Raw genomic sequence first — 112,893 nt, 5'->3', positions numbered from 1 at the left:
TTATCCCCTCGGCTTCAGCCCGATCGAGGTCCACGACGAAGAGGATTTCGCCTTCACCGTTGGCGTGAAGGGCGAGGCGCTGGCCGGCTGGCGCTACGACCTGGCCACCACCTACGGGCGCGACTACGCGTCGGTGGGCAACATCGATTCGCTCAACGTGCAGCTGTGGAAGGACACCGGCAGCACCCAGAGCCGCTTCTACGAGGGCTACCTGAAGGCCAACCAGACCACCACCAACCTGGATCTCAACCGGGATTTCAACGTGGGTTGGGCCTCGCCGCTCAACGTGGCCTTCGGTGTCGAGCACCGGGTGGACGAATACGCCATCGGTGCCGGTGAGCCGGCTTCCATCTACCGCGGCGGCGCCGCGGCCTTCCCCGGCTACACCGCATCCGACGCCGGCAACCACACCCGCCGCAGCAACGCGCTCTACGTGGACGTGGCCGGCTCGCCGATTGACAAGCTGAAGCTCGACGCCGCCCTGCGCACCGAGCGCTACAGCGACTTCGGCAGCGCCACCGTCGGCAAGCTGACCGGCCGCTACGACGTGGCGCCGAGCTTCGCCGTGCGCGGCACCGTCAGCAACGGCTTCCGTGCGCCGACGCTGGCCGAGCAGAGCTATTCCGCCACCTCGGTGTCGCCGACTACTGCCTCGGTGATCCTGCCGACCTCGGCCGCTGCCGCGCGCCTGCTCGGTATCGACGAGCTGAAGGCCGAGAAGTCGCGCAACTTCAGCATCGGCATCGTCGCCAAGCCGGCGCCGAAGGTGACCGCCACGCTGGATGTCTATCAGATCAACATCAAGGACCGCATCCTGCAGAGCGGCTCCCTGTACGGCACCCTCAACGGCGCGGTGCGCGCCGAGGCGGTCAATGCGGCGATCGTCGCCAACGGCAACAGCATCCCGGCCGGCATGTCGTCCACCGGCGTGGTGGTCTTCTCGAATGCCGGCGACACCCGCAACACCGGTGCCGACGCGGTGATCACCTATGCCGACGACTACGGCGGCTTCGGCCGGGTGGACTGGAGCCTGGGGGCCAACATCAATCAGGTGAAGGTCACCAAGATCAAGGGCGCGCCGAGCCAGCTCAATGGCCAGCAGTTCCTCGACCAGACGGCGATCAGCTACATCGAGGATTCCTCGCCTGCCTTCCGCCTCAACCTGGGTGCCCTGTGGCGCAAGAACGACTGGACGGTGAACCTGCGCGAGAACGTCTTCGGGTCGTCGTCCTTCTACTCGTCGGTTAATAACGTCACCTACTACGAGAACAAGACCTCCACCAAGTTCATCACCGATCTGGACGTGACGCGGCAGATCACCAAGGCCTGGGCCGTGACGGTGGGCGCCAACAACCTGTTCAACGTCTATCCGGACAAGCTCAACAGCGACTACCGCCAGGCCCTCAACGCCCTCGGCCGGCAGAACGTGGCCCAGTACGCGTCCTTCTCGCCGATCGGCATCAACGGCGGCTACTACTACTTCAAGGCGAACTACCGCTTCTGAGCGCGCCCTTTACGGAATCACTGTCATGAATCCCCAACTCTCCCGCCGGACCCTGTTGAAGGGCTCCCTCGGCCTCGCCGTGGCCGCTGCCTCTGCCCTGCGCGGGGCGCCGGCCCTGGCCCAGTCGGCGGCTGTCCCGGCCGTCGCACTGCCCGCCGTGCCGGGCGGCGATGCGCTGACGGTGGCCCGCAACGAGGCCTACTGGACGCAGATCGCCGCGCTGTATCGCCAGTCGCCGGATTTCGTCAATCTGGAGCACGGCTTCTACGGCATCATGCCGCGCCCGGTGCTGGTCGAACTGCAGCGCAACATCGAGCGCCTCAACGAGCGCAACTCTTACTTCCTGCGCCAGGAATACAGCCGCGAGACGGACGCCGTGCGTGGCCGTATCGCCGCGCTGCTGGGCGTGCAGGCCGACGAGATCGCACTGACCCGCGGCGCCACCGAGGCGCTGCAGAACCTGATCACCAACTACCGCGGCCTCAAGCCCGGCGACACGGTGATGTACGCCGACCTGGACTACGACAGCGCGCAGAGCGTCTTCGACTACCTGCCGGAGCGGCGCGGTGTGAAGGTGGCGCGCATCGTGCTGCCGGAGCCGGCCACCGAGGCCGGCATCCTCGATGCCTACGCCAAGGGGCTGGCGGCCAACCCGGGCACGCGCCTGTTGCTGCTGACCCATATCAACCACAAGACCGGGCTGATCCTGCCGGTGGCGGAGATCACCCGGCTGGCCAAGGCCCGCGGGGTGGATGTGATTCTCGACGCGGCCCACTCGTGGGGCCACATCGACTTCCGCCTGCCAGAACTGGGCGGCGTCGACTTCGCCGCGTTCAATCTGCACAAGTGGGTCGGTGCGCCGCTGGGCGTGGGCTTCCTGTACATCCGCAAGAGCCGCCTGGACGACATCGCGCCGCACCTCAGCGCGGCCGGGGAGGGCACCGGCGACATCCGTTCGCGGGTCCATTCCGGCACTACGGCCACCGCCAACGTGATGACGGTGCCCACCGCGCTGGACTTCCAGGCCGCCATCGGGGTGCCCAACAAGGAGGCCCGCTTGCGCTACCTGCGCGACTACTGGGTGGAGCGGGTGAGGGATGTGAAGGGCGTGCAGATCCTCACTCCGGACGCGCCGCGCCTGCACGGGGCGATCAGCGCGCTGCGCATCGGCGGCCGCAGCAGCCTGGCCGACAGCCAGGCCCTGGCGCGCCGCCTGCGCGAGCAGTACGGCATCTTCACGGTGGCCCGCGGTGGGCTCGCCTCGGGGGCCGTAGTGCGCATCACGCCGGCCATCTTCACCCGCCCGGCCGACCTGGACCGGCTGGTGACGGCGGTGCGGGAGATCGCCCGCGGTTGAGCGCGCCGGGCAGTAAGAGGCCCGGCGCGTGGTCCTTCAAGCAAGTCGTGGGGGCGAATTCATTCGCCCACCCCGGCCTCAGCCGTGCAGCGCCGCCGCGTGGTGGCGCAGGTGCTCTTCGATGAAGCTGGCGATGAAGTAGTAGCTGTGGTCATAGCCCGGCTGGCGGCGCAGGGTCAGCGGGTGGCCGGCGGCGGCGCAGGCGCGGGCGAGGGCATCCGGCTTGAGCTGTTCGGCGAGGAAGCTGTCGGCCTCGCCCTGGTCCACCAGCAGCGGCAGGCGTTCGCCGGCGCCGGCGATCAGCTCGCAGGCGTCCCACGCGCGCCAGGCCTCCCGGTCTTCGCCGAGGTAGCGGGACAAGGCCTTGTGCCCCCACGGGCAGTCCATCGGGTTGCTGATCGGCGCGAAGGCCGACACCGACAGGTAGCGGCCGGGGTTGCGTAGTGCGCACACCAGCGCGCCGTGGCCACCCATCGAATGGCCGGAAATGGCGCGGCGCGGGCTTATCGGCAGGTTCGCCTCGACGAGGGCCAGCAGCTCATGTACCACGTAGTCGTGCATGCGGTAGTGGGCCTTCCACGGGGCCTGGGTGGCGTTCACGTAGAAGCCGGCACCGTGGCCGAAATCCCACGCGCCATCCGGGTCGCCGGGGACGTTGGCGCCGCGCGGGCTGGTGTCGGGGGCGACGATGGCGATGCCCAGTTCGGCGGCCACCCGGTGGGCGCCGGCTTTCTGCATGAAATTCTCGTCGGTGCAGGTGAGGCCGGACAGCCAGTACAGCACCGGCACCGGGCCGTTCTCGGCCTGCGGTGGCAGGAACACGGCGAAGGTCATGTCGCAGCCGGTGCTGGTGGCGGCATGCCGGTAGCGGCGGTGCCAGCCGCCGAAGCTGCGGTTCTCGGAAACGAGGGTGAGGGGAGAGGTCATGGGTCGGGCTCCGGGCGAGTCCGACGGCCGGGCCCGGATGAACCCGCCCGTCGGGCTGCGCCGCTTACTTGTCGAAGTGGATGACGGTGCGGATGCTCTTGCCTTCGTGCATCAGGTCGAAGGCCTTGTTGATGTCCTCGAGGCCCATGGTGTGGGTGATGAAGGTGTCGAGCGGGATTTCACCGCGCTGGGCCTTCTCCACATAGCCCGGCAGCTCGGAGCGGCCACGCACGCCGCCGAAGGCGGAGCCGCGCCAGACGCGGCCGGTGACCAGCTGGAAGGGGCGGGTGGAGATCTCTTCGCCGGCGCCGGCGACGCCGATGATGATCGATTCGCCCCAGCCCTTGTGGCAGCACTCCAGCGCCGAGCGCATGACCTTGGTGTTGCCGATGCACTCGAAGGAGTAATCGACGCCGCCGTCGGTGAGGTCGACGATGACTTCCTGGATCGGCTTGTCGTAGTCGAGCGGGTTGATGCAGTCGGTGGCGCCGAGCTGCTTGGCGATCTCGAACTTGGCCGGGTTCACGTCGATGGCGACGATGCGCGAGGCCTTGGCCATCACCGCGCCGATCACCGCCGACAGGCCGATGCCGCCGAGGCCGAAGATCGCCACGGTGGCGCCCGGCTCGACCTTGGCGGTGTTCATCACCGCGCCGATGCCGGTGGTCACGCCGCAGCCGAGCAGGCACACCTTCTCGAGGGGGGCGTCCTTGCTGATCTTGGCCACCGAGATTTCCGGCAGCACGGTGTATTCGGAGAAGGTCGAGGTGCCCATGTAGTGGAAGATGGTCTTGCCGTCCTTGCTGAAGCGGCTGGTGCCATCGGGCATCAGGCCCTTGCCCTGGGTGGCGCGGATGGCCTGGCACAGGTTGGTCTTGCCGGAAAGGCAGAACTTGCACTTGCCACATTCCGGCGTGTAGAGCGGGATCACGTGGTCGCCGACGGCGACGGAGGTGACGCCTTCGCCGATCGCCTCGACGATGCCGCCGCCTTCATGGCCGAGGATGGCCGGGAAGATGCCTTCCGGATCGGCGCCGGACAGGGTGTAGGCGTCGGTGTGGCAGACGCCGGTGGCCACGATGCGCACCAGCACCTCGCCGGCTTTTGGCGGGGCCACGTCCACTTCGGTGATTTCGAGGGGCTGCTTGGCGGCCCAGGCGACGGCGGCGCGGGATTTGATCATCGGTGTCTCCGGTGGAAGGCTGAAGGAAAGCCGGCAGTGTAATTTATGGACTGCTGGCGGATAATCCGGTGCTTCGTCAAAACATTGTTGCTGTTCGGCAATAATAGATCGTCGCGTGCCGTCATGAGCCGTTGGGAAGGGTTGGAAGAGTTCGTTGCCGTTGCCGAGACCGGGGGCTTTTCGGCGGCGGCGCGCCGCCTGGGCCTGTCGGCGTCCCACGTGAGCCGCCAGGTGCAGCGCCTCGAGGAGCGCATGCAGACCCGCCTGTTCCACCGCAGCACGCGGCTGGTGCGCCTCACCGAGGCCGGGCAGGCTTTCTTCCAGCACTGCCGCCAGCTGCAGGACGGCTTCGACGAGGCGTTGCGTTCGGTGCTCGACCTGGAACAGAGCCCCAAGGGCCTGCTGCGCATCACCAGCTCGGCGGTGTACGGCGAGCGCTACATCGTGCCGCTGATCAACGAGCTGGTGGCCGAGCATCCGCAGCTGCAGGTCGAGATCGAGCTCGACAACACGCCCCGCGACCTGGTGCAGGAGGGCTACGACATCGCGATCCGCCTCGGCCGCCTGAGCGACACCCGGCTGGTGGCGGTGCGCCTCGCGCCGCGGGTGATGTACGTGTGCGCGACGCCCGACTACCTGGCCCGCCATGGCACGCCCACCAGCCTGGCCGACCTGGAGCGCCACAACTGCCTGCTCGGCATCTCAGACAGCTGGCTGTTCCAGGCCGACGGCCGCGAGCTGTCCCAGCGGGTGGCCGGCAACTGGCGCTGCAACAGCGGCCTGGCGGTGCTCGATGCGGCCCTGTGCGGCATCGGCGTGTGCCAGCTGCCCGACTATTACGTGCTGCCGCACCTGCACAGCGGCGCGTTGGTGGCGCTGCTGCCGGACTTCCAGTTGCACAGTCAGGCCCACGGGGTGTGGGCGCTGATCCCGCCGCGGCGCAACCTGTCGCCGAAGGTGCGCATCGTCGTCGAGCGCCTGCGCCAGCGCCTCGCCGCGCGGCCGGAGTACGCCGGCGGCGCCTTCGCCTGACCCCCTGCCGGCCGGAAAGCCGCAACCGGCGGTCTTTTCCACGGAGGGGGCGGAAATCGCGCGGGGCGCTGCAAACGCGATCCGGAGCGTGGTGGAGTACCGCAAGGTGCCTGAAGGCTTGTGTTAACCTGCGTTGCAATGATGGTGTCCGGCCCGCCGGCGAGGCTTGTCCGCGCCGGGGGGAACGGCCCGATCTTGCAGTGCAGGTGCAGGGCTGTTGAGCCCCGGGCAGTCGGACCCTTTCGAAGCGCATGGACGTACTCGCGAACATCAATCTCTCCATCGCCGTGGCGATGACCCTGCTGAGCGTGTCGACGGTGGGCGGCGCTTGCGCCGCAGTCGCCCGGTTCCGCCGCGCGAAGGAGGAGATGCGCCTCAGCAAGGAGTTCTTCCAGAGCACCTTCGATTCCGCCGCGGTCGGCATGGCGGTGGCCGACTTCGAGGGGCGCTACATCAAGGTCAACCAGGCCATGTGCGAGTTCGTCGGCTATTCCGAGGCCGAATTGCTGGGCATGTCCTACCACGACATCACCCATCCCGACGATCTGGCCGACAACGTCAGTGCGCGGGCCCGCATGCTCGACGGCACGCTGCCCAAGTTCCAGATGGAAAAGCGCTACGTACGCAAGGATGGCCGCGTGGTGTGGGCGCTGATGGTGGTCTCCGAGATCCTCGACAAGAACGGCCGGATGATCGCCTCGGTCGGGCAGATGCTCGACATCGATACCCAGAAGCAGGCGGAACGGGCCCTGCTCGAATCGCGGCGGGAACTGCGCGAACTGTCCCATCACCAGAAGACCCTGCTCGAGCAGGAGCGCAAGCACATCGCCCGCGAGATCCACGACGAACTGGGCCAGCGCCTGACCGCGCTGAAGATGGACATCTCCCTGCTGCGCATCGGCTTCGGCCACAACCCCGAGCTGTTCCGCATGGCCGAGCGCATGCGCGAACTGGCCGAAGGGACCATCGACGTGGTGCGCCAGATCGCCAGCAACCTGCGCCCGGCGGCCCTCGACCTGGGCCTGGTGCCGGCCATCGAATGGCTGCTGGAGGACCTCCAGCGCCGCTCCGAGATCCGCTGCCGTTTCTACGTGTGCGACGACGAGCTGGCGATGGACGAAGCTCGCGCGACGGTGGTGTTCCGCCTGGTGCAGGAGTCGCTGACCAATATCGCCCGCCATGCCCGCGCCCGTCACGTAGAGGTGTCACTGGCGCGGGAGGGCGACCGCCTGCGCCTGCGCATTGCCGATGACGGCTGCGGCTTCGACCCGCAGGCCACCGACAAGCTGCACAGCTTCGGCCTGCTCGGCATGCGTGAGCGGGTGCTGGCCCTCGACGGAAACCTGCTCTTCGACAGCAGTCCGGGGCGCGGAACCACGGTGTCCATCGAGCTCCCGCTGCTGGAGAAAGCCCGGCCGTGATCAACCTGATGATCGCCGACGACCATGCCATCGTCCGCAGCGGCCTCAAGCAGATCATCGCCACGACCATCGATATCGCGGTGGTGGCCGAGGCAACCCGCGGCGAGGACATCTTCGCGCAGTTGCAGCGGCGCGCCGTCGAGCTGCTGCTGCTCGACATGTCGATGCCCGGCCTGGCCGGCCTGGCGCTCATCGGCCGATTGCAGGTCGAGCATCCGCAACTGCCCATCCTGGTCCTGTCGATGCACAACGAGGGGCAGATCGTGGCCCGTGCTCTGCGCGCCGGGGCCAGCGGCTACGTGACCAAGGACAGCGAGCCGGAGGTACTGCTGGCGGCGATCCGCAAGGTGGCCCATGGCGGCCGCTTCATCGATCCGGCGCTGGTGGACCTGATGGTCTTCGATCGCGGGCCGTCCCGCCCGCTGGCCCACGAAGCCCTGTCCGAGCGGGAGCGTCAGGTGCTCGAAGGCATTGCTGCCGGGCTACCCCTGGGAGAGATCGCCGACCAGCTGCACCTCAGTCCGAAGACCGTCAGCACCCACAAGATGCGCCTGATGGAAAAGCTGCAGGTGGACAACAATGCGGACCTGATCCGCTATGCGATCCGCCACGGCCTGACCGTCGCCTGAGGAGAGCGCAAGGGCCGCTTTCGGAGGTCGGTTGGGAGACCATTGGCGAATCAGGGTTTTCTGCGCACGTTTCAGGAAAACCTGACATACACCCCCATGAAAGATTGCTATCGTCGGGCGCGAGGCCATCGAATTCGTGGCTGACGTTGATGCCGGGCACCATACAAAGAACATAGCCCGGGCATCCTGGAAAACAGCACGCGTCTCCCCGGTTACCGAGCCGCCAGATCGACCGGAGGGCATACACACCAAAGACAACCCGTGAAGGTCAACCTACCTGTTACACAGACCGAAGTGCCTTTCCCCCCGGGGCGCTACCTGGTCTCCAAAACCGATCTGAAAGGCATCATCACCCACGCCAACGATGCGTTCGTAGACATCAGCGGCTTCCAGCGCGACGAGCTGATCGGGCGCCCCCACAGTCTGGTGCGTCATCCCGACATGCCACTGCAAGCCTTTGCCGACCTGTGGCAGACGGTCAGGAGCGGTCTGCCGTGGCATGGCCTGGTCAAGAACCGCTGCAAGAACGGCGACTACTACGGGGTCAGGGCCTTCGTGGTGCCGGTTCGCAAGAACGGCCAGGCGGTGGGCTACATGTCGGTGCGCACCGAGCCGGCCCGCGACGCGGTGCGCGCTGCCGAGCACCTGTACGCCCAGGTCCGGGAGGGGCGGGCCCGCTTCCCGGGCGTCAATGCCGGCTTGCTGGGGCGTTTTTCCTTCAGCACCCGCTTGTGGGCCATAATGGGCGCCATGGCCATGTTATCAGCAGGGATAATGGTGGCGAGCTTTGCCGGCGAGCTGACGCCGGCGCGTACTGCGTTCGTCGGTACGGCCGCGCTCGTATCCACCCTCGTCTCCATCTCCGTCGGCATCTATTTCTCGCTGCGCGTCGATCGTCCGCTGGCGAGGGTGATTCGATTCTTCGACCAGATCGCCGAGGGCAACCTGCAGGCTTCCCGTGACGCCAAGCGGGCGGCGGGCGAGCTTCTCGCCACGTCGGGAAACCTCAAGGCCATGATCGGCGAGTTCAGAATTCACAAGGTGTGAAAACGGTGAATCCGTCACCGCCCCCCGCCTGAGACAGGCATAGAAGGATTTTAGGAAGCAGCATGCGCAACATCCCCCTGTTCAATACTGACGATCACAAGTTCATCCTGTTGAATGAGAGCGAGCCGGGCGAAGAGGACGGCATCCGTTCCAACCAGTATCTGGTTGTCCATGGCGACGACGGCGTGCTGCTCGATCCGGGCGGCTTCGGCGTGATGCCGCGGGTGCTGTCCGAGCTGCTGCGCTACGTGAGCCCGGACCGGCTGAAGGCCATCATGCTGTCCCACCAGGACCCGGACATCGTCGGCGGCCTGGCCACCTGGCTGGAAATCTCCGAGGCGCCGGTTTACGTGTCGAGCATCTGGATGCGCTTCCTGCCGCACTACGGCATCTCGTCGATGCGCCGCTTCATCGGCGTGCCCGACGAGGGCATGCAGGTCGAACTGGCCGAGGGCTTCAGGCTGGACCTGGTGCCGGCGCACTTCCTGCACTCGGAAGGGCAGATCAACGTCTACGACCCGATCTCGAAAGTGCTGTTCACCGGCGACATCGGGGCGGCGATGATGCCCGACGGCGAGGACGAGCCCTATGTGGACGACTTTGCCGCCCATCTGCCCTACATCGAAGGCTTCCACCGCCGCTACATGGCCTCCAACAAGGCTGCGCGCCTGTGGGTGGAGGCGGTGTCGCAGCTCGACATCGACTTCATCGCACCCCAGCACGGCCCCATCTACCGGGGCGCTGCGGTGCCCGCTTTCCTCGACTGGTTCCGCAACCTGGAGTGCGGCGTGGACCTGATGGTGGAGGCCGGGCGTTTCAGGAGGGTTCCGTGAATCCGAGATCCCACCGCTTGCCGGTCATTCCGCAGCGACAGGAGGGCATGCGCCAGCGGGTGCTGGAGAGCTTCGCGGCCCTGTTCGAGAGCCAGACGCGCAGCAGCCTGTTTGCGGCCAGCATCACCGAACTGACGCAGAGCGTGCGTGCCGAGATCCTGCAGGGGCTGCAGGCCTCCATCGGACAGGTCGAAGGCCTGCCGATGAGTGACGCCCAGCGGGTCGAGCTGACCCGCGGCCTCGATCGGGCGGTGGCGCGCTGCGAGCGCCTCGACAAAACCCTAGAACTGCTGGTCGGCGAGCGGCGCCGCCAGCTCGGCAACAACTCCCGCGACCTGCAGCAGGTCATGCTGGAGTTCAACCGGGTCTCCAAGGACCTGGCCGGCACGCTGATCGAGAAGGACCTGCTCGAACGCCAGAGCCGGGTGCTCGAAACCATCGTGCTGTCCCATGAGAAGGTCACCCAGTGGAAGGCCTTCGTGCAGGAGGTGCTGCTCGGTTTCCACGCCTTCTTCCCCTTCGACGTGTTCTTCATCGCCTTCTCCGAAGACAATGCGCTGTCCCTGTATATCTACTACATGGGCGAGTATCCGGAGGAGGTGAAGACGTCCGCCCGCCACAAGCTGTCGCGGGACATGATCGAGCACCTCGACCTGCCGTCCGACGTGCCGCTGGACATCGAGGAATTCCAGGTCGTCCGCAACCGCAACCGCAAGGCCGTCGACGCCAACAACATCCGCATGATCACCGTGCCGGTGCCGGACATGGATTCGTCCAATCTGTCCGGCCTGCTCGGCATCGCCTACGCGTCCCTCGACAGGCTGACGCCGCAGGAAAGCAGCGTGATCCATTCCATCCTCGCCGTGATGGTGATGGTGGTCGGGTCCAGCAAGGCCCTCAGCCGCACATTGTCGGAGCTCGAATACTATTCGACCCACGATCCGCTGACCGGCCTGCCCAACCGGCGCTACTTCAACGAGATGCTCGGCTACGAGCTCGGCCGCTCCGAACGCCACGCGCACGAGTTCTCGATCCTGATGCTCGACCTGGACGATTTCAAGGATGTGAACGACACCTACGGCCACCCGCGCGGCGACATGGTGCTGCAGCAGGTCGCCGAGAAGATGCGCACGGTGATGCGGCGCGGTGATCTGGCCACCCGCATCGGTGGCGACGAGTTCGCGATCATCCTCGTCGAGACCGGGCTGGAGGGCGCGATGGTCGTTGCCGAGAAGCTGCGCACCGAACTGCGCCAGATGAGCTTCGAGGGTGACGACGGCAAGATCTTCCACGTCACCACCTCGATCGGCATCGTCGCCTATCCGAACGACGCCAACAGCCTCACCGACCTGATGGCGGGCGTGGACATCGGCCTGTACCGGGCCAAGGAGCTCGGCAAGGACACCATCGGCACCTTCGAGTCGGTGAAGGACCGGGTCCATGCCAGCCGCCTGACCCGCGACTACGCCGAGAAGCTGCGCGTGTCCCTGCGCGAGAAGCGGGTGGTGCCGTACTTCCAGACCATCTTCGACTGCCGCACCGGCCAGCCCTTCGCCTACGAGACGCTGGCGCGCATCATCGAGCCGGACGGCACCACGCTGTCGGCCGGGGCCTTCATCGAGACCATCGAGAAATACGGTCTCGGCCGCGATCTCGACCGGACCATCATCGAGCAGGCCTTCGCCGCGGCGCGGGAGCGGCTGGATACCCCGGACACGCCGCCGTTCCGCCTGTTCATCAACCTGTCGGCGCAGGAGATCCAGGGCCGCGGCATCCTCGGCTATGCCGAACAGCTGTGCGCCAAGCTCGACATCCCGCCCAATGTCATCGTCTTCGAGATCCTCGAGCGGGACGCCATCGGCGACATGACCCACATGCGCAAATTCCTCAGCGACCTGCGCAAGAAGGGCTTCCTGTTCGCGCTGGACGACTTTGGCAGCGGTTACAACTCCTTCCACTACCTGCGCGAGCTGACCTTCGACTACGTGAAGATCGATGGCGCCTTCGTGAAGAACATCGTCAAGTCGAAGGTGGACCGCACGCTGGTCCGCAATCTCACCCGCCTGTGCCAGGAGCTGGGCATCCTGACCATCGCCGAGTTCGTCGAATCGGAGGACATCCTCGACGAATTGCGCAGCATGGGCGTGGATTACGCGCAGGGCTTCCACCTCTCCATGCCGGTCTCGCAGATGGCCTGACGCCGCCCGCCGGGCGGCGCCTCAACTGCCCGGCTTGATCTGCTTGCCGCAGTCGGCGAGCAGGCGGCGGATCCAGCGGTGGGCCGGCGACAGGTGGTTGCGCTCGTGCCACAGCTGGTAGAAGCGCATCGCCGGAAAGGGGATCGGCGAAGGCAGGATCACCAGCGGCAGCAGGTCGGCATAGAACTGCGCGAAATGCCGCGTGGTGGTGAACACCAGGTCGCTGTGCTGCAGCAGATACGGCGCCATCGTGAACGACTGCACCACCACCCGCTCGTCCCGGTTCAGGCGGTGCGTTGCCAGCACCGTGTCGATCACCCCGCGCTGGCTCATCGAATAAGGCATCGGCACCACATGCACCGCCCGCTGGTAGTCGTCGGCGGTGAATCCCTTGCGGGCCAGCGGATGGTTCGCCCCCACCAGGCACACGATTTCGTCCTCCAGCAGCATCGACAGGTGCATGCGGTGGGGCGGTTCCGGCCAGTTGCCGATCACCACGTCCAGATCTCCCTCGGCAAGAGAGCGCTCGAAATCGAAGTTGGGCCCCAGCGACTGCAGGCTCAGGCGCAGGTGCGGGGCTTCCTGGCGGATCCGCTCGACCACGCTTGAAATGAACATTGGCGCCAGGTAGTCCGGCGCGCCGACGCGGAACTCGTAACGGCTGGTCTGCGGCTCGAAGGATTCCGGCGCGAAGGTCATCCGGTCGATCTCCGCCAGTGCCCCCTTGGCGTGGGACAGCAGCGCCAGTGCCCGCTCGGTGGGCACCATGCCGCTCTTTTCCCGCACCAGCAGCGGGTCGCCGAGGATCGTACGGAGGCGCTTCAGCGCGAGGCTCACCGCCGGCTGGGACTGGTTCAGGCGCAGCGCCGTGCGCGACACGCTGCGCTCGGTGATCAGCAGGCAAAAGATCCGCAGCAGATAGGTGTCGAGCTGGTCGTCGCTTCGTCGGGTGCTCATGGGGGCGGGGGCAGGAAGATATTGAAAAGTATATATAGCTTATAAGCTCATATCCATTTCCTTAATCCCCGGCGGCTCTAAACTGCACAGCACATCCCCAACACCAACAACTGGAGACACAAGCATGGGACGCCTCACCACCCACGTGCTGGACACCGCCAGCGGCAAGCCGGGTAGCGGCATTGCCGTGACCCTTTACCGCCTGGACGGCGGCCGCCGCGAGATCCGCCGCGCCGTCACCAACCATGACGGCCGCTGCGACAGTCCGCTGCTCGACGGCGAGGCCTTCGAGTGCGGCAGCTACGAGCTCGTCTTCGCCGCCGGCGACTATTTCCGCGCCCAGGGCCAGGCCCTGCCGGAACCCCTGTTCGTGGACGAAGTGGTGCTGCGCTTCGGCATCGCCGACCCGGCCCAGCACTACCACGTGCCGCTGCTGGTGTCCCCGTGGAGCTATTCGACCTACCGCGGCAGCTGAGGCCCGACCTGCGCACCGTTTCGCACGAGAGACTGAAGAAACATGGAAACCTATCTCCTCGACTGGGCCAACCTGCTGCTGCGCTGGCTCCATCTGATCACCGGCATCGCCTGGATCGGCGCGTCGTTCTACTTCGTGATGCTCGACAATTCCCTGCGTCCGCCGAAGAAGCCCGAGGACGCCAGGCGTGGCGTGTTCGGCGAGCTGTGGGCGGTGCATGGCGGCGGCTTCTACTGCAGCCAGAAATTCCTCACCGGCCCGCAGGGCGAGCCCCTGACCCACGACCTCCACTGGTCCAAGTGGGAGGCCTACACCACCTGGCTGTCGGGCATGAGCCTGCTGGCGGTGGTGTACTGGATCGGCGCCTCCAGCTACCTGATCGACGCCAAGGTGATGGCGCTGACGCCGCCCGCCGCGGTCGGCATCTCCATCGCCTTCCTGGCTGCCGGCTGGGTGGTGTATGACCTGCTGTGCCGTAGGCTGATGGGCCGCGACGGCCTGCTGGCGGTGCTGCTGTTCGGCTTCGTGGTGCTGGCCGACTGGTTGCTGCACCAGCTGTTCTCGGCCCGCGGCGCCTACATGCATGTGGGGGCGATGCTCGGCACGATGATGGTGGCCAACGTGTTCATCCACATCATCCCCGGCCAGAAGCGTATGGTCGAGCAGATCCGCGCCGGCCAGCCGGTGGACCCGCGCCCCGGCCAGATCGGCAAGCAGCGCTCGGTGCACAACACCTACTTCACGCTGCCGGTGCTGTTCGTGATGATCAGCAACCACTACCCGATGACCTATTCCCACCCCAATGGCTGGCTGGTGCTGGTGGTCATGATGCTGGCCGGCGTGCTGATCCGTCAGTTCTTCGTGTTGCGCCACCGCGGCCAGGTGAAGTGGTGGCTGCCCGCCGCCGGTGTCGCGCTGCTGGCCCTGCTGATGGTGTTGATGGCGCCCGCGCCGGTGAAGAGCGATGGCGAGAAGGTGAGCTTCGCCGCCGTCAAGCAGGTGGTCGATACCCGTTGCACCGCCTGTCACGCCGAGCATCCGACCCAGGCCGGCTTCGCCCAGCCGCCCAAGGGCGTCGTGCTGCAGAGTGCCGAAGGCATCGCCCAGCACGCCGCCAAGATGGCCGAGACGGTGGCCAGCGGCTACATGCCCCTCGGCAACCTGACCGGCATCAGCGCCGCCGAGCGCCAGCTGATCGCCCGCTGGTACGCCCAGGGCGCCAGGCTCGCCGACTGAGATTCAGCCCCCGACCCCAGCACGACCTTGAGGACTTGAAAAAATGAATGCGCTCACCTCCGTCGCCGCCCTGTCGGCGCTGCCGCGGGACGAGTTCGTCGCCCGCCTGGCCGACATCTTCGAACACTCCCCGTGGATCCCCGAGCGGGCCTGGGCGGCCCGTCCCTTCGCCGACGTCGAGGCGCTGCACACTGCGATGCTGGCCGTGCTCGACGCCGCCACGGACGACGAAAAGCTCGGCCTGATCCGCGCCCACCCGGAGCTGGCTGGCAAGGAAGCCGCCGCCGGCACGCTGACCGTGGCCTCCACCGGCGAGCAGCGCGGTGCCGGCCTCGACCAGTGCAGCGCCGACGAACTGGCCCGCCTGCGCAAGCTGAATGCCGCCTACCGGGAACGTTTCGGCTTCCCCTTCGTCATCGCGGTGAAGGGCCTGTCGCGCTACCAGATCATGGACGCGGTGGAGGCCCGCCTCGCCAACGATGCGGCCACCGAGTTCCGCAGCTGCCTGGCGCAGATCGGCCGCATCGCCCGTTTCCGCCTCGACGCGCTGCTCGGCTGAGCGCAAGGAGACCCGCCATGAGCAAGATCGATCCCGCCTATCCCCGCGACCTGATCGGCTACAGCCGCAAGCCGCCCTTCGCCGACTGGCCGGGGCAGGCCCGGGTGGCCGTCCAGTTCGTCCTCAACTACGAGGAGGGCGGTGAGAACTGCGTGCTGCACGGCGACCCCGGCAGCGAGCAGTTCCTGTCCGAGCTGTTCAACCCGGCCAGCTACCCGGACCGCCACCTGTCGATGGAGGGCGTCTATGAGTACGGCTCGCGCGTCGGCGTGTGGCGCTTCCTGCGCGAGTTCGAACGGCGCGGCCTGCCGATGACCATCTTCGGCGTGGCTATGGCGCTGCAACGCCACCCCGAACTCACCGCCGCCTTCAAGGAACTCGGCCACGAGATCGCCTGCCACGGCTGGCGCTGGATCCACTACCAGAACGTGGACGAGGCCACCGAGCGCGAGCACATGCGGATCGGCATGGAGATCATCGAGCAGCTCACCGGCGAGCGGCCGCTGGGCTGGTACACCGGGCGGGACTCCCCCAACACGCGGCGCCTCGTCGCCGACTACGGCGGCTTCCTGTACGACTCGGACTACTACGGCGACGACCTGCCGTTCTGGTCCGAGGTGCACAAGAGCGACGGCAGCACCGCGCCGCACCTGATCGTGCCCTACACCCTCGACACCAACGACATGCGCTTCTCGCTGCCGCAGGGCTTTTCCCACGGGGACGAGTTCTTCGAATACCTGCGCGACGCTTTCGACGTGATGTACGAAGAAGGGGACGAGCGGCCGGCGATGCTCAGCGTCGGCATGCACTGCCGCCTGCTCGGCCGGCCCGGGCGTTTCCGCGCGCTGCAGCGCTTTCTCGACCATATTGAAAAGCACGACCGGGTGTGGGTGTGCCGGCGGGTGGATATCGCCCGCCACTGGATCGCCAGGCACCCCTACCGCCCCCAAGCCTGACAGAGAACATACAAGGAGACTCATCCATGGCCAGCCACACTCCCGGCGCCCCCGTTTTCGCCGCTCCCGCCGAGCTGCCCGACTGGGCGCTGCGTTCGGTGGATCTCGCCAACCCGCGCCTCGGTGCGCAGGCGCTCTACGCCTCCGACGACTTCTTTGCCGAAGTGTCGCGCATGCTCAACCCCGAACCGGCCCAGTTCGTGCCGGGCAAGTTCGACACCAACGGCAAGTGGATGGACGGCTGGGAATCCCGCCGCAAGCGCGTCGCCGGCCACGACTGGGCGTTGGTCAAGCTCGGCGTGAAGGGCGTGATCCGCGGCTTCGACGTGGACACCAGCCACTTCACCGGCAACTACCCGCCGGCAGTGTCCATCGAAGCCACCGTGTCGGTCTCTGACGACGTGGAGACCCTGAAGGCCGCCAGCTGGACCGAGATCCTGGCGGCCACGCCCCTCGGCCCCAACAGCCATCACATTCTCGAATGCGCCAGCGACGCGGCGTGGACCCACCTGCGCGTCAACATCTACCCGGACGGCGGCATCGCCCGCCTGCGCGTCTATGGCCGCCCGGTCGGCGCGCTGGAAAGCCTGACCGGCGATGAGACCATCGACCTCGTGGCGATGGAGAACGGCGGCCGCGCGGTGTCGTGGAACGACGCCAGTTTCGGCTCCACCGTCGCCGCGCTGCTGCTGCCCGGCCGCGGCCAGAACATGGGCGACGGCTGGGAAACCCGCCGCCGCCGCGAACCTGGCAACGACTGGTGCGTGCTCGAACTGGGCGCCGCCGGCACGGTCGAAAGGATCGAAGTGGACACCGCCTTCTTCAAGGGCAACTTCCCGGACCGCTGCTCGATCCAGGCGGCCTTCGTGAGCGGTGGCACCGACCGTTCCATCACCACCCAGAGCATGTTCTGGCAGACCCTGCTGCCCGAGCAGAAGCTCACGATGGATGCGGTGCATACCTTCACCGAACAGATCGCCAAGCTCGGGCCGATCACCCATGTGCGCTTCAACATCTTCCCCGACGGCGGCGTGTCGCGCCTGCGCCTGTGGGGCAAGGTGGCCAATACGGCGGTCAAATAAGGAGCGGCGATGAGCAGCCTCCGCCTGACCCCGCAGCCGCTCACCCGCGAAGCCTTCGCCCCCTTCGGCGATGTCATCGAGGCGAGCGACGCGGTGCGCCATTTCACCATCAACGCCGGCAACACCGAGCGCTACCACGACCTCGCGCAGATCGAGGCCGGCCCGGACGGCAAGGTGATCGTCTCCATCTTCCGCGGCCAGCCGCGCACGCTGCCTTTCAGCGTCGAGATGATGGAGCGCCACCCGCTGGCTAGCCAGGCCTTCATCCCGATGTCCGGCAAGCCCTACCTGATTGTGGTGGCACCGGCCGGCGCGGCGCCGAAGGCGGAAGACCTGCGCGTCTTCCTGGCCCGCGGCGACCAGGGCGTCAACTACGCCACCGGCGTGTGGCACCACCCGTTGCTGGCGCTGGAGACGGTGTGCGACTTCCTCGTCGTGGATCGCAGTGGCAACACCCCCAACTGCGACGAGGTGATCCTTGCTCCCGGCGCGGTGATCCCGGCCCCCTGAAAAAACAAGGAAGGAGCCCCTCATGCCGGTCGCTGTGCAGGAACGCGGTGCCCCACCGGTCGATGCGGTCGACGAGCACCTGCCTGCCGGCCGTCTCATCGCGCTGGGCTTGCAGCATGTGCTGGTCATGTACGCCGGCGCCATCGCGGTGCCGCTGATCGTCGGCGGCGCCCTCCGTTTGCCGAAGGAGCAGATCGCGCTGCTGATCAATTCCGATCTGCTGTGCAGTGGCCTCGTGACCATCATCCAGGCCTTCGGTTTCGGCAGGTTCGGCATCCGTCTGCCGGTGATGATGGGCGTCACCTTCGCCGCCGTCGGCCCGATGGTGGCGATGGCCGGCAATCCCGAGCTGGGCATCAACGCGATTTTCGGGGCCGGCATCGCGGCGGGTGTCTTTGGCATTTTCTTCGCGCCGCTGGTATCCCGCTGCCTGCCGCTGTTTCCGCCCGTCGTCACCGGCACCCTCATCTCGGTGATAGGCATTTCACTGATGCGCGTGGCGGTCAACTGGGCAGCCGGCGGCAACCCCACGATCCAGGAGGCGGCAACCGGCAAGCTGATCGACAACCCGGCCTACGGCGCGCCAGAGCACCTCGCTATTGCCGCCATCGTGCTGCTCACTGTGCTGCTGATCGCCAAATATGGGCGCGGCTTCCTGTCCAGCGTGTCGGTGTTGCTGGGCATGGTGGCCGGTTTCCTGGTCTCTATGGTCCTCGGCAAGGTCAGCTTCGCCGGCCTGGACGAGGCGCCATGGGTCGCCCTCGTCACTCCGCTGCAGTTCGGTATGCCGACTTTCGAGCCGGTGTCGGTGGCGACCATGTGCCTGGTGATGGTAGTGGTGATGGTCGAATCCCTCGGCATGTTCCTGGCCCTTGGCGAGCTGACCGGGCGCCGCCTGAGCCGCGACGACCTGACCCGCGGCCTGCGCACAGACGGTCTAGGCACGCTGATTGGCGGTTTCCTCAACACCTTCCCGCACACCTCCTTCTCCCAGAACATCGGCCTGGTGGGGGTCACCGGCGTGAGGAGCCGCTGGGTGTGCATCGTCGGCGGGGGGATCCTGATGGCCTTCGGCCTGTTCCCGAAGATGGCGGTGGTGATCGCCTCCGTGCCCCTGTTCGTGCTTGGCGGCGCCGGCATCGTGATGTTCGGCATGGTCGTCGCGACGGGTGTCAAGATCCTGGCCGGCGCCGACCTGGGCGGCAACCGCAACAACCTCTATGTGGTGGCGGTCAGCATCGGCCTGGGTATGATCCCGCTGGTGGCCCCGACTTTCTTTCAGCGCATGCCGGCGGCTCTGGGCCCGCTGCTGCACAGCGGCATCCTGCTTGCCACCGTGTCGGCGGTACTGCTCAATGCCTGTCTCAATGGAACCGGCCGCCGCTGAACGACAAGGACAATCTACATGCACACCGCCCCCCGCGATCTCCTCACCGCAATGTTCACCGCCGCGGTCAATGCCGCCCAGCCCGAGCACTGCATTCCCCGCTTCCTGCCCGAGCTGCCCAGGGGGCGGACCCTCGTCATCGGCGCCGGCAAGGCGTCGGCGGCGATGGCCCAGGCCCTGGAACGCCACTGGCCGGGGCCGCTGTCCGGCCTGGTGGTCACCCGCTACGGCTACGCGGTGCCTTGCGAGCGCATCGAGATCGTCGAGGCGGCCCACCCGGTGCCCGACGCGGCGGGCCGCGAGGCGGCCGCGCGGATGCTCGAGCTGGTGCGCGGCCTGAGCGCCGACGACCTTGTGATCTGCCTGATCTCGGGCGGCGGTTCGGCGCTGCTGCCGCTGCCCGGCGGGGGCGTCACGCTGGAGGACAAGCAAGCCATCAACCGGGCGCTGCTCAAGTCCGGTGCGACGATCTCCGAGATGAACTGCGTGCGCCGCCATCTCTCGGCGATCAAGGGCGGCCGGCTGGCGGCGGCCTGCCACCCGGCGCGGGTGGTGAACCTGCTGATCTCCGACGTGCCCGGCGACAACCCGATGGACATCGCCTCCGGGCCCACGGTGGCCGACCCGACGAGTTGCGCCGGTGCGCTGGAGATCGTCCGCCGCTACGGCATCGCGCTGCCGGCCGGCGCCCGCGCGCTGCTCGAGAGCGGTGCCGGCGAGACCGTAAAGTCGGGCGATCCGCGCCTGGCGGGCGTGTCCACGCACCTCATCGCCACCCCGCAGATGGCCCTGGAGGCCGCCGCCGACGTGGCCCGCACTGCCGGGGTGACGCCGCTGCTGCTCGGCGACAGCATCGAGGGCGAGGCCCGCGACGTGGGCAAGGTGATGGCCGCCATCGCTTTGCAGGTGAAGCGCCACGGCCAGCCCATCGCGGCACCCTGCGTGCTGCTGTCAGGTGGCGAAACCACCGTCACCGTGCGTGGCAACGGGCGCGGCGGGCGCAACGTGGAGTTCCTGCTGTCCCTGGCAGTGGCCCTCGATGGGGCATCCGGCATCCACGCGGTGGCCGGCGACACGGACGGCGTGGACGGACTGGAGGAGATCGCCGGGGCGCTGGTCTTCCCCGACACGCTGGAGCGGGCCTGGGCGGGGGGCATCCGTCCCCGCGACAGCCTCGACAACAACGACGGCCACGGCTTTTTCGAGGCCCTCGGCGATTCGCTGATCACCGGCCCGACCCTCACCAACGTGAACGACTTCCGGGCGATCCTGGTGACGCGATCCGCAGGTGAGTGACTGCGCCCCCACCGCAGCACACCAAACGATAACGAGGATGCACATGATGAAGAACATCAAGGCACTCACGATCGACGACGTGAAGCGTTTTGCCGCTGCCGCCGAGGCCGAGGCGTGGGCCCAGGCAATCCGGATACGCATGGTCATGCCCCTTGTGTCGATGCTGTCGGGCTGATCTTAGGGGAGCGGAGCGGTGGCGATAAGCGCCGCTGGAGGCACTTCTGTGCATACCGCCGGTATCGGCCCGGCGGCACCCGTCATGCGTTTTCAGCCAACTCGTTTGTACTTTCCGACGATCTGCGCGGGCCCGCGCTACGGGGCGTGGCGGGCCGGCTACACTGGCTGCGTGCATTCAACGCCATGACATAACAAGACTCCAGGAGACAAGCCATGTCCGATCTGCCGATCAGCCGCTACCCCGTTCCCGAACTCGCCGACCTGCCCGAGGACGTGCGCACCCGCATCCTTGGCGTGCAGGAAAAAGCCGGTTTCGTGCCCAACGTGTTTCTCGCGCTGGCTCACCGCCCGGAGGAGTTCCGCGCCTTCTTCGCCTACCACGACGCGCTGATGGAGAAGGACGTCGGCCTCAGCAAGGCCGAGCGGGAGATGATTGTCGTCGCTACCTCCGGCGCCAACCAGTGCCTGTACTGTGTGGTCGCCCACGGGGCGATCCTGCGCATCCGCGCCAAGAACCCGCGGGTCGCCGACCAGCTGGCCACCAACTACCGCAAGGCCGAGATCAGCCCGCGCCAGCAGGCCATGCTCGATTTCGCGCTGAAGCTGGCGCTCGACTCGGCTTCCGTCGGCGACGCCGACATCGCCGTCCTCAAGGCCCACGGCTTCGACGACGAGGCGATCTGGGACATCGGCGCGATCACCGCTTTCTTCGCGATGAGCAACCGGCTCGCCAACCTGATCTCCCTGCGCCCCAACGACGAGTTTTACCTGATGGGTCGCCTGCCGAAGAGCTGAGTGCCCGACACCGCTTTTTCCTTTCCCTCTCGGCCGCTAGTCCGGCCCTTTCATCGCCGGCACATGCCGGCGTTTTTTTGCTTGTGCTGCGGTGGAAGCTCCTGTGGGGGCGAATGAATTCACTCCCACAGATTCACTCCTACGAAATGCTGGCCGTGCAGCACGGCGAATTTTTTTCATCGGGCATGTAAGAACACCGGGGGCATTTCCGTCCAATCGCCAAGCCCTGATAATCCGGTGCGCCATGCCGGCCTCCGGCAGGGCCGATTTTCCAACCCATCAAGGAGATGCACCATGAAGAAGACCGCCGCCCTGACCGCCGCCCTCGCCGCTTCCGTTGCCTTCGGCGCCGCCCATGCCGCCGACAACCCCTTTGCCGCCAAGCCGCTGGAGGGGGGCTACCAGCTGGCCCAGGCCGACACCAAGATGCAGGACGGCAAGTGCGGCGAAGGCAAGTGCGGCGCCGACAAGAAAGCCGCCAAGAAGACTGCCTCGAAGGCGCACAAGAAGGTCGTGGCCGACAAGAAAGCCGATGGTTCCTGCGGTGCCGACAAAAAGGCCGACGGCAGCTGCGGCGCCGACAAGAAGAAGTAATCAAGTGGAATGGCCGGGGCGGGTGGAAGGCCTTCCCCGGTCCACACGGGAGGATTCGACATGCCAGCACGCATGCCCCACGGGGCCGGGCTCGGTTTTCGCCGCGAACTGCTGGCGGAGATGGAGGCCGGCGTGCCCGATGCGGTGGACTTTTTCGAGCTGGCGCCGGAGAACTGGGCCGCCATGGGCGGCCGTTCGGCCCGCCAGCTGCGCGCCTTCACCGAGCGTTACCCCTTTGTCTGCCACGGTCTGTCGCTGAATCTCGGCGGCCCGCAGCCCCTCGACCGGGAACTGCTGGCGCGCATCCGCGCCTTCATGGCCGAACACGGCATCGGCCTGTATACCGAGCACCTGTCCTGGTGCGGCGATGCCGGCCAGCTCTACGACCTGCTGCCGCTGCCGTGTACCGGCGAGGCGGTGCGCTGGGTTGCGGCGCGTATCCGCCAGGCCCAGGACGCGCTGGGCATGGCCATCGGCATCGAAAACGCCTCCTACTATGTGGCCCCGCCGGGCGCCGAGATGGGCGAGGCGGACTTCATCCGCGCGGTGGTGGAGGAGGCCGGCTGCCTGCTCCACCTGGACGTGAACAACATCGTGGTCAATGCCACCAACTTCGGTTTCGACCCTCACGATTTCCTGCACGCGCTGCCGCTGGAGCGCTGCTGCTACATCCATGTGGCGGGGCATGAGGTGGAGCCCGACGGATTGCGCCTCGACACCCACGGTGCCGATGTGATCGACCCGGTGTGGGCCCTGCTCGATGCCGCCTATGGGCGCACCGGGCCGCTGCCGACCTGCCTGGAGCGGGATTTCAACTTTCCGTCGCTGGCAGCGCTGGGCTCCGAGGTGGCGCAGATCGCCGCCCGCCAGGCCCGTGTGAAGTGCGCCTCCGAGGTGGCGGCGTGAACCGGCCGGGCGACCGGGCTGTACCCGCCGGGCTGCAGGCCTGGCAGAGTGCCTTCGGCCTGCGCCTGCGCCACGGCCGCCGCGCCCCCTGTCCGGCGGGGGTGCCGGCCGGGCGCATGGCGGTCTATGAGGGGCTGGTTTTCCAGCGCCTGCGCGGCTTCCTCGACCGCTGCTTTCCGGTGGCCCGGGCGACGCTGGGCGAAGCCCGGTGGACCCGCCTGTGCCGCGTCTTCCTGCGCGACTGGCCGTGCGCGACGCCGTGGTTCCGCGAGATCCCGCAGGAGTTCCTGGCCTACCTCGACAGCGGTGCCTGCCGCCAGCCGCTGCCACGCTGGTTCGGCGAACTGGCGCGCTACGAATGGGCGGAGCTGGCGGTGGATGTGATGGACGTGGCGGTGCCACCGCACCGGCCCGACGGCGACCTGCTCGACGGTGTGCCGCTGGCCAATCCGGCGCTGCTGTCGCTGGCCTTCGCGTGGCCGGTGCAGCGCATCGGGCCGGACTGCCGGCCGCGCCAGCCCGAGCCGGTCCATCTGGTCGTGTATCGGGATGTACAGGACACGGTGCGCTTCATGGCGGTGAGCCCGGCCAGCGCGCGCCTGCTGGCTTTGCTCGACGGCAGGTGCAGTGGGCGGGCGGCCCTCGAAATCCTGGCGGCGGAGCTGGGGCGTCCGGCCGACGCCGCCTTCATCGACTTCGGCCGCCACAGCCTGGCCGAGCTGCGCCTGCATGGCGTCCTGCTGGGAGAACTGACATGACGGCGCTCCGCCTTCGCGCTTCGGCCTGGCTGGCCGGCGCCCTGCTGCACCTGGACACTCTCGGCCAGTGGGCCGCGCTGCTCGGCTTGCGGGCGCTGCTGGGCTGGGAGTTCTTCGAGTCGGGGCGGGAAAAGTTCTTCGGCCACAACTGGTTCGCCGACATCCAGGAGCAGTTCCCATTTCCGTTCGACCTGGTGCCGCCGGAGATCAGCTGGCAGCTTGCGACATGGATCGAGCTGATCGGCGGCGTCGCGCTGCTGCTGGGGTTGGCGACGCGCTTCTTCTGCGTGGCGCTGGCGGTGCTGACGGTGGTGGCGATTGCTGCCGTGCATTGGCCGGCGGAGTGGGCGGGGTTCGGCGAGCTGTGGCTGGGCTATGCGATTACCGACGACGGCCACGGCAATTTCAAGTTGCCGCTGCTCTTCCTTGCTATGCTCATGCCACTGATCCTGCTCGGGCCGGGGCGGCTGAGTATGGATGCGTGGATCCGTCGGCGGTTGCTGGCCGGACCGCCAGGGAGCGCCGCCCCGCAGCTCATCCGCCAGACATGATCGACTCCGGCAATGCCGACCTTATTTCGGGCTTCCGCCCGCAGATGCTGAAATTCGCGCGTCTCCAGCTGCAGGACGAGGCGGCCGCCGACGACGCCGTGCAGGAGGCCATCGAGTCGGCGTTGATCGGCCTCGACCGCTTTGCCGGACGCTCGGCGCTGAAGACCTGGATCTTCACGATCCTGCGCCACAAGATCATCGACACCCTGCGGGAGCGCGGGCGCACGGTGCAGATTTCCAGCTTCGGGCGCGATGAGGGCGAACTCGACGAGGCCTTCGACATGCTGTTCAAGGAAAACGAGCACTGGAGTCCACAGGGGCGCCCGCAGGCGTGGGGCGACCCGGAGGAGGCGCTGGCTCAGCGCCAGTTCTGGCAGGTCTTCGAGACCTGTCTGGAAGTGCTGCCGGCGCGTACCGCGCGGGTCTTCATGATGCGCGAGTTCCTCGGCTTCGAGACCGACGAGATCTGCGCCACGCTGGTGCTGACGACCAGCAACTGCAATGTGATCCTGCACCGGGCCCGGGCGGCCCTGAGGCAGTGTCTTACCCACGGCTGGTTCGGCGCGGAGGCCCGGGCATGATGAAGTGCAAGGATGCGACCCACCTGATGTCCGAGGCGCTGGACCGCCCGCTGAGCCGCGGCGAGCGCCTGAACCTGCGCCTGCACCTGCTGTTCTGCGGCGGTTGCCGGGCTTTCCGCCAGCAGATGGATTTCCTGCGCCTGGCAAGCCGCCGCTTCCTCGAACGTAACGATTAGTGCGTCATTGCGTCCGAGGAGGTGCAGCCCCAGGTTTCCTTGCGCCCTCGGTGGACGGGCTGGGCCTAGCCCGGCCCTGGGGTGCTCAATGGCGGCTCTGGATTTCCTCGATGTAGCCGAGCATGCCGGTGCGGATGTTGGCGGCGTTGCCCTCGTCGGTGTCGATGTGCATCGCCAGCCGGTAGCTCGGGCTGACCCGCACGATCACGTCGCCGAAGATCAGCTCGCGTTCGCCCTCGACCCGCACGCGCACCACGTACTTGTCGCGCACCCGCAGGCGGCGTGCGTCTTCCGGCGTCATGTGGATGTGGCGCTGGGCGCAGATCACGCCGCGTTCGATGGTGGTGCTGCCGGCCGGGCCTTCGAGGGTGATGCCCGGGGTGTTGGCGAGGTCGCCGGATTCGCGGATCGGCGGCTGCAGGCCGACCTTGAACTGCTCGGTCATGGCGATCTCGACCTGGGTCTCCTTGCGGGTCGGGCCGAGCACGCGCACGTTGGCGATGCGCCCCTTGGGGCCGACCAGATGCACCTTCTCGGCACAGGCAAACTGGCCGGGCTGGGACAGCTCGTGTTCCGGCGTGAGCTGGTGGCCGGGGCCGAACAGTTTTTCCACGTCGGCCTGGGAGAGGTGCACGTGGTGGGCCGAGATTTCGATGGGGATCGGCATCGGCGCCTTTTCCTCGGCCTTGGCCTCGCGGATCAGCTCGTCCCTTTCGATGGCGCGCAGGGTTTCCCAGGCCACCAGGCGCTCGTCGTCGTTGTTGATGACGAGGATGGTCACCGGCGAGTCGTCGGTGGACACGATCGCGAAGTCGTCCACCTTGCCGAGGTTGCGGTTCTTTTCCTCGTCCAGCTTGATGCCCATGTAGCCGAGGCCCTGGCAGGCCAGGCTGCGCACCGCGGCGCTGGTCTCGCCGATGTCGCCGGTAAAGGCCAGCACGTCGATGCCGCCCATCGCCGCCACGTAGGCGCCGATGTTCTTGCGCACCTGGTAGCAGAAGGCCTTGTGGGCCAGCAGGGCGCGGTGGTGGCCGTTGCCGGCGGCGGTCTCGATGTCGTGGATGTTGCTGGAGATGCCGGAGATGCCCTTCAGGCCGCTCTCGGTATTGATCAGGTTGGACAGGGCCTCCGGCGACATCTGCTGGTGCTCTATCAGGTGAACTATGACGGCCGGGTCGATGCTGCCGGAGCGGCTGGGCATGATCAGCCCGTCGGTGGGCGTCATGCCCATCGAGGTGTCCACCGAGCGGCCGTGGTCGATGGCGCACAAGGAAGCGCCGATGCCCAGGTGACAGGAGACGATTTCCAGCTCGCCGAGGGGGCGCTTCAGCACCTCGGCCGACTTCAGCGACACGTAGCGGTGGGAGGTGCCGTGGAAGCCGTAGCGGCGGATGCCGTCCTGCTTGTAGAGGTCGTAGGGCAGGCCGTAGAGGTAGGCGTAGGGCGGCAGGGTCTGGTGAAAGGCGGTGTCGAAGACCGCCACGTGGGGCACGTCGGGCAGCCGCTTGAGGGCTTCGCGGATGCCGGCCACGTTCACCGGGTTGTGCAGCGGGGCGAACACCGACAGGGCCTCGATGTCGGCGATGACGGCCGGCGTGATGACCGCTGCGGCGGCGAAGCGGTTGCCGCCATGGACGACCCGGTGGCCGACCGCGCAGACCTCGTCCAGCTCGAAGGCGAAGGCGTCGCCGAGCTGGCGGGTGGAGTCCTGCATGACCTGGAGCAGCTCGGACAGCGGGAAGGGGTCGCGGGTGATGGTCTTGACCTGCGGGCCGACCATCACGCTGATGCGCGATACGTATTCGTCGGCGTTGTCGATGATGCCGTGGACGTCGGAGCCGAGGTCGCGGGTGTCGTAGATGCCGAAATGGATCTGGCTGAGGCCCACGTTGAGGGCGATCACCTTGCCCGGGCGGTCGGCGTGCAGCGACAGCACCGAGGCCGCGGAGGACTTGGCGGACACGATGTCCAGCGACATGCTGCGCATGCGCTCGAGCAGCATCCGCGACAGGTAGCCGATGGCCTTCGGGTTGGTGAGGATGTGGGTGTTGAAAGTCTCCAGCGGGATCAGCAGCACGTAGCAGCGGTTGCCGGCGATCACGTCGGCGGTGACCCGGTCGCCGGTGAGGGTGGACATCACGCCGAACACGTCGCCCGGTCCGAGCTGGGTCAGCACCGTGCGGGTGCCGGTGTTGTCGGTGATCGAGATCTCGGCGTGGCCGGTGATCAGCACGCCGAGGTACTGGCCCTCGTCGCCGGTTTCCAGAATGGCCTCGTTGCCTTCGTAGGTGGCCAGCCGGCCACTGGCCACGATTTCCTCGACCTTGTCGGCCGGGAAATGCTCGAACAGGCGTACCTGTTCCAGGAAAAAGCGTTTCAGATCGATGTCGCTCACGCTGTGTCTCGCTTGAAAGAGTGGAGCCTAATGAAAGGATAGCGACAGGATAGCCTTCCTGCTGCATTGCATCAAAGGCCAATTGCCCTGGGGGCGTGTCGCGGTTCCGCTGACAGGATAGCCGTGTCCGGCGTCAGCCGGATGACGCGGCGGGAGAAGGGCGGGGGAGGCAGAAAGCACAAAGGCCGACGCGGAGGTCGGCCTTTGTGGCAAGTGCTGGTGCTCATGGGCAGGATTGAACTGCCGACCTCTCCCTTACCAAGGGAGTGCTCTACCACTGAGCTACATGAGCCGGAACCGGCATGTCGCAGGCCAGGAGGCCCGGTGACAACGTAACGCCTGGTGAAGTGCGCTGCGCTTTTGACTGGAGCGGCAGAAGAGTCTCGAACTCTCGACCTCAACCTTGGCAAGGTTGCGCTCTACCAACTGAGCTACTGCCGCGTACTACCTGAAAACAAAGAGTCCAACCGGAAGATTGGACTCTTTGCGAAATCGGGTGGGTTGCGCATGAATCGGCAACTGCAAAAAGCGGGCGCATAGTACCAACCGGATTTGGGGTTGGCAAGTTTTTTTGTGCTTTTCGCTGCATTTCGTCGCACATGTCGGGGGGGGACGAAATGCCGGCGGGGCGGGCGATCCTCTGCACTTCTTGTCGTTCATCAATGATTGCCCATGTTCCGCGGCCGATGATGGGCCGGAATTCAACGCATCACAGGTGTCACCATGAACACGTTTCTCGCGCCGGCCGTGGCCTTTCTCAACCGTCTGGGGTTTCGCGGCAAGTTCGCGGTGATCAGCGCCTGCGTGGTCTGTGCGCTGGCCGGTCTGGGAGGCTTGTTGGGCTTCACCCTGTGGAGCCAGGTCGAGGCGACCCGTAATGAGCAGACCGGGGTCCGCGTCCTGACCCCGGCGCTGCATGCCCTGCAGGACGTGCAGCGGCATCGCGGTCTGATGACGAAGGTGCTGTCCGGGCAGGATGGGGCCAGGGCCAGGGCCAGTGCGGAGGAGGCTGCAGCCCAGGCCGCGCGCGGGATGGACCAGGTGGACGCGGTGCTGCAGGCTGCGCCGGTTCTGCAGCCGACGGCGCAGAAGTGGCGGGCCGTGCGGGAGGAGTGGGCGCGCCTGGTCGCCACCGGCGGCAGCATGGATGCCACCGCCAACCGCCTGGCGCACCGGGAGTTGATCGAGCACCTGCTGGACTACGTGGACGATGTGATCGGCGTGTCGGGCCTGCTGCTGGATACGGAAGCCGCCGGTTTCTATCTGGTGGATGCCACCTTGGCCCGCCTGCCGGACGTGATCGAGCGCATCGGCAAGATGCGGGCGATGGGCAATCAGCTGCTGACCCAGAAGACGGCGACGGACCGGGACCGGGAGGACCTGGCTGCGCTGCTGGCGGTCAGCGAGGCGCGCTACCTCAGCGTCGTCAAGGAGTTGAAGAAGGCCGGTGTGGCCCGTCCTGAGCTGGCGGCGGCGGTCGTGCGCCTGGAGAGCGAGGCGGGTCCGCAATTGAAGGCGCTGACCGTGGTCGTTCGCCAGGACATCCTGGGTGGCCGTTACGAGACCCCCGCAGCGGACTGGTTCTCGCGTACGACGGCGACTATCGACGGGCTTTACGACCACGCCTTCAAGGCGTTCATTCCCAGCCTGGAGAACCTGCTGGCGGCGCGCCAGGCACGCCTGCTGCAGACTTTCGCGGTCACGGTGGGCGTTGCGGTCGGGGTGTCGCTGCTGATCGTCTACCTGCTGGCGGCGGTGTCGTCGGCGATCGGCGGCGCGGTGGCGAGCCTGGCGGCCAGCGCCGAGCGGGTTGCCGACGGCGATCTGACGGTGAAGGTGGATCTGGCCTGCCGGGACGAACTGCAGCGGGTCGCCGGTGCCTTCAACCGCATGAGCGCGTCGATTGCCGTGCTGTTGCGCGGGGCGCGTCAGACGGCCGACGATCTGTCGACGGCGGCCGATCGCCTGGTGGCGGCATCCGGTGAGGTGGCGGCGAGCTCGTCCGGCCAGAGCGATGCGGCCTCGGCGATGGCGGCGGCCGTCGAGCAGATGACGGTGGGCATCAATCACATCGCCTCGAATGCCCAGGACGCCCAGGGCGAGGCCACCCATGCCGGCCGGCTGGCAGTGGAGGGCGGCGAAGTGGTGAGCCGGACCATCGACGACATCAACCGGATTTCCGAAGTGGTGCAGCGCACCGCCGGCATCGTCGGCAGCCTCGGCGAGCGCTCGACGCAGATCTCGGCGATCGTCGGGACGATCAAGGAGATCGCCGATCAGACCAATCTGCTGGCCCTCAACGCGGCCATCGAGGCAGCCCGTGCCGGCGAGCAGGGCCGCGGTTTTGCCGTCGTTGCCGATGAGGTACGCAAGCTGGCCGAGCGCACCGGGCAATCGACGCAGGAGATCGCCGCGATGGTCAAGGCCATCCAGGACAGCACGCAGGATGCGGTGCAGGCCATGGAGCAGGGCGTTGGCCGGGTCGGCGAGGGCGTCGAGCGGGCCGGCCAGGCCGGCGGTGCGATCGCCGAGATCCGCGACGGCTCGGGGCGGACCGTGCAGGCCATCAACGAGATCAGCGACGCCCTGCGCGAGCAGAGCGCTGCCAGTACCGAGATCGCCCGCCGGGTGGAGGGCATTGCCCAGATGGCCGAACGCAACAGCCTCAGTTCCAGCGAGACGGCCCAGACCGCTCATCAGCTGAAGGCGCTGGCCGGCCACCTGGAGCAGGACATCGACCGCTTCCGCCTGCCCTGAGCGGGGCTGCCGCCGTCAGGCGGCGGCCAGCTTGCGGGCCACCGGCGCTTCGCGGATCGGCAGATTGACCAGCGCGGCGAACACCGCCAGCGCCATGTCGGCGTACCACATCCAGCTGTAGTCGCCGAAGCGGGCCACGGCCAGGCCGCCCAGCCAGGCGCCGAGGAAGCCGCCGACCTGGTGGGACAACAGGGTCAGCCCGAACAGGGTGGCCAGATAGCGGACACCGAACAGCTTGCCGACGATGCCGGCAGTGGGGGGCACGGTGGCCAGCCAGGTGAAGCCGAGCCCGGCGGCGAACAGGTAGAAGGTCATCTCGGTATGCGGCGCCAGCAGGTACCAGCCGATCAGCGCTGCGCGCGACGCATACATCACCGCCAGCACGTGCTTGCTGCGATAACGGGAGATGCAGGCGCCGGCATACAGGCTGCCGAACACGTTTGACAGGCCGATGATCGCCAGCGACCAGCTCGCCACCGACGCGGGCAGGCCGCACAGGCTCACCTCGCCGGGCAGGTGGGTGACCAGGAAGGCGATGTGGAAGCCGCAGGTGAAGAAGCCGGCGTGCAGCAGCAGGTAGTCCCGGTTGCGCAGCGCCGTGGCGATGGCCTGGCGCAGGCTGCCGTCGGAACCCGCATCGGCGTGGTGGACCTGCGTGACCGGCCGGTTGGTGAGCTTGTTCACCAGCGGCAGCGCGCCGAGGGTCATCACCGCCAGCGACCACATGGCCCCCATCCAGCCGAGGGCCTGGATCAGGCCCTGCAGCACCGGTGCGAAAACGAACTGGCCGAAGGAACCGCCGGCATTGATGACCCCGGATGCCGCGCCGCGGGCCTCGGCCGGCATGCGCTGGGCGGCGGCGCCGATCAGCACCGAGAAACTGCCGGCCCCGGAGCCCATCGCCGACAGCAGGCCGAGGGTCAGCACCAGACCGAAGGCGGAATCCACGAAGGGCGTCAGCGCGCTGCCGACGGCCAGCAGCAGCACGCCGCCGATCAGCACCGGGCGCGGCCCGTAGCGGTCGGCGATGGCGCCGGCAACCGGTTGGATGGCGCCCCAGCTGAACTGCCCGATCGCCAGCGCCAGGCTGATGGTGGCGATACCCAGGCCGGTGGAGGTGTTGAGCGGGCTGACGAACAGCCCGATGGACTGGCGGGCGCCCATGGTGACCAGCAGGATGCCGGCTGCCGCCAGGGTGGTGAGCAGGACATCGGGCTTGCGTAAGCTATGGAACATGATGGCGATCCGGATGAGCGGGGATGACTCGACTATAGGTTTTGCATGCGTGCTGAAAAAGACGATAATTGGCTTCGTTGCGTCAACGAATCATTGACAAATGCGCTGGCTGGCCAGTTGGGAGAGTTTCGTCCGCGTCGTCGAGGAGGGCAGCATGGCTGCCGCCGCACGCCGCCTGGACTGCACGCGGGCCCAGGTCAGCAAGCAGATCGGCGAGCTGGAGCAGGCCTTCGGCGTGCGTCTGTTCGAGCGTTCCACCCGCAAGCTGGTGTTGACGCCATCCGGTGAGATCTTCTACCGCCATGCTTTGCAGGCCCTCGACGCGGTGGATGGCGCCGATCTGGCCGTGCGCAATGTGGACCAGGTGCCGCGCGGCGTGTTGCGCATCGGCGCCTCGACGGTGTTCGGACGCCAATGCGTGGCGCCCTTCGTGCCGCGGTTGCTGGCGCGTTATCCGGAGCTGGAGTGCGAGCTGATCCTCAGCGACGAGCAGGTCGATCTCGCCGATGCGCGCATCGACCTGGCCCTGCGCATGACCAAGTCGCCGCCGGAGGATGCGGTGTCGCGCCTGCTGCTGGTGTTGCGGCGGGTGATCTGCGCGTCGCCGGCCTACCTGGCCGCTCATGGCCGGCCACTGCGGCCGGACGACCTGGCGGCGCACCAGTGCTTCAGCCACCTGCTCAGCGACGGCGGCGTGTGGCGTCTGCGGGACGGTCGGGGGGATGAAGTCAGTCTGGCGGTGCATAGCCGCCTGCGCTTCAACGACATCGGCAGCACGCTGGATGCGGTGCGTGCCGACCAGGGCATCGCGATCCTGCCGACCTATCTGTGCGGCGACGCACTGGCGCGGGCTGAGCTGGAAACGCTGCTCGATGCCTACGAGCCGCAAGTGGATTTCGGTCGCAATCTGTACGCCTGCTACCTGCCGAGCCGCGGGCGGTTGCCGGCGGTGCGGGCTTTTCTGGGCGAGTTTCAGGCCTGGCTGAGTCCCGAGCCGCCGTGGGAGCGTTACGGCCGGGGGCGCTGACGGCTGCTGCAATGAGTATGCTGCTGGCAAGGCGGCTGACAGCTTGGGGTGGCAGACTGCGGCCAGTCGTCGCAAACTGTCCGTGTCATGCCGCACCTGATGAATCGTCTCCTTCCCTTCGTCCCGGGCCTCGTCCTGCTGGCCACGTCGCCTGCGGTTCTGGCCGCAGGGCCGGCCGTGCTCGACCAGGATGTGCGGGTGGCGCGTGCTGACGGCGGTTTCGTCGTCGATGTGGTGATGCATGCTCCGGTGAGGCCGGCCCAGGCCTGGGCCGTGCTGACCGACTTCGAACACATGGCGTCCTTCGTGCCCAACCTGAAGATCAGCCGTGTCCTCGAACGCAGCGACAGCGTGCTCAAGGTGCAGCAGCAGGGCGTGGCGCGCTACGGCTTGTTCTCGGCGAGCTTCGAGTCCCTGCGGGAAATCCGCCTGACGCCTTACAGCGAGATCCGCGCCCACGGCCTGGGCGGCAACATCCAGCGCATGGAGAGCCTGATGCGCCTGGAGCCGGAGGGCAATGGCACCCGCCTGAGCTATCACGCCGAGGCCCTGCCGGGTTTCTGGTTCCCGCCGATGATCGGCCCGGCGCTGGTGCGCCACGAAACGGCCGAGCAGTTCTCGGCGATGCTCGAGGAGATGCAGCGCCGCAGGGAGTGACCCGGGTGGTCGATCAGGCAGGCTATTCGGTGGTGCTGGGGCTCCAGAAAGCCTGGCTGATGCCGGGCTGTTCGGCCAGCCGGCGGGTCAGCCGGTCCAGCTCGTCGCCATCCACGGCGGTGGCCATCAGGACTGCCTCGATTTCCACCGCATCGTCGCCGAAGGCGTGTACCACGAGGTCGCGGGCCGTGTGGTCGGCCGCCTCGAGCGCCGCTTCGAGCAGGTGCAGGGCTTCCTTCTGGCGCTCGCGGGGGGCGATTACATAAACGGTGTTGGTGACCTCCACTGCGAGGGTGTCGATGGGCTCCCGGTTGATGCGGTCCACCACCGGTCGCAGCAGTGTGTTGGCGGCCAGTACGAACAGGGCGCCGAGGACGGCTTCGGGTAGCAGGTCGGCACCGGCGCAGGCCCCGACTGCTGCAGAGCCCCACAGCGTGGCGGCAGTGTTGAGGCCGCGCACGTTGCCTTCCTCGCGCATGATCACGCCGGCGCCGAGAAAACCGATCCCCGATACGACGTAGGCCACCACGTGTTCGGCGCCCTCATGGCCGCCCAGGTGGTTGGCCATGTCCACGAAGATTGCCGCACCCACCGCGACCAGCACATTGGTGCGTAGGCCAGCCGTGCGCTGCCGGTACTGGCGCTCGTAGCCGATCAGGCCGCCGAGCGCGAAGGCTGTTACCAGGCTGAGCAGGGTGTCCAGTAGGGACACGAGGTTGATGTTTTCAATGGCTTGCAGGGTCATGTTTCCGTCTCCGAACGACTGGCGGGCGTACCCGCCATGGGAGAAAGGTAGAGGCTCCGCGTTACGCGGCTCGTGGGGTTCAGAAGCCCAGGCTTTCGCCGGCACCGAGCAGGGTGGCGACGCCGAGGATCGCGAAGATCGCCGCAGCGATGCCATGCACCAGGCGCACCGGGATCGCATGGGCGATGCGGTCGCCGAGCAGCACCGCCGGCACATTGGCGATCATCATGCCGAGGGTGGTGCCGGCCACGACGACGGCCAGGTTCTGGTACTGGGCGGCCAGCGCGATGGTCGCCACCTGGGTCTTGTCGCCCATCTCGGCGAGGAAGAAGGCCACCAGCGTGGTGCCGAAGACGCCGAAGTGGGCCAGTTTGGCGTCCTCCTCGTCGAACTTGTCGGGGATCAGTGTCCAGATCGCCATCGCGACGAAGGACACGCCGAGGACCCAGCGCAGAGTGGTCGGCCCGAGAAGGGTCGTGACCCAGGTGCCGACGGCACCGGCGAAACCGTGATTGACCAGCGTGGCGACGAGGATGCCGATGATGATCGGCACCGGTTTGCGGAACTTGGCGGCCAGGATGAAGGCCAGCAGCTGGGTCTTGTCGCCGATTTCGGCGAGGGCGACGATGCCCGTGGAGACGAGGAAAGCTTCCATGTGAAATCCCTTGGCCGGATACAGACGAATGACCACGCGCCTCTCCGGCCAAATCCGGAGGCGGGTGGTCAAAGGTCTTGCCAAGTTCGGGACCGCCTGCGCCATGGCCGCATGGCCAAGTATGTTGACGCAGGCCCTTTCGAAAGAAAGGAGGCTACTCCCCAATGACGGCGGCGATGCTACGCGAGGCGGGGGAGCCTGTCCATCCGCAACGGAAGGAGGCCCCAGTCGTTCTCGGAGGCGGCTGGTTGCGGATATTCCGATTTCAAACGGCAATGGGATGAAGCTATGGGAGAGGAATGGGATGGGGATAGAATCGAGGCCTTGGATTTCTGGAGCGGAAGGGTTGGGTCGATGGCGGAGGATGGATTGGATGCAGGACAACATGCGGAGCGTCGCAAGCGTCAGCGTTTCGTGGCGCGGCGTGGGGGCAGTACCTGCTTCTGGGTTTCGATCGATGGACTCCGGCTGCCGCTGAACGATTTGTCCCTGGAAGGCTTCGGCGTGCCGGCGAACGCACGGCCGGCGGCGCCGCGCAGCTTTCCCTTCGTGCTGCACCTGGACGGCATCCCCGATCAGATCCGTGGTGAGGCGACGACGGTGAACTTCCTCGCCGCTCCCGAGGGCGGGCAGCTCGGTTGCCGCTTCACGTCCTTCGAAGACGATGGCGCCCTGCGCCTGCACGACTGGCTGACCGTGCATGTGATTGCCACCGCCTCGGTGCGCATTTCGGAGCAGGAGGCGGCGGCCATCGTCGCCGGTCCCTCGCTGGTCTGAGCGCCAGGGCGAGATATTTGCCCAGGTACTTGAAACATCGGTAAAATTTGCAGCAGCTTCGCCGGCCGCTGGCCGGCGTTTTCCTTTTCCGTTTTGCTGTCTGCCGCGCCTGCGGCGGACTCAGGGAATACCTGCCGTGCTCATCGCCAATAACATCACCATGCAGTTCGGGGCCAAGCCCCTGTTCGAGAACGTCTCCGTCAAGTTCGGCGACGGCAACCGCTACGGCCTGATCGGCGCCAACGGCGCCGGCAAGTCCACCTTCATGAAGATCCTGGCCGGGGTGCTCGAACCGACCGCCGGCAACGTCGCCATCGACAGCGGCGAGCGCATGGCTTTCCTGAAGCAGGACCAGTTCGCCTATGAAGACGTGCGGGTGATCGACGTGGTGATGATGGGGCATGCCGAGATGTGGGCGTGCATGCAGGAGAAGGACGCCATCTACGCCAACCCGGAAGCCACCGAAGATGACTACATGAAGGCGGCCGAGCTGGAAGGCCACTTCGCCGAGTACGACGGCTACACCGCCGAGGCTCGTGCCGGCGAGCTGCTGCACGGCGTCGGCATCCCCACCGAGCAGCACAACGGCCCGATGCGCGAAGTCGCTCCTGGCTGGAAGCTGCGGGTGCTGCTGGCCCAGGCCCTGTTCGCCAACCCGGACATCCTGCTGCTCGACGAACCGACCAACAACCTCGACATCAACACCATCCGCTGGCTGGAGAACGTGCTCAACGAGCGCAACTCCACGATGATCATCATCTCCCACGACCGGCACTTCCTGAACCAGGTGTGCACCCACATGGCCGACCTCGACTACGGCCGCATCCAGGTCTGGCCGGGCACCTGGGACGACTACATCGAGGCCTCCACCCAGGCCCGTGAGCGCCAGTCGGCGGCCAACCAGAAGGCCAAGGAAAAGGTCCAGGAGCTGCAGGAGTTCGTGCGCCGCTTCTCGGCCAACAAGTCCAAGGCCCGCCAGGCGACCAGTCGCGCCAAGCAGATCGAGAAGATCAAGATCGACGAATTCAAGCCGTCCAGCCGCCAGTACCCGTGGATCCGCTTCGACTACGACGAGAAGGAGAAGCTGCACCGCCAGGCCGTCGAGATCGAGAACCTCACCTTTGGCTACGATCCGGCCAAGCCGATCATCAAGAACTTCACCTTCACCGCCGACGCCAACGACCGCATCGCCATCATCGGCGAGAACGGCATCGGCAAGACGACGCTGCTGAAGCTGCTGGTCGGTTCCGAGCTGCATGGCCTGACGCCCCAGTTCGGCACCATCAAGTGGGCCGAGAAGGCCAAGCTCGGTTACTACGCCCAGGACCACGCCGACGACTTCGCCAGCGGCGAAAACCTTACCGACTGGATCAGCGGCTACGTGCGCGAGGGCGGCTACGAGGGCGACGACGCCGAAACCCTGATCCGCGGTACGCTGGGACGCCTGCTGTTCAAGGGCGACGACGTGAAGAAGTCGGTCAAGGTGATCTCGGGCGGCGAACAGGGCCGCATGCTGTTCGGCAAGCTGATGCTGCAGCGCAAGAATGTGTTGCTCCTCGACGAACCGACGAACCACATGGACATGGAGTCCATCGAGTCCCTCAACTCGGGCATTGCGGACTTCTCGGGCACGCTGTTCTTCGTGTCCCACGACCGCGCCTTCGTGTCCTCCATCGCCACCCGCATCCTCGAGATCCGCGGGCCGGGCGAGATCATCGACTACCGCGGAACCTACGAGGAATACCTGGCCAGCCAGGGCATCGAATAAGCAACGCGGGCCACGCGCGGGTTTCCGGCATGCACTCCGCCTCGCGTCTGGCCTTGCTGATCGTCGTCACCATTGTCGGTGGCCTGCTGGCGGACAGTCGTGCCGGCAGCTGGGGCCAGCCGCTGGTCAGCGTGTGGGTGTGGGGGCTGTTCGGCTGGCTGCTGTGGCGTGAACGGGACCTGCGGCCACGCCTCGTCGCCTGTCTGCTGATCGCCACCGGCGGGGAGGCGGTGCTGTCCCTGTGGTGGGGGCTGTACGACTACCGCCTCGGCAATCTGCCGCTGTTCGTGCCGCCGGGCCATGTCCTGCTGTACTGGTTGGGCCTCCATCTCGCGGTTCGCCTGCCTGCCTGGCTGCTGAACTGGGGGCCGCGGCTGGCGGTGGTGGCCGTATCGGCGCTGGCCCTGGCTGAGCTGGACTGGTTGGGGCCGCCGCTGCTGCTGCTGTTCCTGCTGTGCGTGCGCCGCGGTCCGGCGCCGCCGCTGTACGTGACGATGTTCCTGCTGTCGCTGCTGATGGAGCTGTGGGGAACCTGGCTGGGCTGCTGGAGCTGGCGTGCTTTCGCACCCGGCCTGGGCTGGCCGGTGGCCAATCCGCCGCTGGCCGCCGGCGCCTTTTATTGCGTTCTCGATCTGCTCAGCGATGCCGTGCAACCCCGCCGGCGTTTGCGTACGGCATAATCCGGATCGTTATCCGTTTGCGCCCATGCATGAAGCTCAGCAAGCTTTCCCTCCTGTTCTCGGCTGCACTGCTGTTGATCGTCGGCATCAATGGCTCGATCTCCATGCTCGTGCTGCGTGCCTTCGACCAGGCTCAAGCCGTCCAGGATCATCGCGTCGAAGCCCTGCGGGTGGTCGAGGAGCTGCGCCGCGAGACGGATACCCTGTCGCGCCTCGTGCGCGCCTATGCGGCGACCGGCGAAACCCGTTACCTCACCTACTATTACGCGATCCTGGCCATCCGTGAGGGTGAGGCGCCGGCCATTCAGGACGATGACGGTGCCACCTTCTGGGACCGGGTGATCGCCGGCCAGGCCCGTTTCGTACCCGGAGGATTCGGGCCGCGCCTGTCGATGCGTTCCCGCATGGTGGCACTCGGTTTCCAGGGGCCGGAACTTGCGGCGCTGGAAAAGGTACTGGCTGAAACGGAAGCCTTGAAAGCCATCGAGCAGGTGGCCTTTGCGGCGACGCAGGGGCTGTATGACCCCGGCACCCGGATGATCGTCTCGGAGGGAGTGCCACAGCCCGAAGTGGCCATGAAGCTGGTATTCGGGCGGGACTACGACCGCCAGCGGCTCCGCGTGGCGACGGCGGTTACCGATCTGATGCAGCGCGTTGACCAGCGTACCGGAAGCGAAGTCACCGAGGCCCGCAACCGGCTGGGTGCCTGGATCATCGCGTCGGTGGTCAGCATGGGCATGACGGCGCTGCTGGTCCTGCTGGCCTTCCGGACCACCCACCGGAGAGTCCTGCGGCCCCTGGCCGACATGTGCGCCCTGACCGGCCAGCTGGCCCGCGGTCAATACGACGTGCGGCTCGGCGGCGAAGACGGGGTCGAGGAGGTGCAGGCGTTGAGCACGACCCTCAATTCGATGGCCCGCGCCATCGAAACCGATATCCGCGAGCGCGAGGCGATCGGCCGCGAACTGCAGGAGGCCCGCGCCCGCGCCGAGCAGGCCACGCAGGCCAAGTCGATGTTCCTTGCCAATATGAGCCACGAGATCCGCACGCCCCTCAACGCGGTGATCGGCATGGCCGAGCTGATCCTGCACAGCCGCCTGCTGCCGCGCCAGCGCGAGTACGCCGAAAAGATCCGCAGTGCCGGCCGCTCCTTGCTCGATACTCTCAACGACATTCTCGACTTCTCCAAGATCGAGGCCGGTCGCCTGGAGCTGGAGGACATTCCGTTCCGCCTCGAGCAGGTGGTCGCCGATGCCCTGCAGCTGGTCGAGGGGGCCGCGCGTGAGAAGGGCGTGGAGCTGATCTTCGAGGCGCGCTCCGGCTGCATGCAGGCGCTCGACGCGCCGCTGATCGGCGATCCGCTGCGCATCGGCCAGATCCTGGGCAATCTGCTCTCCAATGCCGTCAAGTTCACTCCGGCCGGGCATGTCTCCCTGCGTGTCGGGGCTGAACCCCCCGGCGACGGGGTCCTGCTGCTCAGCTTCAGCGTCGAGGACACCGGTATCGGCATGCGCGCCGGGCAGATCGAGCACCTGTTCGAGGATTTCGTCCAGGCCGACGGCGCCACCACCCGCCAGTACGGCGGCACCGGCCTGGGCCTGGCCATCGTGCGTCGCCTGGTGGAGGCGATGGGCGGCGAAGTGCGGGTCAGCAGCGAACCCCGGCGCGGCAGCGTCTTCCATGTACGCCTGCCGCTGGTGCTTGGCGATGTCCACCAGAGCGCACCGGCGGCACTGCTGCCGTGGGACGGGTTGCGTGTGCTGGTGGCCGACGACTACCCGGACGTGCGGTTGTCCCTGATCGATCTGCTGAATCTGCAGGGCATCGAGGAGGTGGATGCGGCGACCAGCGGTGCCGAGGTGCTCGAATGCCTGCAGGCGGCCCGCCGGGAGGCTGCGCCCTACGATCTGCTGTTCCTCGACTGGACGCTGCCCGACCGGGATGGCGGCGCCCTGCTGGAGTGGTTGCGCGCCCGGCCGGAACTGGCGCCCCGGCATATCGCACTGATGTCGATGCCCCGCGCGCTGGATGCGCACATTCACGCGATCTTTCCGGACGGCCTGCACTTCTGCGAGAAGCCCTTGCTGCCTGCCGCGCTGAAACGTCTCGGCGACGTGATTTTCGGCCGCAGCGAGGCGATGCACGGCGAGAAGAGCCCGGAGGCCGGCTCGCTGGATGGCATGCGCGTGTTGCTGGTCGAGGACAACTCCACCAGTCGCGACGTGGCCGTCGCGCTGATGGGCCGCTGGGGCGTGGAGGCGGACAGTGCCGCCGACGGCCGCGATGCGCTGGCCCAGCTGGCCGCCCAGCCTGCCGATTGTTATGACCTGGTGTTCATGGACCTGCAGATGCCGATGATGGATGGTTACGAGGCGGTACGCCGCATCCGGGTGCAGCCCGCCTTCGACGGCCTGCCGATCTATGCCCTGTCGGCCCACAGCGGACGCAGCGTATTGACCCGCTGTCTGGCGGTCGGCATGAACGGTTGCCTGGCCAAGCCTTATGAGCCCAGCTCGCTCTATGCCGTGCTGCGCAAACATCACCATGGCCCGGCGCGGCCTGCTCCGGCACCGCTGTTCCAGTCCGGACGGGAGGCCGTGACAGGGTTGGCCGGCATTCCCGGCATCGATCCGCTGTGTGCGATCAACGACACCGGGGTCAGCCCGAGCTTGTACCCCCGCCTGCTGGCCAAATTTCGCGATCAGTTCGCCGACGGTCCCCAGCGTCTGCGCGCCGACGTCGAAAGCCGGGCCTGGGAGCGGGTCGTACCCTTTGCGCATACCCTCAAGGGGCGGGCCGGTCTGCTGGGCATGAGCGAGATTTCCGCCATCGCCGGACGCCTGGAGACGGCCGCGCGGGCCCGTGACAGCGGGCGGGCGCGGGCGGCACTCCGATCCCTGGAGGAACAACTGCGGCCGATCGTCGAGGGGCTGGGCCGGGTCCTGCCAGCCGATGCTGCTACCGATTCCCTTCCCGCGTCGCCTACTGCCGGCGCGGATGTGCCGGAGCTGATTCAATGAAGCGTCTGTTGCCGATTATTGCCGGATGTGCCGTATTCGCGGCGTCGCTACCCGCTGCCGCCCAGGAGTTCAGCCTGTCCGGCTTCGGCACGGTGGGGTATGCCCAGTCCAATCGCTCGTACCGCTACCAGCGCTTCATCGACAGCGGCGGCACCTTCCAGCGGGATTCGCGCCTTGGGGTGCAGCTCGATGCAAGCCTGACGCCGGCCTGGAGCGCTACCGTGCAAGCCACCCTCGCACCGGCGCCGGACAATGACCGGAACTGGGAGCTGGCTCTGCCCTGGGCTTTCCTGTCCTGGCGACCGGACAACGACTGGTTGGTGCGGGCCGGCAAGCTGCGCCTGCCGCTGCTCCGGTTCTCGGAAACCCTGGATGTGGGCACCACTTTCAATTTTGCCCGCCTGCCGGTCGAGGTCTATTCGCTGGCCCCTACCGCCGACGTGACCGGCATGGCCGTGGCGCGCAGCTGGCTGGGGGAGGAGAGGGACGTGAGCCTGGAGGGCTATCTGGGGTCCGCCGAATCCTACTGGCGCTTCTTCCGGCGCGATGCGATTCCCGGGTCGCGCCCTCGCGGGGCCTGGTTCGAGCACATCGAAATGTGGCTGACCGGCGTGCTGCTGACGGTGCGGGAGGGGGACAACCGGCTGCGCCTCAGCGTTCATCGCGGTGACGTGAAGCGCGCCGATGCCCCGATCCCGGTGACCTATCCCTTCGTGCCGGTGGCGGGCGGAGTGGGCTACTACCAGGTCACCGACGTGCTGCCTGGCCCCGGTGTGCCGACCGTCGAGCGGGTGCTGAACTACACCTTCACGGCCAGCGCCGAATTTGCCCTGCCCCACGACTTCACGTTGACCGGCGAGGCGGTACGCCGGCGGGTCACGCGGGCTACCCTCGGCACCGATTCGTGGGCGGCCTACGTGGCCTTGCAACGGCGCATCGGGGCGTGGACGCCCTATGTCTACGCGGCGCGGATACTGTCGTCGTCAGCCTCCAGACGGCTCTACTCCGACGTGAACGGCAACATGCTGCCGGTCACGTCTGCCGGTGCGGAGCTCCTCAACCTCACTCAGCGGGCCGGGGTCGATTCCCTCAACGTCTTCGACCAGTGCTCGGTCGCGGTGGGGACATCCTACACACTGACGCCGCAGCAGAAGCTGAAGGTCGAGTGGCTGCACAGCCGTACTGGCAGCGCGTCGGATTTTCTCGATGCGCCGGCCGGCGAGAACAATGGACATCGTGCAGTGGATGTCCTGTCCTTGTCCTACAGCTTCACCTTCTGAGGCGCGTCATGGGAATCCGTGGTGCCGGCCTGATCCTGTTCCTGTGGGGGTGCCTGACGGCAGGCCATGCGCATGCCGGCGATGTGGTGGTGATCGCACATCCCTCGGTGCCACGTCTGGATGGCGTGACGGTCGAGCGCATCTACACCGGCAAGGTGGTGGAAGTGGGCGGCGTGCGCGTGATGCCCTTCGACCTCGCGACGGGGCATCCCCTGCGGGGGCGTTTCCTGGTCCGCTGGCTGGACCGGGACGAGGAGCGCTATCTCGCCTACTGGACCGTGCGCCGCTACGTGGGCAAGGGCGTGCCGCCATCCCAGGTGCCGACCACTGCCGAGATGATCCGGCTGGTCAGCGGAACGCCCGGCGCGGTCGGGTACGTGGACGAGGCCGACGTGAAGCCCGGCGTGAACGTGCTCGTGCGCTGAGCGGCGCGCCCCACCTGGCGCTCAATCTGGTGCCAAGGCTGGATTCGATCACGGGAGTGCGGCGCTGTGGGCGCTAAAATTGGAATGTGCCCAGTGTTTCATCGTTCCGCATCATGAATTCCCTCTCCGCTCCGCAGCCTGTTCCCCTTGCCCAGGCCCATCGACTGCTCAATCACGGCCCCACGGTGCTGGTGTCCTCGGCCCACGGAAAGCGCCGCAACATCATGGCGGCGTCCTGGAGCATGCCGCTCGATTTCGATCCCCCCAAGGTGGCGGTGGTGCTCGACAAGGCGACGCTGACCCGTGAGTTGGTCGATGCCTCCGGCGAGTTCGTGCTGGCCGTGCCGTGTCGCGCCATTGCCGAGCAAACCCTGGCCGCCGGCAGCTTGAGCGGCCGTGACGGCGACAAGTTCGCCGCCCTTGAATTCGAAACCTTCCCGGCCAGCCGGGTGGCGGCCCCGCTGCCGGCGGGCTGCATCGCCTGGCTGGAATGCCGGGTCATCGACGAGCCCCAGGTTCAGCACACCTACGATCTGTTCCTTGGCGAGGTGCTGGCCGCCTGGGCCGATCCTGCCGAGTTTTCCGATGGGCGCTGGCACTTTTCGGCGGAAGGGCGCCGCTCCATCCATTACGTGGCCGGTGGGCAGTTCTTCAGCACCGGCGAGGCTTTCGAGGTTTCCGTCACGGGGTGACAGGGGGGTGTCCCTGGACCGGTCCAGGCGCAAAAAAGAAATTTTTGTTGCGTCGCACAAAACCGCTTGCATTCTCTCGTTGTGCAATGCAACATAGCGCCATACCGAAATTCTTTCGGTGACCGTAACCCCCATTCGAGGAGATCACCATGTCCGTTAGCCCCGAACAGTTCGTTGCCACTTCCAAGGCCAACATCGAAGCCGGTCTGAAGACTGCAACCAGCTTTGCCACCACCCTGTTCACCGCCGTCGAGCGCGTTGCCAGCCTGAACCTGGCGTCTGCCCGCGGTGCTTTCGATGACAGCCTGGCCTTCTCGAAGGCCGTCATCTCCGCCAAGGACCCGCAGGCTCTGGCCGCCCTGTACCTGGGCGCCGTCACCCCGGCCGTCGAGAAGTCCGTGGCCTACGGCCGCAGCCTGTCCGACATCGGCGGCGACACCCAGGAAGAGCTGACCAAGCTGATCGAAGCCGAAGCCGCTGTTCTGTCCAAGAACATCGACGTTGCGCTGGACGGCATTTTCAAGAACGCCCCGGCCGGCTCCGAGCCCGCCATCAAGGCCGTGAAGACCGCCCTGGCCAACGCCAGCAGCGCTTACGAAGGCGCCACCAAGGCTGCCAAGCAAGTTGCCGCTGCCGCTCAGGCCAGCGTCGAGAAGGCCACCCTGGTTGCCGTCGAGAGCGTCGACAAGGGCACCAAGGCTGCTGCCTCCGCTCTGAAGGTCGCCTGATCGCCCGCGGCTTGCGCCGCGCGTTCAAGCAGTCCTGCGAAAAGGCCCTTCGGGGCCTTTTCGTCGTTTACCCTTCGTCGACCGGGCCGTTCTTCTTGGGGTGGGTGAAGGCCTGGCGCAGGTGGGCCAGTTCCTGCAGTCCGCTGGCGATGCGCGCATTGACGGTGCCTGCCGGCCAGGTGTCGTCGGGGCCGGCCTGGCCGGCAGGCAAGCCGCTGAGCAGGGCCAGCGCCTCGTCCACGCTGTTCACCGCCCAGATGTGGAAGCGTCCGGCACGCACCGCGTCCACCACCTCGCTGGCGAGCATCAGGTGGTACACATTGGCGCGGGGAATCAGGACGCCCTGTTCGCCGGTCAGGCCGCGGGCTGCACAGAGCTCGAAGAAGCCCTCGATCTTTTCGTTGATACCGCCGACCGGCTGCACGATGCCGAACTGGTTCACCGAGCCGCTGAGGGCCAGCGACTGGTTCAGCGGCAGCCTGGCCACCGCCGACAGCAGCGCGCACAGCTCGGCCAGCGACGCGCTGTCGCCCTCCACGCCGCCGTAGGATTGCTCGAAGACCAGGCTGGCCTTCAGGGACAGCGGGCTGCCCAGGCCGAAGCGGGCGCCGACGAAGGATGACAGGATCAGCACGCCTTTGGAGTGGATCGGTCCGCCGAGCTTCACTTCACGCTCGATGTCGATCACTTCCCCGTCGCCGACCCTCACCGTGGCGGTGATGCGGGCCGGATGCGCAAACGTGCCTTCCCCCAGCTGGATCACCGCCAGACCATTGACCTGGCCGACGTGCTGGCCGGCCGTGGCGATCAGCAACTGGTTGCGCAGCATCTCGTCGCGGTAGCGCAGGCGCAGGCGCTCGTTGCGCCGCCGCTGGGCCGCGAGTGCCGCTTCCACGTGCTCGCGGCCGATGCTGCCGGCTTCGGCGCGGGCCGCGAAATGGTCGGCCTGGCGCAACAGGTCGTCGATGGGCTGGGTGTGGGTACTCAGGCGTTTGGCATCCCCGGCCAGCCGTGCCGCATGCTCGATGACCCGCGCTACCGCCGGGGCCGACAGCGGGCGCAGTTTGGCCTGGCGAGCCAGCGTGGCGATCAGGCGGGCATAGGTCGCGGTGTTTTCCGGTGTGCGGACGATCTCGCTTTCCATGTCGGCGTTGATCTTGAACAGCGCCGGAAACTCCGCGTCGTACTGGGACAGCAGGTAATACACCAGGCGTTCGCCGACCAGCACGATCTTCAGATCGAGCGGCATCGGTTCGGGCTCGAGCTGGACCGTGCTGCCCAGGCCGATCAGGTCGGACAGGGACTCGATGCGTACCGCGCCGGCCTTCAGGCAGCGCTTGAGGCCTTCCCAGGCATAGGGCTGGTTCAGCACACGCAGTGCGTCGAGCACCAGGAAGCCGCCGTTGGCTCGCTGCAGCGCCCCGGCGCGGATCAGCGTGAAATTGCTCATCAGCGTGCCCATGTGGACCATGTGCTCGATGCGCCCGACCAGGTTCTGCAGGGTCGGATGGTCCTCGTACACCACTGGGCGCCGGCCGCCGGAGGGGTTTTCCACCAGCAGGTTCACCAGATAGCGCTGCACGGTGATCATGCCGGAGTAGGTGGTGGTCTCGCTCTCTTCGTCGCTGCGGGTGGATTCGCGCAGGGATTCGCCGCCTTCGGTGATGTCGCGCAGCAGGTCGTCGAAGTAGGCGATGACGTCCGGCAGGTCGGCGTAGTCCGGTTTGAGGTCGTCCACCAGGTGGGTCACGGTGAGCTGCAGGGCCTCGCTGCCGGCCTGCTTGATACGGGTCTGCAGTTCCCGGTGCCAGCGCGGGAAGTCGCTCATCAGCCTGTGCAGGCGTTCGCGCAGGCCCTTGATGTGTTCCTCCAGCTCGTGCTGGCGGGCCTCCGGCAGTTCGGCGAATTCTTCCGGCGTCAGCGTGGCCTCGGCGTTCTTCATCGGTACGAAGGCAAAACCATGGGGGGTGCGCAGCAGGGCTACGCCCAGTTCGCCGGCGTCGCGGCCGAGGGTCTGCAGCGCAGTCTCCTCGCGGAGTTTTTCTTCTTCCTGCATGGCCTCCAGGCGGCTCCGGTAGTCGTCGCTCTGGAAGGCTGCGTTGATGGCCGGGATCAGCTCCTCGACAAAGTGCTGCATGTCGTCCCGCAAGCGGGCGCCGCGGCCGCAGGGCAGGCGCAGCAGGCGGGGCCGGTCGGCGTCGTGGAAGTTGAAGACGTAGCACCAGTCGGCGGGTGCGTCGCCGCCGTGGCTCTCGGTTTCCAGCAGCTGGCGGATGATCGCGTGGCGGCCGCTGCCGGTCTCGCCGAGCAGGAACAGGTTGTAGCCGGCGTGGTGGATGTCCAGCCCGAGATGGATGGCTTCGATGGCCCGTCCGTGGATCTGCGTGGCGTCCAGGTCGGGGAGTTCGGCGCTGGTTTCGAAGGGGAGATCGGCCGGAGCGCAGGCGGTGTAGAGGGCTTCCGGCGGCAGGGAGGGTAGCGAAGTCATGGGCGGGCCTTGTGTCATGCGCTGCCGCTAGCATAATCACTCCATTGCATGCCGACCATGGCCGAACCGCCCGCGGTTCGTTTTTCCCGGCATCCGAATGATCTGCGTCAATCCTTCCGGAGGTTCGCATGTCCGCCCTATCCCTGCAGGATCGTGCCGTCGGTGCCCTGATGGGCGCTTTCATCGGCGATGCGCTGGCCCTTGGCCCCCACTGGTACTACGACCTGGATGCGCTGCACGCCGATTACGGCGACTGGATCGATACCTACACCACGCCGCGCCCCGGTCGCTACCATGCCGGCCTGAAGGCCGGCCAGTCGTCCCAGGCCGGCATCCTGCTGGCCCTGACCGTGGACTCGCTGGTGGCGCGGGGCGGTTATGACGAGGCCGATTTCTGCCGGCGCCTGGACGAGGATTTCTTCCCGCTGATCGACGGTACGCCGATGCACGGCCCGGGGGGCTACACCAGCCAGTCGATCCGCGAGGCGTGGCGCCGGCGTGTCGAGCAGGGACTGGCGTGGGGCCACTGCGGCGGCAACGCGGACACCACCGAGGCCGCCGAGCGGACCCTGGCGATTGCCGTGCGCTATGCGCTGCGGCCTGCCGAGTTGGCGGCGGCCGTCACGCGCAACACCGTGTTGACCCAGACCGACGGTACCGTGGTGGCGATGACGGTGGCTTTCGGGGCGGTGCTTGGCATGCTCATCGAAGGACATGCGCTGGACGAGCAGCTATCGGGCCGTTTGATGGCACGTGTAAAAAACGGGGAACTGCCTTTCCATTCGGTGACCCGCGGCGCCTTGCAGGCGCCCCACCCGGATGCGGAGGAAGCCCCGCTGGCCGGACGCTTCCCGTCGCCGGATGCGCTGCTCGGGCCGTCCGACACGGCCCGGGCGGCCCGTGACCCGTCCATCCGCATCGAGCCGGCCTGGAAGGTGTCGCTGGTCTACGGCCTGCCCTGCGCGGTGTATCACCAGTTCCCGGCCGCCTATTACCTGGCGGCCCGCTTTCCCGACGATTTCGAGTCGGCCGTGCTGCACGCGGTCAATGGCGGTGGCCAGAACCAGGCCCGGGCCATCCTCACCGGTGCGCTGGCCGGTGCCCAGAGCGGGTTGGCGGGCATTCCCCGGCGTTTCATCGACGGACTGGAAAACGGCACGGAGCTGCTGGAGCAGGCACGCCGGCTGGCAGTCCAGGTGGTGGTGGGCGTCTAGCCGCGCGCGCTTCCGGCCCACCCTGGCTGACGGTGGCGCCTCCACCTGGGGTTTCGGCTGCCCGCCGCATTCCAATGTCGTTACAATGCGGCGCGGACGGAACAAGAAGGCCCGGGTTACGCGGGCCATGTGGAGGAGTTAGGGATGAGCGTCATTTTTGCCAAGACCCTGAAAGGGTATGAGGAGATCGACCGCCGGGCTGCCGGCTTCAGCCCGCGGGTGCGCCGCGTGCTGATCTTCGTGGACGGCAAGCGCACGGTCGAGGACCTGCGTGGCCTGCTGCAGTCGGATGATCTCGAACACACCCTCGGCATGCTCGAGGAAGAGGGCTACATCGGCATGGTGGAGGCCATCGGCTCTGACGGGGTGCGTCGCGCGTCGCCGCCTCAGCAACCCGCGCTGACGGCCTTCCGCCTGCACCCGCCGGGGGATGACCCGCAGCGCCTGCGCAAGGCCCGCAATTTCATGGTCAACACCCTCAATACCTTCATCGGCGCGGTGGGGACCAGTTCCCTCCAGAACCGTATCGAGGCGGCCACCAGTCCGGCCGCACTGCGCGAGCTGTTCGACGAGTGGTATCACGCCATCGTCAGTTCCCGCGACGGCCGGCGGGAGGCCGAACAGTTGCGTCGGCTGCTGCTCGAGGTGATCTGAGGCGGTAGCACCGCGTACTTGCGCCGCATCAAGTACGCGGCGCCAACGGATGGCTAAGCTGGGGGCGTCATGGCCACTTCAGAGCTCGATTTCGACGTTCCCGGCCGCGAGATCGCCGTCGCGGCGGAAGCCCTGTACCTGGCCAATCTGATGATCGTGCCGGGCATCGCCTTCATTGCGCTGCTGGTGCTGTGGTTGCGCGAGCACCGGCGGGCGCCGGATCTGGCCCGGGGGCACCTGCGCCAGACCGTCGCCGTCAGCCTGTGGGCCGGCGTGCTGCTGGTGGTCGCCAACGCGGCGATCATCTTCACCGGCGGCTACGCTTCGCCATATACGTGGGTGATCGTGATCCTCTACTTCACGACCTGCCATTCCACGCTGATCTTCTGCGGTGCCATCGGCCTCGCCAAGGCGCTGGCCGGCAAGCCCTTCCGTTATCCCTTGATCGGACCCCGTTGATGGCAACACCCCGTGTGATCCCGATCCGCCCGGTCACCACGGCGCGGCCCGACGGCGGCCGCCAGCGCCTGCGGCGCTGGGCCCAGGGCGGTTTCTTCGTGCTGTTCGTGCTGGCGCCGGTGTTCGATCTGTTGCGCTACGACCTGGTGGCGGGCCACGCCTGGCTGCTCGGCTTCGAGTGGCACGCCGGCCTGGAGGACTTCTCGGCCGGCCACATCGACGCGCTGGGGGCGGTGCTGCGGGTCATCGGGCGGGTGCTGCTGCCGATCCTCGCGGTCGGCGCCGTGCTGATCGGCGTCGCCTGGCGCTGGGGGCGGCTGTATTGCGGCTGGCTGTGCCCGCATTTCTCGGTGGTGGAAACCATCAACGGCTTCATGCGCCGGGCCATCGGCCGCCCCAGCGTGTGGGAGGCTCGTGAGCTGCCGCCGTGGGAGCCGGACGGCACGCCGGTCCGCTACGACCGCCTGTGGTGGCTCGTCACCGTGCCGCTGGCGGTGGGCTTCGCCTTCGTGTGGGCGGTGGTGCTGCTCACCTATCTGCTGCCGCCTTTCCAGGTATACGGGCACCTGCAGGCGCTGGCGCCGACCCGCAACGAATTCATCTTCATCACCGCGGGTACGCTGGTGCTGTCGGCGGAGTTCCTCTTCGCGCGCCATCTGTTCTGCCGCTATGCCTGCGCAGTGGGCCTGTTCCAGAGCCTGGCCTGGATGGGCAACAAGTCGGCGATGGTGGTCGGCTTCGCGCGTGAGCGGGCCGCCGACTGCGCGAGCTGCTACAGCGCCTGCGATCATGTCTGCCCGATGCGCCTCAAGCCGCGCAACATCAAGCGCGCGATGTTCACCTGCACCCAGTGCGCCCAGTGTGTCAGCGCCTGCGAGACGACCCAGCGCGACAATCCCCGCGGCCCCTTGCTGCAATGGGTCAGCGGCGAGGCGGCACGGCATAACGAGGCGGCCTTCAGCGCGCCGAAACCGGAAAGGAAGAGTCAGTGAGTGGTTTCAATGATTTCGCCATCGCCCGTGCGCTGCACGTGCTGGCGGTACTGCTGTGGATCGGCGGCGTGGCCTTTGTGACGCTGGTGTTGCTGCCGGCCTGCCGGGCACTGGCCGAACCGCAGGCCCAGCTTGATCTGTTCGAGCGGCTGGAACACCGTTTCGCCGGGATCGCCCGCTGGAGCGTGCTGCTGGCCGGTGCCTCGGGGGCCTGGCTGGTGTGGCGGCTGGGCGTCGGTTCGCGCTTCGCCGATCCGGCCAGCTGGTGGTGGATGCACGGCATGGTGATCGTGTGGACCCTGTTCGCGACGATGCTCTTCATCCTCGAACCCTTCGTGCTGCACAAGGCCTTCCAGGCCAGCGCGCGGCGCGATCCGCTCGGCACGATGGCGCGCATCCAGCGCGTGCACGTGGTGCTGCTGAGCCTGAGCCTGATTGTGGTGGCTGGCGCCGTGGCGGGTAGCCACGGCGGCTGGGCTTTCGGCTGAGGGCGCCGCCGGGCTCAGGCGGTGAGGCTTCTTTCGGTGAGGTTCTGCAGCACGGCGATCAGGCCGCGGGCCTGGGCTTCCATCGAGAAGCGTTCGATCACGCTGCTCCGTGCCGCCTGGCCGACTTGCCGGCGGTGCTCCGGATCGCGCAGGGCGTCGAGGGCGTCGAGCCACTCGGCGCGGCTGCGGGCGATATAACCATTCACGCCCTGTTCGATAATCGGCAGATAGGACGGCACCGGGCTGGCCACGACCGGCAGGCCGAGGGCCATGTTCAGCGTCAGGCGGTTCTCGGACTTGACCTCCCAGTACGAGACATCCCGGCCGGGGAGCGGATCGAAGCGCATGTCCACCGGAATGATGCCGACGTCGGCCTGCATGAGATCTTGGTAGACCCGTTCGGGATGCCAGGCGCGGGTCCTGAAACCGGGGCCGAAGAGCGGCGCCAGGCGTGGTCCGCCGGGGGCTCGCAGGGCCTTCTTGAGACGTTCGTAAGCGATCCGCAGCGGGCTGAGGTCGTCCCGGTAGCGGCCGATGACCGTCAGGTCGAGGAAGCGCGGCAGCGGGGAGAGGGGGGGGATCGATTCGAGCTCGGAGGACGTCACCAGCGCGGCGCGGAGGCGGCCGTCACGGCTGGGGGGCAGTTCGGAACGCTGCAGCTCGGGCGCTTCGATGCCGTCATGGACCACGTGGATGCGCGGCTGCAATTCCGGTGCGTGCAGCTGTTTCAGGAACTCGGTGACGATCACCGTGGCATCGGTGGCGCGCACGATCTCCTCATCGACCCGGTCGCAGACGCCATAGATCGTCGGGATACCCATGCTGCGCAGGGCGGCCATTGCGGCGCGCACGCTCGGTCCGTGGACTTTCTGGAAGAACACCGCATCGACACCCTCCGCCCGTGCCCGCTCGGCGACGCCGTCCACGTTGGGCGTTTCCGCGCCGGCGGGGGGCTCGAAGAGGATGACGGGTTCGTAACCGGCGGTGCGCAGATAAGGGAACATGTTGAGCACCGCAATGCGCGTGCTCGGTTGCGGATGGGCCGAATTCGACAGCAGCACGAATCCGATCCGCTTGCCGGCGCATCTCATCGGGCGTGCGTCCACGAGCGGGAGGAGGGCTGGGCGTTGTCGAGGGGCAGGACGGCGGATTGGCGGCGCATGGATTCCGGATGCATCGGTGAGGCCGCCGATGGTTTCAGATCGGCCCGGGGGCGTCAACGCCGCGACGTCTCCGGGCCCGGGTTCAGCTTGAGCAGCTCACCGCCAGCCCTTCCGCCCAGTCCGGCGGTGGCGCGGCGAAGCGCTCGTATTCCGGCTGGGCGTCGAAGGGCCGCGACAGGCAGGTCTGCACGGCCTGCACCTCGCTGAAGTCTCCACCCTGGGCGGCGCGGATCGCCGCTTCGGCGATCCAGTTGCGCAGCACGTATTTCGGATTGACGGCGTCCATGGCGGCCTGGCGTTCGGCGTCGGAGCGTCCCTCGGCGGCGATGCGCGCCCGCCATTGGGCAATCCATGCGTCGCCGGCGTCCCGGTCGATCAGCAGGTCGCGCAGGGGTGCGTCGGCGGTGGCCCGCCCGGCTTCGTCCACCTGCGCCGGCAGGCGGCCCAGGTTGCGGAAGAACAGCGTGAAGTCCGGGTGCTGCTGCTGGAGCAGCTGGAAGGTGTCGCCGATGAAATCTTCGTCGCCCGGGCGGACTTCGGTGAAGCCCAGCTTGGCGCCGAACAGCGCGAAGAACTGCTGCTCGAAGACCGGCGCGTAGCTCTCCTCGATGGCGGCCTGCACCGCGGCAGCCTCGCCGATCAGCGGGGCCAGCGCGCGGCCGAGGGCATACAGGTTCCAGTGGCCGATCTGCGGCTGGGCCTTGTAGCTGTAGCGGCCGTGGTCGTCGGAATGATTGCAGATGTGGCCGGCGTCGAAGGCGTCCATGAAGCCGAAGGGGCCGTAGTCGAGGGTCAGGCCAAGGATGGACATGTTGTCGGTGTTCATCACCCCGTGCATGAAGCCCACCGCCTGCCAGCGGGCGATCAGCTCGGCGGTGCGCCGGCCGACGTCGCGCAGCAGGGCTTCGTAGGGATTGGCGGCGTCCCGGCATTCCGGGCGGAAGCGCTCGATCACGTAGTCGGCGAGCTGGCGCAGCTCGTCCAGCTTGCGGTTGGCGGCCCAGTGCTCGAAGGAGCCGAAGCGGATGAAGCTCGGCGCCAGCCGCGTCACCACGGCGGCGGTTTCGATGCTTTCCCGGCGCACCGGCGCGTTCGAGCCGACCACCGCCAGCGCGCGGGTGGTGGGGATGCCGAGGCCGGCCATGGCTTCCGAACAGAGGAATTCGCGGATGCTCGAACGCAGCACCGCGCGCCCGTCGGCGAAGCGCGAGTAGGGCGTCTGGCCGGCGCCCTTGAGCTGGATCTCCCAGCCGCTGGCCGGGTCGTCGAGGCCGATCGCCACCTCGCCGAGCAGATGGGCGCGGCCGTCGCCGAGCTGGCCGGCCCACACGCCGAACTGGTGGCCGGAATACACCGCGGCCAGGGGCTCACTGCCGGGCAGCAGGCGGTTGCCGGCGAAGAACTCGGCGAACTCGGGGCGCGCCAGTTCGGCCGCAGGCAAGCCGATCAGTGCGGCGGCGGCGGGGCTGGCGGCGACCAGGTAGGGATCGGGCAGCGGCTGCGGCGGCAGGCGCGTATAGAAGGCGGCGGGCAGCCGCGCGAAGGCGTTGTCGAAGGGCAGGGTTTCGAGGGTGTGCATGGTCTCTGTTCGGGCAATTTGCCCACGGGGGTTCGGGTAATCTGCGGGACCGCGGCTCGGGCCGCGTGTTTTATAAAATCCGACTGTTTCACTATGGTATGGCTGCGCAGGCCTGAGGGGAAGGATGGAGATGCATGACAGCGGGCCAGCCGGAGCGGTGGACGAGGGGCGCGAACGCAGCGTGGATCTGAAGCGCACGCTGTTGCTGCGGGTCAGCCTGTTCGCGGTGGCGATCGGGCTCGTGGCCAGCGCGGTGGTGCTGCAACGCGCCGAGGCGCGCATGCGGGCCCACATCGAACGGGCCGGTGGTGCGGTGGAGCGCCTGCTGGCCAGCGAAGCGGCACAGCCGCGCGACGTGTTCCGGCGCAGCCTGGACGGCCTGGACCTGTCATCCCTCGACGGCATCGGGCCGCTGCTGGGCATCTGCGTGGCGGTGGAGGACATCTACAAGCGGCCGGCGGTGCGCCGCTGCTTCGGCGACGGGGCGGAGGCGCCGGCTCTGCTGCGCGGCCTGCTGGCGGCCCTCACCGGGCCGGACATCGCCTTCCGTGGGGTGATCGGCCAGTATCCGGGCGTCAAGGTCGGCGAGTTCGTCGTTACGCCCAATCTGGACAGCGAGGCCAACGCGGTGTGGGACCAGATCCGCACCGTGCTTGGCATGACCGTCGGCATCCTGGTGCTGAACCTGCTGGTCTATCTGCCGGTGCGCCGTGCGCTGGGGCCGGCGCAGGAGATCCTGGCGGTGCTCGGGCGTCTGCAGGCCGGCGATCTGGCGGCGCGCATGCCGCGCCCGCGGCTGGTGGAGCTGCGCCTCATCGCCAGCGGTTTCGACCACCTGGTGGCGCGGCTGCAGCAGACCCTGGCCGGCCAGCGCCAGCTCGCCCTGCGCCTGCTGACGGTACGGGAAGAGGAGCGCCGCCACCTGGCGAGGGAACTCCACGACGAGTTCGGCCAGTGCCTGGCCTCCATCGGTGCCGAGGCCGCCTATGTCAGCGCTGCGGTGGAGCACGCGCGCCCCGACCTGCTGCCGGCCGCCCAGGCCATCGCATCGGTCACCGGCCACATGATGGAGAGCCTGCAGGGCATCCTGCACCAGCTGCGCCCGGTGGGGCTGGAGGAGTTCGGTCTGCACGCCGCGCTGGAGCAGTTGCTGGCGGGCTGGCGGCGCCGACGGCCGGACTGTGCCTTTACGCTGGACATCGACGGTACGGTGGACGACCTGCCGGACGGCCTGACCGTCAGCCTGTACCGCATCGCGCAGGAGAGCCTTACCAATGCGCTGCGCCACGGCGAGCCGGAAACGGTGGCAGTGCGCCTGCAGCGGGACGCGGCCGGCTGCCGCCTGTGGGTGGCGGATGACGGTGCGCCGCGCCACGGGGATACGACCGGCAGCGGCCTTGGCGTGCTGGGCATGCATGAGCGGGTCGAGGCGCTCGGTGGGTGTTTCGCGCTGGAGCCGGTCACGCCGCGCGGCATGCGGGTGAGCGCGATCTTCCCGCCCGATGCCTGCCACGAGGAGGGCGCGGTCCATGTCTGACATCACTCGCCTGCTGCTGGTGGACGATCACGCCATCGTGCGCGAAGGCTACCGCCGTCTGCTCGAGATGCGGCCGGACCTGCGCATCGTCGGCGAGGCCGGTACGGCCCGCGACGCGCTGGAGCAGTTCCGGGTGCTGGAGCCCGACGTGCTGGTCCTCGATCTGGGCTTGCCCGACATGGGCGGCGTGGAGTTGATCCGCCGCCTCGTGCAGCGCGATGCCCGCGTGCGCATCCTGGTATTCACGATGCACCGGGAGCCCTTGTTCGCGACCCAGGCGCTGCGTGCCGGCGCCCTCGGCTACGTGACCAAGAGCAGCCCGCCGGCGGTGCTGGTGGAGGCGGTTTACACGGTGGCAGCGCGGCGCCAAGTGATCAGCCCCGACATCGCACCGGAGCTGGCCCTGGCCCTCGTCGACCGCCCGCGGGAGCCGCTCGCCGAGCTGGCGCCGCGGGAGTTCGAGATCCTGCGCCTTCTGCTCGACGGCTGCAGCGCCGAGGAGATCGGCGAGCGCCTGTCGATCTCCTCGAAAACGGTGCAGAACTGCCACTACCAGATCAAGAGCAAGCTCGGCGTGCGCAGCGACATCGAGCTGACCCGGCTGGCGCTGCGCCTTGGGCTGATCTGAGCTTCAGGCGGCTTCCGCGGCTGGTTCGGCGGAGGTGCTGGCTTCAAACAGGGCCTGCAGGGTTTCCAGGCTCAGTTCGGCGATCGTCCCGCCAGCGTCGTCGAGGATCTCGTAGAGCAACTCGCCGGGCTGCGGGCGCATGCTGAACAGCACGATGCAGTCTTCAGTGCCGCCGCCTTCCCGGTGCGGTGTTTCGCTGGGCGGCGACACCGTGTAGCTGCCGGTCGGGCGCACTTCCCGCAGGCGGCCGTCCAGTTCGTAGAGGCGATGCTCGCCCTGCACGACGAAGGTGTGGTTGAGGGCCTTGTGGCGGTGCAGGACGATCTGCTGGCCGGCGGCGAACTTGAACAGCACGTCGGCGATGCGCTGCTGCATGTCCACCTGCAGGATCGCAAAGACGAAATGGGGAAAGTCGCCGAAGGGCTGCCAGCGGATGAGGCGTTCGTCGAAATGGTGGGGCATGGGTCTGTCTCCTGGTTGTCGAGGCCGGATGGCCGCTGCCAGTAGACCCTGGCGGGCCGCGCTGCCGTGAGGTCAGCCTGCCCGCAAAAGGCTGGGCAATCTTCCCGATGCACATGACGTCTGGCGGTCGGGCAATTTGCCCGTCGGCGTCCGGGCAGGATGCCGATGCCGTGGTCGGGCGGCAGGCCTAAAGTCGGTGTGAGGCGGGGCATGGGTTCCCGCAATGACTCGACGGGGATGCCGATGCGCAGATCGACCGGGGCCGCCATGCTGGCCCTGTTTTTCACCACCGCCGCAGTGGCGGCGGACAACCGCTTCTGCGGTGGGCCGGTGCCGCAGACCGGCAAGCCCACCGACCTCGCCCACGTGGTCGGCGATCAGACCCTCGAATACATCGTGGATCAGCCGGCCAGCCTGATGGTGTGCAGCAAGGGTTATCTGCTGGAGAAGTGCGGCGACCACGACAACGCCCGCAAGGTCTTCGACAAGTGCATCGCCGCCGGTTACATCGGCGCGATGATCTGGAAGGCCCTGATGCTGCAGGACGGGGCGGGCGGCGTGCCGCCGGATCTGCCGGCCGCCGCCGAGCTGATGCGCCGGGCGGCGCTGGCCGGCGATTCCCCGTACGCGATCCTTGGCAAGCTCCATTACGCCAGTGCCCTGCAGGAGGGGCGCGGTGTGCCGAAGGATGAGGCGGAGGCGCGCAAGTGGTTCGAGGCGGCGGCGCGCGACGGTAATCCGGATGCCATCGAGTTCCTGCGCGCCGGCTATCACGTGGGCGACCGGGACGGACAGGCGCGGGGCACGGGCACACCGCCGCCGCCAGTGCTGGCGGGCCCAACGCCGCCTTTGCCGGGGGAGCTGTTCGAGGCCGCGCAAGCAAAGATTGCCGCTCGGCCTGCCCAGGAGGTGCGTGGGGCCAGCGCACGGCGTCTGCTGGATGCGCCGCCGAGCACGCCGCCCGTCAGTCCGCCTTCGCCCGCCGACGCTTCCGTATCGGCTCCCGTCGCCGGGCAGCATCTGGCGAAGCTGGCCGAACCGGTGGCGCAACCCGTGGGTTCCGCGTCGAGTGGGCTGGCCGCACTGTTCGGCGTACTGCTCCTGTCGGGCGCCCTGCACCAGTCCCTGCGTGCGCCGACGGCGCGCCGCTCACTTTCCCTTTCCCGGGCCTGAAACGATGAATGCCAATCTCGAAATCCTGATGTACGACGCCAGTCAGCTCTTCCTGGCGCCGGTGCTGCTCGCCATTGCGGCGCTGTTCCTGTACGCCTTCCACGCCTGCGGGGCCTTCCTGTGGCAGGCCTGGCAACGGCGGCTGGGCGCGGATGCCGGCTTCGAGCTGGTCGAAATGCACCGCGCCAATCCTGCGCTCGATATCGCCGAGCTGGAGGCGCTGGCCAGCCAGCGCCTGGAAGTCTCCCGCATCGCCACGCGGGTGGCGCCGATGCTCGGCCTGGTAGCGACGATGATCCCGATGGGGCCGGCCCTCAAGGCGCTTGGCGACGGGCAGCTGGCCGACGTGTCACGCAGCCTGATGGTGGCCTTCTCGGCGGTGATCCTGGCCCTCATCGCGGCGGCGCTCACCTTCTGGGCGCACAGCGTGCGGCGGCGCTGGTATGCGACGGATCTGCTGGCCGTCGAGAAGGGTTTGCCGGCGGCCAGCCCTGCGACCATGGAGGGCGCGCGATGAAATGGCGTCTGCACGATGCCGGCGAGGACGACGATCCGCTGCTGTCGGTGGTTAATCTGGTGGACGTCTTTCTGGTGCTGATCGCCGCGCTGCTGCTGGCGGTGGCGCGCAGTCCGGTGAACGTCTTCGATGCCGGGCAGGTGACGGTGATCCGCGATGCCGGTACGCCGGACATGGAGATCGTCGTCAAGAACGGGAAGAAGATCGAGCGTTTCCGCGGCGATGGTGCCGCGGCGTCGACCGGCCAGGGGGTCAAGGCCGGCATTGCCTACCGGATGCCGGATGGTTCGCTGGTGTACGTTCCGGAATGACTGGCTGATCTGTGCGCTCCCGCTGGCGGGGGCGCTTTTTTTCGTCCCGCTTTCAGTCGGTGCTGACGGGGCGCACGCTGGGCAGCTCGTCGTCGGTGAACGGGCGGGAGTGGGTGAAGAAGGCCTTGCCGCGGCCGCAGTCGAGGGAGAAGTCGCCGCCGTTGCCCGGCTGCACGTCGAGGGTCAGCTGGCTGTTCTCGTAGTACTGGAATTCCTGGTGTCCCAGGTAGAAATCCGCGCCATTGACCGCGCCCAGCTTGAGCATGGTCTGGCCGGGGACGACCTCGCCGACCTTGTAGCAGTTGGGCACGCTGCCGTCACAGCAGCCGCCGGACAGCAGGAACATCAGCGGACCATGTTCTGCGCGCAGTTCGTCGATGTATTGATTGGCGGCGTCGGTGGCCACGATGCGTTCGGTCATGTTCGTGCTTTCCTGAGGGCGAAAAAAACGGGGCGAGAGATCCGCCCCGTAACACCTTGCCTTACTCGTGAAGCTCTGGAATCAGAAGAAGCCCAGCGCGTTCGGGCTGTAGCTGACCAGCAGGTTCTTGGTCTGCTGATAGTGGTCGAGCATCATCTTGTGGGTTTCGCGGCCGATGCCGGATTCCTTGTAGCCGCCGAAGGTGGCGTGGGCCGGGTAGGCGTGGTAGCAGTTGGTCCATACGCGACCGGCCTTGATGTTGCGGCCCATGCGGTAGGCACGGCTGCCGTCACGGCTCCACACGCCGGCGCCAAGGCCGTAGGGGGTGTCGTTGGCGATTTCGAGGGCTTCGGCTTCGTCCTTGAAGGTGGTCACGGCCAGCACCGGTCCGAAGATCTCTTCCTGGAACACGCGCATCTTGTTGTGGCCCTTGAAGAGGGTCGGCTGGATGTAGTAGCCGCCGGCCAGGTCCCCGTTCATGTGGGTGCGATCGCCGCCGACCAGGCACTCGGCGCCTTCTTGGCGACCGATTTCCATGTAGGACATGATCTTGTTCAGCTGGTCCTGGGAGGCCTGGGCGCCCATCATGCTGTCGGTATCCAGCGGGCTGAGCTGCTTGATGGCCTTGACGCGGGCCAGCACCTTTTCCATGAAGCGGTCGTAGATCGACTCCTGGATCAGCGCGCGGGACGGGCAGGTACACACTTCGCCCTGGTTGAAGGCGAACAGCACCATGCCTTCGACAGCTTTGTCGAGGAAGGCATCGTCGGCCGCCATGATGTCTTCGAAGAAGATGTTGGGGGACTTGCCGCCCAGCTCCAGGGTGGCGGGAATCAGGCTGGTGGCGGCGGCCTGGGCGATCACGCGGCCGGTGGCGGTGGAGCCGGTGAAGGCGATCTTGGCGATGCGGCGGCTGGTGGCCAGCGGCATGCCGGCTTCGCGGCCGTAGCCATTGACGATGTTCAGTACGCCCGGGGGCAGCAGGTCGGCGATCAGCTCGGCCAGGATCAGGATGGAGATCGGGGTGGACTCGGCCGGCTTCAGGACCACGCAGTTGCCGGCGCCGATGGCGGGGGCCAGCTTCCAGGCGGCCATCAGGATCGGGAAGTTCCAGGGGATGATCTGGCCGACGACGCCCAGGGGCTCATGGAAGTGGTAGGCGACGGTGTTTTCGTCGATCTCGGAGATGCCGCCTTCCTGGGCGCGCAGGCAACCGGCGAAGTAGCGGAAGTGGTCGACAGCCAGCGGGATGTCGGCGTTCAGGGTTTCGCGGATGGCCTTGCCGTTATCGACGGTTTCGGCGTAAGCCAGCTTCTCGATGTTGGCTTCCAGGCGGTCGGCGATCTTCAGCAGCAGGTTGGCGCGATCGGCGGCCGGGGTGCGGCCGAACTTGTCGGCGGCAGCGTGGGCGGCGTCCAGGGCCAGTTCCACGTCTTCGGCGCCGGAGCGGGCTGCCTGGGTGTAGGCCTTGCCGGTGATCGGGGTGATGACATCGAAGTATTCGCCCCTGACCGGAGCGACCCACTTGCCGCCGATGAAGTTGTCGTACTTGGACTTGTATTGGACCTTGGCGTCGGCAGAGCCGGGCAGTGCGTACAGCATGGGTATCTCCTCCTGGTGTCGGTTCGAAAACGCTTCGTGCAGCGCTGAACCTTATTCAGCAGGGGTCATGCCAGCACCGGATCAGTCCCGGTTATGAGGTCAAACGCCTTGTTTATCAGTGGCTTGGTGGATCTGTTTAATTTTTGTGCAGTGCGATGGGCAGGCTGGCGAAGTGTTCATATTCGATACAGGTGCTCCATGCAATGTGCACGCTGGAGCACCCGCTGTTCCATCAGGCGATCCGGAAGCGTCCCGACACTACTTCCAGCTGGCGCGACAGTTCGGCCAGTTCGCCCGCCGCACGGGTCAGCGTGGCAGCACTGGCCGCATTGGATTCGGAGGCGCCGGCGATGCGCTCGACCCGCTGGGCAATGTCCCGCGCGGCGGTCGATTGCTCCTCGAGGCCCAGGGTGATGCCGGCCACCGAGGCGAGCACCCTCTGGGTGCTGTCCTGGATGCTGCCGACGGTGGCACCGGCCTCGTCGGCGAGGGAAACGCCGCGGGCCACCCGCGTGACGCCGGCCTCCATGTCGTCGGCCGCACCGCGGGTCGCACTCTGGATGCGCTCGATCATGGAGGTGATCTCGGCGGTGGAGTTGGCGGTGCGCTCGGCCAGCTTGCGCACTTCGTCGGCCACCACCGCGAAGCCGCGCCCCGATTCACCGGCCCGGGCGGCCTCGATGGCCGCATTGAGGGCGAGCAGGTTGGTCTGGTCGGCGATGTCGCGGATGACGCCGACGATCATCGAGATGTCGCCGGACAGGCTTTCGAGGTCGCGCACCGAACTGGCCGACACGTTCACCGATTCGGCAATCGCCCGCATCTCGCCGGCCGCGGCGGCGATGACGCCGGCGCCGCTGCTGGCCTGGCTGCCGGAGCCTTCCGAGAGTTCCCGCGATTCGCGGGCGTGGTCGCCGATGTGGTCGATGGAGACCGACAGTTCCTCCACGGCGGCGGCCATCGCCGAGGCCGATTCGGATTGTTCTTCGGCGAGCCGGTGGGTGTCACCGGCGGTCTGGCTGAGCTGGCGGGCGTTGGTGAGCAGGGCGTTGACCTGGTTGCGGATCGAGGCGATCAGCTCGTGCAGGTTGTTGCGCATGACGGCCAGATGGACGATCAAGGCGCCCAGTTCGTCGTTGCCGGCGTGGGGCAATGGCTGCAGCAGGTTGCCGGCGGCGATGGCCTCGGCAACGCCCTTGCCGGCCTCGATGGACTGACGCAGGCGGCGGGTCAGCGCGGTGGCGCCCAGCACGGCGGCCACCAGACCGACGGCACCGAGGCCGACGAACAGTTGCAGGAAGGTCTGGTAGCGGGCTTCGGCGCGGGTGACTTCGGCTTGGGACGTCTCGCCTTGGCGTCGCAGGGCCACGTCCAGTTGATCCAGTGGTCCGGTATCGGCGCTGCCGCCGGCGCGTAGTTGAGCGCCCAGGGCCGATACCTGTTGTGCAATGTCGGCGTGAGCGGCCTGGCTGCCCTTCTGCGCATCGCGGGCCTGAGCCGCATGGTTGAGCCCGACGGTGCCGAAACCGGCGCCGATGGCTGCCACGAAGGCGGTGAGCAGATAGATGCGGGTGCTGATGCCGAGGGCCGGTACGACCCGCTGCGCCAGTGCGCCCAGGCCGTGGGGGGCGAGGCGTCCTTCCTGCAGCCGGATGGAGGGGTCGCGCCGCATCTGAACGTAGAGGGCTTCGGCGCCCGAGATTTCGCTGCGGGTGGCCTTGATGCGCACGGACATGTAGCCGGAGCCATCGGCGAGCGGCGTGGCGGTGGCCTTGACCCAGTAGAAGTCGCCGTTCTTGCGGCGGTTCTTGACGATGCCGCTCCACGGGCGGCCGCGGAGCAGGGTGTCCCACATGTCTCGATAAGCCTCGGAGGGCATGTCGGGGTGACGGACGATGTTGTGCGGCTGACCGATGAGCTCAGCGTAGCTGAAGCCGCTGGCGGCGAGGAACTCGCCGTTGCAGTCGGTGATCTTGCCGTCCCGGTCGGTGCGGCTGATGATCGCCGCTCCATCGGGGATGGCGTATTCGTTCTGTGTGACAGGCTGGTTGTTGCGCACGGGGGGCTCCGGGGCAGGGACAGTGCGCGTTTATAACGGATCTGGGTTGCAATGCTGAAGGGCTATCGTCACATGATGGCCGATTTTTCCAAAAAAACCATTTCCTTCATATAGCTTTATCCCTATCCACGTACCTCGGTGCTGCGGCTGGTACCGGTCACGACGCCATGCTGGTCGAAATGGATATTGAAAAAAATCGCCGCATTGAATTCCGGAGGCAGGCGCCAATCCCAGACTTCTTCCTTCTTCAGCGCGAATTTCTGGATGCTGCGCGGCTTGCCGAGCAGGCGGCGGACCTGGTCGCGGGTCCAGCCGGGTTGCACTCGCGCGAAGTTCTCCGGGGTCAGCACGTTCTCGAGGCTGCGCAGGATGTTGTCCGGGCCGATGGTGGCCATGAAGCACTCGGTGCCCTCGGGCTGGCGGGTGTATTCCCAGGTCACGCTGCCGTCCTCGTTGCGCCACTCGATGCCGGGCTGCCCCAGCTTGGCCCGCACGTCGTAGCCGGTGGACACGCCGGGCTTGAGGTCTGTCATGTTGGCGGCGTCGCAGCCGGCCAGGCCGAGAGCGGCCAGGGTTCCGAGCAAAAGGGCGATCAGTTGGCGCATCGGGGGCTCCATATCTGCCCGTTTCCGGTTAAAGCGGCCGGGCTTGGTTACAATCCTTCCCCAGTGCGACCGGGGCTTGCCGGTCGATTCTGGCACGAAGAACTTGGCGGAGGATGGACTGTTGAAACGGAACGCGATGATGTGGGTCCTGGCTGGTCTGGCGATGTCGGCCGGTACGGGGGCATGGGCCGACACGGTCGTGAAGATCGGTTTCGCCGGCCCGCTGACCGGGCCGATCGCCCATGTGGGCAAGGACGAGCAGTACGGCGCCCAGCTGGCCCTCGATGACGCCAACGCCAGGGGTGTGGTGCTCGGTGGGCAGAAGGTGCGTTTCGAGCTGCTTGCCGAGGACGATCAGGGCGATCCGCGTACCGCCACCACGGTGGCCCAGCGCCTCGCCGATGCCGGCGTGAAGGGGGTGGTCGGGCACGTTACCTCGGGAGCATCGATTCCCGCCTCGCGCATCTACGAACAGGCCGGTATCCCGGCGATCACACCGTCGTCCACCAGTCCCAAGCTGACCCAGCAAGGCTACCGCACGACTTACCGGGTTATCGCCAACGATCTCCAGCAGGGGGCGGCGATGGTCGGTTTCGCTGCCGATGTGCTGAAGGCGAAGCGCATTGCCGTCATCGACGATCGTACCGCCTACGGCCAGGGGCTGGCCGATGCGGTGGTGGACAGCCTCAAGCGCCGTGGCCTGGCGCTGGTGGGGCGGGAGTTCACGACCGACAAGGCGACCGATTTTGCGTCCATCCTGACAAAGCTGAAGGCGGCCCAACCCGATGCGATCTTCTACGGCGGTATGGACGCCCAGGGGGCGCCGCTCCTCAAGCAGATGAAGCAGCTCGGCATCAACGCCAAGTACCTCGGCGGCGACGGTGTGTGTACTGCCGAGATGATCAAGATCTCCGGTGCGGCGGTCAGTGAGGACGTGTATTGCACCAAGGCCGGCATCCCGATGGAGCGGATGCCCGGTGGCAAGCAGTTCAACGAGCGCTTCAAGGCGCGCTTCAATATTCCGGTCCAGTTGTACGCGCCCTACAGCTACGATGCCACGATCGCACTGGTCGAAGCGATGAAGCAGGCCAATTCCGCGGAGCCGGCGCGTTACCTGCCGCAATTGCAGAAGATCGCTTTCAAGGGAGTCACCGGCAATGTCGCCTTCGACGCCAGCGGCGACAGCCGCGAAGGCGGTGTGACCCTGTACCAGTTCAAGTCGGGGCGCTGGGAGCCCCGCAACTGATCGGCCCCGAAGTTGCTTGTTTTTGCACACCAGATAAATCAGAGGAGAAAACCGCATGAAACACACCCTTGTCGCCCTTGCCGTGCTCGGTCTTGGTGCATCCGGTGCCTACGCCCAGGAAGTCGTCAAGCTCGGCACCGCTGCGCCGCTGACCGGCACCCAGGCCCACCTGGGCAAAGACATCGAGAACGGCGTGCGCCTGGCCATCGAGGAGTACAACGCCAAGGGCGTTACCTTGGGCGGCAAGAAGGTGAAGTTCGAGGTGCAGGCCGAGGACGACCAGGCCGACCCGAAGACCGCCACCACGGTGGCCCAGCGCCTGGCAGACAGCGGTGTGAAGGGCGTCATCGGCCACCTGAATTCCGGTGCTTCCATCCCCGCCTCGCGGATCTACAACGAAGCCGGCCTGCCGCAGGTGTCGCCGGCCTCCACCAACCCCAAGCTGACCCAGCAGGGCTTCAAGGGCGCCTTCCGCACCATCGCCAACGATGTGCAGCAGGGCCAGGCCATCGGCCGCTACGCCGCCACCAAGCTGGGCAAGCGGGTCGCCTTGATCGACGACCGCACGGCCTACGGTCAGGGCCTCGCCGACGAAGTGGACAAGGCCGTCAAGGCGGCGGGGGGCACGCTGACCGGGCGTGAATTTACCAGCGACAAGGCCACCGACTTCCTGGCCATCCTGACCCGCATCAAGGCCCAGAACCCGGACGTGATCGTCTATAGCGGCATGGACACCCAGGGTGGTCCGATGCTCAAGCAGATCAAGCAGCTTGGCATCACCGCCAGGTTCATCACCGGCGACGGCGGCTGTACCGGCGAGATCATCAAGCTGGCCGGCGGGGCGATCGGCAGCCACGCCTACTGCACCCAGCCCGGTCTGCCGCTGGACAAGATGCCGGGCGGCAAGGACTTCAATGCCCGCTTCAAGAAGCGCTTCAACACCGACGTGCAGATCTACGCGCCGTATTCCTACGACGCCACCGCGGCGATCATCGAGGCGATGAAGGCTGCCAACAGCGCTGACCCGGCCAAGTACGGTGCCTTCATCTCGAAGGTGAATTTCCCCGGCGTGATCGGCACCGTCGCCTTTGATGCCAAGGGCGACATCAAGGACGGTGCGGTCACCGTCTACCAGTTCAAGGCCGGCAAGTGGGAGGCCGTGCAGTAATCCGCTTCGGCACCAGCCCCGTGGGGGCGAGTCCGTGCGGGGGCATATGTGTGGGGGCGAATTCATTCGCCCTGCGCGCTGTGTTTGACCACTCCGCGCCGGTACTGCGTTTCACGTCTGGGGGCGAATGAATTCGCCCCCATGGGGGGCTTTCCCTTTCTTCACTTTGCTGTGCATCACCTTTAATGGAAACCCTCCTTCAACAAACCGTGAATGGCCTCGTCGTGGGCAGCGTGTATGCGCTGGTCGCCCTCGGCTACACGATGGTCTATGGCATTCTCGGGCTGATCAATTTTGCCCACGGCGACGTGCTGATGGTCGGCGCGCTGGTCGCCCTCGAGGCGATCCGCCTGATCCAGACCCACGCGCCCGAACTCGGCCTGGTGCCGACGCTGCTCGCGGGCCTCTCGGTCTCCGTGCTGGTGTGCATGGTGCTCGGCTACACCATCGAACGTACCGCCTACCGCCGCCTGCGCAACGCGCCGCGGCTGGCTCCGCTGATCACCGCCATCGGCGTCTCCTTCCTGCTGCAGACGATCGCGATGATCATCTGGGGCCGCAACTACCATACCTTTCCGCAACTGGTGTCCACCACGCCGCTGGAGCCGGTGGCCGGGGTCTTCATCACGCCGGTGCAGATCGCCATCCTGGTGGTGTCGGCCCTGCTGATGATGGCGTTGATGCTGCTCGTCAACAAAACCCGCCTCGGCCGCGCGATGCGCGCCACTGCCGAGAACCACAAGGTGGCCAGCCTGATGGGCGTGGACACCAACAAGATCATCGCTGCCACCTTCATCATCGGTTCCGCGTTGGCGGCAGTGGCCGGTGTGATGTTCTCGTCCAACTACGGCATCGCCCACTACGCGATGGGCTTCATGCCCGGCCTCAAGGCCTTCACCGCGGCGGTGCTCGGCGGCATCGGCAACCTGGGCGGAGCGATGCTCGGCGGACTGGTGCTGGGCCTGGTGGAGTCCATTGGCGCCGGCTACATCGAGGACATGAGCTTCGGCTTCCTGAATTCCAGTTACCAGGACATCTTCGCCTTCATGATCCTCGGCATCGTGCTCATCTTCCGGCCTACCGGCCTGTTGGGCGAGCGGGTCGCTGATCGAGCCTGAGATGACGACCCCCACGCTCACTGCGTTCGCTGCCCCCCGAGGGGGCGCGGGCCTGCCTTGGGACGGCCCGGCGGCTGGCCCGGGGGCTCTCCCAGCGCGCATTGCTTACTAGGATTCCTTTGCATGAACGAACTCGCCCTCGCCATTCCCTGGCTCGGGAAGCGCAACCCGGCGGCAGCCCGTGGGGTGGTGATCCTGCTGGCCTTTGTCGCACCGCTGATTGCCATGCTGTTCGGCAAGACCTGGGTGCGCATCCTCGATTTCGCGATGCTCTACGTGATGCTCGCCATCGGCCTCAACCTGGTGGTGGGTTTCGCCGGCCTGCTCGACTTGGGCTACATCGCGTTTTACGCCGTCGGCGCCTACGCCTTCGCCCTCCTGGCCTCGCCTCATTTCGATCTGCACCTGCCGTTCTGGCTGGTGCTGCCGCTCGGGGCCGGCTTCGCGGCGCTGGCCGGTATCATCCTCGGCCTGCCCACGCTGCGCCTGCGCGGCGACTATCTGGCCATCGTGACGCTGGGTTTTGGGGAGATCGTGCGGATCTTCATGAACAACCTGAACCAGCCGATCAACATCACCAACGGGCCCCAGGGCATCAACATGATCGACCCGCTGGTGCTGTTCGGCTGGGATGTTTCCAAGCCCTTGAAGATCGGCGAAGAAATCACGGTCAACTCCCTGTTCCAGTACTACTACATCTTCCTGGCCTTCGTCGCGCTGTCGGTGGTGCTGGTGCAACGCCTGCAGGTGTCGCGGGTCGGCCGGGCGTGGGCGGCGATCCGCGACGACGAGCTGGCGGCCAAGGCGATCGGCATCAATACCCGCAACATGAAGCTGCTGGCCTTCTCCTTGGGTGCCACTTTCGGCGGCGTGTCCGGTGGGTTGTTTGCCGCCTTCCAGGGCTTCGTGTCGCCGGAGAGCTTCTCGCTGATGGAGTCCATCGCGGTGCTGACGATGATCGTCTTCGGTGGCATGGGTAACCTGGCCGGGGTCATCGTTGGCGCGCTGGCCCTCACCGCGCTGCCGGAAGTGCTGCGCTACGTGGCGATCCCGGTGCAGCAGGCGCTGTTCGACAAGGTCATCCTCGATCCCGAAGTGCTGCGCATGCTGCTGCTGTCGCTGGCGATGATCTTCATGATGCTGCTGCGCCCGGCCGGGCTGATCCCCGCCTACAGCCGCTATTCCCGCCCCGAGCTGGTGGTCGGCAAGGAGGCTGGCAAGTGATCACCCTGCTCGAAGCCCGTGGCATCACCAAGCGCTTCGGCGGCCTGACGGCGCTGTCCGACGTGTCGCTGACCATCCGCAAGGGCGAGGTCTATGGCCTGATCGGCCCCAATGGCGCCGGCAAGACGACCTTCTTCAACGTGCTCACCGGCGCCTACGTGCCGGACGGCGGCGAGCTGGTCTTCAGCGGCACCGAGTTGCCCACCGGCAAGCCGCACAAGGTCGTCGAGGCCGGCATCGCCCGCACCTTCCAGAACATCCGCCTGTTCCGCGACATGACTGCGCTGGAGAACGTGATGGCGGGCCACCACATCCGCTCCCGCGCCAATCCTTTTTCGATTCTGCTGCAGACCCGCCAGGCCAGGGAGGAGGAGCGCCTGATCACCGAGCGCGCCTATGAACTCCTGCGCTACGTCGGCATCGAGCGCTTCGCCGACACGGTTTCGAAGAACCTTTCCTACGGCGACCAGCGCCGTCTGGAGATCGCCCGCGCACTGGCCACCGAGCCGCAGCTGCTGGCCCTCGACGAGCCGGCAGCGGGCATGAACGCCACCGAGACCGCCAAGCTGCGCGAACTGGTGCAGACGATCCGCCACGACGGCGTTACCGTGCTGCTCATCGAGCACGACGTGAAGCTGGTGATGGGCCTGTGCGACCGCCTCGCGGTGCTCGATTTCGGCAAGAAGATCGCCGAGGACGTGCCCGCCGAGGTGCAGAAGAACGAGGCCGTGATTTCCGCCTACCTCGGCGGCCATGGCACCCACAAGGCAGGAGCGGCGGCATGAGCGACGCGAACACGCCGATCCTCCAGCTGTGCGACACCAAGGTCGCCTACGGTGCCATCGAGGCGGTGAAGGGCATCAGCCTGGAACTGGCGAAGGGCGAGCTGGTGTCGCTGATCGGGGCCAACGGCGCCGGCAAGACCACCACGCTGAACGCCATCGCCGGCACCCTCGGCACCGCCGGCGGCGAGATCCGCTATGCCGGCGAGGCCATCGACAAGCTGCCGGCCCACAAGCGCCTGCGCAAGGGCCTGGCCCTGGTGCCGGAGGGGCGCGGCATCTTCACGCGCCTGACCGTCGAGGAAAACCTGCGCATGGGCGCCTACTGCCGGCGCGACACGGACGCCGTCGAGGCCGACATGGAGCGCATCTTCGGCATGCTGCCGCGGGTCAAGGAGCGCCTGGCCCAGGTGGCCGGCACGCTGTCCGGCGGCGAACAGCAGATGGTGGCTATCGGCCGTGCGCTGCTGTCGCGGCCCAGGCTGCTGCTCCTCGACGAACCGTCGATGGGCCTCGCGCCGCTGGTGGTGGAGAAGATCTTCGAGGTGATCCGCTCGGTGGCCGCCGAGGGGGTGACGATCCTGCTGGTCGAGCAGAACGCCAACCTGGCGCTGGAGTTCTCGCGGCGGGCCTACGTGATGGAGTCCGGGCGCATCACCCTCAGCGGTTCGGGCGCCGATCTGCTGGCCGATCCCAAGGTGCGCGCTGCCTATCTGGGAGAGTGAAGGATAGGGGCTGACGCAGAGGGTTTTGCCGTCTAGTCTTCAAGGACGGGATTCCCTTTGCATTACCCATGTCCGTTCCGTCCATCGGCACGTCCTCTCTTGCTGTCCTCAGTCAGGCTTTGGCCGCGCAGGCCAAGGAACGGGTTGCCGTGTCTTCCGCGCAAAAGCAGGTTGCGGCGAGCGGCAGGCTGAGCGAGTCGGACCAGCGTGTCGTCGCCAGGCTGCAGGAACGGGACCGGGCGGTGTGGGCCCACGAACTGGCCCATATCGCGGCCGGTGGCGGGGTCGTCACCAGCGGTGCCAGCTACACTTATGAAACCGGCCCGGACGGCAAGCGCTACGCCAACGGTGGGGAGGTCGGCATCGACGTCTCACCGGGGCGTACGCCCCAGGACACGCTGCGCAAGGCCCAGCAGATCCGCGCCTCGGCGCTGGCGCCGGCCGACCCGTCCGCCCAGGACCGCAGCATCGCGGCGCGGGCCGACCAGATGGCGAGCGAGGCGCGCGTCGATCTGGCGGATGCGTCCAGCCAGCAGGTCGGTGCTCCGCCTACCCGCGGTGGCAACGACGACCCGGCCAGCGTCCTTTACCTGAGCGTCGCCGGTGGGCGGGATTCGTCGGGGAGCAGGGTCAATACCTGGGCCTGATCCTGAGCCTGATGGACGGCCCATTCGACCAGTTGCCAGCGTGATCCGTCGATCGGCCACGGAGCGTAGGCAAAGGGGCCGCTGCCGCCGAGGCGGAAGGTGGCGTGGTCCGTCACCGTGATGGCCTGGCCCGGCCAGAAGCGCGCCAGTGTCGCCTCCAGGTTTTCCGTTTCCATGATGGTCAGTGCGTCCCGTCGGCCTGGCGTGGCGAGGGTCGATACCACGTCGTGGTAGCTCGCCCAGTTGCGTCCGGCCAGATGGCGCTGGAGCAGCGTGGACCAGTCCTCCGTCGGGGCGGCGAGTTGACCGAGCACGTTGGAGAACAGGAAGGCCGCGTCCGGAAAGCGCTTGGCGAGTAACTCCAGTCCGTCCCGTGTGCGCAGGCAGTCCAGCCGGTCGAAGCGCAGCGCGGCGGCATCGCGGCGGCGGGCCAGCAGATGGCGGGCGACGGGGTCGGGTTCCAGTGCGACGATGCGATCGAAGCGGGCCAGAAAGCCGTCCGGCAGCGCGTAGCCCGCATTGGGGCCGATGATGACCAGCGCCTTCTCCGCAACCTGCCAGGCATCGAGCCATGCGGCTACCGCAGCATGAAACGCTGCCCAGCGGCCGTGGCGCTGGCGCAATGCGCGCAGGTGATACACCAGGCCGCCGCTGGGGTCGAGCAGGTGGTCGCGCAGGTGGGGAAAGTCAGCGGGCACGGGGACGGTGCGATGAAGGTTGAAGCCCGATTATGCCGGATGGGCTGGTCAGCCCCAGGTCCGGGATGCCATGCTTCGGCCTTTATCAATCTGCTTGGCAAGAAGGAGAATGGGATGACGGATCCCCTGCACGAGGCGCAGTTGTCGTCGGAAGTGGTGTTCGAAGGGCGCCTGCTGAAGGTTTACCGGGACCAGGTCAGGCTCCCCGATGGCAAGGACGGGGTGCGCGAGTACATCAAGCATCCGGGCGCGGTGGTGGTGATCCCGGTGCTGGCGGACGGCCGCCTGGTCTTCGAGCGGCAGTTCCGTTATCCGGTCGGGCGGGCTTTCCTCGAACTGCCGGCTGGCAAGCTCGACCCCGACGAGGACATCCTCGACTGCGCGCGCCGCGAACTGCAGGAGGAGACCGGTTACGTTACCGAGCAGTGGTGCTACCTGGGCGTGATGCACCCGTGCATCGGCTACTCCAACGAACGCATCGAAATCTTCCTCGCGACCGCTCTGGAGCACGTCGGCCATGCCTGGGACGACGGCGAGTTTCTCGAGATCCTGACCCTCAGCCTGGAAGAGGCCCGCGAGGCGGTCTTCGACGGCCGCATCACCGACGCCAAGACCATCACCGCGCTGTTCTGGGCCGAGCGGGCGTTGGCGAAGGGCTGAAGAGGCGTCTTTCTTCCGGTCGATGAGTCTGTGCGGTGGCAGGACGGCGAACCCTTGGCTAAGCTGCGAGAGTGGTTATAACCACTTACGGATGTCAACTTTTCGGCGTAGTCCGGCGTGAAAGATGACTTCCCCGTTGAAAACAGCGTAAGGGGTAGAGGGAGAGACATGAACAGAAGCGTTTTGTCGGCTTTGGGCCTGGCTGCCGTTGCAGCAGCCGGGCTGCCCGCAGGGGCCCATGCCGGGGTGATCGGCATGCTCGGCAATTTCGATGTGATCAACGATACCGGCAAGACTGCGCATGGTTTCGAGATCGAGCTGGAGGGGCTGCATGCCTCGCAGATCACCGACACCTTTGGCGGGGCGGGGCGGGGCTTCCCGACCGGGCGCGGTTTCGATCCGGCCAGCAGCGTCGTGCGTTACGGTTCGCCGACCATCACGGAATATTCAATCGGTGCCATTTTCGGCACTCGTGTCAGCTACCGGGGTGTCTTCGACGGCAGCAACTGGGACTACGGGACGCCCAGCGGCACCTTCATCACACCGGGTGACAACTGCTGGTCGGGCGGTGGCGTGGGCTACTCGGCCAGTACGCCCTGCGATCATTTCGGGGTGGGGACCAGCGCCAATCCGGTGAATGTCACCTACAACTGGTTGCTCGAAACGGCCGTCGCCGGCGTGCTGGCCAATGGCTCGGTGACCTTGCCGGCGCCGACCTGGAACGTGGTGCAGCCCCCGCCAGCGCCGATTGGCCAACCGCCTGCACCGCCGGTGGTGGAGGCGAAGATCGTGGCGCCGGACCCCGTCGATCCAGAGCGTTTCGGGCCGGCGATCTGGGTCAAGGTGTTTACGACGGAACTCGAGGAGGCTGTCGGCCTCGAGGAACTAGTTGCCGACAATGCGAAGGTCAAACAGGCGGAAACGGAGGTCGAGTGGCAGTTGCTGCAGCGGGATCCGGGAAATCCCGACTCCGGCAAGCTGGAGAGCGGCTACGGGGTGCCGGTTGGCCCGAATGCTGCCTCCATCCTCAGGCGTTACGAATTTTTCAAATACGCCGGTCTTTACGACCCCGAAACCAACGAGGCTCTGGTCGGCAGCGATTCAAATCCGACCCCCGAGGAGATCGGTATTTATCTCGGTGCCCAGAACGCGGCCCTGAACCTGGACGTCGCGCAGATCCCGAATCCCCCAGGCGGACGGGTTCCCGAGCCAGCTTCGGCGGCCTTGCTGCTGGCCGGGCTGGGGGCGCTGCGCTTCAGTCGTCGGCGCTGAAAGGGCTGTTTGCTACGTTGTTGCCGCGGTGGAAGTGATGCCACCACAGGCCGAAACAGGCCAACCCGAGCAACAGGCAGCCGGCTGCGCCGGCGGCCAGCCCTGGCACCGTGTCCCATAGGGCCGGGGCCAGGGCGCCGGCGGCGACGGCGCCGACCAGCATCTGCAGAAAGCTCTGGCAGCTCGACGCAACGCCGCGCTGGACCGGGAAGTGATCCAGCGCCAGCAGGGTCAGGCTGGGCATCGCGATGGCCATGCCGAAGTTGTAGAGGGCGATCGGTACGACCGAATGGGGCAGCCCGGCCGGCATCAGGAAGGACAGCCCCAGGTTGAGTGCGGTGGCGATTAGCATCAGCCCGTAGCCGAGGCCGATGGTGCGTGCCTGCGACAGCCGGCCGGCCAGCCGCGCCGACAGGGCCGAGCCGCCCATCATGCCCAGCACGCAGGGGATGAAGAACCAGCCGAAGCCGGTTTCGGGCAAATGCAGGTGGCGCATCAGGAACACCGGTGCCGACAGCACATAGATGAAGAAGCCGTTGAAGTTGAGCCCGACGGCGAAGGTCAGCAGCAGGAAGCCCGGCGTGCGGAAGACCTGCGCGTAGCGTCGCGCCAGCGGGCCGGGGTGGAGCGGATGGCGAGCCGCTGGCGGGTGGGTTTCCGGCAGCTTCCAGGCGCACAGGCTGGCCAGCACAAGGCCCAGCAGGGCCAGGAAGACGAACACCGCGCGCCAGCCGAACACGCTGAAGATCCAGCCGCCCAGGATGGGGGCGATGGCGGGGCCGAGGGCAAAGGCCATGCTGACGTGGCTCATCATGCGCTGGGCGCGGGGGCCTTCCATCAGATCGCGCACCACGGCGCGGCCGACCACCATGCCGGCGCCGGCGCTGATGCCCTGCAGGCCGCGGCCGACCAGCAGGGTCTGGATGCCGCCGGCGAATACGCAGACCAGCGAGGCCAGCGTGAACAGCAGCATCGAGATGACGATCACCCGTTTGCGTCCGTAGGCATCGGACAGGGCGCCGTGCCAGAGCACCATCGCGCCCATCGGCAGCATGTAGGCGGTGAGGGTCTGCTGGACTTCCACCTGGCTGACGCGCAGGTCGGTACCGATGGCTTGCAGGGCTGGGAGATAGGTGTCGATCGAGAACGGACCGACAGTGGCGAGCGCCGCGAGCAGCGCTGCCAGCTGGGCATAGGGCATGGGGTGTCCGGAAAAGAGGGGCGATGCAGCGGGGGAATCCCTGTTGGGGCGAATTCATTCGCCCTCAGTCGCTTGCGTTGGGTCCGAGGGCGGATGAATTCGCCCCAACGGGAGCGGCCCTCACCGTGGGGCTACTCGACCGGGTGGATGCGGGTCACGTAATAGCCGGTTTCGCCGAAGCAGGTGGAGGGAATGCCCACGTGCTGTTCGTAGGACAGGGCGACCCGCTTGCCCATGTCGGTGTTGATGGCGGCGGCGACCTTGTCGTCCCGCACCGTGAATTTGAAGATCTCCGGCAGGCTGCCGGGAATCGCGACGATGGCCAGTTCGCCTTCCCAGGTCTTGCACAGCCAGCCCTTCTGGGAGAACTTCTGTATGTAGCCGGCCCGTTCGCCGGACGAGTAGCTCCAGCTGAGCGTCAGCCAGGTGTAGCCGGCTGCCAGGGCTGCGATCAGGACGAGGAAGCCGGCCAGCCACAGACGCCAGTTCCTGGCACGGGGGATGCCGGACGAGAGGGGTGATGCCACGTGAAACTCCTGTGCGTGTTTAGGTGAATTCCCCCGGGCCGCGGCGGCTCTGTACTGCTTCGGCCACATGGGGGGCGCCGATATTGTCGGTGCCGTTCATGTCGGCGATTGTACGCGCCACTTTCAGGATGCGATGGTAGGCGCGTGCCGACAGGCCGAGGCGTTCGATGGCAGTGCGCAGCAAGGCATCGCCGGCGGCGTCCGGTCGGCACCAGCGCTCCACACCGGCCGCGTCGAGGCGCGCGTTGGGCATGCTCTGGCGGGCCTGCTGGATAGACCACGCGCGGGCGACCCGTTCCCGCACCACCGCCGAGCTCTCGCCGCCGGTGCTGGCCTGTAGTTCGGCGACCGACAGGGCCGGCACTTCCAGTACCAGATCGATGCGGTCGAGAAGTGGGCCGGACAGGCGCTGGCGATAGCGCCTGACCTGCTCGGGCGTACACCGGCAGCGCCCATCCGGGTGGCCGTGATAGCCACAGGGGCAGGGGTTCATGGCCGCCACCAGCTGGAAGCGGGCCGGGAACTCGGCGCGGCGGGCTGCACGGGAAATCGTGATGTGGCCGCTTTCCAGCGGCTCGCGCAGGGCCTCGAGCACACGTCGGTCGAATTCGGACTGGGATTCTCCAATATTCCTTAGCGCTTCCAATAATCCTTTACCAGGCACGGCTCACTACTGATCTTCATGATTAATTAAGTTTGCATCATATCCGGCTTTAACAAAGAACTTAACCTGGGCTCGGATTGGCGAAGCCAAACGAGCCAGGAGGCAAGCGAAGCGCGGCAGGTTCTTAGCAGAGTCAATCTGCTCCGCTGGGTCCTTTTACGGCAATTAGGATGGAGGTGAGCTTGTCTTCTCCGCCGCGGGATTTCCTTCTATTGGTTCTGCTTTAGAGCTGGAACTACACTTTCGCGAAACCTTCTTTGGATGTGCCGGATATGCTTGTGCCGAAGAATTCCGCTGTGAGACCAGCTTCCTCCCTTCAAGTTGAGCCTTCAAGGCTGCGACAGTCTTGAGGTTTGCAGCCAATTCGGCTTTGAGTTCACCTGCGGCCTTCCCTTCGGCAGCGAGTTGCAGGCTCAAGTTGGCATTCGAGTTCAAACAGCTTGCAATGCTGGAGCTCAGAACTGCGCTCTCTTGAGCGCCAAAAGCATCCATCATTCCGGTCGGGTTGGCTTGGGCCTTCGGGTATGCGATAGCGAAGATCCCAAGCAAAAGACCGCCAACGCTCGCTGCGACCACGCCCCGTAAAAACGTCTTCTCGGCCAAGTACAACTGATTTGCCTTGAGAATGAGCAACGGTTCGTTCCGACGGGCGAGATCGATGAGATGCAAAGCCCACTGTCGACGGAAATCTGTTGCGGTCAGTGCAAAAGATTCAAGGCTGGCAGAATTGAGAACATAGTGTGGAGCTCGGGCCCGCACCTTTACTGCATAGATAGCGGCAACCACCAGATATCCGACTGCGATCATGAAGATGGTTAACATCATCACCTTCAGATAGAGCGGGGCATTGATTTTTTCGGTCAATACTGCCGGAAGCGCGATCAAGATGCTCGAGGATATGCCCACGCCTGCAAGGAAGTTTCCTGCTTTGTCCTCAATATTTTTCTTGCGATCAATCTCGCTCTTATAAATAGCTTCCGCGATCGCCATGTGGCTTTGCTGTACGTCCTGAGCAACTGACTTCTTGCCCCGAAACAGCATATCAGTGGACTCCTCAGGCTCTAAGTCGCCAGTTGGACCATAACGAAGTAGCTCGTAGGGGGGATACAAGAACTCCCAGGCTCGTCGCAGGAACATGCGCCAATTCATTGCTCCATCCCATCGACGAGTACGTCACAAAGTGCAGAGCTGATAGGCACGCCCACAGTTTTCTCTAGCCAGCCCCATTCTCCGTTTGGATTAATCTCAAGGAAGAAAAACCTGCCAGCATGCTCGACCAAGTCGATCGCACCAAACACGAGTCCCGCCCGAGTAACAAAATCCCTGCATAGCTGTTCGATCGGCTTGGGGATATCGGAGGTTTCGAACTTGACGTTTGCTTCTCGAGTGCGCCAGTCTAAAGTGGCTTCTCCTCGGGCGTCATCAATCGGGACAATCCTAACCGCGATTACATTGTCACCAATCACAGTAACGCGGTAGTCAATCTTGGGTGATAGCATCTGTTGGAAGATACTAGGTGCTAGAGAGAGAGCATCGTTGTCCAGCAGGTCCGCTGACGTGACGACGTTTGAGAAGACGAAGAAGTCTTGCTCCGGCTCCTCAATGAGCGGCGCGTAGAGCGCTTTGGCAACGATCCGGCCTCCTTCAGATTTGCAGAAGGCGCGGATTTCGTCACCTCGGTTTGAGACCATAGTTCTGGGTATGTCAAAACCCAATTCAGAGGCGAGTTGAAGTTGGCGGAGCTTACTTTCCATCTGATCGCTCGCCGCTTGAGGGTTCACCCAGCGAACATTGCTTAGAAGCTCCAGAGCCTCTAAACAAGCGAACCACTGGTCACTCGCGAATTTCTGAATTGCATCCGAGGGCCTGTGTTCCCTGGGAACGAAGTCAAATGGCTTTCCGGGACGCCTACACCAAATCGCAGTTACCCGTGATAGATCCAGGACCTTTGTACCTTTGCCAATCAAGAGGCTTGGTCCTGGAAAACGAAATACGATTCCGTCTTGGGTCAGGTCTTCCGTGTTGATCCGTACGAATTCGGCATGACGGGCTTTGAGCTCACGGACGACGAAGTCAACGGTGATGTCCCATTTGTTTGAGAGGATGAGGATCATCAGTCTTGCCTAGCGCCACATCCGTCGGTCCTTATTATCTTCGCCCTTCTCGACGTCGGCTTTCTTAGTCATTGGGCCAGCCGTACCTGCTTGGTCGATGGCAAACGGGGCCTCAGCATGTCCGGTCCATCGGACCATGTCTTCAGTTTTGTCATAAACGTAGTCGGTATTCACACTGGGGCGCCCGGGAGAGAGGCAAGGCTTAGCAAAGCTAATCAGAAACGGAATTGTCGTCATTTCAACTTCTCCTGGAGTTTATCGATTGATGGTGCGAATCCACCAATAACTGCAATGCCCTGCAAATTATGGCGTTATCTTAATGGGTTCCAGAATCAAAGTAATTCACGTCCCAGCAGACGTTGTCGCGCTACTTGGAAATCCAGTCCCATAGCCTCTCGAACCACCCCTTTTTCTCTGGAGGTCGTCGGTACGAGCTCTGGTAGGCCGGTTGCGTGAGTTGAGGCTGTGGTCGTTGGGGCTGAGGTGCTGGTCTTGGACTCGGACTCGGCGGAGAGGGGGCTGCAGTTGGCTGAGATTGCACACTGCGCTGTGCCTTGCGGATATTGTCCAGAACGTTTTTGTTCGGTGAAGAAGGGGCGGCAGGTGCATTACTCGGCGGGCGCGCCGTCGTCTGCTGCCCCTTGATCTTGCCGAGCGCTTCCTGGTTGGAGCTCCTGGCCGGCGCGCTCTTCGTTGACCAGGGCGTTAATCGGAATTTGGCCTCGGCTTCCGTAATGACGGTCATCTGGCCATTGGTCGTCACGTTGACGGAGAGGTGCGAGTATTTGAGCTTCTTGTTCACGTAGGGCGGCTCCATCAGCCCGACCACACTGATCCATTTGCCGGCCCACGAGTCATCGGGTTTTCTGGATAGCGCCGCAAGCCCTTCGGACCAAATCGAGACCTTGAATATCGATCCCTGCCATAGCCCGAAATTGAGGAAGATGTATGGCTTTCCCTTGGTCGTTTTGGCCTGCCTGACCTCAACGATGCTGCCGACCACCTCCACCTTGTCACCGACGCGGCGCAGGCAAGCCTCGTAGCTTGCCCCCGACAGGACGTCGTAAGCGCCCATATACCCGGGCTTCGGCCGACCTTCCTGCGGTTTGGCACCGATCTGGACGGCACCAGCAGGAATGTTCTTCCCGGCAAGGAAGTCCTCGAGGCTAGGTATTTTCTCGATAGGCGCCAGGCACACCGCAGCGAAATGCTGGGCATGCTTGGCCAGCGCCGGCCTGCGCATCAGTTCCGAGAAGACAGACGACGAGGACGGGTCGATGTAGTCGCTCGCCCGGAACACGATCGCGTCCATCTCAGATTGGGTTTTGTCCCAGAGCCCCGCTTCTTCATTTAGGGCCTTGAGCGCCAGCCAGAGGGCGATGAGCGAGAACCGGTCCATCGTCGGCCCAAACGGATTTTTAGACTTCCGGTCCGGGTGCTGGAAGTTGATGTGGCCGAGTTCGGCGCTGCCGAGGTCGCGAATGTCCTCGACGAACATACCATCATAGTCGATGAGCTGGATCGCGCCGGTAGTACCCGAGACCATCATGTTGCCGGTCTGGATATCGCCGTGCGCCAGACGCTCCGTTTCGAGGAATTGGGAGAGCGCCAGGAGCGAATTTGGCAGATTCGCCAGAGCGCCTTTCTTCCCGTGGTTGTCCTCTAGGAATTCGCCGAGGGTCACCCCTTGCGCCCAGGCCATCTTGACGATGGGGTAAGGAGCGCCGTCGACGCGGATGCCTTGGGGCTGAAACTGGAAGCCGAGGAAATACGGCGAATTGAGCTGCGCGAGACGGCGCGCGATCGCCTGGTAGCGTCGCTCAAGGCCCGGCGCCTCACGGTGGAAGCACCGTACTGCATATTTCTTGGGTCCGGTCTTGATCGTGTAGGTCAGGGCGAAGCCGCCGCTGATGGCCAGCGGCGTGCCCAGGCCGGTCGTGGTGACGATCCCCTTTTGCAGCTCCGGATCGGAGAGCAACTGCTGATGGGCAGTGAAGGCGTTGTTGTACTGCTCAAACGAGGGGTAGGCCATCGGGCTCCCCTCCCTGATCGAACGCTACGATGAGCAAGGTTGAGTCATCGACGCGCATGCGGCCGGCGGCCCGTTCCTCGACGACCAAAGCAATCAGATCTTCTTCCGTCGCCAGGGCGAGCAGCTTGGCTAGCCCGTCGCCGCCTGACTGTGTTTGTCGCAGCAGCCATTCCCCCAGGGCATCGGTGACGCAAACCAGGTACGGATTGGTCAGCATACCGAGCTCGAAGTGCCTTCCTCGCATCGTCCAGAAATCCGCATCGGACACGAACCCATTGTGCTCGGGAAGGGTCGCAAATAGTGTCGGGCGTTCCTTGAAGCGTTCCGGATCGGAGAATGGCCAGCTGGCCACAAGTTTGTCGCCGTCGGCTAGCACCGCGAGGCTGTCGCCGACGGCCAGGACTTCGATGGTTTGATTCCCGGGGATGTGCTGAATGCCAAGCAGCGTCGAGAAGCTGCCCCGCTCGTAGGAGGCTTGCCGAGACCAGGACATGGACTCGAAATCGTGGCGCGAAACATAGTCGGCTACGGCTCCGGCGAGCCAGTCGGGCGTTACGGCGGGATCGGCGACGAACTTATCCGCCAGGATCTGTGCCCAGACCGACGAGTTGAACGACTCGCTGGCGCCGTCGCACAGTGCCAGCGCACCGCGCGCCGCATCGAACACGCGCCGGTCTTCGTTGATGTCGCTACCGAGCGGATCCTTGGGGCAACTGCCCTCGAACAGCAGTCTCATAGAGGGCTCAGCGCAGCTGCGAAGCCCTCGTTCCGATGTCGAAGAAGTCGACGATTTCCGGCGCCTCGGCGTTGAACATGAACCCGCGCGACTCGTTACCGACCGTGTGACCCTTTTGTTGAGCGAACCCGATGAGATGTGCGGGAAGTTGGCTGGACATGCGGAAAAGCATCTTGGCGTAGGCGTCAGGCAGGCCAGATTCGCCAGCCGGGAAGCGGATGGCATCGGTACCGAGACTGCTGACGTGGATGTTGAGGATTAGCACCTCGCCATCATTAGTACGGATCTGGCCCAAGTGCGTGGCGATTTCCTCCGGGTCCCCGTCGGTCGATTCGCCGTCGGTCACGTGCAGGACCGTGGGCGGGTAGCAGTCGGGATGGGCATCGCACCAGACGACGAGCTCTTCGGCTGCTCGGGTCAGGGCCTCACGCATCGGCGTGCCGCCGCTGGCCTTGGGCTCGAACCACACGGGAAATTTGACGGAGGTCTCCAGGATGCCGCCGGCGCCGTCGTCCATCTTCCTCTTGCGGTCTTCGACGCGCACCGGGTTCTGCTCGATGGCGGAGATGGGGTTGAGGACCGTCGTACCGAGGGCACCGGAGAAGCCGTTTCCAACCTCGTTGCCGCCATAGCCGAGAACACCAATTTCGAAATAGTCGCGGACGCCTTCGGCCTTGGTGCAGCGGGTGACGAGATTCATCAGTGTCCGGTTGAGGGCATCGGCGACGAACTCGGCCTTGCTCTTACCGGATGACATCTTGTCGGACATCGAGCCGGATTGATCCACAACGAACAGGAATGCCGTCGGATTACCGCGGCTGATCTGCGCTTCATAGGTCATCGTTTCCACTCCCCCTCTAGTTTGTCGGCTACCCAGGTGGGTCGCACGAATGTCGGATGTTGTCGCTTTGCACTGTCTTTTGAGCCGATCCAGTCTCTGCAAAGCGCGAGTGGGGTCCAAATGGCATACAGTTTGCACAACGTCATAGAGCGGAAACTTTACCAGAATTGCCCTGCGCGAGCCGCATCGGAGCAGGCCTCAGCCAAAAGTAATAGCAAGATGACATGCTGCTGGCGAATCTCTTCTGCACGTGTTGCAAGCTATTGAAGCGTTAGGTAGCCCTTGGCTGCTTTGAAGTTACACGAGCAGATTACAGGTTGTCTATCTCATGCGCCCTGGCGTCGATCTCCAATGGGGCTTGGTCGTAGCCGATAGTGAAGATTTGCCGAAGGTATTCCGACAGAAAGCCGGCAATGGAGCCAGCCTGCTCGTATTGGAAGACGTGACGGAACTCGTGAGAAAGGAGTCTCACTGTTGCCCGTTCCTCGCGGATATAGATTCCATGGCCGAGCGTCAGGCCATTAAAGCGCTCGCTGAGGAACCCTGCAGCGGCGCAAGCCGCTTGTAGTGCAGGATCATCTGGTAAAGGAATACTCTGAACCAGGGAGACGCGAATAAGCTCTGGGCGCTGTACTCCGACACGTCTCCCTACGTCGAGCAGTGTTTTGTCGAGCGCCAAACCACCCTTGGCAATCACCAGCGATTGTTCCTCGGCCCACTGGGTCGCCTTCGGAAGCAGCACCGGCAAGTCGGCCATGAGATCAACTGTCACAACACCTCCCTCTCTTCCTGTGCCCCCATACTACGCGTTGGTCCATAAAGTACCGCCACGATCTGCTCTTCAAACCAACCCGCAAACTTTTCTGCCTCGCCAATTGCTGCAAGCAGTTGCTCTTCCGAAATATGCACGGTTGGAAGTAAAAATCGAGGCGAGTCCTCGCTGTCGTCCAACAAAAGACCGGCCTCCCTTTCGTTAAGGAAAAAGGGTTTTCGGAGCTTCTGAAGATCATCGTCGGAATAGCAGGTCCAGTTACTTGTAATCGACGGTGGGTGCTGCACCACGTTCCTTGCGAGGATGATTTCCTCAAGCAGCTTGAGGTCCGCCGGGCACGAGCTAAAGTCGATCCCGAACTGCTGCTCGAAGTGGGCCCCGTACCCGGCAATCTTCCCTTGCTTTTTGAAGACCTTCTTCTTCAGTTCCACATCGACTTGCCTCCCGCTTTGGTGCACCCAGGACTCGAAATAGAGGTGCAGCGACCCGGCAAGCATGGATACGCACGAGTACGCGAGCACATGTAGAGACTCGTCCGCTTCGATCCACTCAGCAAGGAAGGCCGGTTCGCCGTCTTCGCTGTACGGCGGTTCAAATGGTTCTTCTTGGTCGTCGATCTTTCGCTTCCGCTCGACGAAAGACCCGGCAGCCATCCCATAAAACTGGCGCAAGAACCGGGTACGCTCACTGAAAAAGAAAAGGACATCCACCATCGCCTCCCGCCCGATGGGGCAGCATTTGTGTCAATCAGTCGATTTTACGATGGCATAACGTCAGTGCCGACGATCATGGGCATCGGGGTGTCGTTCGATAGTATGATTTAATGCGGTTGTCACACCCCTGGAGTGAAGCTCACATGGCACCGAGGAAACCGTATTGGGTAGGAGAGCACCCTTCTACAGCAAAGCGCTGGCAAGGCTTCGAATCGGGCGCGCTACTCAACCTTGGAGCCTACGGTGAGCGCCTATTCCGCTTATATCGACGCTACGTCAAGCAGTGGAACGACATCGAGCTTGATCACTCCCGCAGCCTTGCTGAACATACTCACCGAGTCTGCGACGCAGGTGTGGTTGGCTCCAGCGAGAAATTTATCCTTCAGTTCAGCCAGGAACGCGATCATGGCTGGCTGCTAGAAATTCCCTTTGCTCGGGGGTTCAAAAAATATTATCCGGGCGGGTCGACTGGCCTTAATTCCTTGCGTTCAGTAGCTGACATCAAGCACTCCCTCATTCACTGGCGCGGCAATGGCCGTGAACAATTTGATCAGTGGCTTGTGCGGGAAGAGTCAGAAAATCAGGCTAAGGGCGAGTGGACGGAGTACAAGGCATAGCCATCGCCCCCTCTTCCCGGCCAGCCGAGGCGCTAGGAATTTATGGCCCCTTCCTTCTCGCCTGCTTTCCGAGAAGTGCGCCTTTTTTACTAGAGGACGGAGGATATACGGTCACTCGGCCAGAATTCCAGTGCAACGACCGTTGACCGACTGCCTGCGGCCGTTGGTAGCCACCTCTTAGTAGGCTGATTGTTCCGGAGTCCACTCGACGTCGACAGCGGCATTAATGGTCAGAGCTGGCCTAAGGAATGGAAAATTCCACTAGCTTTTATTGATTTCCGTCTTCAGCCCTGTGACGACGAATGGCTGGCAACGATCGAAACCGTGTTCGCCATGAGCCGGCAACGCATCGCTTCATGGAACGTCTGGTTGAAAAAAGGCGTGAGGGGCCGCCGCTCAAAGCGCTCATGCTCCTTGATGACCTCATCGTGATCGGCGCCACCGAGATGGAGATGATAGTGGAGGTAACCATATAGCCGCGGGGTAGTCTCGACCTGCAGGCCCAATCGGTCTCTGGCGTAGTTCCTGGCCAGTTTCTCATCGGTCATCACTGCAATGCTTCGGATGCGATAGGCCGTCGCAATACACGAAAGCTCGCCTGAACTGAGCCGACCAGGCGCTTTGGAGGAAATCGCAAGCAGGTCATCCAAGCTGCATTCCTGGACGGGGAAGCGGCCTGCGGCGCGCTCGTTGCGCAGCCGCGTCATAAGGGTTTGTTGTTCTGTCGTGATGTTGGAGCGAGGTTTTTGCAAGCACTCGTACAGCACAACAGGCGTCACACAAAAGTGAAGTTTGGCCTGGATAGCTGCCTGGTTGATTCGTAAGGAGGACAGCATGTTCCAGATGGCGCAGGTATCGACGACTGAGACAGACGCAAAACGGGCCGGGTCATAGCTCATTGACGATGCTCCGGCCGTAAAGAATGGAGATTTCGCGTGTCTCCCTGTGGTCAGCAAGCAAGGCCTCGCCCAAGCGGCCGGCCGAGATCAGGCCCCGCTGATGCGCCTCGAAGCAAAGGCCGACGTAGTAGTCTGACAAGCCTCGTTCGAGTAGTTGCTTGCGCCTGTTGACCTGCACTTCAGTGAGGTAGTCCGGCGCTTCTGGATCAACCTTGTCAGCCATGGGAACCCGTACCGAACGAATCAGTTTGGCAGTATCCTGGTTGATACGCTGTGCGGTCAGAAGCGCGAATGATAGGGCTTCCGTGCTGACCTTCAGTGCCTGCGCCCAGTGCACCGCCTGCTGTGTGTCCCAGCGATGAACGTTTGGCAGATGCTCCGGAGGCATCAAGTAGCAGGAGGCGAATCGGTTTGCCCGAAGTTCTTTCAGGTCCTGTTGGTCATATCTTGAGCTGCCACGCAGGTAGGACACGCTGGCTGCGTCGGACGAGTCAAAAATGGCATGAGCTGCCTCGTGGCTGACAGAGAAACGTTGCCTGTAAATATCATCGTCATAATTCACCAGGATGCAATGCCCGGCGATTGGGTGCTCAATGTACAGGCCTGAAATCTCGGAGGTCGCTAGCCGACGCCGAAAGATGTGAAGCCCTATCCGGCGGAAATCTGCATAGACGTCCAAAGGGATCTGGGCTCCGTGATGGCCTAATGCTTGTCGCAGTGCTGCTGCGGCCTTCGGCCCTTGGATTTTGTGGAGGTCGTTGGGGGAAGGCTCAAAAGCGAATGGCGTGTGCTGAAAGCCCATCTCCTTTTGGAGCGTGGCCTCGATCTCACATAGAAAACAGAACTCCTGAATAGCCCGCCGGTCGTTGGGCGTGAAGGTCTCACCGTGCCTGCGGTAGAGGATGTCGGTCTGCTTGAACGGCTCAGGTCGTGATGGGTCTATGAAATCCCGAAAATCCCTGGCGTAGTAGTTGGCCAGGATCAGCAATTCATCACCGGAAGGCGCTTCCGATCCGTTCTCGAGGATGGCTAATCGCTCAGGCGCAATGCCTGTATCCGCACTGACAGTCTCGACTGATAAGGCTTGTAGGTTTCTTGCCTGTGCCAGGCGAGAAGCGATGAGCTTCGGATTAATGCTGCTCATGGCAGGCCAAAGAACTTAGCGATAAGGAAGCGCACGATAATGACATCGTGAAGTCTCTGCTGCAACAGATGCGGAGCGGCATCCCTCCGAACCATTGTCCATCAATACCTGCAAGGCTATAGTTCCCAATCCACCGCTAGGTTCCCGTTCGGCCGCAGTAACGCGAACGGGACCCATGCTTGCGTCACTGAGATTTACCTTCGCCGACTTCCCTGATCAGCGCGCCCACTGCCCGATCCAGCGCGTCAATTCGCTCTCGGCGGATATCTTCGGGGGCGTCGCCCGCCTTGTCGAGTTCCGCCTTCGCATCGTTGATCGCCTGCTTCAACATAATCAGCCGCGGGTTGCCGAGTTCGCCCTGGAGCACCCGGCGGGTCATCCAGCGGTGCATCTCGTATGCCGCGCGATCCTGGTCAGGAACCTGGCGCTCACTTTCCCAGCGCTCTGCTGCGCGAATCACATGTTTGTTCGCGGCGACGCGGAACAACTGCCGATGAAGACGTGGCTGGTTAGTTTGGCGGTCGATCGCGTATGACGCGATGAGCGCAGTTTGTCCGTCATCGGCGATCGCCAGTCCCGCGTAATTTGCGTCGGAAACCACGTCGATCGGCGTTACTTCGTCCTCTGCGACGACGACGACCATTTGTGGAATCCGATTGACCTCGTTGATGACTTCGTAGACGAAGAGTCGCCACCGGGCATCCGGCATTGGCTGGACGCCTGTTTCCCAGAGGCCAATGGTGCGAGGACCCACGTCGAGCAGCTTGGCAACCTTTGCCGAATCCCACCCGAGCGTGGTCCGCCACCTGTATACTTGCATGCCCCGCTCGCTGGCGGGCAATGTTTTCTGGTGTTCCATTTCCGAACTCTCATTCAATTTCTGTTGCGGAAATTGAATGCTATCACAGCAATTTTATAAATTGTTGGAAAATTCCGTAGCGCCCGGAAATTGGCTTCTGGCCGTGCGGCCTCACGTGCGACAGGAGCCCGCGGCTCTGCCGCCGCTTACGTTGCCGAGACGGTCTTCTGGCAATCCATGCAATAGATGTTGCCGCCGAATTTCGGCTTGTTGAACCAGCAGAACTTCGCCACGTTGTAGCCCACGGACGCGCCGCAGGCATGGCAAATCAGCTTCTGCTTGGGCTTTTCCTCGGCGGCGGCCGGCTTTGCGCTCTCGGGCGCCGGCGCCTCCACAGCGGCTTCGGCTTTGGGTGCCGCTGAAACGGGCCCTGGTTTCGCCGCCGGCGGTACGGGAGTCTCCTTCGGCAGCCCGAATTTTGCCGTCCAATCGAAGGCAATCGGCTTGTGTAGCCGCGCGATCTCCCGCGCCAAGGCTTCGAGGGTGTCCTGCCCGATGATCTTCGCCATCAGCAGCGGGTTGTTGTTCTGGTCAATCGACTTGTCGATGTATTTGAAGACCTGATCATTCTTGATGATGGCCTCCAAACCATCGATTTTCGCCTTCGGCCGGCTGATGCGGGCACCCTTCGAGACGAGGACGAGGCTCTTCAGGTCGGGTTTGATGGTGAAACCAAGCCGGGTCGGCAGCTTGACTGTGCCGGAGTCGAAGAGCTTTCTGAGAATCAGGATGTGCTTGGCATTCTGCTCGATGGGGGATGGCACGCCGTAGGGTTTGCTCCCAAAGAAGGCAGCAAATTCGCCGTGCTCGTTGATGGCGATCCCCTCCGAGAAGTGCTTGCTCTCGCAGACCCAGATCTCCATGAAACGGTTGATGAGCAGGTGGTCGATTTGGGCGACCAGGCCGCTGACCTCGATTCTCAGGTCGTGGATGACCATCCAATTCTTGGACTCACCCCAATGGACCCGCATCTCGTAGGCAGCTTCCTCCTCGCCGCGGATGCCGGCCTGGATGTTACGAATTTCCTGTTCGATACGCTTCCTGGTGTCGGTGCCGCAGTCGGGGCGGGACAGTAGGGCTTGCAGCGTCTGAATTGCGGGCTTCTTGTCGTCGGCTTCTTTGATGATCATCGATGGGGTGAAGGGCGTCGCAGAGGCTTGAAAGGGTAGCACGCCAGTACTGCTGATCCAATGCCAATCGAATGGACTGTCAGGTGCGAGAGCACTCGGCAACGTTACCCGTGGCCATACCATGGCTGCAACATGTCGATGATCGCCCCTGAAACGTCACCAAGACCACTATCAAAGAATCTCTTCAAAAGCAGGGGATGCTACCGGGCACTTGGGAAGTGTCGGTGACGCTGATTAGAACTCCGGCAGGTTCCCCAAGTTGTCCCGCTTGGTACTGTTTCTGTCGGTCGTCAGGTAAATCTCTTCAATGAGGTGGACTGGAGCACCAAGCTTCCACTTGCCTTCAGGGGTTTTCGTCCTAGTTTGGAACGTTGCTTTACCGAGTCGGATGAGGTCTGCCACGAACGCTCGCGAAACCGTTCGGTTTGTCCCGATTTTTTCCGGTTTTTCTTCGTTCACGCGCACATATTCAATGTGGCTGCGATCTTCGTTGTACCTGACTGCTGTGATGCAAAAATCTGCCATGGTCATTTCCTTTGAGGTTGGGAATTGCCTTGGTCATAATGGGGTGTCATCTACAGTTTTCAAGGGGGGCGTTCATCCCGACTTGCTCCACGCTTGAACTTCCTTGGTCCCCCGGTGACAGGCGCAAGCTTCACCATGTGCTGCCGCCACGAGTTCATGCAGGATGCCGCACTCCGAGGCGCTATGAGGGGCCGAACACTGACCGCGTAAGGCAACCAGTTGGCGTTCCAGGGCCTGCATGCTGGCCAGACGGGCTCTAACCTTGGCAAGTTGCGCGTCAATGAGCAGGTCGATTTCCCCGCAATCAGATTGCGGACTGTCGACGAAGGACAGCAAACGCTGCACGTCAGCCAAGGGAATGTCGAGCGCCCGGCAATGGCGAATGAAAGCGAGGCGTTCCAAATGGGCTTGGGTGTAGGTGCGGTAGCCGTTGTCGCTGCGCGTTGGAGCGCTCAGTAACTGTGCCTTCTCGTAGTAGCGGATGGTTTCGACATCCACCCCGGTCGCCTTGGATAGTTCACCAATACGCATCTCGGTCTCCTGCTTGAAACATGTCTGTATTCTAGGCTTGACCCTGTAGCCACTCCAGGGATTTTAATGGGGGTATCAATACTGGCAACTTGCCACGGGAGACTGCAGATGTCTGCTCAACACGAAGCAAAAAACTTGAACGCGCATCCTGATGAACACAGCTGCGGCTGTAACCACGCCTGCAATGCCTCTGCCAAGCCAGCGGACGGTTCTGGTCCGCAGCAAAGGGCCGCTTTAGGGCAACTTCTTCTACGGGTTCCTGCGATGGACTGCCCGACGGAAGAAGCGCAAATTCGTCGTGCGCTGGAGCAATTTCCCGCTATCCGTCGCTTGTCGTTTGACCTGGCGGCTCGAACCCTGAGCCTCGATGTGCCGACGGATGCATGGTCGGATATTCAAGCAGCCCTCAAGAAGGCCGGTTTCGATTCGGAACTCCCTACGGAAGAACCAAGCGTTGATTCGGCGGCACAGAGCCGTAATCAGTTCGTGCAACCCATCGCGGCTCTCCTGGTCGCCATTGTTGCCGAGGCGGTCGCTTACGTTGCTCCCGAAACCCTTGTCTGGAAGCTGCTGGGTATGGGCATTGCGGGAGTAGCCATCGCGTTGTCGGGGCTTTCCGTCTTCAAGAAGGGACTGGCGGCTATCCTGCGTGGGCAGCTCAATATCAACGCACTGATGTCGGTCGCCGTGGCAGGTGCCTTCGTGATTGGCGAATGGCCGGAAGCGGCGATGGTGATGGCGCTTTACGCGATTGCCGAACTCATTGAAGCCCGTGCAGTGGACCGCGCTCGCAACGCTATCAAGAGCCTCCTCGAGTTATCGCCACAGCAGGCTGAGGTGCGTCAACCGAATGGCTCGTGGCTTCAAATTCTGGCCAAGGAAATCCAGGTGGGCCAGATAGTCCGTGTCCGTCCTGGTGAGCGTTTTGCACTGGACGGCAAAGTTACCTTAGGCAACAGCGCGGTCGACCAGTCCCCGGTGACCGGCGAAAGTATGCCTATTGAGAAGGGACCGGGCGACGAGGTATTTGCTGGCACCATCAATCAAAGCAGCGCATTGGAGTTTGAGGTGACGGCCCCGGCGAGCGATACCGTGCTGGCCCGCATCATTCATGCCGTTGAGGAAGCCCAGGGTTCGCGCGCACCCACGCAGCGGTTTGTTGACCGTTTTGCTGCCATCTACACGCCTGGCGTCTTTGTCCTGGCCGTAGGCGTCGCACTTGTCGGTCCCTTGGCGTTGGGTTGGACCTGGATGGCCAGCCTCTACAAGGCACTGGTCATGCTGGTCATTGCCTGTCCTTGCGCCCTCGTCATTTCGACCCCGGTTACGGTGGTCAGCGGCTTGGCTGCTGCGGCGCGACGCGGCATTCTGATTAAGGGTGGCGCGTACCTGGAGGAGGCCCGGAAACTCAAGGCGGTGGCGCTGGATAAGACTGGCACGGTTACTGAAGGTCGCCCCAAACTCGTCGCTCAAGTCATTCTCTCCAAGGCTCTCCCCGAACCCGATGTCTTGCGCATTGCGTTCGCCTTGGCCGGACGCTCTGACCATCCGGTGTCCAAGGCTGTGGCCACTGGGCTGGCACTGCCCGAGCAAATGGACGTGCAAGACTTTGGCGCTGAGGCTGGGCGTGGTGTCTTTGGGACGATCGCCGGACACGATTACGTGCTGGGTAACCATCGCTGGATTCATGACCGAGATCAGTGTTCTCCGGAACTTGAAGCGCTCCTGTTCGAGCATGAGCGTCAGGGACGTACCGTCGCCATATTGGCCAACCGGGAAACAGTCTTGGTCATGTTCGCTGTTGCGGACACCATCAAGGCGAGTTCTCAGGAAGCCATCGGGGAGATGCTGAAGCTCGGCGTGACCCCTGTCATGCTGACCGGAGATAACCCCGCCACTGCATCCAGCATTGCCGCCCAGGCTGGCATCCAAGATGTGCGCGCGAATCTGTTGCCAGAAGAAAAGCTGGATGCCATCCGTGCGCTGGCCAGCGTCGGCGACCCCGTCGCCATGGTGGGGGACGGTATCAACGATGCGCCTGCACTTGCAACGGCGGATATCGGTTTTGCGATGGGCAGCGCTGGCACCCATACCGCCATGGAGGCGGCCGACGTGGTTATCATGAACGACGATCTGCGGCGTGTGCCGGAGACTATCCGCCTGTCCATGCAAACGCATTCCGTGCTCTGGCAGAACATCACCCTGGCCCTGGGCATCAAATTCGTTTTCCTGCTGCTGGCCCTCTTCGATCACGCCACGATGTGGATGGCGGTATTTGCCGACATGGGGGCCAGCTTGCTGGTGGTGTTCAACGGGCTGCGGCTGTTACGAGATCGCAAACCCTGACGTAGTCGCGGGGGCCGAACCTAAGCTGAAGTTGGCGCCAGTCAGAAGCTGGCGTTCAACGTCAGAACTAGGCTTCATAACTTCTAGTCGCGCTCAAACCTTGTGGCTTGGATGGAGTGCATCGTAGCGAACGAGAAAGGCTCGCCCAGCACTGCGATGCCGATTTCGAGATCCTTCAGTCCTTCATTCTTGAAGTTCATCTCCGGTACAAACCCATACTGCTTGTGCGGAACCCACGTGACGTCGGTGATTTCAATGGCTGTCCCCCATTCGTGGAGCGCTGGCCAAGAAGTCGTTTTGTAGTTTCCGCCAACGAGATAGACTGGACCACCTCGTGCGAGCTGGTATCGCCCCGTGGAAAGGTCGGCTGCATGTGAGGCAACGCAGATAGATGCGTGAAGATGGTGCATCGCGGCAAGGAGGGCTTTATGGGGCCGGTCAGCTAGCTTCTCTGGGTCGGCCAAGCCGTGCATAAGATCGTTGCGGAGCGAATTGATCAATTTCCAATCTGCTTTCCGGCCCGCTTCAGCCGATTCCGGGTCGATGCTATCCAAAACGAACGCGCGAACACCGACTAGAGATGTTCTCTTTCTTGTGAACTGATGTCCGCATGACTCACAGGAACCTTTCACCTCTTCCGTACCTGGCGGTAGCCCTGCCGCTTTAGCAAGCGGTGGCTCCATCGATTCAAGGCCAATGTAGGCTTCCTGGAATGCGGTAGTGTCGTCCAGGTTTCCAATCGCCTCTCGATATTGCAGAGCGGCCCTTCGAAGTCTATGCCCAGATTCCAAGCCATCCCAGTGCGCCAGGAGGTGTTTTGCCTTTGCAACGGTTTGCTGCGTAATTGGCTTACTCCAATGCTTCAGCGGCAGTCGCTTAAACATTAGGAATTCGCATTCATCAACCTTCTCCGCCCCTAAGCGTGCCACTTGTAGCGGTTCAGTAGTCTGGAATGTCGATCCGTGTACCAGAGCGATCGCTGAGAGGAAATCCTCTAGTAGCGAGAGACCTCGTCGGGCAGCGGCGACAAGGTCGAAGTTAGGCTCAGCCTCAAATTCAATTGCCAAGATAGATCCACCGGTTTGAAGCTGCACGGCGGTTTCTGATTGAGCACTTCGGATAGAGATATTGCACGGCGTTTTCTGGATTGACAGTCCCTTCAGGGTTTGCGCCACCATATCCACTGATAGAGGCTGATACCCAAGTACGCGATAAAGGCACGTACTCGTGGAGCTAGCCTTCTGCTTTCCGGGTTTCTGAGCGGACTTCTTATGAGAATTTTTATTGGACATCACGTGAACTCCATCGAATTTTTTTGCCTGCGACCCTGCAAGACACCAACCTTAGTTCTCTAACACGATTATTTATTTCAGTGATTGAAATAACTCTTTCATGTCCTTGAACTCACCACCAACCCGATCAAGGGAGAATTGATACATCAATGAATTCTCCGCGAACTTCTGGCGCTCGACATCCATTTCGACGGTATTTCCGTCAACCGCGGCCTGAGAGGGGACATGGTACTTAAGGCTGACGGCTGGCGACTGCCAAGAAGAATTTCCCTTCAAATGCCCTGGCGAAGAAGTGTTCAACTGAAGAGGAGGGGATTGATCGGCACTGGCGGCCTCGGTAATTTCAATATCCATCGCTTTGTAGTCTGGCGTGTCAGCGTTGGCGATATTGGACGCAAGAATCTGCTGCCTATAGGCCCTTATTCCGAGCATTTTCTGTTGAAAATCTCTGTTTTTGTTGTTTGAACCGTTCTCGTTCGCTGGTAAATGAGATGAATGGGTAGTGCCAAGAGTCAATTTTCCGGCGGGGTCGAAATTGTCACTTGAGGCAGTATTGGCAGCCGCCGAACGTGAGACGGCGTTTTCAAGGATGCTTGAAAACGCCGTTGAGCTTGGAATTTCACCTGTCCCGGACACACGAGGCGCAGTAGTTCCGATAAGTTCCACCTGTCTCGCCGGGAACAGCGATGAAGGCTCAGGCATCGGACCTCGTTGGATGAAATACGGCGGTGGTGGCGATCGGCCGTGGAAAAGCATCGCCCACGCTGTGCACTGCAGGCCTTGCCTCGGCTGTCAGCGAACGAATGGGCGGTGCAGTGACCATCGTCTAATTCAGGATGAAACGAACACTCTGGCCGGACATGTCGCCGAGTTTGACCAAGGCGACAGCTTTTGTGCCGGCTTGGATCTTGAAGGTCCCCTGGGCACGCAACTGGTTACCTCCGGCTGGCAGCAATTTGACTTCGATCTTGTCTGATGCGGACAGGAGCGTTACGGTAGCTGACGCATTCCGGGTGTCGACAGGCTGATTGTGATCAGTCACGTAGAGGGTGAGGGAATCAACCTTCGCCACCAGCTCGTAGTTGATGTCTTTGACGACCGATACGACGCCATCGTGCTGGGGCTTGGCATCATGGGTATGCGCCTGGCCCGGCTTTTCGTTGTGGGCATGGCCCTTATGATCGTCCGCAGCGGATGCCAGATTGACGAAGCAAGCGAATAGAAAAGCGGAAAGTACCGTGGAAGGTTTCATGGGAGCTCCATGTCAGTTGGTAAATTGGTTAATGAAAATTAGGGTTGTCGCCGTGCTCGGATGTGCTGTCGGCGATGGTGCAGCCTTGCGGTTGGCGCGCACAGGGTTTGGTTTCGCACTGCAACGTCGTGTGGACTACCCTGAAGCGGTTGGCCAACACCGTCTGTAAGGCGGGCATCAAAGCGTCTTCGGGGGAGTAAGTCTGGTCATAGACCACATGCGCGGTCAGGCTGGTCTTGCCGGTCGTCAGCGCCCAGACGTGCAGGTCATGGACGCCGAGTACGCCTGGCACAGCCAGCATGGCCTGCTCCACCTCTTCTAAGTCGATGCCTTCGGGCACGCCTTCGAGCAGGATATTCAGACTGTCCTTCAGCAAGATCCAGGTGCGTGGCAAAACCCAGAGGCCAATGGCGACAGCCACAAGCGGATCTACCCAGGACCAGCCGGTTAGCTGAATCACCACCGCGCCCACGATCACGCCAATCGACCCCAGAAGGTCGCTCCACACTTCGAGATAGGCACCCTTTACGTTGAGGCTATCTGACTGTCCTCTGCTCAGCAGGCGGATGCTGATCAGATTGACGATGAGGCCGATACTGGCGATCACGAGCATCCCAACCGAATGGATTTCGGGCGGGGAGGTGAATCGCCGGTAAGCCTCAACCAGGATGTAGAGCGCCACGGCAAACAGCAGCATGGCATTGAAGGCAGCTGCCAGAATCTCAAAGCGGTGGTAGCCATAGGTTCGTCGGCGATCGGCCGGGCGCCGGGCAATGCGGATGGCCGCCAATGCGATGGCGAGCGCGGCAGCATCGGTCAACATGTGCGCGGCATCCGAGATGAGAGCTAAGCTGCCGGTCAGTACGCCGCCAATGACTTCGGCAACCAGGAAACTGCCGGTCAGCGCCAGAGCAAAGCGCAGGGCACGCTCGTTTTCGGTGCTCGGGAGCGCGTGGGTGTGGCTCGCACTCATGCGGCCCCTCCTTGATCATCGTGGCGTCGCTTCCATTTCTGCTTCGTCATCTGGAGACGACGCCGAAGGTTTTCCGAAAATTTGGGTGCCTTGCCGCGCCTACCTTCCCGCCAGCAAACCCATCCGTAAAGTGCCAGAAGGGTGAGCATCATCCCTAAGGTGACCATGAGTAGTCGAAACTCAAGGTGGCTGTGGATCATGTGCTTAAGCATGAAATGTCGGCACCAAGCTCATGGCTGCTGCGCCTTGCCGCAATTCGGACAAAACTTCGTCCCCGGGGCGAGGTTCGCATTGCAGGCCGCACAATTGCCGGGAACCAAGGCTGTGCCGCATTGGGCGCAGTAGCGACCCCCAGGGGTGGTCGCGGAGCCGCACTTCGGGCATGAGAGGCTACCAGCAGCGCTATTGGTGGGTGGCGCTGAATTTGAGGGATAACTGTTCCCCCAGCCATGATGGCCGCTGTTCCGGTCACCGCCATGATGACCTCCGCCATGCGAACCAGCGGCTCCTCGCAAGAGTTTTTCAAAGAATCCCATATCAACCTCCGTAGGTGAGTGGATTAAAGTGTGACCGACAGCTTTTGCCGCATCTGGCGCCATACCACCGGTCACACCTGGAAAACGCTATGCCTCGCTCGGCCCGGGCACTGGGTCGGTGGTGAAGTCTTCCTCATCGGCATCCTTGCCGTGGGCGAGGCGATAGAGAATGGGCAAGACGAGCAAGGTGAGCGCAGTCGAAGACAGGATCCCGCCGATCACCACCGTCGCCAGCGGCCGCTGGACTTCGGCACCGGTGCCGGTCGCGATGGCCATCGGTACGAAACCGAGAGAGGCCACCAACGCTGTCATCAATACCGGTCGCAGGCGGGTGAGCGCGCCTTCCCGGATGGCGGCATCGAGCGGCCGGCCTTCCTCACGCAGGTTGCGGATGAAAGAGATCATGACCAAGCCGTTCAACACCGCGACGCCCGAGAGGGCGATAAAGCCAACTGCCGCGGAGATCGACAATGGAATACCTCGCAGCCATAGTGCGATAAAGCCGCCAGTCAGCGCGAAGGGAATGCCGCTGAAGACGAGTAAGCCGTCCTTGACGTTACCGAACATGGCGAAAAGCAGCGTGAAGACCAGCAATAGCGCGACGGGAACAACGATCTGCAGCCGCCGGGTGGCCGACTCCAACTGCTCGAACGTCCCGCCCCAGGCAGTCCAATAGCCGGCAGGCGCCTTCACCTCCTCCAAACGACGCTGCGCCTCCGCCACGAAGGAGCCGATATCGCGGCCTCGCACATTGGCGCTGACTACAACCCGGCGCTTGCCGTTTTCGCGACTAACCTGGTTCGGTCCGGGGGCCAGTTGGAGGCTGGCAACCTCGCCCAAGGGAATGTAGGTCGTGCGGCCCTCGCTTTTTCCGTTCGTACGCGGCAACGCGATCGGCAGGCGTTGTAAGGCATCGAGATCGGCACGCAAGGTTTCAGGCAAACGCACCACGATGTCGAAACGACGGTCGCCTTCGAACATCGTGCCCGCCTCCCGTCCCCCGATCGCCGTGGAGATGGTTTCCTGCACATCGCCGACGTTGAGGCCGTAACGGGCGGTCTTGTCACGATCGATGTCCACCGTGAGCATGGGCAGACCCGTGGTTTGCTCGATCTTGACTTCTGAAGCGCCGGGGATCTTTTCCAGGATGGCGGCGATGCGAGCTGCAGTGTCGTTCATGACATTCATGTCATCGCCAAAGACCTTCACCGCCACGTCGCTGCGCACGCCGGAGATCAATTCGTTGAAGCGCAGCTGGATAGGCTGGGAGAACTCGTAATTGTTGCCCGGCAAACTGCCAACCACTTCCTGCACAGCGGCCAGCAACTCGTCCCGGGATTTCTTGGGCTCCGGCCATTGATCCTGCGGCTTCAGCATGATGTAGCCGTCGGAGATATTCGGCGGCATCGGATCGGAGGCAATTTCGGCGGTCCCGGTGCGAGCAAAGACGCGATCGATTTCCGGGAAATCCGTCTTCAGCCGTTTTTCCAGTTGCTGCTGCATCGTGATCGACTGCGACAGACTGGTGCCAGGGATGCGCAGGGCCTGGATAGCGAAATCCCCTTCGTTCAGGCTGGGAACGAATTCACTCCCCATGCGCGTCGCCAACAAACCGGACAAAAGGATCATGACAGTCGCGAAGACGAGTACGACCGGCTGGTTGGACATGACACGATCCAGCGTGGGTTCGTACCAGCGCTTGGCAGCCAACATCAGCCTGTTCTCCTTCTCGGCAACCGGGGCACTCATGAAGAGCGCAACGGCTGCTGGAATGAAGGTCACCGACAGGATCATGGCGCCAACCAGGGCCGTCACGACGGTAAAGGCCATCGGATGGAACATCTTTCCTTCCACACCGGTCAGGGCGAAGATGGGCAGATAGACAATCATGATGATGAGTTGGCCGAAGAGCAGTGCCCGGCGTGCCTCCTGCGAGGCGGCGAAGACTTCGTGGAAGCGTTCTGTCCGGGTTAGTGCCCGCCCATGGTGGGCTTGGGCGTGGGCCAGACGGCGCACGCAGTTCTCGACGATGACGACCGCGCCGTCGATGATGATCCCGAAGTCGAGGGCGCCCAGGCTCATCAGGTTGGCGCTGACCTGGTAGGTCACCATGCCGGTGAAGGTGAACAGCATGGAGAGGGGAATCACCATGGCAGTGATGACCGCCGCCCGTAGATTGCCCAGGAACAAGAAGAGAATGGCGATGACCAGGATCGCTCCTTCGAGGAGGTTCTTCTTGACCGTGTTGATGGCCTTATCCACCAGTACGGTCCGGTCGTAGACCGTCACAGCATGAATGCCCTCCGGCAGGCTGCGGTTGATCTCGACCATCTTCGCGTCAACTGCCCGGGAGACGGTTCGGCTGTTCTGGCCGATCAACATGAAGACGGTCCCCAGCACCACCTCGCGGCCATTGTCGGTGGCAGCGCCGGTACGCAATTCGCGGCCGATGCTGACTTCCGCTACGTCGCGGATACGGATGGGTACGCCCTGGACATTGCCGAGAATGACATTACGGATATCTTCCATTGAATGCACCTGGCCTGGGGCGCGAACCAGGTATTGCTCACCGCGCTTCTCGATGTAGCCGGCACCGACATTGTTGTTGTTGCGGTCGATGGCGGTCACCAGCTCCTGCAAGGTCAGGCCATAGGACGCGAGCTTTTCCGGGCTGGGCGCCACTTGGTATTCCTTGGCGTAGCCGCCGATGGAATTGATCTCGGTGACCCCGGGTACATTGCGCAACTGGGGCTTGATGATCCAGTCCTGGATTTCGCGCAGATCGGTCGGCGTGTAGGGCGTGCCGTCGGGCTTCTTGGCGCCTTCCTTGGCTTCGACGGTCCACAAGTAGATTTCCCCAAGTCCGGTCGAGATCGGCCCCATCGCTGGAGCAATTCCGGCCGGCAGCTTTTCACGGGCCTCCTGGATGCGCTGATTGACGAGTTGGCGGGCAAAGTAGATGTCCGTGCCGTCCTTGAAAATCACCGTCACCTGGGAGAGCCCGTAGCGTGAGAGCGAGCGGGTCTGTTCCAGATTCGGGAGACCCGCCATCACCGTTTCTACGGGATAGGTGACCCGCTGCTCCACCTCGAGTGGGGAATAGCCGGGCGCAGCGGTGTTGATCTGGACCTGGACATTGGTGATGTCCGGCACAGCATCGATGGGCAGGCGCTGGTAGTTGTAAATGCCCAGCCCGGCCATACCGATGACGGTGAGCAGTACCAGCCAGCGATGCTCGATGGCCAGACGGATAATGCGTTCAAACATAATCGGCTCCCTCGCTTAGTGGCTGTGCTCGGCACTGCCCTTGCCCAGCTCCGACTTGACGACGAAGCTTCCCGCGGCTGCGTAGGACATGCCCGGTTTCAGGCCACGGGCCACTTCGACGATCTTTCCGTCGGATCGCCCCAGAGTGACCGGTTGAGCGACAAAGCCGCCGGGTACTCGGGTGAAGATCACGGGCTTGTCATTGACGGTCTGGATGGCATCGGCTGCTACGGCGACCGGGACATCTGCTTCGCCCGACTGCACCTCAACGTTGACGAAGAGTCCGGGGCGCCATGCCATCTGCGGATTGGGAAGCGTCACTCGCGCTCGGGCAGTACGGGTTTCCTGGCCAAGGAGCGCGCCGACATAGGAGACCTTGCCTTCCGCCTTCGAGTCGAAGGCAGTGGCCTTCACGATGGCCGGTTCGCCGACCCTGACCGTGTTCAAATCCTTGGCGGGTACGATGATCTCGGCCCAGACCGAGGACAGGTCGGAGACGGTGAAGATGCTGGCGTCCTCTTTCACGGCCTCGCCCAGGGCTATATGTTTTTCCACCACCATGCCGTCGAATGGAGCCCGGATTTCATAGCGGTTGAGGGCTCCCGTCGCTTGCGGGGAAGCGCCGAGGGCAACGAGTTTTTGCTGGGCGTTAGCCATGGCGATTTCGGCTTCCTGCAGGACCTGCTTCGCTTGGAGGTAGTCCTGCTCGGCGGAAATCTTTTCCTCCCAGAGCCTCTTTTCGCGTTCATAAGTCGACTTCGCGAGGGCAAGGCGCTTCTGGGCAGAAAGCAATTCACTGCGCTGTTCAGACAGACCCGTGCTGGCAATCACAGCCAGAATCTGGCCCTTCTTCACCGTTTGCCCCAGGTTGGCCGGAACGCTTTCCACCACGCCGGCCAGCCGAGGGACGACGTGGGCCGTCCGATCTTCATTGAAGCGAATCTCTCCCGGCAACTGCACGGCGGTTCGAATTCGGGCCGGCGCTGCTTTCTGAATGGTGATAGCGGCGGCCTGAACCTGCGCATCACTCAGTTCCACCTTGCCTTCCTCCTGGGCAAAGGTGAAGAGATAGGGGGCATTTGCCATCCGCGCCGCGACGGTCGCGTCGAAGACATGGGGCTCCTCAATCGCCACGACGCTCTTCAGATAGTCCTTTTCCACGGCGAAGGCGATTTCCTGCTTGTCCCCACCGGGCCGAGCAAGCGAAACGGAAACCTTGGCGGTGCTGGGCGATACCGGCTTGCCCTGCTGGAAGAGCCAGACCCGGAAGCGGGGTTCGCCGCCTTCTTCTGCCAGCAGGATTTCGAGGCCGAAGCCGTCTTCGGCAAAAAGCTTCCCGCCGTGAGGGCCGGTTTGTGGCCCCTCTTCATGATGTTCGGCATCGCCGTGCTCCTTGGCGTGTTCATGGCCATCGGTTGCTTGCCCGCCATGGTGCTCGGTATCGGCGTGTCCCTTTGACTCGGCATGGCTGCCGTGGCCATGGCCGTCGCCGGCGGGTTGGGATGTCCCCGTGCCGAGGATCGCGGCGCTGATCGCCAAACCTGCGACCAGGATGATGGCGATGGCGATGCTCTGCTTCTTGTTGAGTTGGGAGCGGAGTTTGTTCAAATTTGTTTTCATGATGAATTCCTAGAGTTGTCCACCGCCGATTGGGGATGACGCAGCTACGGCGCCAAGCACGCGGTCGATGTCGGCCGCTGCCCGATGGGCGTCAGCCAGCGCTCGCAGGTATTGGGACCGTGCCTGGAAAAAGGTGCGCTGTGCATCCAGCACCTCTAGGAAGCTGAATTTGCCCAGCTCGTACCCCTTGCTGGCTGCCTCATAGGCACTCTGGGCGCCCGGCAGAATTTCCTTCTGCAAGGTCCCGACTTCCAGGCTGAGCGCCTTGAGCCGTTCGTGGGCCTGGGCGATTTCGGTGGAGAGGCGGACTTCCGTCGCGGCCAGTTCGTCCCGTGCCTTGTCGGCACGGCGCAAGGCTTCCAGCAGATTGCCCTGGTTACGATCAAACAGTGGGAGTGGAATCGACAAGCCCACAACGGCTTGGTCACGCCCCAACTCTTCGGCACGTTTGGCGCCTAGACTCACCGTTACGTTAGGTATCCGGCGCGTCCGCTCGACCTCCGCTAGCGCAGAGCGGCGATCGACTTCGAGGCGAGCACGAGCGAGGGCGGGGGACGCCGCCAGACGATTGGTAATCTCTTCCGACGTTGGTACGGCAGGCAATGTCTCGGCTCGTCCATCGGCCCGCTCAAAACGCGGTGACGGATTACCCCAGGTCGCGGCCAGGCGTTTGCGTGCGCTCGCCAATTCCGCTTGTGCCTGATTGAACTCCACCCGAACGGATCCTTCCGCCACCCGGGCTTTGGTTTCCTCCACCGGCGAAACCTTGCCTGCCATGACACGTCGTGACGCAGCCTGGGTCGCACGCTGGGCGAGGTCAAGCAACGCTTCGGCCAGCCGGACGCGCTCTTGCGCGACAAGCACGTCGAAGAAGGCTGCCACGGTCGCCGCACGGATTTCCAGGCGTTGGGTGGCCAGATCGGCGGCGGCTACGTCACGCCCGCGTTCAGCCGACTCGATACGGGCGGCCCGCTTGCCGCCCAGTTCGATGGCCTGATTGATCTGCAAGGTCGTCGTGCGGGTGGCCTTGTTCTGGGTGTCCTCGACCAGAGTCGCAATTTCGGGGTTGGGACGTACGCCGGCCTGGATGACGGCCCCCTCGACGGCCTGCAATTCGCGCGCGGCAGCGGCCAACGTAGGGTTGGCCGACAGGGCGAGATCGATCGCGGCGGCCAGGCCCAGCGGCCCGATCGGCTCGAGTTTGCCGGTCTGTGGATTCGGCAGGAGGGCTGCCGAGTTGACGTTGCCCGGCGCCGTTGAAGACTGCGCCAGTGCAGGGGAAACCAAGGGGTTGAAAATGGTGGCTGCCAACCCCAGCAGCCCGATCAGGGATGTGCGTGGTCTACGCATCGAATTCTCCTAAATGAACAGGACAATCCGGCGAGACCGAAAAGGCGGCTACGTCAGCCGCAGAAAAAAGGGGGATGTCTCGCCGGGCTTACGCGGCGAGCTGTCTATCAGGGCGCTCGGGCCCGTCGGGGATATGCGATGCGAAGTAATGCGGGCTGAAGCCGTCGAACACCACAATTGGAGCTACGACTAAAGCTTCCAGACTACTGAGAAAGCAGTTGTGGCCATTTAGATGGGAACTGCAATCATTGTCGGCGCTCGGGTTAACCTTGCCCGACTCGCTCTTGCCCTGATCTCCAAGCGCTTTGTGCTGGTGATCGTGGTGGCCGAAGTGCTGCGCGGCTTGGCCTGTCTCGTGTTGGCAATACACACCCACCCCAGCCCAAGCGAACTGGAAGGGTAATATGACCACGAGAAGAAACACGAGCAGCTTTTTCACCCGAGTAAGTTTATCAGAGGTTGGTGGAGGAATGCCAAGCCCCGTCTGCGTCGGATAGGCAGAATGGCAAACGGGGCTGGGATCCTCATTAGGCTATTGGTGCATTGGCCGGTTTTCGCACCGCAGCGGCTTCAGTTAGGCAGTGGCGGCCATTCTCCCCGAATATCGCCTTGTCCCCAATAGGCCGGTGCCGATGGGTTGTCGGCTGGCTCACTGACCATTAGTCGGAGCTGTTCGATCTGTTCAGTCGAAACATTCGGGATTGTCGCAACATCCTCTCGGTCATAGTCGCCAAGCACTGTGAGAATGTTGTTCTCGGCATCGTGGCGCAGAGTAGTTTTGTAAAGCGGGATACTGTCTGCCTTCATACGCGTGCCGTCAGCGTCAAATTGCTCGAGTGAAAGATATGCTCTCTGGTGAGCGTCGAACACGCGTAGCCACCAAGCACCGAGTTGCAACGTCCTGTCGCCAGTCGATCCAAGACGGACGTTCGCCGAGAGCATGTTCCGGCTGAAATCGCCGCTCCAGCCGAGTGCCGCCATGGGATCACCGCCCGAATTCAGCAGTGCCGCGGCCTGTCTGGCCAGCGGATAGTAATCGTCGGAATCCTCTGGGTCGATAATGTCGACTGGCGTAGAGAAGGGTAAGCCTTCGCGATCATGATCTCTGGGGCTCTCGACTAAGGCTGTGGCAACGTATAAACCATCCGACAATGTGGCACTTCTACAGCTGTCGATCAGCAATGGCTTGCCATTCCAGGATTCCAGCGTCTTTCCGAAGGCCCAGACACTTTCGCCCACAGTCCGGTAATAGCGCCAGCTAGTGGTATCGGTCTCGCTTTTCGCTACCGCAAACGGCGTCGCCCAGACCCGTGCCTCGCCATCATTGGCGACCAGGTGTTGCCAGTTGCTGGCGCCGAACAGTTGCGCCACGAGTTCCTGGGCGACATGGCGCTTCACCGGGAGGCCAAGTGACACCATCGCCGACATCATGGCCGTTGCCCAGTTGGCTGGGAACGGAACAAGCAGGAACCCGTAAGGTTCAGTGCAACTATCCTGGTCGAGTTCAATGTTGATGGAAGCAAATCCCGGTAGTGATCGGAGCCTGGCTACCATCCGTTCGTTCTCGCCGCGGGTACGGATGCCTTTCAAGGCACTGTGGACACGTTCGCGATGTCTGGGCTGGTAGGGCTCAAAACACATCCGCCGGATTTCGGCAAACGTCTTGTCGTGCACCCGTAAGCGGATTCCATCAGAAAGCCGGTCAATTGCAGAGGGGAAGATGCGCTCGCGGTCGCATATGTCTAGAACGGCGGCCAGTCCGTCAACGAAGGTACGTGCGGCTTGGACCGAAAAACCTGAAAGGTCACTATCCACTTCGCCGGCGACAACAGTGTGCCAATCAGCGGAATCTTCTTTCTCAAGCAGCCGCTTGGCGGCTAAGTAGTCCACTCCTTCAAAGCGGTTGAGCAGTTCCTTACGCACGGCATCTTCGTCGGGAATTGGCATGCCAAGCTTGGCAAGATATCGGCCAATGCGGCGGGCGCCGAAGCTATAGAAATTGCTGGAATCTTCGGGGAAGGAAGAGGTGTTAACAGTCATCATTTTCTCCAAGTCCGAGCGCTATGAATCCTGGTGTGCGCATTCCAGAGCAACGCTCAATGGAAAAATGATGATGTAGCAGAGGATGTGTCCTGATTCGCCCTATCGCAATTGCGACGCGCACTGGCTGGTGTCGGACAACCGATTTCGTATGTTATCCAGTTGTGAGAACAATGCAAGTGCGGTCTTGGTGCAGGCCTACAACTTATTGCCAGTCGGTGACCACCTCTGGGAAATGCTCGAAGCACCTGGTGTCGGCGGACTAGATGGCTACGAAAAGTTGTAGGTCGACACTATTGTTCATCTTCCCCTGTTGCCTACCTCGATGAGGTCGGTTAGCCAAGTCGAGCAAGCGACCAGCGGGCCACGGTGTCGAACTCGCCACGCGGCACGCCACGGGTGGATGGTCAGCGGCCGGAAATACCGCCTTACCTCTGTAATAATGTCCATTCACGTCCCTCGCGAATAACGCCAAATGTTGTGCCACCGCTCCTTGAGCAAACGATTCCAATCGCGCATCCGCCCCGGAGGAAGGATCGTCATTCCGCCCGCCATGCTTAAGGCCTTGGGCGGTCGGCCGGATAGCCTTGTCCTCGAACTGCAAGGCAACCGATTGCTGTTGTCGCGGCGCCAATCACCGATTGAAACCAAGTTGGCCAAGTTTAAGGCCAGAATGGTCAGCCGACTCGGCTCTCGTCTGACTGCACCGTAGGTTTCAGGTTCTACCTGGGCGGCAGCAGATTTTCCAGGCGGACCCACTGCATGGCGGGTGTTGCGTTCTCCCACTGCACATATGCCAACGGCGGCTTCATTTCGACGACCATTCCGACCAGCAGGTTGCGGCCATCCCGCCACATCGCAGCCACCCGGTCACCAGGCCGGAGCCGGCCACGGAACGCCGCTAGGGCCTCCTCATCGGCTTGGCGCCGGATTTCCTGCTGGTGCAGGACCTCAGCTCGCTGCGTCGCTTCCGTCGCCTTCTGTCGGGCCTGGGCCTCCTCCTGCGCGATGGCGGTGGGCAGCTTCGCCTTGGCCTGCGCCACCAATGACTCAGGATCGAAACCCTCCTCGAAGGCGGCGATGAAGGCGCGCAACTGCTGCGGGGTGCCGGCTCTGGCGAACAGATGTCGGTACTCGAGCAACGGCACCGATTCCCTGGCCAGCTCGACGGCCTTGGACTCGCTGACGGCGGCATCGAGGGCGGGCTGATCGATCGAAACGGTGAAGGACGTATTACCTGACGCTGCATCTGTTGCCGTCAGGATGCCAAGGGTCAAGACGCCCCGGAGCAGGGTGGCGGCGGCCGCCGAGCCCTTGTTGACCGAGTAGAAGGCGGAATTGCACTCCAGGTAGCCGAACTCGCCCCGGTCCTTCATCTTGGTCAGGCACTGCCGCCTGCCTCCAGGGACCGGCTGGGTCATCACCCGGGTGGAACTGCTCGGTAACGAAATATCGACCCGTTCCGTGGCTGGATCCTTGAGATCGCCCGTCAGGCTGGCCGACCACCGCCCATCGACATGCTGCAGATAGATGGGGACGGCCTTCAACACTGAGCCCGGCCGGTAGCCCGCAACCGGCTGAACGTGGTCGCCGTTTCCCACCTGCTGGGCCGCGGCCGGCAGTCCCGTCACCAGCCCCCAGCATAAGATCCACGGGGCTAGGCGCGGCATGGTCAGTGCGCCCCGTTGTTTTTCAGCAAAGCGACGATATCTTGTCGTCCGCTACTCTCAGCAATGACCAGGGGAGTCGATCCTGGAGACCCGCTATTCAGGTCGACGCCGGCGCCGGTGATGAAGAGGTCGACCGCCAGGGCATCGCCGCGGCGGATCGCCGCCACGAACTGCTCCTGGTTGAAGTATTGCAGCCCCATGGCCGTCAGCTCCTTGCGGGCGTCCGCGGCGGTGAGCTTCTTGCCGGTGGCGCTTGCGGCCGCTTGCTGCGCCACCAACTGCTGACGGGCTTCGCGCTGCTGCATCAGCGCCGTCCGCAGTTGAGCCAACTCCGGGGGAAGGGCTCTCGGGTCGATCTGCTGTCCCGGCACAGCCGGGGCAGGCTGTACCGTCGCCAATGCCGCGGGAGCCTGGGCCACCACTACGGCCTGGGTGGCCGGCCGCGGCAGATCATCCTCCACGACCACTCGGCCGGCCAGATCCTTCGGGTGCAGTTGCACCAGCTTGAAGGCCATGCCGGCGCCCTGCAGATTGCCTTCCAGGCGTCCCAGCAGCTTGTTGATCGCGCCGCTGCTGTCGCCCAGACCCACGGCGCTACCCATCGCCCGACCGAGCATCGCCGCCAGGACGTTCGGATTGGAATTGCCCGCCCCGGACTGCTGGCCATAGATGGCGAAGTAGTTGATGCGGTATCCCGCGGCGTAGGGGAATAGGCAGACCCGGTGGTAGGTCTTCTCGCCGTACTTCGCCATGGACGAATCGATCCCCTCGATGGAGAACAGCTCGCCGGCGCAGTTCGGCTTGGGGCCGCCGCTCAGCCGGCGCCCCAGGGTCATCTGGGCAGGATAGTCGGGGAAGACGGACGGCGGGATGCCCTGACGCACCTGGGCATCGCGGGCGTAGAGATGAATGGCATCGAGGACGGCGGTTTCGATGGCATCAACTTTGAGGTCCTTGCCGGGCACGTCATAGACGGCATACACCGTCTTTTCCCGGTAGGTGGAGCCGCTGAGCTCGGTCAGGATGTTCTGAGCCTGGACCGGAAAGCCAGCGACGGCGATGGTCAACACCGCCAGGAGGCGAAGCAGTTTCATGGTCGTTCCTGAAACTCGCTCCCACCGTTCCCGGTAGGGAATGGCGGAACGAAGAGGGTTAAGTAGATGACATAGCGATTCTACCGAATGAGATTTAAAAACAGTAGAGTAATGCGCTGTAGATACAAAACCCGTAGGCGGCCACTCTCCAGACCACTATGGGTACGAGAGATCAAACAATTGGGGAGGCGCGCCAGCGCGTTGCCGAAAACCTCCGGCGCTTACGCAAGGAACGCGGACTGAGCCAGGAGGCAATGGCCGAGTTGGCGGAATTCCACAGGACCTACGTGTCGCAGCTGGAGCGCTGCGTCACGAACATCTCGCTTGATGGATTGGAGCGGCTGGCGAATGCCTTGCATGTCGACGTGCTCGATCTTCTGGCGCATACCGAGGGGCCCGGCCAGGGCGGCGAGGGTTCCCAGCCAAAGGCAAAAGGGCAATCCCGACGTTCGGCCGGCTCGGCATAGGGCGGTCTTATGCCAACGCCCTACCGCATTCACAAACTGTTCCCGCCTCGCCGGAATGTCCAGGGGATTACCCACCCCGTGGCCTGTACCCTGCACGGCATCCTGAAATTCGACTGTCCCGACTCGCCACACCTGGTGTACAACGAGTTCGCGGCCATGCGGCTGGCGCAGGCGCTACGTGTGCCGGTCGCTGACGGCGTGCTTACCGTCGCCGCCGACGGCTATGCCTATGCCAGCCTCGAGGTGGCGCTGCCCGGCCTGGACCTGCCGGACATGCGCAAGTCGGATTACCGGAAAGTGGCCGCCCGGTACCCCGAGGCAGCGGCCGCAATCCTGGCGTTCGATTATTGGATCGGCAACCGGGATCGTGGCGGCAACATCAAGGCGGCGATGTTGAGCGAGCACCTGCCGCTGTTCCGCGCCTTCGACCATCAGTTCGCGCTGCTTGACGTCGAGCAGGACCCAGCCCGAAGTGTCGAGCGCCTGAAGAGCACCGAGCCCATCGTCAAATTCCACCCTTTCCAGGGGCTTGTCGAGAAGACCCGGTTGGAACAGTGGCTGGTTCGCATCGCCTGCCTACCGGATGACACCCTGCGGAACTGCTGTGTCTTCGGCCAGGCATTCCGGACCGTCCTGCCGGAAACCCAGGAAGCCCTCTACCAAGCTTTGTCAGTGCGATCCCGGCGCCTGTCGGAAATCATCCCCGCCGCGGCGATGCGACCATGACCACCCGCGAGGTAACTTGCTGGACGATCCGCTATGCGGCCGACCCCTTCCGCCAGGAGCATCGGAATATCGGCGTGCTCGTCCATGGTCAGGGCGAGACGCACCTGGCCATGCTGGGCGACCAACCTTCAGGCGATTCCGATGCCCGTTATTTCTGCCGCGCATTCGGCTATGGCGAGGCTGTCAGCTGGGTATTTCGTGAATGGGAGCGCTGGTTCAAGGCGCTGGCGATGGAGGCCCGGACGGCCGCCGAAATTCAGGACGAACTGAACCATTTGGCGAAATCCGGTGCCCGCTTCGACGCCGGCGAACCCATCAACGCAATCGTCCCAGCCGGGGAAAGTCCGCTTGTTGTGGCCCGGCGGCTATTTGGCAGCATGGTCACGGTGCCGAAGATTCCGAAGCGATCCACCTTTCAGCATGACGTCGATGATACCTTCCGCCGCTCGGAACTCGAATTCGTCTCGACCTTCCATCGCGATGTCGAGCTGGAAATCGAAGTGCCCGGACAGCCTCAATTTGTCCGCTTGGCGGCTTTCGTTGAGGCGCCGGTGCCACTGGGAATCAAGCTGCTGCGGTTCAATGGCAGGACGGCGGCAGAAGTGGCCGACCAGGCGAACGACGTCCTGTACGGATTCGCGGCCTTGACGGCCCATGGGATACTGGGACGCGATCGCTGCATCGTCCTTCACGACGAACCCAAAGCCCGACTTGCCCACCTGTTGCAGCGGATCGCGGGGGCCGCGATGCTTTTGCCCCTCAACGATCCGGAGACGCCCCACGCGTTACGCCGACTTGTCCATGCCGACTAACCCAGCCAAGGCATAGGCCCACCGCAGCTTTTCCAGGGGCTTGAGGCGTTTCAGCGCAACTTCAGCCTGAGCGGCTTCCCGGTGCGTGTCGTAGCGGATGCGCGCGACGACCCGGATGGGCCGGTTCATGCGCGTGTATTTGGCGCCCTTGCCTGCGACGTGTTGCTCAAACCGCGCATCCACATCCAGCGCGATGCCGGTGTAGATGCCTCCGCCCTTGCATTCGAGCATATAGAGCCACCACGGCTGACCGCTGGCGTATGGATTTTTCCGAACGGTAAGTTCGCCAGCCATCAGGGTTCGTCCCCGCCGCCCAGTGGTTTGCGTTCGATCTCCATGACCAGGCGGGGATCCAGCATGTTGAGATACTTGATCGCGGTCGTATCGGTGATGCCAAACGCTCGCACCAAGACCTTGGGAAGTCGCAGGCCATTTTGATAGGCGTTATAGATTGATGTTGCAAACAACTGATCGGAGCTGACGCCCGCCTTTTTCAACCAACCGGATACCGATTCGGCACTCAGGTGACTGCCTAACTGCCGTCCCGGAAAGAGATACGGATTTTCGTCGGCATGGTCCAGAGCAACCAGTGTTTGCCGCACGTTCAAATAGCGATCGAGTATCGCGCTGATCCGAGCATCCAGGTGGATTTCCGCGCGGCCAAATGCTATGCGATAACGCCCGTCAGCCCGTTGGATGAGTGCATCCAGACGAAGCCGAACACAGTTCTTGACCGTCTGGGCATAGAGCAGCATGAACAGGCCGATGAGGGACTGCCGAAGCGTCTCATCAGTCGGCGTCATCCACGCTTGAATGAGCGCAGTGGATTTTTCGCGGGGCAGGAAAATCCCTTCCGGCACACTCCGGGCAACTGTCTTCAGGCGCAGGCGCTGAAAGAGTTTTTCCTTCCGGTTCAGGTATCGGACGAAGGCACGGATTGAGACGGCCAGTCCAGGATAGTCCATGAAGAACTTGTCCAGCATCTCTGGCGTCGTCTGCTGAATCATCTGGACACCTATGGCATCCAGCGTTTCGCATAAACGCCGAGCCGCCCGGAGGTTGAGCGTAATCGAGCGCGCCTTCATCCGGGTATCTTCCCCTTTCCAGCCCCGGCTGTCGTATCGGGCGCGGACAGTCAGCAGGTGATTCCGGTAGCGTGCCATGACTGGGGCATACCACTTGCCATCCAGCTTGGCGATCATGGCTTCCTGCCTGATGGATTCAGCCTCGTCCTGCAGGAGACTGCGCGTTGTCTCGGGGATGATTCGGTGCTTCAGGAGATAGCCATAGGGCACGGTGTATCGACGGAGCCCATCCAAGCCGCCGACGCTTTTCAACAGCGCGACCGGCGTGATTTCTGTAGGTTTGCTGAAGGCGAGATCAAGCCGGACGAAGAAGAGGTAGTAGCTGTTGATTCGATGCACTAGCTTTTCTGGATTCATTGCCTCCAGGGTCTCTGCACCAAATCCCAGCCAGGCTTCCCGGGTCCATGCATGACTAAAAAGGGGAGCATATTCCTCGACACGGCTTTTCGCCGTATCGCGAACGTAGCACTTCTGGCAACGCCTTCTACTATGGCGTATTCCTTCCTGGCCACAGGTTGGGCACACGAAAGGTTTTCCGGCCGCACTCAAACAGGTTTTGCATATAGGCTTGCCGTCAGCGGTCACGCCGACAGGCAGCCTGTCTTTCCGGCAGATGCTGCAGCTCTTGTAGCCTTTATGGCGCCGGAAACACCTGCCGCAGAGACGGCGCCGCCCAGTTTCTGTCTGTACGCCGGTAAGAACCTTCTCCATTGCCCCACATTGATCGCAGGCCTGCGGTTCACGGTAATACTTGGCGCAGGGGCCGCAGACAGCACCGCCATCGACCAAGCGCCCAGCCTTGCGCACTGGCTTGCCGCAACGCACGCAGGTGCGGTTGAGGGCACGGCAGACCTTGCAGAGCGGTTCCCCTTGGTCATTGAGCATGCGCGTCTGCTTTCCGCACTTGCCACAAGGGGCGTAGGGAATCCGCTGGCTGCAGGTGTCGCACAAGGCCTTCCCGTTCCGGACGAGACGCGCCTTGGCCATCGGACGGCTGCATTCATCGCAACAGGTATGAGCAGAGGTCGCCATGTAGGAACGCTATTTCACTTCTTCGGTGGGACCGAGAAGGGGCGTACCCTGGGGCCACCGGCATCGTCCGGATCGACTGCTTCCGAGGCGGGGCGCGCCGGTTTGCGCTTACGGGTGGGGGTGGCCGCCGGCGCTGGGCTTGGCGCAACTTCCTCACCACCTTGAGGCGCAGAACTCGGCTGCTCAACACGGCCCTCCGCGGGCATGAGATCGTCTAGGGTTCCCCCCAGGACTTTAAGCAAAGCCTCCAGTAGCGCGGTTTTCACCTGGGCCGGTCGCTCGTCCACAATTCGGGAGAGTTGGGCGCTGGTGATGTCGTAGCCGATCGCGTCGAGCCGTCGCTTGAGTTCCGTGGCGGTCGGTATTCGGTTTTCCGCCATCCGCACGCGGAGGCGCCAACCAAGTCTGATATTGGGCGTATCGCTCATTCTTTCTTCTCCTGTGTGTTGAGCGCGTCATCGAGCTCGCGGGAGACGACGCTGCTGATTTCGTCGTCGACCATAACGTCGGGGACGTGCATATAGCCTTGTGTCGTTGCCGCAGAAGCGTGGCCATGCTTCCGACGAACCATCTCGATGCTGAAGCGCAAGGATTCGTGGGTAACGCTCGAGTGGCGCAGACAGTGTGGCGTCAGTCCTTCGCCTTCCAGGCCGCAATAGCGAGTTGCGATTTTGAAGCGTGCGTCGGCGCTGGACGACTTGAGACGAGTTCCCCGCTCCGAGAGGAACAAGGCTTCCTCATTGGGGTCCGCTCGATGAAGGAATTCAGGGCGGACTCTTGTGATGTACCAGTCCATGAGCTCAGGGAAGTCAGGATGGGTGACCGGTACGGTCCGAAAGCGCTTCCCACTTCCCCGGCTTCCCTTGCCCCAGACCTTGATGAATCCATAGGGGCCAAGTTCAGGTAAAGCTGGATTCGGCGCAAACGAATTTACGTTTAGGTTGAGGCCTTCGGAAATCCTGAGCCCTCCGGAGTAGAGGGTGAAAAAGAAAGTACGGTCCCGACGAAGAGGGTTGTAATCCTTGGTCCTGAAGCGGCCGGCCTCGACAGAAGCGCGCCGCAGCCCGTCAAAAAACAACTCGATTTCCTCATGTGTGAAGGCTCGGCGCTCTTTGGAGGACTCCTTTTCGACGGTATGGGGGATGCAGTTCTCTTCCGTGCAAATCTGTCGTGGCTCGACGCCATACAAGCGCCGGATCTCGTTCCTGAACTTGACGTTCGTCGTGAGATATTCGAGGAAGGATCGGATCGAGCATTGGTAATGCCGCTGGGTGCTATTGGCCAACCGGCGCTCCAATCCGAGATGATCGCACCAGCAGTCAAATGCATCCTCATTCCAGAGCCAAGGCGGCAGACCTGAGTGGGCAGCAAACTCCCGCAGCACCGAGACGTCCCTGGCTACGGCTTTGTGGGTATGGCGCAGCGAGCCGATGCGGCGACGAGTCCATGCATCAATGATGGTCCCGAACAGTTCGGCATCTGCTGGCGCGAGAGCGCGCGAAGCGACATCGGATGTCGCCAGCACTATCTTCGGATTCGCCATTTCCCTCGTCCTCCTAGCCGCAAAAAACTGGAATTTCCAATATTGCTACCTGCAAGTGATGCAGGAATGGAACACATAATATCGGAAAGTGACGAGTAATGCAACATTCCTGCATTTGTTGTTTAAATCTCGAATCGCTCATCATCCGATGCTAACTATATGATTTATCGATGTTTCGAGGATTTCGGCAGGAGCTGGGATACTTCTAATGCTGTGACATCACTCACAGGATTCCTGCAAGTAATGCGACATTGGATACTTTGGGATTCCTTTATAGTCAGTGGGTTATCCGAATTTTTGCCTTGTTCGTTGCTACATTGGCTAAATCAGAACTTCGGCAGCTCGTCCAGGTACAGCACGCCGTTGTGCGCCAGGCTGATCTCGCCGGGGCGGGGCGTGCCGCCTCCACCGACCAGTGCTGCGGTCGAAGCCGTGTGATGTGGCGTTCGTAGGGGGCGGTGGCGCCAGCGCTCGGGCCGGAAGCTGCCTTCGATGGACTGGACGACGGCACTCTCCAGCGCTTCCCGGTCGTCCATCGGCGGCAACAGGCCGGGCAGACGCTGGGCCAGCATGGATTTGCCGGTGCCCGGCGGGCCGTACAACAGCAGGGAATGCTGGCCGCTGGCGGCGACCTCCAGCGCCCGGCGGGCATGGGCCTGCCCCTTCACGTCGGCCAGATCGGGGTAGGCTGGCGGCGGAGCCAGGGTTGCGCCGTCATGGGGCGCGAGGAGCGTGTGGCCGCACAGGTGGGCGGCCACTGCCGACAGGCTGCGCGCCGGCAGCATCTGGACGTTTTGAACCAGCGCGGCTTCGGGGGCGTTGGCGATCGGCAGGATCAGCGTCCGCCCACTGTGGGCGGCCTGTCGGGCCAGGGCCAGTGCGCCGCGCACCGGCCGCAGTTCGCCGGTGAGGGAGAGTTCCCCGGCAAATTCGTATCGGTCCAGCCGGTTCGCCGGGATCTGGCCGGAGGCGGCCAGGATGCCCAGGGCGATGGGCAGGTCGAAACAGCCGCCCTCCTTGGGCAGATCGGCCGGCGCCAGGTTGACGGTGATGCGTCGTTGCGGGAACTCGAACTGCCCGGTTTGCAGGGCAGCCCGGACCCGGTCGCGGGCTTCGCGGACCTCTGCGTCCGGCAGACCGACCAGCGTGAAGGCGGGGAGACCGTTGGCCAGATGCACCTCGACGGTGACTTCCGGGGCCAGCAGGCCGACGAGGGCGCGACTTGTCAGGAGGGCTATACTCACGACGTATCTTTTTGGAATAAACCGGAAGTCTAGCCCAGGTGGTGCATGAATTAGCGCATTGTCATTGCGGTTCGCGATAGGCTTCCACCGAGATCAGCAGGCGCACTTCGTCGCTGACCGAGGGGATGTTCTTGGTCATGCCGAAGTCCGAACGCTTCAGGCGGGCCGTGATGTCGGCGCCGCAGGTTTCGCGCTTGTTGAGCGGGTGGGGGGCACAGTGAAAGCGGGACAGCGTGAGGACGAGCGGCTTGGTGATGCCGAGCAGGGTCAGGCTGCCTTCGGCCGACACCGGCTTGTCGCCGTCAAAGGTGAGGCGTTCGGCCTTGAAGCTGATCGTCGGGTACGCCTCGGTGTTGAAAAAGCCCTCGCCGCGCATGTTCTCGTTCCATTTGGCGAAGCCCATGTCGATGGATGCGGCGTCGATGCTCACTTCCACCGAGCCGCGCTTGGTCGCGCTGTCGAGGACGATCCTGCCGCTGGTCTTGTTGAAGCGTCCGCGCTGGGTCGAGAAGCCCAGGTGGTCCGTCTCGAACAGCGGGTAGGTGTGGCTGGAGTCGATCGTGTAATTGACCGGGGCGGCGAAAGCCGGTGTGCCGGCAATGGCGAGCAGGGCGAGTAGCTTGTTCAAGGGATGTCTCCGGGAAGCCGAACGGGCGGTGCTGTTATTGATTCTTGGCCGGCATGAAAAAGGGCGCCGGGGCGCCCTTGCAGTGACCGTCTGGACGACGGGAGGTTCAGCCTGCTTCTGCCGGCGGGCGGGAAGCCAGTTCCGCTTCCAGCTGGGCGACCCGGTGTTCGAGTTCGGTCAGCTTGTCGCGGTAACGGGTGAGGGCTTCCTTCTGCAGTTCGAATTCCTCGCGCGTCACCAGGTCGAGTTTGGAAAAACCGCTGGCGAGCAGGGCGCGGGCATTCTTTTCGAGATCCTTGGCGGGGCTGTTGGCGAGGAGTTCGGAAACCTTCGAACCGATTTCATCGAGGATTTTGGGATTGGCCATGGCAGCGTTCCTCACGGGAAAAAGGGAAAAATCCAAGTCGTGTCCTAGTTTAGCACCGGAGCCTGGTGACCGTTGCCGCGACCCATGCACCAACACGGCGCCCCCGATTGGTGCGTACTCCCAAAGTGGTGCGGCGTGGATTTTTTTTGCATCGCAATAAACGCCGGTTCGAGATGCTAACTTGCTGAAATGTCGTAGTTTTTGAAACTGGCACAGTGGTTGCTAGTTGGAGTTTGCCAACTTTTATTACTAGGAGAATCCAATCATGCGCAAGACCGTTATCGCTTCTGCACTGCTCGCAGCCTGTGCCGCCCTGCCGTCCCTGGCGAACGCTGCCGATGCGGCGCCCGCTCCGGAGCACACCTTCACCAGCAACGTGACGC

110 protein-coding genes, 2 tRNA genes, 1 pseudogene and 1 riboswitch (2 of these 114 running past the window's edge) are annotated in these 112,893 nt (G+C 64.2%); of the genes and pseudogenes, 60 read left to right on the top strand and 53 right to left on the bottom strand.

Annotated elements, in window-relative coordinates:
* A protein-coding gene (locus tag B4920_RS09505) for a TonB-dependent siderophore receptor (RefSeq protein WP_079434391.1) crosses the window boundary here: on the top strand, positions 1–1,504 show its 3' portion. 941 nt of this gene lie to the left of the window's left edge; 1,504 of the gene's 2,445 nt are visible here — the last part of the coding sequence; its start codon lies beyond the left edge, outside the window; its stop codon occupies positions 1,502–1,504.
* A gap of 25 nt (positions 1,505–1,529) precedes the next feature.
* Positions 1,530–2,861, top strand: a complete 1,332-nt coding sequence (locus B4920_RS09500; protein ID WP_079434390.1) for an aminotransferase class V-fold PLP-dependent enzyme — start codon at positions 1,530–1,532, stop codon at positions 2,859–2,861.
* 78 nt (positions 2,862–2,939) lie between these two features.
* On the opposite strand, the gene fghA is transcribed toward B4920_RS09500, so the two are convergent.
* Positions 2,940–3,788 carry an S-formylglutathione hydrolase gene (gene fghA / locus B4920_RS09495; RefSeq protein ID WP_079434389.1) on the bottom strand — a complete coding sequence of 283 codons (849 nt, stop codon included), beginning with the start codon at positions 3,786–3,788 and terminating at the stop codon, positions 2,940–2,942.
* Between the two features lie 64 nt (positions 3,789–3,852).
* Entirely contained in the window at positions 3,853–4,971 is a 1,119-nt protein-coding gene (locus B4920_RS09490) for an S-(hydroxymethyl)glutathione dehydrogenase/class III alcohol dehydrogenase (protein WP_079434388.1), read from the bottom strand.
* A 123-nt stretch (positions 4,972–5,094) separates the two neighbouring features.
* Between B4920_RS09490 and B4920_RS09485 the strand changes: the two genes are divergently transcribed.
* From B4920_RS09485 to B4920_RS09460, 6 genes are all read left to right on the top strand, one after another.
* A complete protein-coding gene (locus tag B4920_RS09485) occupies positions 5,095–6,003 on the top strand; it encodes a LysR family transcriptional regulator (protein ID WP_079434387.1) in 909 nt (302 codons plus the stop codon).
* 251 nt (positions 6,004–6,254) lie between these two features.
* Positions 6,255–7,424, top strand: coding sequence for a sensor histidine kinase (locus B4920_RS09480; protein WP_079434386.1), 1,170 nt, complete (start codon positions 6,255–6,257; stop codon positions 7,422–7,424).
* Entirely contained in the window at positions 7,421–8,053 is a 633-nt protein-coding gene (locus B4920_RS09475; protein WP_079434385.1) for a response regulator transcription factor, read from the top strand. Before B4920_RS09480 ends, B4920_RS09475 begins: the two co-directional genes overlap by 4 nt.
* Positions 8,054–8,347: 294 nt before the next feature.
* Complete coding sequence (locus B4920_RS09470) at positions 8,348–9,100, top strand: PAS domain-containing protein (protein ID WP_254050890.1); 753 nt, start codon at positions 8,348–8,350, stop codon at positions 9,098–9,100.
* A gap of 62 nt (positions 9,101–9,162) precedes the next feature.
* Complete coding sequence (locus tag B4920_RS09465) at positions 9,163–9,933, top strand: MBL fold metallo-hydrolase (RefSeq protein ID WP_079434383.1); 771 nt, start codon at positions 9,163–9,165, stop codon at positions 9,931–9,933.
* On the top strand, positions 9,930–12,131 hold the full coding sequence (locus tag B4920_RS09460; RefSeq protein ID WP_254050889.1) for a bifunctional diguanylate cyclase/phosphodiesterase: 2,202 nt from the start codon (positions 9,930–9,932) through the stop codon (positions 12,129–12,131). The genes B4920_RS09465 and B4920_RS09460 overlap by 4 nt, the downstream gene beginning before the upstream one ends.
* A gap of 21 nt (positions 12,132–12,152) precedes the next feature.
* On the opposite strand, the gene B4920_RS09455 is transcribed toward B4920_RS09460, so the two are convergent.
* Positions 12,153–13,088, bottom strand: a complete 936-nt coding sequence (locus B4920_RS09455) for a LysR family transcriptional regulator (protein WP_079434381.1) — start codon at positions 13,086–13,088, stop codon at positions 12,153–12,155.
* Between the two features lie 124 nt (positions 13,089–13,212).
* Here B4920_RS09455 and uraH point away from each other — a divergent pair, with 124 nt between their 5' ends.
* The 16 genes from uraH (at position 13,213) to B4920_RS09380 (ending at position 25,127) form a co-directional block, all read left to right on the top strand.
* The gene (uraH, locus tag B4920_RS09450; protein WP_079434380.1) at positions 13,213–13,563 is read left to right on the top strand and encodes a hydroxyisourate hydrolase; all 351 of its coding nucleotides are present in this window, start codon (positions 13,213–13,215) and stop codon (positions 13,561–13,563) included.
* 42 nt (positions 13,564–13,605) lie between these two features.
* Positions 13,606–14,799, top strand: coding sequence for a urate hydroxylase PuuD (locus tag B4920_RS09445; RefSeq protein WP_079434379.1), 1,194 nt, complete (start codon positions 13,606–13,608; stop codon positions 14,797–14,799).
* Between the two features lie 43 nt (positions 14,800–14,842).
* Positions 14,843–15,358, top strand: a complete 516-nt coding sequence (uraD, locus tag B4920_RS09440; protein ID WP_079434378.1) for a 2-oxo-4-hydroxy-4-carboxy-5-ureidoimidazoline decarboxylase — start codon at positions 14,843–14,845, stop codon at positions 15,356–15,358.
* A gap of 17 nt (positions 15,359–15,375) precedes the next feature.
* The gene (gene puuE / locus B4920_RS09435) at positions 15,376–16,314 is read left to right on the top strand and encodes an allantoinase PuuE (RefSeq protein ID WP_079434377.1); all 939 of its coding nucleotides are present in this window, start codon (positions 15,376–15,378) and stop codon (positions 16,312–16,314) included.
* A gap of 26 nt (positions 16,315–16,340) precedes the next feature.
* On the top strand, positions 16,341–17,396 hold the full coding sequence (alc, locus tag B4920_RS09430) for an allantoicase (RefSeq protein ID WP_079434376.1): 1,056 nt from the start codon (positions 16,341–16,343) through the stop codon (positions 17,394–17,396).
* A gap of 9 nt (positions 17,397–17,405) precedes the next feature.
* Positions 17,406–17,906: an ureidoglycolate lyase gene (locus B4920_RS09425; protein ID WP_079434375.1), complete on the top strand. Its 501-nt coding sequence runs from the start codon at positions 17,406–17,408 to the stop codon at positions 17,904–17,906.
* A 22-nt stretch (positions 17,907–17,928) separates the two neighbouring features.
* Entirely contained in the window at positions 17,929–19,293 is a 1,365-nt protein-coding gene (locus B4920_RS09420) for a nucleobase:cation symporter-2 family protein (RefSeq protein WP_079434374.1), read from the top strand.
* 18 nt (positions 19,294–19,311) lie between these two features.
* The gene (locus tag B4920_RS09415) at positions 19,312–20,589 is read left to right on the top strand and encodes a glycerate kinase (protein WP_079434373.1); all 1,278 of its coding nucleotides are present in this window, start codon (positions 19,312–19,314) and stop codon (positions 20,587–20,589) included.
* A 43-nt stretch (positions 20,590–20,632) separates the two neighbouring features.
* The gene (locus B4920_RS30735) at positions 20,633–20,764 is read left to right on the top strand and encodes a hypothetical protein (RefSeq protein WP_256376085.1); all 132 of its coding nucleotides are present in this window, start codon (positions 20,633–20,635) and stop codon (positions 20,762–20,764) included.
* A gap of 215 nt (positions 20,765–20,979) precedes the next feature.
* Positions 20,980–21,561, top strand: a complete 582-nt coding sequence (locus B4920_RS09410) for a peroxidase-related enzyme (protein ID WP_079434372.1) — start codon at positions 20,980–20,982, stop codon at positions 21,559–21,561.
* A gap of 294 nt (positions 21,562–21,855) precedes the next feature.
* A complete protein-coding gene (locus tag B4920_RS09405; RefSeq protein ID WP_079434371.1) occupies positions 21,856–22,155 on the top strand; it encodes a hypothetical protein in 300 nt (99 codons plus the stop codon).
* 60 nt (positions 22,156–22,215) lie between these two features.
* Positions 22,216–23,061, top strand: a complete 846-nt coding sequence (locus tag B4920_RS09400; protein WP_079434370.1) for a DUF692 domain-containing protein — start codon at positions 22,216–22,218, stop codon at positions 23,059–23,061.
* On the top strand, positions 23,058–23,819 hold the full coding sequence (locus B4920_RS09395) for a DUF2063 domain-containing protein (protein ID WP_161493265.1): 762 nt from the start codon (positions 23,058–23,060) through the stop codon (positions 23,817–23,819). The genes B4920_RS09400 and B4920_RS09395 overlap by 4 nt, the downstream gene beginning before the upstream one ends.
* Positions 23,816–24,370 carry a DoxX family protein gene (locus B4920_RS09390; protein ID WP_079434369.1) on the top strand — a complete coding sequence of 185 codons (555 nt, stop codon included), beginning with the start codon at positions 23,816–23,818 and terminating at the stop codon, positions 24,368–24,370. The genes B4920_RS09395 and B4920_RS09390 overlap by 4 nt, the downstream gene beginning before the upstream one ends.
* Positions 24,367–24,951 (top strand): sigma-70 family RNA polymerase sigma factor, encoded by a 585-nt coding sequence (locus B4920_RS09385; protein WP_079434368.1) that lies wholly within the window; start codon positions 24,367–24,369, stop codon positions 24,949–24,951. The genes B4920_RS09390 and B4920_RS09385 overlap by 4 nt, the downstream gene beginning before the upstream one ends.
* Entirely contained in the window at positions 24,948–25,127 is a 180-nt protein-coding gene (locus B4920_RS09380) for a zf-HC2 domain-containing protein (RefSeq protein ID WP_079434367.1), read from the top strand. Before B4920_RS09385 ends, B4920_RS09380 begins: the two co-directional genes overlap by 4 nt.
* A gap of 85 nt (positions 25,128–25,212) precedes the next feature.
* Here B4920_RS09380 and B4920_RS09375 read toward each other — a convergent pair whose 3' ends face one another.
* From B4920_RS09375 to B4920_RS09365, 3 genes are all read right to left on the bottom strand, one after another.
* Positions 25,213–27,522, bottom strand: coding sequence for an acetate/propionate family kinase (locus tag B4920_RS09375; RefSeq protein ID WP_079434366.1), 2,310 nt, complete (start codon positions 27,520–27,522; stop codon positions 25,213–25,215).
* A 217-nt stretch (positions 27,523–27,739) separates the two neighbouring features.
* Positions 27,740–27,814 (bottom strand) — tRNA-Thr (locus B4920_RS09370).
* 73 nt (positions 27,815–27,887) lie between these two features.
* Positions 27,888–27,963 (bottom strand) — tRNA-Gly (locus B4920_RS09365).
* 282 nt (positions 27,964–28,245) lie between these two features.
* Between B4920_RS09365 and B4920_RS29385 the strand changes: the two genes are divergently transcribed.
* Complete coding sequence (locus tag B4920_RS29385) at positions 28,246–30,279, top strand: methyl-accepting chemotaxis protein (protein WP_079434365.1); 2,034 nt, start codon at positions 28,246–28,248, stop codon at positions 30,277–30,279.
* A gap of 15 nt (positions 30,280–30,294) precedes the next feature.
* Here the strand turns inward: B4920_RS29385 and B4920_RS09355 are convergent, their stop codons facing one another.
* Complete coding sequence (locus tag B4920_RS09355) at positions 30,295–31,515, bottom strand: MFS transporter (RefSeq protein WP_079434364.1); 1,221 nt, start codon at positions 31,513–31,515, stop codon at positions 30,295–30,297.
* A gap of 100 nt (positions 31,516–31,615) precedes the next feature.
* Between B4920_RS09355 and B4920_RS09350 the strand changes: the two genes are divergently transcribed.
* Together B4920_RS09350 and B4920_RS09345 are read left to right on the top strand one after the other, a co-directional pair.
* Entirely contained in the window at positions 31,616–32,542 is a 927-nt protein-coding gene (locus B4920_RS09350) for a LysR family transcriptional regulator (RefSeq protein ID WP_079434363.1), read from the top strand.
* Positions 32,543–32,641: 99 nt separating this feature from the next.
* The gene (locus tag B4920_RS09345) at positions 32,642–33,199 is read left to right on the top strand and encodes an SRPBCC family protein (RefSeq protein WP_088179437.1); all 558 of its coding nucleotides are present in this window, start codon (positions 32,642–32,644) and stop codon (positions 33,197–33,199) included.
* A gap of 22 nt (positions 33,200–33,221) precedes the next feature.
* Here B4920_RS09345 and B4920_RS09340 read toward each other — a convergent pair whose 3' ends face one another.
* Both B4920_RS09340 and B4920_RS09335 read right to left on the bottom strand, forming a co-directional pair.
* Positions 33,222–33,944 (bottom strand): MgtC/SapB family protein, encoded by a 723-nt coding sequence (locus B4920_RS09340; RefSeq protein ID WP_173862655.1) that lies wholly within the window; start codon positions 33,942–33,944, stop codon positions 33,222–33,224.
* A 79-nt stretch (positions 33,945–34,023) separates the two neighbouring features.
* Positions 34,024–34,599: a TMEM165/GDT1 family protein gene (locus tag B4920_RS09335; protein WP_079434439.1), complete on the bottom strand. Its 576-nt coding sequence runs from the start codon at positions 34,597–34,599 to the stop codon at positions 34,024–34,026.
* A 4-nt stretch (positions 34,600–34,603) separates the two neighbouring features.
* A riboswitch (yybP-ykoY riboswitch) is annotated at positions 34,604–34,774 on the bottom strand.
* 194 nt (positions 34,775–34,968) lie between these two features.
* On the opposite strand from B4920_RS09335, the gene B4920_RS09330 reads away from it, so the two are divergent.
* The 8 genes from B4920_RS09330 (at position 34,969) to B4920_RS09295 (ending at position 43,969) form a co-directional block, all read left to right on the top strand.
* Positions 34,969–35,376 carry a PilZ domain-containing protein gene (locus B4920_RS09330; RefSeq protein ID WP_254050888.1) on the top strand — a complete coding sequence of 136 codons (408 nt, stop codon included), beginning with the start codon at positions 34,969–34,971 and terminating at the stop codon, positions 35,374–35,376.
* A gap of 136 nt (positions 35,377–35,512) precedes the next feature.
* Positions 35,513–37,144, top strand: coding sequence for an ABC-F family ATPase (locus tag B4920_RS09325; protein ID WP_079434360.1), 1,632 nt, complete (start codon positions 35,513–35,515; stop codon positions 37,142–37,144).
* Positions 37,145–37,173: 29 nt separating this feature from the next.
* The gene (locus B4920_RS09320; RefSeq protein ID WP_079434359.1) at positions 37,174–37,824 is read left to right on the top strand and encodes a hypothetical protein; all 651 of its coding nucleotides are present in this window, start codon (positions 37,174–37,176) and stop codon (positions 37,822–37,824) included.
* Positions 37,825–37,853: 29 nt separating this feature from the next.
* Entirely contained in the window at positions 37,854–40,844 is a 2,991-nt protein-coding gene (locus tag B4920_RS09315) for a hybrid sensor histidine kinase/response regulator (protein ID WP_079434358.1), read from the top strand.
* Positions 40,841–42,124 (top strand): hypothetical protein, encoded by a 1,284-nt coding sequence (locus B4920_RS09310; RefSeq protein ID WP_088179432.1) that lies wholly within the window; start codon positions 40,841–40,843, stop codon positions 42,122–42,124. The genes B4920_RS09315 and B4920_RS09310 overlap by 4 nt, the downstream gene beginning before the upstream one ends.
* Before the next feature lie 8 nt (positions 42,125–42,132).
* Positions 42,133–42,549, top strand: coding sequence for a hypothetical protein (locus B4920_RS09305; protein ID WP_216819815.1), 417 nt, complete (start codon positions 42,133–42,135; stop codon positions 42,547–42,549).
* A gap of 113 nt (positions 42,550–42,662) precedes the next feature.
* Positions 42,663–43,241, top strand: a complete 579-nt coding sequence (locus tag B4920_RS09300) for a flavin reductase family protein (RefSeq protein WP_079434357.1) — start codon at positions 42,663–42,665, stop codon at positions 43,239–43,241.
* A 149-nt stretch (positions 43,242–43,390) separates the two neighbouring features.
* Entirely contained in the window at positions 43,391–43,969 is a 579-nt protein-coding gene (locus B4920_RS09295; protein ID WP_079434356.1) for a phasin family protein, read from the top strand.
* A gap of 67 nt (positions 43,970–44,036) precedes the next feature.
* On the opposite strand, the gene B4920_RS09290 is transcribed toward B4920_RS09295, so the two are convergent.
* Entirely contained in the window at positions 44,037–46,457 is a 2,421-nt protein-coding gene (locus tag B4920_RS09290; protein WP_079434436.1) for a Lon protease family protein, read from the bottom strand.
* A gap of 128 nt (positions 46,458–46,585) precedes the next feature.
* Between B4920_RS09290 and B4920_RS09285 the strand changes: the two genes are divergently transcribed.
* From B4920_RS09285 to B4920_RS09265, 5 genes are all read left to right on the top strand, one after another.
* Positions 46,586–47,671, top strand: coding sequence for an ADP-ribosylglycohydrolase family protein (locus tag B4920_RS09285; RefSeq protein ID WP_079434355.1), 1,086 nt, complete (start codon positions 46,586–46,588; stop codon positions 47,669–47,671).
* 144 nt (positions 47,672–47,815) lie between these two features.
* The gene (locus B4920_RS09280) at positions 47,816–48,325 is read left to right on the top strand and encodes a hypothetical protein (protein ID WP_079434354.1); all 510 of its coding nucleotides are present in this window, start codon (positions 47,816–47,818) and stop codon (positions 48,323–48,325) included.
* A 69-nt stretch (positions 48,326–48,394) separates the two neighbouring features.
* Positions 48,395–48,784 carry a hypothetical protein gene (locus tag B4920_RS09275; RefSeq protein WP_079434353.1) on the top strand — a complete coding sequence of 130 codons (390 nt, stop codon included), beginning with the start codon at positions 48,395–48,397 and terminating at the stop codon, positions 48,782–48,784.
* Complete coding sequence (locus B4920_RS09270; RefSeq protein WP_079434352.1) at positions 48,784–49,776, top strand: 4Fe-4S binding protein; 993 nt, start codon at positions 48,784–48,786, stop codon at positions 49,774–49,776. Before B4920_RS09275 ends, B4920_RS09270 begins: the two co-directional genes overlap by 1 nt.
* Positions 49,773–50,264, top strand: coding sequence for a hypothetical protein (locus B4920_RS09265; protein WP_079434351.1), 492 nt, complete (start codon positions 49,773–49,775; stop codon positions 50,262–50,264). The genes B4920_RS09270 and B4920_RS09265 overlap by 4 nt, the downstream gene beginning before the upstream one ends.
* A 14-nt stretch (positions 50,265–50,278) precedes the next feature.
* On the opposite strand, the gene B4920_RS09260 is transcribed toward B4920_RS09265, so the two are convergent.
* Together B4920_RS09260 and B4920_RS09255 are read right to left on the bottom strand one after the other, a co-directional pair.
* On the bottom strand, positions 50,279–51,325 hold the full coding sequence (locus B4920_RS09260; protein WP_161493264.1) for a glycosyltransferase: 1,047 nt from the start codon (positions 51,323–51,325) through the stop codon (positions 50,279–50,281).
* 184 nt (positions 51,326–51,509) lie between these two features.
* Positions 51,510–53,006 carry a YdiU family protein gene (locus tag B4920_RS09255; RefSeq protein ID WP_079434349.1) on the bottom strand — a complete coding sequence of 499 codons (1,497 nt, stop codon included), beginning with the start codon at positions 53,004–53,006 and terminating at the stop codon, positions 51,510–51,512.
* A 124-nt stretch (positions 53,007–53,130) separates the two neighbouring features.
* Between B4920_RS09255 and B4920_RS09250 the strand changes: the two genes are divergently transcribed.
* Complete coding sequence (locus B4920_RS09250) at positions 53,131–54,543, top strand: sensor histidine kinase (protein WP_254050887.1); 1,413 nt, start codon at positions 53,131–53,133, stop codon at positions 54,541–54,543.
* Entirely contained in the window at positions 54,536–55,171 is a 636-nt protein-coding gene (locus B4920_RS09245; RefSeq protein WP_216819814.1) for a response regulator transcription factor, read from the top strand. Before B4920_RS09250 ends, B4920_RS09245 begins: the two co-directional genes overlap by 8 nt.
* 3 nt (positions 55,172–55,174) lie before the next feature.
* Here B4920_RS09245 and B4920_RS09240 read toward each other — a convergent pair whose 3' ends face one another.
* Positions 55,175–55,633, bottom strand: a complete 459-nt coding sequence (locus B4920_RS09240; RefSeq protein WP_079434348.1) for a regulator — start codon at positions 55,631–55,633, stop codon at positions 55,175–55,177.
* A 243-nt stretch (positions 55,634–55,876) separates the two neighbouring features.
* On the opposite strand from B4920_RS09240, the gene B4920_RS09235 reads away from it, so the two are divergent.
* Genes B4920_RS09235 through B4920_RS09225 form a run of 3 tightly spaced genes read left to right on the top strand, consistent with a single transcriptional unit; the run spans position 55,877 to position 57,634 of the window.
* Entirely contained in the window at positions 55,877–56,806 is a 930-nt protein-coding gene (locus B4920_RS09235) for a tetratricopeptide repeat protein (RefSeq protein ID WP_161493263.1), read from the top strand.
* 4 nt (positions 56,807–56,810) lie between these two features.
* Positions 56,811–57,323, top strand: coding sequence for a MotA/TolQ/ExbB proton channel family protein (locus B4920_RS09230; RefSeq protein WP_079434346.1), 513 nt, complete (start codon positions 56,811–56,813; stop codon positions 57,321–57,323).
* Positions 57,320–57,634 carry a DUF2149 domain-containing protein gene (locus B4920_RS09225; RefSeq protein ID WP_079434345.1) on the top strand — a complete coding sequence of 105 codons (315 nt, stop codon included), beginning with the start codon at positions 57,320–57,322 and terminating at the stop codon, positions 57,632–57,634. The genes B4920_RS09230 and B4920_RS09225 overlap by 4 nt, the downstream gene beginning before the upstream one ends.
* 52 nt (positions 57,635–57,686) lie before the next feature.
* On the opposite strand, the gene B4920_RS09220 is transcribed toward B4920_RS09225, so the two are convergent.
* From B4920_RS09220 to bamE, 4 genes are all read right to left on the bottom strand, one after another.
* A complete protein-coding gene (locus B4920_RS09220; protein ID WP_079434344.1) occupies positions 57,687–58,055 on the bottom strand; it encodes a DUF779 domain-containing protein in 369 nt (122 codons plus the stop codon).
* Between the two features lie 81 nt (positions 58,056–58,136).
* Positions 58,137–59,657: an aldehyde dehydrogenase family protein gene (locus B4920_RS09215; protein ID WP_079434343.1), complete on the bottom strand. Its 1,521-nt coding sequence runs from the start codon at positions 59,655–59,657 to the stop codon at positions 58,137–58,139.
* Between the two features lie 232 nt (positions 59,658–59,889).
* Positions 59,890–61,716: a PAS domain-containing methyl-accepting chemotaxis protein gene (locus B4920_RS09210; protein ID WP_079434342.1), complete on the bottom strand. Its 1,827-nt coding sequence runs from the start codon at positions 61,714–61,716 to the stop codon at positions 59,890–59,892.
* 122 nt (positions 61,717–61,838) lie between these two features.
* Positions 61,839–62,321, bottom strand: a complete 483-nt coding sequence (gene bamE / locus B4920_RS09205) for an outer membrane protein assembly factor BamE (protein ID WP_079434433.1) — start codon at positions 62,319–62,321, stop codon at positions 61,839–61,841.
* A 139-nt stretch (positions 62,322–62,460) separates the two neighbouring features.
* Between bamE and B4920_RS09200 the strand changes: the two genes are divergently transcribed.
* The 7 genes from B4920_RS09200 (at position 62,461) to B4920_RS09170 (ending at position 69,231) form a co-directional block, all read left to right on the top strand.
* A complete protein-coding gene (locus tag B4920_RS09200; RefSeq protein WP_254050893.1) occupies positions 62,461–63,567 on the top strand; it encodes a branched-chain amino acid ABC transporter substrate-binding protein in 1,107 nt (368 codons plus the stop codon).
* A 55-nt stretch (positions 63,568–63,622) separates the two neighbouring features.
* A complete protein-coding gene (locus tag B4920_RS09195) occupies positions 63,623–64,735 on the top strand; it encodes a branched-chain amino acid ABC transporter substrate-binding protein (protein ID WP_079434340.1) in 1,113 nt (370 codons plus the stop codon).
* Positions 64,736–64,920: 185 nt separating this feature from the next.
* On the top strand, positions 64,921–65,853 hold the full coding sequence (locus tag B4920_RS09190) for a branched-chain amino acid ABC transporter permease (protein WP_079434339.1): 933 nt from the start codon (positions 64,921–64,923) through the stop codon (positions 65,851–65,853).
* Between the two features lie 123 nt (positions 65,854–65,976).
* A complete protein-coding gene (locus B4920_RS09185) occupies positions 65,977–67,077 on the top strand; it encodes an ABC transporter ATP-binding protein (RefSeq protein WP_079434338.1) in 1,101 nt (366 codons plus the stop codon).
* On the top strand, positions 67,074–67,862 hold the full coding sequence (locus tag B4920_RS09180; protein WP_079434337.1) for an ABC transporter ATP-binding protein: 789 nt from the start codon (positions 67,074–67,076) through the stop codon (positions 67,860–67,862). Before B4920_RS09185 ends, B4920_RS09180 begins: the two co-directional genes overlap by 4 nt.
* The gene (locus B4920_RS09175) at positions 67,859–68,584 is read left to right on the top strand and encodes an ABC transporter ATP-binding protein (protein ID WP_079434336.1); all 726 of its coding nucleotides are present in this window, start codon (positions 67,859–67,861) and stop codon (positions 68,582–68,584) included. Before B4920_RS09180 ends, B4920_RS09175 begins: the two co-directional genes overlap by 4 nt.
* Before the next feature lie 68 nt (positions 68,585–68,652).
* Entirely contained in the window at positions 68,653–69,231 is a 579-nt protein-coding gene (locus B4920_RS09170) for a putative metalloprotease CJM1_0395 family protein (protein ID WP_079434335.1), read from the top strand.
* Here the strand turns inward: B4920_RS09170 and B4920_RS09165 are convergent.
* The gene (locus B4920_RS09165) at positions 69,171–69,929 is read right to left on the bottom strand and encodes a hypothetical protein (RefSeq protein ID WP_079434334.1); all 759 of its coding nucleotides are present in this window, start codon (positions 69,927–69,929) and stop codon (positions 69,171–69,173) included. The two genes, B4920_RS09170 and B4920_RS09165, sit on opposite strands and share 61 nt — an antisense overlap.
* A 114-nt stretch (positions 69,930–70,043) precedes the next feature.
* On the opposite strand from B4920_RS09165, the gene B4920_RS09160 reads away from it, so the two are divergent.
* Positions 70,044–70,589 carry an NUDIX domain-containing protein gene (locus tag B4920_RS09160; protein WP_079434333.1) on the top strand — a complete coding sequence of 182 codons (546 nt, stop codon included), beginning with the start codon at positions 70,044–70,046 and terminating at the stop codon, positions 70,587–70,589.
* A gap of 168 nt (positions 70,590–70,757) precedes the next feature.
* Positions 70,758–71,861 carry a PEP-CTERM sorting domain-containing protein gene (locus B4920_RS09155; protein ID WP_079434332.1) on the top strand — a complete coding sequence of 368 codons (1,104 nt, stop codon included), beginning with the start codon at positions 70,758–70,760 and terminating at the stop codon, positions 71,859–71,861.
* On the opposite strand, the gene B4920_RS09150 is transcribed toward B4920_RS09155, so the two are convergent.
* The 10 genes from B4920_RS09150 to B4920_RS09100 form a co-directional block, all read right to left on the bottom strand.
* Entirely contained in the window at positions 71,845–73,062 is a 1,218-nt protein-coding gene (locus tag B4920_RS09150; RefSeq protein WP_079434331.1) for a multidrug effflux MFS transporter, read from the bottom strand. The two genes, B4920_RS09155 and B4920_RS09150, sit on opposite strands and share 17 nt — an antisense overlap.
* A 131-nt stretch (positions 73,063–73,193) precedes the next feature.
* Entirely contained in the window at positions 73,194–73,589 is a 396-nt protein-coding gene (locus B4920_RS09145) for a hypothetical protein (RefSeq protein ID WP_254050886.1), read from the bottom strand.
* A gap of 19 nt (positions 73,590–73,608) precedes the next feature.
* Positions 73,609–74,253, bottom strand: a complete 645-nt coding sequence (locus B4920_RS09140; RefSeq protein WP_079434330.1) for an ATP-binding protein — start codon at positions 74,251–74,253, stop codon at positions 73,609–73,611.
* 165 nt (positions 74,254–74,418) lie between these two features.
* On the bottom strand, positions 74,419–75,294 hold the full coding sequence (locus B4920_RS09135) for a hypothetical protein (RefSeq protein ID WP_139379471.1): 876 nt from the start codon (positions 75,292–75,294) through the stop codon (positions 74,419–74,421).
* A gap of 104 nt (positions 75,295–75,398) precedes the next feature.
* Complete coding sequence (locus B4920_RS09130) at positions 75,399–76,367, bottom strand: hypothetical protein (RefSeq protein WP_079434328.1); 969 nt, start codon at positions 76,365–76,367, stop codon at positions 75,399–75,401.
* Between the two features lie 367 nt (positions 76,368–76,734).
* Positions 76,735–78,399, bottom strand: coding sequence for a serine/threonine protein kinase (locus B4920_RS09120; RefSeq protein ID WP_079434326.1), 1,665 nt, complete (start codon positions 78,397–78,399; stop codon positions 76,735–76,737).
* A complete protein-coding gene (locus B4920_RS09115; RefSeq protein WP_079434325.1) occupies positions 78,380–79,135 on the bottom strand; it encodes a hypothetical protein in 756 nt (251 codons plus the stop codon). Before B4920_RS09115 ends, B4920_RS09120 begins: the two co-directional genes overlap by 20 nt.
* Before the next feature lie 7 nt (positions 79,136–79,142).
* Positions 79,143–79,976, bottom strand: a complete 834-nt coding sequence (locus B4920_RS09110) for a vWA domain-containing protein (RefSeq protein ID WP_079434324.1) — start codon at positions 79,974–79,976, stop codon at positions 79,143–79,145.
* A gap of 310 nt (positions 79,977–80,286) precedes the next feature.
* The gene (locus B4920_RS09105; protein ID WP_088179430.1) at positions 80,287–80,748 is read right to left on the bottom strand and encodes a hypothetical protein; all 462 of its coding nucleotides are present in this window, start codon (positions 80,746–80,748) and stop codon (positions 80,287–80,289) included.
* On the bottom strand, positions 80,745–81,461 hold the full coding sequence (locus B4920_RS09100; RefSeq protein ID WP_079434322.1) for a hypothetical protein: 717 nt from the start codon (positions 81,459–81,461) through the stop codon (positions 80,745–80,747). Before B4920_RS09100 ends, B4920_RS09105 begins: the two co-directional genes overlap by 4 nt.
* 143 nt (positions 81,462–81,604) lie before the next feature.
* Here B4920_RS09100 and B4920_RS28745 point away from each other — a divergent pair, with 143 nt between their 5' ends.
* On the top strand, positions 81,605–82,078 hold the full coding sequence (locus B4920_RS28745) for a hypothetical protein (RefSeq protein WP_139379470.1): 474 nt from the start codon (positions 81,605–81,607) through the stop codon (positions 82,076–82,078).
* Positions 82,079–82,362: 284 nt separating this feature from the next.
* Here the strand turns inward: B4920_RS28745 and B4920_RS09095 are convergent, their stop codons facing one another.
* From B4920_RS09095 to cadR, 6 genes are all read right to left on the bottom strand, one after another.
* Positions 82,363–82,977, bottom strand: a complete 615-nt coding sequence (locus tag B4920_RS09095) for a hypothetical protein (RefSeq protein ID WP_079434321.1) — start codon at positions 82,975–82,977, stop codon at positions 82,363–82,365.
* Entirely contained in the window at positions 82,967–84,121 is a 1,155-nt protein-coding gene (locus B4920_RS09090; RefSeq protein WP_079434320.1) for an ImmA/IrrE family metallo-endopeptidase, read from the bottom strand. Before B4920_RS09090 ends, B4920_RS09095 begins: the two co-directional genes overlap by 11 nt.
* Positions 84,122–84,305: 184 nt before the next feature.
* The gene (locus tag B4920_RS09085; RefSeq protein WP_079434319.1) at positions 84,306–84,980 is read right to left on the bottom strand and encodes a hypothetical protein; all 675 of its coding nucleotides are present in this window, start codon (positions 84,978–84,980) and stop codon (positions 84,306–84,308) included.
* Positions 84,981–85,126: 146 nt separating this feature from the next.
* Positions 85,127–86,212, bottom strand: a complete 1,086-nt coding sequence (locus B4920_RS09080; protein WP_254050885.1) for a nuclease-related domain-containing protein — start codon at positions 86,210–86,212, stop codon at positions 85,127–85,129.
* A gap of 132 nt (positions 86,213–86,344) precedes the next feature.
* On the bottom strand, positions 86,345–86,635 hold the full coding sequence (locus B4920_RS09075) for a DUF3892 domain-containing protein (RefSeq protein WP_079434317.1): 291 nt from the start codon (positions 86,633–86,635) through the stop codon (positions 86,345–86,347).
* A gap of 72 nt (positions 86,636–86,707) precedes the next feature.
* Positions 86,708–87,166: a Cd(II)/Pb(II)-responsive transcriptional regulator gene (gene cadR / locus B4920_RS09070; protein WP_079434316.1), complete on the bottom strand. Its 459-nt coding sequence runs from the start codon at positions 87,164–87,166 to the stop codon at positions 86,708–86,710.
* Positions 87,167–87,274: 108 nt separating this feature from the next.
* Here cadR and B4920_RS09065 point away from each other — a divergent pair, with 108 nt between their 5' ends.
* Positions 87,275–89,512, top strand: a complete 2,238-nt coding sequence (locus B4920_RS09065) for a cation-translocating P-type ATPase (RefSeq protein WP_079434315.1) — start codon at positions 87,275–87,277, stop codon at positions 89,510–89,512.
* A gap of 83 nt (positions 89,513–89,595) precedes the next feature.
* On the opposite strand, the gene B4920_RS28740 is transcribed toward B4920_RS09065, so the two are convergent.
* From B4920_RS28740 to B4920_RS09005, 12 genes are all read right to left on the bottom strand, one after another.
* On the bottom strand, positions 89,596–90,804 hold the full coding sequence (locus B4920_RS28740) for a hypothetical protein (protein WP_139379469.1): 1,209 nt from the start codon (positions 90,802–90,804) through the stop codon (positions 89,596–89,598).
* A 72-nt stretch (positions 90,805–90,876) separates the two neighbouring features.
* On the bottom strand, positions 90,877–91,506 hold the full coding sequence (flgB, locus tag B4920_RS09055; RefSeq protein ID WP_079434313.1) for a flagellar basal body rod protein FlgB: 630 nt from the start codon (positions 91,504–91,506) through the stop codon (positions 90,877–90,879).
* 124 nt (positions 91,507–91,630) lie between these two features.
* Positions 91,631–92,056, bottom strand: coding sequence for a hypothetical protein (locus B4920_RS09050; protein WP_079434312.1), 426 nt, complete (start codon positions 92,054–92,056; stop codon positions 91,631–91,633).
* A 28-nt stretch (positions 92,057–92,084) separates the two neighbouring features.
* Positions 92,085–93,029, bottom strand: a complete 945-nt coding sequence (locus tag B4920_RS09045; RefSeq protein ID WP_079434311.1) for a cation diffusion facilitator family transporter — start codon at positions 93,027–93,029, stop codon at positions 92,085–92,087.
* A 230-nt stretch (positions 93,030–93,259) separates the two neighbouring features.
* Complete coding sequence (locus tag B4920_RS30920; protein ID WP_079434310.1) at positions 93,260–93,565, bottom strand: zinc ribbon domain-containing protein; 306 nt, start codon at positions 93,563–93,565, stop codon at positions 93,260–93,262.
* 87 nt (positions 93,566–93,652) lie between these two features.
* Positions 93,653–96,832, bottom strand: coding sequence for a CusA/CzcA family heavy metal efflux RND transporter (locus B4920_RS09035; RefSeq protein ID WP_079434309.1), 3,180 nt, complete (start codon positions 96,830–96,832; stop codon positions 93,653–93,655).
* 15 nt (positions 96,833–96,847) lie between these two features.
* Entirely contained in the window at positions 96,848–98,452 is a 1,605-nt protein-coding gene (locus B4920_RS09030; RefSeq protein WP_079434308.1) for an efflux RND transporter periplasmic adaptor subunit, read from the bottom strand.
* A gap of 9 nt (positions 98,453–98,461) precedes the next feature.
* Complete coding sequence (locus B4920_RS09025) at positions 98,462–99,802, bottom strand: TolC family protein (RefSeq protein WP_079434307.1); 1,341 nt, start codon at positions 99,800–99,802, stop codon at positions 98,462–98,464.
* 88 nt (positions 99,803–99,890) lie between these two features.
* Positions 99,891–100,241: a hypothetical protein gene (locus tag B4920_RS09020; RefSeq protein ID WP_079434306.1), complete on the bottom strand. Its 351-nt coding sequence runs from the start codon at positions 100,239–100,241 to the stop codon at positions 99,891–99,893.
* A gap of 131 nt (positions 100,242–100,372) precedes the next feature.
* Positions 100,373–101,854: a hypothetical protein gene (locus B4920_RS09015; protein ID WP_139379468.1), complete on the bottom strand. Its 1,482-nt coding sequence runs from the start codon at positions 101,852–101,854 to the stop codon at positions 100,373–100,375.
* Between the two features lie 710 nt (positions 101,855–102,564).
* Positions 102,565–103,512, bottom strand: coding sequence for a hypothetical protein (locus B4920_RS09010; protein ID WP_079434304.1), 948 nt, complete (start codon positions 103,510–103,512; stop codon positions 102,565–102,567).
* Between the two features lie 2 nt (positions 103,513–103,514).
* Positions 103,515–104,606, bottom strand: a complete 1,092-nt coding sequence (locus tag B4920_RS09005; protein ID WP_079434303.1) for an ankyrin repeat domain-containing protein — start codon at positions 104,604–104,606, stop codon at positions 103,515–103,517.
* Between the two features lie 158 nt (positions 104,607–104,764).
* On the opposite strand from B4920_RS09005, the gene B4920_RS09000 reads away from it, so the two are divergent.
* The 3 genes from B4920_RS09000 to B4920_RS08990 all read left to right on the top strand — a co-directional run bounded on the left by B4920_RS09000 (position 104,765) and on the right by B4920_RS08990 (position 106,611).
* Entirely contained in the window at positions 104,765–105,073 is a 309-nt protein-coding gene (locus tag B4920_RS09000; protein ID WP_079434302.1) for a helix-turn-helix domain-containing protein, read from the top strand.
* A 78-nt stretch (positions 105,074–105,151) separates the two neighbouring features.
* On the top strand, positions 105,152–105,799 hold the full coding sequence (locus tag B4920_RS08995; RefSeq protein WP_079434301.1) for a hypothetical protein: 648 nt from the start codon (positions 105,152–105,154) through the stop codon (positions 105,797–105,799).
* Positions 105,796–106,611, top strand: coding sequence for a hypothetical protein (locus tag B4920_RS08990; RefSeq protein WP_079434300.1), 816 nt, complete (start codon positions 105,796–105,798; stop codon positions 106,609–106,611). Before B4920_RS08995 ends, B4920_RS08990 begins: the two co-directional genes overlap by 4 nt.
* Here B4920_RS08990 and B4920_RS08985 read toward each other — a convergent pair.
* The 7 genes and pseudogenes from B4920_RS08985 to B4920_RS08955 all read right to left on the bottom strand — a co-directional run bounded on the left by B4920_RS08985 (position 106,585) and on the right by B4920_RS08955 (position 112,510).
* Positions 106,585–106,905 (bottom strand): GIY-YIG nuclease family protein, encoded by a 321-nt coding sequence (locus B4920_RS08985; protein ID WP_079434299.1) that lies wholly within the window; start codon positions 106,903–106,905, stop codon positions 106,585–106,587. The genes B4920_RS08990 and B4920_RS08985 overlap by 27 nt on opposite strands.
* Positions 106,905–108,581 carry a hypothetical protein gene (locus tag B4920_RS08980; RefSeq protein ID WP_139379466.1) on the bottom strand — a complete coding sequence of 559 codons (1,677 nt, stop codon included), beginning with the start codon at positions 108,579–108,581 and terminating at the stop codon, positions 106,905–106,907. The genes B4920_RS08985 and B4920_RS08980 overlap by 1 nt, the downstream gene beginning before the upstream one ends.
* 161 nt (positions 108,582–108,742) lie before the next feature.
* On the bottom strand, positions 108,743–109,156 hold the full coding sequence (locus tag B4920_RS08975; protein WP_079434297.1) for a helix-turn-helix transcriptional regulator: 414 nt from the start codon (positions 109,154–109,156) through the stop codon (positions 108,743–108,745).
* Positions 109,153–110,271: a tyrosine-type recombinase/integrase gene (locus B4920_RS08970; protein ID WP_079434296.1), complete on the bottom strand. Its 1,119-nt coding sequence runs from the start codon at positions 110,269–110,271 to the stop codon at positions 109,153–109,155. The genes B4920_RS08975 and B4920_RS08970 overlap by 4 nt, the downstream gene beginning before the upstream one ends.
* A 329-nt stretch (positions 110,272–110,600) precedes the next feature.
* Positions 110,601–111,515: pseudogene (locus B4920_RS08965) on the bottom strand (YifB family Mg chelatase-like AAA ATPase); the annotation flags it as partial.
* A gap of 61 nt (positions 111,516–111,576) precedes the next feature.
* Complete coding sequence (locus B4920_RS08960; RefSeq protein ID WP_079434294.1) at positions 111,577–112,143, bottom strand: YceI family protein; 567 nt, start codon at positions 112,141–112,143, stop codon at positions 111,577–111,579.
* Between the two features lie 106 nt (positions 112,144–112,249).
* A complete protein-coding gene (locus tag B4920_RS08955; protein ID WP_079434293.1) occupies positions 112,250–112,510 on the bottom strand; it encodes an accessory factor UbiK family protein in 261 nt (86 codons plus the stop codon).
* 265 nt (positions 112,511–112,775) lie between these two features.
* Between B4920_RS08955 and B4920_RS08950 the strand changes: the two genes are divergently transcribed.
* Positions 112,776–112,893, top strand: the 5' end (the start) of a protein-coding gene (locus tag B4920_RS08950; protein ID WP_079434292.1) for a TorF family putative porin. It continues 629 nt past the right edge of the window; the window shows 118 of its 747 coding nt (coding positions 1–118); the start codon lies at positions 112,776–112,778; its stop codon lies beyond the right edge, outside the window.

Source organism: Zoogloea sp. LCSB751, assembly GCF_002028455.1.
Lineage (GTDB): Bacteria > Pseudomonadota > Gammaproteobacteria > Burkholderiales > Rhodocyclaceae > Zoogloea.
This window is presented reverse-complemented; position numbering and strand designations above follow the sequence as displayed.

Excerpts from the sequence above, each read along its gene's own strand:
- B4920_RS28745 (WP_139379470.1), top strand. The coding sequence starts at position 81,605 with ATGGCACCGAGGAAACCGTATTGGGTAGGAGAGCACCCTTCTACAGCA.
- B4920_RS09200 (WP_254050893.1), top strand. The coding sequence starts at position 62,461 with ATGTGGGTCCTGGCTGGTCTGGCGATGTCGGCCGGTACGGGGGCATGG.
- B4920_RS09290 (WP_079434436.1), bottom strand. The coding sequence starts at position 46,457 with ATGACTTCGCTACCCTCCCTGCCGCCGGAAGCCCTCTACACCGCCTGC.
- B4920_RS09255 (WP_079434349.1), bottom strand. The coding sequence starts at position 53,006 with ATGCACACCCTCGAAACCCTGCCCTTCGACAACGCCTTCGCGCGGCTG.
- fghA (WP_079434389.1), bottom strand. The coding sequence starts at position 3,788 with ATGACCTCTCCCCTCACCCTCGTTTCCGAGAACCGCAGCTTCGGCGGC.
- B4920_RS09045 (WP_079434311.1), bottom strand. The coding sequence starts at position 93,029 with ATGAGTGCGAGCCACACCCACGCGCTCCCGAGCACCGAAAACGAGCGT.
- B4920_RS09035 (WP_079434309.1), bottom strand. The coding sequence starts at position 96,832 with ATGTTTGAACGCATTATCCGTCTGGCCATCGAGCATCGCTGGCTGGTA.
- B4920_RS08975 (WP_079434297.1), bottom strand. The coding sequence starts at position 109,156 with ATGAGCGATACGCCCAATATCAGACTTGGTTGGCGCCTCCGCGTGCGG.
- B4920_RS09220 (WP_079434344.1), bottom strand. The coding sequence starts at position 58,055 with ATGACCGAACGCATCGTGGCCACCGACGCCGCCAATCAATACATCGAC.
- cadR (WP_079434316.1), bottom strand. The coding sequence starts at position 87,166 with ATGCGTATTGGTGAACTATCCAAGGCGACCGGGGTGGATGTCGAAACC.
- B4920_RS09030 (WP_079434308.1), bottom strand. The coding sequence starts at position 98,452 with ATGAAAACAAATTTGAACAAACTCCGCTCCCAACTCAACAAGAAGCAG.
- bamE (WP_079434433.1), bottom strand. The coding sequence starts at position 62,321 with ATGCGCCAACTGATCGCCCTTTTGCTCGGAACCCTGGCCGCTCTCGGC.
- B4920_RS29385 (WP_079434365.1), top strand. The coding sequence starts at position 28,246 with ATGAACACGTTTCTCGCGCCGGCCGTGGCCTTTCTCAACCGTCTGGGG.
- flgB (WP_079434313.1), bottom strand. The coding sequence starts at position 91,506 with ATGCCTGAGCCTTCATCGCTGTTCCCGGCGAGACAGGTGGAACTTATC.
- B4920_RS09190 (WP_079434339.1), top strand. The coding sequence starts at position 64,921 with ATGGAAACCCTCCTTCAACAAACCGTGAATGGCCTCGTCGTGGGCAGC.
- B4920_RS09275 (WP_079434353.1), top strand. The coding sequence starts at position 48,395 with ATGGCCACTTCAGAGCTCGATTTCGACGTTCCCGGCCGCGAGATCGCC.
- B4920_RS09300 (WP_079434357.1), top strand. The coding sequence starts at position 42,663 with ATGAATTCCCTCTCCGCTCCGCAGCCTGTTCCCCTTGCCCAGGCCCAT.
- B4920_RS08990 (WP_079434300.1), top strand. The coding sequence starts at position 105,796 with ATGACCACCCGCGAGGTAACTTGCTGGACGATCCGCTATGCGGCCGAC.
- B4920_RS09090 (WP_079434320.1), bottom strand. The coding sequence starts at position 84,121 with ATGAGCAGCATTAATCCGAAGCTCATCGCTTCTCGCCTGGCACAGGCA.
- B4920_RS28740 (WP_139379469.1), bottom strand. The coding sequence starts at position 90,804 with ATGTCCAATAAAAATTCTCATAAGAAGTCCGCTCAGAAACCCGGAAAG.
- alc (WP_079434376.1), top strand. The coding sequence starts at position 16,341 with ATGGCCAGCCACACTCCCGGCGCCCCCGTTTTCGCCGCTCCCGCCGAG.
- B4920_RS09175 (WP_079434336.1), top strand. The coding sequence starts at position 67,859 with ATGAGCGACGCGAACACGCCGATCCTCCAGCTGTGCGACACCAAGGTC.
- B4920_RS09065 (WP_079434315.1), top strand. The coding sequence starts at position 87,275 with ATGTCTGCTCAACACGAAGCAAAAAACTTGAACGCGCATCCTGATGAA.
- B4920_RS09295 (WP_079434356.1), top strand. The coding sequence starts at position 43,391 with ATGTCCGTTAGCCCCGAACAGTTCGTTGCCACTTCCAAGGCCAACATC.
- B4920_RS09195 (WP_079434340.1), top strand. The coding sequence starts at position 63,623 with ATGAAACACACCCTTGTCGCCCTTGCCGTGCTCGGTCTTGGTGCATCC.
- B4920_RS09280 (WP_079434354.1), top strand. The coding sequence starts at position 47,816 with ATGAGCGTCATTTTTGCCAAGACCCTGAAAGGGTATGAGGAGATCGAC.
- B4920_RS09100 (WP_079434322.1), bottom strand. The coding sequence starts at position 81,461 with ATGGTGGATGTCCTTTTCTTTTTCAGTGAGCGTACCCGGTTCTTGCGC.
- B4920_RS09355 (WP_079434364.1), bottom strand. The coding sequence starts at position 31,515 with ATGTTCCATAGCTTACGCAAGCCCGATGTCCTGCTCACCACCCTGGCG.
- B4920_RS09490 (WP_079434388.1), bottom strand. The coding sequence starts at position 4,971 with ATGATCAAATCCCGCGCCGCCGTCGCCTGGGCCGCCAAGCAGCCCCTC.
- B4920_RS09215 (WP_079434343.1), bottom strand. The coding sequence starts at position 59,657 with ATGCTGTACGCACTGCCCGGCTCTGCCGACGCCAAGGTCCAATACAAG.
- B4920_RS09405 (WP_079434371.1), top strand. The coding sequence starts at position 21,856 with ATGAAGAAGACCGCCGCCCTGACCGCCGCCCTCGCCGCTTCCGTTGCC.
- B4920_RS30920 (WP_079434310.1), bottom strand. The coding sequence starts at position 93,565 with ATGGGATTCTTTGAAAAACTCTTGCGAGGAGCCGCTGGTTCGCATGGC.
- B4920_RS09245 (WP_216819814.1), top strand. The coding sequence starts at position 54,536 with ATGTCTGACATCACTCGCCTGCTGCTGGTGGACGATCACGCCATCGTG.
- B4920_RS09240 (WP_079434348.1), bottom strand. The coding sequence starts at position 55,633 with ATGCCCCACCATTTCGACGAACGCCTCATCCGCTGGCAGCCCTTCGGC.
- B4920_RS09345 (WP_088179437.1), top strand. The coding sequence starts at position 32,642 with ATGAATCGTCTCCTTCCCTTCGTCCCGGGCCTCGTCCTGCTGGCCACG.
- B4920_RS09120 (WP_079434326.1), bottom strand. The coding sequence starts at position 78,399 with ATGGCCTACCCCTCGTTTGAGCAGTACAACAACGCCTTCACTGCCCAT.
- B4920_RS09170 (WP_079434335.1), top strand. The coding sequence starts at position 68,653 with ATGTCCGTTCCGTCCATCGGCACGTCCTCTCTTGCTGTCCTCAGTCAG.
- B4920_RS09250 (WP_254050887.1), top strand. The coding sequence starts at position 53,131 with ATGGAGATGCATGACAGCGGGCCAGCCGGAGCGGTGGACGAGGGGCGC.
- B4920_RS09500 (WP_079434390.1), top strand. The coding sequence starts at position 1,530 with ATGAATCCCCAACTCTCCCGCCGGACCCTGTTGAAGGGCTCCCTCGGC.
- B4920_RS09350 (WP_079434363.1), top strand. The coding sequence starts at position 31,616 with ATGCGCTGGCTGGCCAGTTGGGAGAGTTTCGTCCGCGTCGTCGAGGAG.
- B4920_RS09155 (WP_079434332.1), top strand. The coding sequence starts at position 70,758 with ATGAACAGAAGCGTTTTGTCGGCTTTGGGCCTGGCTGCCGTTGCAGCA.
- B4920_RS09310 (WP_088179432.1), top strand. The coding sequence starts at position 40,841 with ATGAAGCGTCTGTTGCCGATTATTGCCGGATGTGCCGTATTCGCGGCG.
- B4920_RS09485 (WP_079434387.1), top strand. The coding sequence starts at position 5,095 with ATGAGCCGTTGGGAAGGGTTGGAAGAGTTCGTTGCCGTTGCCGAGACC.
- B4920_RS09005 (WP_079434303.1), bottom strand. The coding sequence starts at position 104,606 with ATGAAACTGCTTCGCCTCCTGGCGGTGTTGACCATCGCCGTCGCTGGC.
- B4920_RS08980 (WP_139379466.1), bottom strand. The coding sequence starts at position 108,581 with ATGCTCAATGACCAAGGGGAACCGCTCTGCAAGGTCTGCCGTGCCCTC.
- B4920_RS08985 (WP_079434299.1), bottom strand. The coding sequence starts at position 106,905 with ATGGCTGGCGAACTTACCGTTCGGAAAAATCCATACGCCAGCGGTCAG.
- B4920_RS30735 (WP_256376085.1), top strand. The coding sequence starts at position 20,633 with ATGATGAAGAACATCAAGGCACTCACGATCGACGACGTGAAGCGTTTT.
- B4920_RS09380 (WP_079434367.1), top strand. The coding sequence starts at position 24,948 with ATGATGAAGTGCAAGGATGCGACCCACCTGATGTCCGAGGCGCTGGAC.
- B4920_RS09390 (WP_079434369.1), top strand. The coding sequence starts at position 23,816 with ATGACGGCGCTCCGCCTTCGCGCTTCGGCCTGGCTGGCCGGCGCCCTG.
- uraH (WP_079434380.1), top strand. The coding sequence starts at position 13,213 with ATGGGACGCCTCACCACCCACGTGCTGGACACCGCCAGCGGCAAGCCG.
- B4920_RS08970 (WP_079434296.1), bottom strand. The coding sequence starts at position 110,271 with ATGGCGAATCCGAAGATAGTGCTGGCGACATCCGATGTCGCTTCGCGC.
- uraD (WP_079434378.1), top strand. The coding sequence starts at position 14,843 with ATGAATGCGCTCACCTCCGTCGCCGCCCTGTCGGCGCTGCCGCGGGAC.
- B4920_RS09135 (WP_139379471.1), bottom strand. The coding sequence starts at position 75,294 with ATGCTGTTTCGGGGCAAGAAGTCAGTTGCTCAGGACGTACAGCAAAGC.
- B4920_RS09235 (WP_161493263.1), top strand. The coding sequence starts at position 55,877 with ATGCGCAGATCGACCGGGGCCGCCATGCTGGCCCTGTTTTTCACCACC.
- B4920_RS09340 (WP_173862655.1), bottom strand. The coding sequence starts at position 33,944 with ATGACCCTGCAAGCCATTGAAAACATCAACCTCGTGTCCCTACTGGAC.
- B4920_RS09110 (WP_079434324.1), bottom strand. The coding sequence starts at position 79,976 with ATGACCTATGAAGCGCAGATCAGCCGCGGTAATCCGACGGCATTCCTG.
- B4920_RS09315 (WP_079434358.1), top strand. The coding sequence starts at position 37,854 with ATGAAGCTCAGCAAGCTTTCCCTCCTGTTCTCGGCTGCACTGCTGTTG.
- B4920_RS09410 (WP_079434372.1), top strand. The coding sequence starts at position 20,980 with ATGTCCGATCTGCCGATCAGCCGCTACCCCGTTCCCGAACTCGCCGAC.
- B4920_RS09000 (WP_079434302.1), top strand. The coding sequence starts at position 104,765 with ATGGGTACGAGAGATCAAACAATTGGGGAGGCGCGCCAGCGCGTTGCC.
- B4920_RS09455 (WP_079434381.1), bottom strand. The coding sequence starts at position 13,088 with ATGAGCACCCGACGAAGCGACGACCAGCTCGACACCTATCTGCTGCGG.
- B4920_RS09270 (WP_079434352.1), top strand. The coding sequence starts at position 48,784 with ATGGCAACACCCCGTGTGATCCCGATCCGCCCGGTCACCACGGCGCGG.
- B4920_RS09335 (WP_079434439.1), bottom strand. The coding sequence starts at position 34,599 with ATGGAAGCTTTCCTCGTCTCCACGGGCATCGTCGCCCTCGCCGAAATC.
- B4920_RS09160 (WP_079434333.1), top strand. The coding sequence starts at position 70,044 with ATGACGGATCCCCTGCACGAGGCGCAGTTGTCGTCGGAAGTGGTGTTC.
- B4920_RS09085 (WP_079434319.1), bottom strand. The coding sequence starts at position 84,980 with ATGGAACACCAGAAAACATTGCCCGCCAGCGAGCGGGGCATGCAAGTA.
- B4920_RS08955 (WP_079434293.1), bottom strand. The coding sequence starts at position 112,510 with ATGGCCAATCCCAAAATCCTCGATGAAATCGGTTCGAAGGTTTCCGAA.
- B4920_RS09465 (WP_079434383.1), top strand. The coding sequence starts at position 9,163 with ATGCGCAACATCCCCCTGTTCAATACTGACGATCACAAGTTCATCCTG.
- B4920_RS09050 (WP_079434312.1), bottom strand. The coding sequence starts at position 92,056 with ATGAAACCTTCCACGGTACTTTCCGCTTTTCTATTCGCTTGCTTCGTC.
- B4920_RS09445 (WP_079434379.1), top strand. The coding sequence starts at position 13,606 with ATGGAAACCTATCTCCTCGACTGGGCCAACCTGCTGCTGCGCTGGCTC.
- B4920_RS09420 (WP_079434374.1), top strand. The coding sequence starts at position 17,929 with ATGCCGGTCGCTGTGCAGGAACGCGGTGCCCCACCGGTCGATGCGGTC.
- B4920_RS09185 (WP_079434338.1), top strand. The coding sequence starts at position 65,977 with ATGAACGAACTCGCCCTCGCCATTCCCTGGCTCGGGAAGCGCAACCCG.
- B4920_RS09075 (WP_079434317.1), bottom strand. The coding sequence starts at position 86,635 with ATGGCAGATTTTTGCATCACAGCAGTCAGGTACAACGAAGATCGCAGC.
- B4920_RS09305 (WP_216819815.1), top strand. The coding sequence starts at position 42,133 with ATGGGAATCCGTGGTGCCGGCCTGATCCTGTTCCTGTGGGGGTGCCTG.
- B4920_RS09225 (WP_079434345.1), top strand. The coding sequence starts at position 57,320 with ATGAAATGGCGTCTGCACGATGCCGGCGAGGACGACGATCCGCTGCTG.
- B4920_RS09095 (WP_079434321.1), bottom strand. The coding sequence starts at position 82,977 with ATGAGCTATGACCCGGCCCGTTTTGCGTCTGTCTCAGTCGTCGATACC.
- B4920_RS09010 (WP_079434304.1), bottom strand. The coding sequence starts at position 103,512 with ATGCCGCGCCTAGCCCCGTGGATCTTATGCTGGGGGCTGGTGACGGGA.
- B4920_RS09115 (WP_079434325.1), bottom strand. The coding sequence starts at position 79,135 with ATGAGACTGCTGTTCGAGGGCAGTTGCCCCAAGGATCCGCTCGGTAGC.
- B4920_RS09400 (WP_079434370.1), top strand. The coding sequence starts at position 22,216 with ATGCCAGCACGCATGCCCCACGGGGCCGGGCTCGGTTTTCGCCGCGAA.
- B4920_RS09130 (WP_079434328.1), bottom strand. The coding sequence starts at position 76,367 with ATGATCCTCATCCTCTCAAACAAATGGGACATCACCGTTGACTTCGTC.
- puuE (WP_079434377.1), top strand. The coding sequence starts at position 15,376 with ATGAGCAAGATCGATCCCGCCTATCCCCGCGACCTGATCGGCTACAGC.
- B4920_RS09415 (WP_079434373.1), top strand. The coding sequence starts at position 19,312 with ATGCACACCGCCCCCCGCGATCTCCTCACCGCAATGTTCACCGCCGCG.
- B4920_RS09425 (WP_079434375.1), top strand. The coding sequence starts at position 17,406 with ATGAGCAGCCTCCGCCTGACCCCGCAGCCGCTCACCCGCGAAGCCTTC.
- B4920_RS09230 (WP_079434346.1), top strand. The coding sequence starts at position 56,811 with ATGAATGCCAATCTCGAAATCCTGATGTACGACGCCAGTCAGCTCTTC.
- B4920_RS09320 (WP_079434359.1), top strand. The coding sequence starts at position 37,174 with ATGCACTCCGCCTCGCGTCTGGCCTTGCTGATCGTCGTCACCATTGTC.
- B4920_RS09480 (WP_079434386.1), top strand. The coding sequence starts at position 6,255 with ATGGACGTACTCGCGAACATCAATCTCTCCATCGCCGTGGCGATGACC.
- B4920_RS09385 (WP_079434368.1), top strand. The coding sequence starts at position 24,367 with ATGATCGACTCCGGCAATGCCGACCTTATTTCGGGCTTCCGCCCGCAG.
- B4920_RS09150 (WP_079434331.1), bottom strand. The coding sequence starts at position 73,062 with ATGCCCTATGCCCAGCTGGCAGCGCTGCTCGCGGCGCTCGCCACTGTC.
- B4920_RS09025 (WP_079434307.1), bottom strand. The coding sequence starts at position 99,802 with ATGCGTAGACCACGCACATCCCTGATCGGGCTGCTGGGGTTGGCAGCC.
- B4920_RS09285 (WP_079434355.1), top strand. The coding sequence starts at position 46,586 with ATGTCCGCCCTATCCCTGCAGGATCGTGCCGTCGGTGCCCTGATGGGC.